The organism is Arthrobacter sp. AFG20, assembly GCF_002892795.1.
Classification (GTDB): domain Bacteria; phylum Actinomycetota; class Actinomycetes; order Actinomycetales; family Micrococcaceae; genus Arthrobacter.
On sequence record NZ_PJMC01000005.1, the window covers coordinates 57,672 to 173,014 of the forward strand.

The window sequence follows — 115,343 nt, forward strand, 5'->3', positions numbered from 1 at the left end:
GCACGGTGACGGACGGCATCGTTTCCACGCTGAACAGGACCATCAGCGTTGCGTCCTCGGCAGCTCCGAAGCAGGGGACGGACAACTCCCAGGGCGGCGGCCAGGGCTTCGAGTTCGCTCCCCCCGGCCAGGGGCAGGGCCAGAGCTCGGGCAGCAAGGGATCGATCTCCATCAACGTCATCCAGACTGATGCAGCCATCAACCCGGGCAACTCCGGTGGTGCCCTGGTGAACAGCAAGGGTGAAGTGATCGGCGTCAACGTCGCGATCGCCTCCGCCGGCGGCAGCTCCGCTGCAAGCGGAACAGGCAACATCGGCGTGGGCTTCAGCATCCCGATCAACAGTGCAAGGCGCGTGGCGCAGGAAATCATCGACAACGGCAAGGCCACGCACGGGCAGCTGGGCGTGAGCGTCCAGCCGAAGTCGGCATCGGACGCCGGGTTCTCGACGGGTGCCGATGTGGCCTCGGTGGAGCAGGGCTCGGCGGCAGCCAAGGCAGGGATCAAGGTCGGCGACGTGGTGACGCGCTTCAACGACCTGGCGATCAGTGACCCGAACCAGCTGACGGCGGCCGTCCGCGAGCAGCCATCCGGCTCGTCAGTGAAGATCACGGTCCTCCGCAACAACCGTGAGCAGCAACTGGACGTCACGCTCGGCGCAGCGGCAGAGCAGTAGCCAGCAGCAGAGCAGTAACGGCGCCCAGCACGACGGCGGGCCGCACCTCTTGAGTTCCAGGGAGGGGCGGCCCGCCGTCGTTGTCCCTGCCTTTGGCCCGGGCCTTTGACACAGGCGTTAACGGGACGTCATATGACGGACCCAATATGGTTAGCTAGGAGCTACCCGTATCCCGGGCGTTCCACGGCCATGACCTCACCCGGCTGGCTATCCACAAGCACGGAAGGCTGCTGTAAATACAGTGGAAGAGACATTGAAGATCGTCGTCCTGGTCAAGCATGTGCCGGACGCCCAGTTCGACCGGCACCTCAGCGGCGAGGGCCACACCACGGACCGCGACGAGAGCATCCTGTCTGAACTGGATGAGTACGCCCTGGAGGCCGCGCTGCAGCTGGCCGAAGCCCGCGGCGGTGCCAAGGCCGGCAACAAGGTCATCGCTTTGAGCATGGGACCGGCCGGCGCCGTGAACGCCATCAAGAAGTCCCTGCAGATTGGCGCCACCGAGGGTGTGCACCTCACCGACGCCGCGCTCGCCGGCTCTGATGCGGCCGCCACGTCCCTGGCGCTCGCAGCCGCCGTCCGCCACCTCGGCGCGGACACCCCCGTGGACCTCGTGCTGACCGGCATGGCCTCCACCGACGGCGAGACCTCCCTGGTGCCCGCTCAGCTCGCCGAGCGCCTGGGTCTTCCGCAGGTTACGTTCGCCTCCTCCTTGGATGTCGACGGCGGACGTGTCTCGGCACGCCGCGATGCGGACACCCACTCGGAGACGGTTGAGGCGTCGCTGCCCGCTGTGGTTTCTGTGACCGACCAGATCAACGAGCCGCGCTACCCGAACTTCAAGGGCATCATCGCGGCCAAGCGCAAGAGCATCACCACCCTGTCCCTGGCTGACATTGGAGTGGATTCCTCCCAGGTGGGCCACGCCGGATCCTGGACCCGCGTGACGGCGGCCGAGGAACGCCCGCCGCGCACTGCCGGCACCATCATCACGGACGAAGGCGACGCCGGCATCAAGCTGGTTGACTTCCTGGCCGCCCAGAAGCTGCTCTAAGGGGACTCCACAACATGGCAAACGTACTGGTATTCATTGACAACCCCGGGCAGGCTCTCAAGAAGAGCACCCTGGAACTCCTCACCATCGCCCGTTCCCTCGGGGAAACTGCCGTGGCGGTCAACGGCGAACTGTCCGACGACGCCGTAGGCACCCTGGGTGCCTACGGCGCAGCCACCGTGTTCCGTCCGTCCGCAGCGGACCTCGACGATTACCTCGTCGCGCCGAAGGCCGCCTTCCTGGCTGCCGCGGCGGACAAGTCCGGTGCCACCACCGTCCTGCTCGAAAACTCGCCTGAGGGCAAGGAAATCGCGGCACGGCTCGGCATCCGCCTGAGTGCCGGCGTGATCACTGACGTTGTCGCGGTCGACCCCGACGGCACCGCCCACAAGTCGGTGCTGGCCGGTTCGTACACCACGACGGCGAAGGCCACCACCGCGGTCACCGTGCTGTCCGTGAAGGCCAACACCGTGGACCCCGAACCCGCGACGGCTCCCGGCGCACCGGAAACCCTCACTGTTGATGTCCCCGCCGACGCAACCGCCGCGGCAGCCCGCATCACCTCCCGGGAACAGAAGGTCGCCAGCGGCCGCCCGGACCTCACCGACGCACGCATCGTGGTGGCCGGCGGACGCGGCCTCGACGGCGACTTCGGCCCCGTGGAGGAACTGGCTGACGCACTGGGCGCGGCCGTGGGTGCCTCCCGCGCGGCAACTGACGCCGGCTGGATCAGCCACGACGCGCAGGTCGGACAGACCGGCAAGACCGTTTCGCCGCAGCTGTACATTTCCGCCGGCATCTCCGGCGCCATCCAGCAGAAGGCGGGCATGCAGACCGCGAAGGTGATCGTCGCCGTGAACAAGGACGCCGAATCGCCGGTGTTCGAAATCGCGGACTTCGGCATCGTGGGTGATCTCTTCCAGGTGCTGCCGCAGGCAACTGAAGAAATCAAGAAGCGCAAGGCCTGAGTCCTTGGCCCCAAACGCTGCACCAGCGCAGAGCCCGTTCAATCCGGAACAGCACCGGATTGAGCGGGTGCTCTGTTTCGCAGCCCATCCCGACGACGTCGATTTCGGCGCCGCCGGCACCATCGCCGGGTGGACGGCGGCCGGAGTCGAGGTCAGCTACTGCATCATGACCGACGGCGACGCCGGCGGTTTCGATCCCCAGCAGCGCGCCGAAATCATCGCCCTCAGGGCGGCCGAGCAGGAGCGTGCTGCGGCCCTGGTCGGCGTCACGGACATTTACTACCTGCACCAGCGGGACGGGTACCTTGAACCGAACCATGAGGTGATGCGCGGAGTAGTGAAGCTGATCCGCGAAGTCCGGCCCGACGTCGTGCTTTCCATGCATCCGGAGCGCAACTGGAAGCGCATCCAGAAGAGCCATCCGGACCACCTGGCGGTGGGGGAGGCCGTGACCCGTGCCATCTACCCTGCAGTGGAAAACCCGTTCGCTTACCCGGACCTCGCCGAGGCCGGCCTTGAGGCCTTCAAGCTTCCGTGGCTATGGCTCTACGCCGGTCCGGAGGAGCGGGAGAACCACTTTGTGGATGTCACAGACCATGTGGAGAGCAAGCTCGAGGCGATCCACGTGCACGTCAGCCAGCATCCCGACGCCGAGGCCATGGAGGCCACCGTCCGGCGCGGCATGCAGGTGAACGCCGAACGCTCCGGCCTCCCCACTGGCCGGAGCGCCGAGGCGTTCCACGTGGTCATGGTTAACGGGCCGGGGACCATCGCCGGTTTCTAGGCCGACTTCCAGCCCTGCTGTCAGCCTCCGGCTGAACTAAGCTGCGACGCCGCGTAGACCTTGATCCCCTCCAGCAGGTACGGGGCGAGGCCTGCGCGGCTCTTGTCGTAGAAGGCGGTGAACCGGGGATCCTCGACGTACATCCGGCCCAGGCCAACGTAGCTGTCCGCATTCGGGGTCCAGCTGACGCAGACCCAGCGGTAGTGGCGTTCGACGGCGGCCTGCACCCGGGCGTCGTCCGCCGGCAGACCGGCGTCAAGGCACCGGGCCAGCTCCTCGTTGATTGCACCGGCCTCAGCCATGAAGGCCTCCTTGTCGGCAGCGCTGAGCGCGGCGTGCCGCGCCTTGCTGTCCTCGACTGCCTTATCGCCCCACCGCTGGCGGGCCTCCTCCTCGTAGGGGTTGGTGTCAAAGTCCTTGAAAATCTCCTCGCCTGACATGGCGTCTCCTCGCTGCAGTGCCGATATGGTGGCGCCGACGGTCCCGGCCATGCGGTCCAGTCGGTCGCGCTCGGCCAGCAGCCACTTCCGGTGCACGCTCAGCGCATCCAGCTGGTCTGCCTGGCCGTCCAGAACCTGGCCAATGGTTTCCAGGCCCAGGCCAAGTTCCCGGAGAAGCAGGATCCGCTGAAGTCGCAGCAGTTCAGGCTGCGTGTAGTAGCGGTAGCCGTTGTGCCCGGTGTAGGCAGGCGGCAGCAAGCCCACCTGGTCGTAATGCCGGAGGGTCCTGGACGAGACCCGGCTCAGCTTCGCCAGTTCGGCGATGGACCAGCTCGGGACTTCTTCCTGCTTCATGCCTCCAGCGTAGAAGTTGACGCAACGTCAACGTCAAGCCTGCATAAGTAGCCCTGGTCCAGGTGAGTCAGCCGGGCTCAGGTGTTCAGCGGGGCGGCAGCTACGGTGGGGAGCGTAGGCCTAGCGGACCCGCCTGCGGGTTCGACCGTGATGCCCAGCGCAGCCGCCGAGCCGATGCCCTTGACCAGGGCCGGCTTCGACAGTGCCTCCGCGTCCATTAGGCCCTGCGAGACAGGGGTGGAGCCGTCCTTGGGAATCAGCCACATCTGGTAGACCTTGCCCGCGGGCGGCGGCGGCACATCCTTCATCCGCACCACCAGCGCATCATGCGACTGCGAGATCGAAACCGTCGCCGTGCCTCCGCCATTGACGTCGACAGTCGCCTGCCTCGCGTCCTGCGCCTCGATGACCTGGTTGAAGGGATCGTTCTGGTTGGCCAGGTAGGCCCCGACCCCCACACCGCCGAGCGCGATCACGGCAGCAGCCGCAACACCGATCAGCCAGTTACGGAGCCCGGACGTCCGGCGTCGTACTTCACGGCGCTGGCGCGCAGCGGAAAGTTCGTCAGCAGCGGGGGCCGGCTCAGCCGTCGGCAGAGCAGCCGGTGCACCGGCGACGGGTTCCGCGGTGGCGGCATGTGCCCTGGCCGGCCCCGCCGCCGGTGCAGCAGCGGGAAGCTGCGCGACGATCCGGGCGAACAGGTCCGCGGGAGGATCCTCTTCGGCTGCAAAGGACAATGCCAGAGTCTCCCTGGCCTGGCGGACACGGTCGTTGAAGGATTCGCGTTCAGCCTCGGGAGCGCCGCTGACGTAGGCGTCGATGGCCGCCCGCTCTGCATCGCTGATCGCGTCCAGAGCGTAGATCTCGGCGAGCTCGACTGCCCGGCCGGCCGCAAGGTCGGTGGGTATATCGGCGGCAAACGCCCTGGGCAGCTGGCGCCCGCGGGAATCATTTGTATCGGTCATTGTCAGCTCACCCCCAGGCAGGTCTTGAGTCGGATCAGTCCGTCGCGGATGCGGGACTTTATGGTCGGAATGGCCGCGTTTAGCTTTTCAGCCACTTCGCGGTAGGTGAGGCCGCCGTAGTAGGCGAGCCGAACGGATTCCTGCTGCGTCTCGGTCAGGGTCTCCAGGCAGCGCACCACGGCTTCGGCCTCCAGCCGGCTGTCCACCTCGTCCGACACCGAGTCATGGTCGATGTCCTGGCTGTTGGCGCCGTACCTGGCCTCACGGTCGGTCGCGGATTGCGAGGACCGGACCTTGTCCACGGCCCTGCGGTGCGAGATGGTCATGAGCCAGGCCAGGGCACTTCCGCTCGCCGGATCGAACTTGGCGGCGTTTTGCCAGACCTGCAGGAAGACCTCCTGCGTGGTGTCCTCGCTGAGCTCCGGGTCAATCAGCACCCGGCGCGCCATGCCGAACACCCGCCGTGACGTCAGCCGGTAGAACTCGGCGAAGGACGCCTGGTCGCCGCGGGCAATCCGCTCCAGCAACTGTGCCAGCTGCTGGTTAAGGTCGACGGCGGTGCCGGGCGGCGCGGGAGCGTCAAAATTCGGCGCGTTGGGAGTTTCCATCACTCTCAAGCATAGGTTGCCTGCTGGCGGGTGCGGCACACGGGTTTGGGCTATGGCAGCATCGTGCCGGGCAAAACGGAATGCCGCGTTACCCGGTCGGAGTGTTTTCACCTGCCGCTCCTTACGCCCTGTGGATGTGCGCGCCCTTTGGACGTGCTCAGGAGGGATTCGGTGCGTTACTGGCTTTGGATGGGTGCCCGTGCGCGTGGGCTGCGCTCAGAGCTGTGCGCCGGTGAAACCCTGCTGGCGCCAGGCCTCGTAGACGGCGATGGATGCCGCGTTTGCCAGGTTCAGTGACCGCAGCGACGGCAGCATGGGCAGGCGCACCCGGGACGTGACGTGGGGATCGCGCTTCAGGTCGTCCGGCAGGCCCACCGACTCCGGACCGAACAGCAGGACATCACCAGGCCTGTAGGCGATGTCCGTGTAGGACACCTCGCCGTCGGAGGTGAAGGCGAAGACGCGCTCCGGCTGCAGTGCCTCCCAGGCGGCCTCGATGTTGGGGTGAACGGTGACCACTGCAAGGTCGTGGTAGTCCAGGCCGGCGCGGCGGAGCTTGGCATCGGAGAAGTCGAAGCCCAAAGGCTCCACGAGGTGGAGTTCGGCGCCGGTGATGGCGGCGAGACGGATGGCGTTGCCCGTATTGCCGGGAATTTCGGGCGTGTGGAAGAGGATGCGGAACACGGTTCAATCCTAGCGTCGGAAAATCCGGCACTCTTCGGGCAGGACCCCCTGTGCATGGCTTTAGTGCATGCCCCTGAGCAGCCTGGCGAGCACCTGGACATTGACCGTGTTCGGCGCCGGACCGGAGGCCAGGAAATCCTTGAGCCCGCGGGACAGGCCGGCGGCATTGACCACCTGGACGACCTCGGAGCCGCCGCGGGAACGGCGGTGGCGGTCGATGACGGGTTCATGGAGGTTGCCGTCCGGGCTGTGGACCACAGTCCACCCGGTCACGTTGAGCTCGGGAAAAATGTCCTGCATCCGCCGGACCACGTGGCCCAGTTGTGGCGGGGCGACCGACCTGCCCCCGTGATTGAGCGTGCTTCCGTCCCATGCGTAGGCACCCTTGGGCAGCAGCATGGAGCCGATCAGCGCAAGCCGGTAGCCCGAGAGCAACGCGTGGTCAATGTGGCTGTTGTCCGCCGGGGACTGCAGCCCATTGATCAGGCGCGCCGCCGGGATCGCCGGCAGGACCTGCCTGCTGATCAGCTGTACTGTGCGCAGCTCGCGCTGGATCCTGGCTTCGGCGCCGAAGATGCCCCGCTTCCTGGGCATGCCGTGGACCTGCTGGCTGGCCAGCTCAGGCGGGAGGAGCGGAACCGCGCCCGGCGTGTCGAAGGGCGGCACATAGACAGGGGCATCGCCGGAGGTGTTCCGGGGCGTTCCCGGCTTGTGGATGGTCGCCGAGGCGTGGCTGGCGGCGGCCGGGGCGTCGAAGTGCGCTTCATCGCCGTCTGCGCGGCTCCGACGCGGGCCGGTCGCATAGGAGCGGTCATAGGCGGCCCGCCGCTGGGGATCAATGAGGGTCTCGTATGCAAGGGTCACCTGCCGGAACGTCGCGGCGTCGCCTCCGTGATCGGGATGCGAAACGCGGGCGGCCTTGCGGTAGGCCACCTTGATCTCCCTCTCCGTCGCGGTCACCGCCACGCGGAGCACTTCGTAGTGGGAACTGCTGCCCTTGGTCAAGCATGGTCCTTAAGTCGTTGTTGCCGGCGTGCATGCGCTGTCCGGTGTGCCAAGCATATAAGCCGGTCCTGACGGTCTTCTGGAATAACGACCGCAGCAGGGTTGCCGGTTCCCGCCGGTGGAAACGTAGGGGGAACACAGGGCGTCTAGACTTTTCGGAATGGGAGTTCGGACAGGTCGCGGTGATGCCCGCCGCACACAGGTGGTGATGGCAGCCGTTGCAACCGCTGCCCTTCTCAGCGGTTGCAGTGTGGGTGTGCCGGATCCGGCTGCCCCGAGTAACCCGCCTATCAGCAGCGGACCGGGCACGCCGACTATTACGCCCGGACACGACGCCGGTGCCGTGGCCGCCCGCGACATGCCGTTCTCGGCAGGGGCCACGCTGGCACATGGGGTTCCCGTCGGGCTGTCGGAGGACCTGGCCAAAGCGCCGCAATGGAAACAGGTGGTCAGTAACGCGGGTGGCGCCAGCCGCTATCAAAAATCCGACGGCTGCCAGGTGGCCGCCGAGGTGCGCCAGAACCAGTGGCCCCTGGTGGCGGCTGACGACAGGGCATCGACGGCGGCGCTGTTTGCCTATCTGGACCCCACCGTCCTGCCCGCCTATTTGAAGCCGGCATCGCTGCGGTGGGGCGGTGAGCGGGGCAAGCCCGGGCCGGCCGTGGATGTACTGGTGTTGGAACGTGCCGCCAAACCAACAGGTCAGAAAGCCGGCAGGGCCACCGTGGTGCTGGCCCGGGTTTTCGGTACTGCCGGCTCGTCCGTGTACGTGTCGGCGTCGTGCCCGACGGCGGCGGCGCTCGCCGCCGCCCGGGCAGACATTGCTCAGTGGCTGACGGTGGTTCCGCCGGGCTGACGGGCCGCTGCGGCCGTGGCCAGCCGGTTAAGGGCCAGGGCACCCACAAACAGGCCGAAGTCCCGCAGGGCGACGTCGAAGAAGGCCCCGAGGATGACCAGGTTCACGATGATCCCCAGGAGCCAGGCAGCCACCACCAGCGAACCGATCCGCGGCCGGAGGGCTACCAGGATTCCCGCAAGTATCTCGATGACGCCGACGGCATACATCACCGTCTGAGCCGGCAAGTGCAAGGTATCCGGAACGATCGGTGCGAGGTAGCCGGTCCAGTCGGTCAGGAGGTTGGTGAACTTGTCCAGGCCGAACAGGACGGGCGCGACGGTGAACACGGTGCGCAGTAGCAGGAACGCCTGGTGGGCCGGATCCGCGGCGAGCGTGTGCGGGCTTGCGGACTCCTTCAGTGCTGTGGTTTTCATGATGCATTCCTTTCTAAAAGTAGATAGCTTGATTTTAGAACCGCCACTCCTTCTTTAGCAACAGATCTTGATTTTAGAGTTACGCTGGATCCATGAGCCGACCAGCTGAGAATCCCGAATCGAAGTCCGGTCTGTCATGGACCGGCCGTTTGGCCGCCCTGGCCTCGCTGGGCGACGCCAGCCGGCGGCGCCTTTTTGAGTACGTCGCCGGGCATTCGTCGGCGGTGGGACGGGACGACGCTGCTGCTGCGCTGGGCATGCCCAGGTCTACGGCGTCCTTCCACCTGGACAGGCTGGTCCGCGACGGGTTGCTCGCCGTCGAGTTCCGCAAGCTCGGCGAAAAGGCGGGCCCGGGGTCAGGCCGTCCGGCGAAGCTGTACCGCCCGGCGATGGAAGAAGTGGGTGTGTCGGTACCGGACCGGAGCTACGACCTGGCCGGAGAGCTGATGGCCACCGCGATTGAATCCTCCATGACCGGCGGGGGAGGGGTGCGCGAGGCATTGGCTGACGCGTCCTACTCGCGGGGCCGTGCCCTGGGTGGGAGCGGATCATCCCTGGGTGAAGTGCTCGGGAGCATTGGCTACATGCCCGAACAGGACGCCGAGGGCGGCACCATCCTGACGAACTGTCCCTTTCACCGGCTCGCCGACGGGCATGCGGACGTGGTGTGTGCCATGAGCGGTGCGCTTTTGAGTGGTGCCGCGGCAGCCTGCGGGGTGCCGGAGGAGAAAGTGGTGGAAGACAGGACGGTCGGGCGCTGCTGCGCCAGGATCAGGCCCTGAGGGGCGTTTGGAGATCCGGGGCCTCAGGAACCCTCGGGATCTCCATTTCGGGCGGCGTCTAGAATTTAAGCGTGCCTGTTTACCTGGACCATGCCGCCACCACGCCCATCGCAGCCGAAGCGCTCGCTGCACTGACGCGAGAGCTGTCCCGGACCGGGAACCCCTCGTCCCTGCATGGCTCCGGCCGCAGGGCGAGACGCTCCGTGGAGGATGCGCGGGAAACCCTCGCCGCCGCGGCAGGTGCCCATCCGTCGGAGGTTATCTTCACCTCGGGCGGCACCGAAGCGGACAACCTGGCCGTCAAGGGCCTGTATTGGTCCCGGCTGGCGGAAGACCCGCGCCGGCGGCGGATCCTGTGCTCCGCCGTCGAGCACCACGCCGTGCTGGACACCATTGAGTGGCTGGAGCGCCACGAAGGGGCGGAAGTTTCCTGGCTGCCCGTCACCCAGCACGGCGTGCTGGACCTCGAAGCGCTGCAGGCAGAACTTGCGCGTGACCCCGAGTCCATTGCCCTGGTGACGGTCATGTGGGCCAACAACGAGGTGGGCAGCGTCCAGCCCGTCCATCGGGTGGTGGAGCTCGCGCACGCCGCCGGCGTCCCGATGCATTCGGACGCGGTGCAGGCGTTTGGCTCCGTCCCCGTCGATTTCCGGGCCTCCGGGCTGGATGCCATGTCCATCTCAGGCCACAAGATTGGCGGGCCGGTCGGCGTCGGCGCGCTCATTCTTGGGCGCTCGGTGAAGCTCACGCCGGTGCAGCACGGCGGCGGCCAGGAGCGCGACGTCCGCTCGGGGACGCTGGACACCGCATCCATAGCGGCCTTCGCCGCCGCTGCTGACTCCGCCGCGAAGAACCTCGAGGCCGAGGCGGCGCGCATTTCCGGCCTGCGCGACCGGCTCATCGCCGGAGTCCATGACGCAGTTCCGGCCGCGGTGTTGCGCGGTCCGGAGGGCGACGGGCGGCTGCCCGGTAACGCCCACTTCACGTTCCCTGGCTGCGAGGGTGACTCCCTGCTGTTCCTCCTGGACCTCGCCGGCGTCGAATCATCCACCGGCTCCGCCTGCACGGCGGGTGTCCCGCGTCCGTCGCACGTCCTCCTTGCCATGGGCCTGGACGAGGAGACCGCACGTGGTGCACAGCGCTTCACCCTTGGGCATCCTTCGACGGAAGCGGACGTCGACGCACTCCTGGAGGCCCTGCCCAGCGCTTACGCCCGGGCGCGGCAGGCCGGAATGGCCGGACATGAATCCTCCATTCAGACGGCTGCCACGGTAGCCCGTCAGGGTTCCGGCATCAGCTGATCACCGGTATCAGCTGGTCACCGGTATCAGCTGGTCGAGCGGAACCGTCTGGTCGGCCAGCCGCTCGGCAGGCACCTCTGCCCGGGCGGAGATGAGCGTCTTGATGGTCTTCTGGGCACTCGGTTTGACGGACCTTGGCCAGTTGACGCTCATGCCGGCCACGACGCGCCCGTCCTGCTGCCAAAACGCCACGAACTCCTTGCTGTCAAGCGAGCCGCGGATGACCGGAGCCGTCTTCGCTGCGAGGGACGGGAAGCCGGAGTACTCCATGCTGACGTCGAACTGGTCGGTGTAGAAGTAGGGAACCGTGTCCAGGGCAACGTCCTGGCCGAGCATGGCCCTGGCCGCCACCTTGCCGCCGTTGAGCGCGTTGGACCAGTGTTCGCTGCGGTGGTGCTCGCCGGTGAATGGATGCAATGCATTGGCGGCGTCGCCGGCGGCAAAAATATCCGGGGCGCTGGTGCGCAGTGATGCGTCGGTGAGGATGCCGTTGCGGACCTCCAGCCCGGCCGCGGCGGCAAGTGCCGTCTCGGGCACCACACCCACGGCGATGACCACGATGTCCGCGGGCAGGAGCTCGCCGGTGTTGGTCACCACTCCCGTCACCCGCCGGTTTTGTCCGGTGATTTCCCTGGCGGAGGCGGGGAGCCTGAAGCGGACTCCGTTGTCCTCGTGCAGGGTACGGAAAAAGCTGCCCAGCTCCGGGCCGACCGCCGCGGCAAGCGGGATGTCCTCAAGCCCGAGCAGTGTGACCTGGTTGCCGTAGGTGCTTGCCGCCGCGGCCAGTTCCATCCCGATCCAGCCGGAGCCGATGAGCACAAGGTTCCGGCCGCCGGACGCCAGCTGGTCCCGCAGGCGGCGGCTGTCATCGAGCGTGCGGAAGGTGCTGACGCCGTCCAGATCCGCGCCGCTCAATGGCAGCGTCCTTGGCGTGGCGCCGGGAGCCAGCAGCAGTGCCCCGTACCCCTGGACTGTCCCGTCTGCGAAGCGGACGGTATGTGCCGCAGGATCGACCGACGCCACCGGGGTGTCCAGCCGGAGGCGGACGTTGTTTGCGGCGTACCAGCTCTCCGGCACGACCTCGACGGCGTCCTCCCCGGCTTTGCCGAGCAGGTATTCCTTGGACAGCGGCGGCCGGAGATACGGAGGGTGCGGCTCGGTCCCCGCGATGGTGATGTTCCCGGCGTACCCTTCGGAGCGCAGGGTGCGGGCGGCCGTCGCTCCGGCCAGGCCGGCGCCGGCGATGACAATGCTTTCAGGGGTCATGGCGTTACTCGATTCGGCCGGCAGGCCAGCGGCCCGCGTTCTAAAAACGTTACTCGTGACTTTAGAAGGGCGGACCGGAACCGTCAAGGAAATTTAGGCCTTGATTCCGGCAGCAAGTAGAATAGTTCGGCAACCCGTGCGTCATGGGTCTAAATCCAACAGAAAGCCATAATGCGAGTTCTAGCAGCCATGAGCGGCGGAGTTGACTCCGCCGTTGCCGCCGCCCGCGCCGTCGAGGCGGGGCACGACGTCGTCGGCGTTCACCTCGCGCTGTCGAGGATGCCGGGCACCCTGCGCACCGGCAGCAGAGGCTGCTGCACCATCGAAGATTCGCGCGATGCCTGGCGGGCCTGCGACGTCCTGGGAATTCCCTACTACGTGTGGGATTTCTCCGAGCGGTTCAAGGAGGACGTGGTCCAGGACTTCATCGACGAGTACGCCGCCGGCCGCACACCCAACCCCTGCATGCGCTGCAATGAGCGCATCAAGTTTGCCGCCCTGCTCGAAAAGGCGATGGCCCTCGGGTTCGATGCCGTCTGCACGGGCCACTACGCCAAGGTCATTGAGGACGCCGACGGAAACCGCGAACTGCACCGCGCCGCCGACTGGGCCAAGGACCAGAGCTACGTCCTGGGCGTGCTCACCCATGAGCAGCTCAAGCACTCCATGTTCCCGCTCGCAGACACCCCGTCGAAAGCGGAGGTGCGCGCGGAGGCCGAGCGGCGCGGACTGTCCGTGGCCAACAAGCCGGACAGCCACGACATCTGCTTCATCCCGGACGGCGACACCGCCGGGTGGCTCGCGGAAAAGATCGACATGACCACGGGCGATATCGTGGATGAGACCGGCGCCAAGGTGGGCGAACACCCCGGAGCGAACGCGTTCACCGTCGGGCAGCGGCGGGGGCTGAAGCTTGGCCGGCCCGCGGCGGACGGCAAGCCGCGGTTCGTGCTGGAGATCCGGCCGAAGGAAAACAAGGTGGTGGTGGGGCCCGAGGCCCTGCTGGCCATCGACGAAATCCGCGGCATCAAGGTTTCCTGGGCCGGCCTGCCCATCGATGAGGTTGACTCCGGAGCCGACTTTGACTGCCATGCGCAGGTGCGCGCACACGGCGACCCCGTTCCTGCCATTGCGCGCATTGAGCGGGTTGCCGACGACGCCGGGATTGCGCGGGACAGCCTTGTGGTGACCCTGACGGAGCCGCTGCGCGGCGTTTCGCCCGGACAGACCGTGGTGCTTTACCAGGCCAGCAGGGTCCTCGGCCAGGCGACCATCGACGCTGCGCGGTCCCTGCAGCGGGCCCAGCTTTGACCATGCTCCGGTTTCTGGAGTGACAGCGGCCGGCGGATTTCCGCCGGCCGTTTTTGTGCCCTTTCCCGGTTTCCGACCGTTCGGTCAGCGGACCGCGGGCCGTTCTGGTAAATTTTGTGTCTCAACTCACACGATGCAATGTTTCACCGGGCAACCTTCTGGTTGAATCAGAGGCATCAGCGGGATGCCCCGCACACGAGTCAGTTCGGGCACCCCGCGCGTACTCATCGAACAGAAAGTTCACAGATGGCAATGAATCAGAGGGCCTTGCGGAGCGCTGTCGCGCTGGCAGGCGTTTCCGCTTTCGCACTCACAGCCTGCACCGGCCCGTCCGGAGGCGGGGGAACTTCCACGGGCGGCGCCGGCGGAGGAACCATCACGTACGGCACCACCGACAAGGTGGTTACCCTTGACCCTGCCGGTTCCTATGACGCCGGCTCGTTCATGATCATGAACCAGGTCTATCCGTTCCTCATGAACTCCAAGCCCGGATCCGCCGAGGCCAGCCCGGACATCGCCGAATCGGCGTCGTTCACCACCCCCACTGAGTACACCGTCAAGCTGAAGCCGGGCCTCAAGTTCGCCAACGGCCACGCGCTGACCTCCTCCGACGTCAAGTTCTCGATCGACCGCGTGGTCAAGATCGCCGACCCCAACGGGCCGGCGTCACTGCTCGCGAATCTGAAATCGGTGGCAGCCAAGGATGATTCCACAGTCGTTTTTACGCTTAAGGCGGCTAACGACCAGGTCTTCCCGAGCGTCCTCGGTACCAACAGCGGCCCCATCGTCGACGAAGAAGTCTTTCCGGCGAACAAGATCATGAGCGATGACGAGATCGTCAAAGGCAAGCCCTTTGCGGGCCAGTACACAATCGAGAGCTACAAGAAGAACGAGCTTGTCAGCCTCAAGGCCAACCCGGACTACAACGGCTTGCTCGGCAAACCCGCCAACGACGGCGCCAACATCAAGTACTACGCCGACTCCAACAATCTGAAGCTGGACGTGCAGCAGGGCAACATCGACGTTGCCGGCCGCAGCCTGACAGCCACCGACGCCGCGGACCTTGAAAAGGACTCGAAGGTCAAGGTGCACAAGGGCCCCGGCGGTGAACTGCGCTACATCGTCTTCAATTTCGACACCATGCCCTTCGGTGCCAAGACGGCCAACGCCGACGCCAAGAAGGCGCTCGCCGTCCGCCAGGCCATGGCCGACATTGTCGACCGGGAGGCCATTGCAACCCAGGTCTACAAAGGCACCTACCTTCCTGCGTTCTCCGTCGTTCCGGACGGACTGCCAGGTGCAGCGCAACCCCTGAAGGAGATGTACGGCGACGGCAACGGCAAGCCCGACCTTGACAAGGCCAAGAAGGCGTTCGCCGACGCCGGCATTACCGGCACGGTCAACATCAAACTGCAGTACAACCCGGACCACTACGGCAAGTCCTCCGGTGATGAATACGCCATGATCAAGGAACAGCTGGAAAAGTCGGGCCTGTTCAAGGTGGACCTGCAGTCCACTGAGTGGGTGACCTACTCCAAGGCACGCACCGCGGACGCCTACCCGGTCTACCAGCTCGGCTGGTTCCCGGACTACTCCGACGCGGACAACTACCTCACGCCGTTCTTTATCCCGGGCAACTTCCTCAAGAACCACTACGAGAACCCGGCGGTCACTGACATCATCAAGAAACAACTGGTCACAGCCGACAAGACCGAGCGTGAAACGTCTCTCGGAGACGCGCAGACGGCCGTTGCCAAGGACCTTTCCACGTTGCCGCTGCTGCAGGGCGCCCAGCTGATGGTGGCCGGCGCGGATGTCAAGGGCGTAGAACAGACGCTGGACCCGTCATTCAAGACCCGCCTCGGAGTGATCTCGAAGTAGGGCTCCACCCCATCAGGTCCTGACCAGCCAAGGAGGCGGGACGCCTTCCAGGCGTTCCGCCTCCTTGCTGGCCGGTGAACAACGGATTCCGGATCCGTGACGGACCCGGAAACACAGAATCAGGCAGTAATGACAACTCTCATTGAGGCGCCGCCAAGCGACGCAGACGGCCTTTTGCCGACAAAGAAAAAGAAGTCCGGCGGGGGACTGGGCCAGTACATCCTGATCAGGTTCCTCCTGATCTTTCCAACCATCTTCATCCTGGTCACCATGGTGTTCTTCCTGATGAGGATCACGGGCGACCCCATCACGGCTGCCATGGGCGGCCGCCTGCCTCCGGAACAGCTGCAGCAGCGGATTCACGACGCCGGATACGACCGGCCGCTCCCCGTCCAGTACTTCGAATACCTGGGCCAGTTGGTGACCGGCAATTTCGGCACCACCCTCTCTGACAACCGCCAGGTCACTGAGATGCTGGCAACCTATGGTGCGGCCACGCTCGAACTTACCGTCAACGCTCTCATCGTCGCGCTTCTGGTCGGCATTCCATTCGGGATGATCGCCGCCCACCGCAGGGACCACGCACCGGACGCGGTACTGCGCGTCTTTGCCATTCTCTGCTACGCCACACCCGTATTTTTTGCCGGGCTGCTGCTGAAGCTGACCTTCGCCGTGTGGCTGGGCTGGCTGCCCGTGGCGGGTCGTGCGAAAACCTCCAGCGAACTTGCCCTCACCGGGCTCCAAGCACCAACCGGGATTTATTGGCTGGACGCGCTCAGAAGCGGCAATACGGCCGCCCTCGGCGACGTGATGGCGCATGCCGTCCTGCCCGCTGTTGCCCTGGGCCTGCTGACAGCAGGCATCTTCCTCCGTCTGGTGCGCACCAATCTCATCGGCACGCTGGGCCGCGACTACATCGAGGCGGGCCGCTCGCGCGGCGTCAGCGAATTCCGGCTGGTTACCAAGCACGCCTACAAGCCTGCCCTGATCCCCATCATCACCGTCATGGGCCTCCAGATCGCGGTGATGCTCGGCGGTGCCGTGCTTACGGAGAAAACCTTTGAGTGGAAAGGGCTGGGCTTCCAGCTGGCCAACTACCTGACGGCCCGCGACTTCGTGGCTGTCCAGGGCATCGTGGTCCTCCTCGCCGTCATCGTCGCCATCACCAACTTCATCGTGGACATCGTGGCCGCGCTGATCGATCCCCGTGTGAGGTACTGACAATGAGCATCACCCCTTCAATGGAAGCCACCGTGCACCGCAAGGCACCGCTGCTCAAACGGCTGCCCGTCATTTCCCACTTCAACAAAAGCGTCGGACTCCAGCGGGGCATGCTCGTCGTCGGCCTCGTCCTGACCGCCACGTTCCTCCTGACCGCCATTTTCGCGCCGCTCCTCGCCCCCTACGGATTTGCGCAACTTTCCGACGCCGACGGCAGCTTTCCCACGCAGCAGGCTCCCGGCGGAAAGCATTTGCTGGGCACCACCGTCGGCGGCTACGATGTCCTGTCCCGGGTCATCTGGGGCTCCCAGACCGCCATCCTCGTGATCGTCGTGGCCGTGGTGCTGTCGATCTTCGCCGGCGTCATCCTCGGCCTGGTGAGCGGATACCTCGGCGGCTGGCTCGACCGGGTCCTCGTGGTGGTGGCTGACGCCATCTACGCATTCCCGTCACTGCTGGTGGCCATCGTCATGGCCATCGTCATCAGCGGCGGCGAGTCCAGCCTCTTCGGCGGCGTGCTGGCCGCGGCGATCTCCATCACCGTGGTGTTCATTCCGCAATACTTCCGTGTCATCAGGGCCGAGACCATCAGGCTCAAAGCGGAACCCTTCGTCGAATCGGCCAAAGTGGTGGGCGCCTCCAGCATCCGCATCATGGGCAGGCACATCTACCGGAATGCCACCCGCACCCTTCCGCTGATTTTCACCCTGAATGCGTCCGAGGCGATCCTGACCCTGGCGGGTCTGGGCTTCCTGGGATTCGGCATCGAACCCTCGTCCGCCGCTGAATGGGGTTTCGACCTCAACAAGGCACTCGCGGACACCACGTCAGGCATCTGGTGGACCGGCGTGTTCCCGGGCCTTGCCATCGTCTGGACAGTCCTTGGCCTCACGCTGGTGGGGGAGAGCATCAACGACCTCAACGATCCCCGCCTCCGCGGGCGCAAGCGCGCCGGAAACAAGGGCGGACCGGACTCGACCGCGGCGGCCCAGGCAGCCATTTCAGCAGATGTGAGAAGCTCATGACCATCAACATCGGATCGGTTTCAGACCAGCACCCGGCCGGTACCGGCCCCGTGCTGGACATCGACCACCTCAAGGTCACGTTCGCCACCGACGCCGGGGACGTGTACGCAGTCAAGGACGTAAGCCTTGAAGTGCAGGCGGGGGAGGTGCTCGCCATCGTCGGCGAGTCCGGCTCCGGCAAGACCGTGACGGCCAAGACCATCCTCGGCTTGCTGCCGGAAACTGCCATCAGCTCCGGCGCGGTGCTGATCAACGGCAGCAACGTCATCAGCGTCAGTCCTGGGAAGCTCCGCGAGATCCGGGGACGGGACGTGGCCATGGTCTTCCAGGAGCCGTCCACGGCACTGAATCCCGTGTTCACCGTCGGCTGGCAAATCGCCGAAGGGATCCTCGCGCATGCGGGCCGGGACGGCGGCAAACGGGTCACCGCGAAGGAAGCGAAGGCCCGGGCCATCGAGGCCCTGCGCAAGGTGGGCATCCCGGACCCCGAAACGCGCGTCAACTACTACCCGCATCAGTTCTCGGGCGGCCAGAAGCAGCGCGTGGTCATCGCCGCCGCGCTTGCCCTGAATCCGGGGCTGATCGTGGCCGACGAACCCACCACCGCCCTGGATGTCACTGTGCAGGCGGAAATCCTGGAGCTCCTGCGGGACCTGAGGGACAAGTACGGGACGTCCATTGTGCTGATCACGCACAATATGGGCGTGGTGGCCGACCTCGCCGACCGCGTCGTAGTGATGTACCAGGGCGACGTCGTCGAGGAAGCCAGCGCGAAATCCCTCTTCGCCGAGCCGCGGCAGGACTACACCCGGAAGCTGCTGGCCGCCGTCCCGCACCTTGGCCGGCACTCGGCGTCCGAAGGAATGACGGAGCGGGCGCACCAGGCCGGGCAGGTGCTGGTGGAGGCCAAGGGCCTCACCATCGAGTACCCCGGCCGGCTGGGCAGCCCCGCCTTCAAAGCCGTCGACGGCGTCAGCTTCACGGTGTCCGAAGGCGAGGTGTTCGGGCTCGTTGGCGAATCCGGTTCCGGGAAGACCACCATCGGCCGGGCCATCGCCGGCCTTAACCGGACCACCGGCGGAAGCCTGAACGTTCTGGGCTACGAGATGCTGAACTTCAAGGAACGGAGCTTCAAGCCGCTCCGCAAGGAGATCGGGTTCGTCTTCCAGGACCCGGCAGCGTCCTTCAACCCGCAGCTGACCATCGGCGACTGCGTCGCCGAACCGCTGGTCATCCACACCAACCCTTCACCGGCGCAGGCGCGCAAGCGCGTGGGTGAGCTGCTGGAGTCAGTCCAGCTGCCGGCGTCGTACGCTGACCGTTTCCCGCATGAGCTGTCCGGCGGGCAGCGGCAGCGCGCATCACTGGCACGGGCGCTGATTCTGAACCCGAAACTGCTCATCGCCGATGAGCCGACGTCGGCGCTGGACGTTTCGGTGCAGGCGAAAGTCCTGGAGCTCTTCCGTGAGATCCAGCAGGAGTTCGGGTTTGCGGCGCTGTTCATCAGCCATGACCTTGCTGTGGTGGACATGCTGTCGCACTGGGTCGGGGTGCTGTACAAGGGCAAACTCGTTGAGCAGGGCATCGGTCACCACGTCATGGGCTCCCCGCAGCATGACTACACGAAGCGCCTGATCGCGTCACTGCCTGTCCCGGATCCGGCCGAGCAGGCCAAGCGCCGGGAGGACCACCGCGCCCTGCTGGGCATCTAGAACGCACGGCAGGCCCGTATCCCACCTTCTGCAAACGTGGGATACGGGCCTCCTGCCCTATTCAGAGACCACCTTGATGTTGAACACGCGGTTTCCCTGGTTCAGGAAAATCCGCAGCCACAGCGGCAGCCACATCTCCATGCCCCGTGCCGCCTCCAGCGGGCCGAGGTCCCTGATGTGTTCGGGCCGCCAGCCGAATTCCTGCAGCAGCCCGGCCACCACTTCCTTGGCGCCGGCGTCGTCGCCGGCCATGAACACGTCGTGATCCCCGTCCGCCAGCCGGTCCGGCGCCACCATGACATCGGCGCGCATGGTGTTCAGTGCCTTCACCACGCGGGCCGTGGGAAACGCCCGCTGGATGGTTTCCGCCAGGCTGTCGGTGTTCGAGATGGAGAGCGACGGCGGGAAACCGGCCGAATGGTCCAGCGGATTGGCCACATCGATCAGCACCTTGCCGGCGATATTCTTCGTGCTGGCAGCGGCCAGTACTTCGAGCGAAACAGTGCCGGGCGTCGCATTGATGATCACCTCGGCCTGCGCCGCGGCATCGGCGAACGTTGCGGCCTCGGCCCGCGGCCCCGCTTCGGCTGCCCACCCCACGGCAGCGTCGTTGGTGGCGCTCCGCGACCCGAGAACGACGTCGTGCCCGGACTGCACGAGTTTTCCCGCCAGGGTCCTGCCCACCACGCCGGTACCTAGAACTGCGATCCTCATGTGGAGCCTCCCTCATCGGTACTAACGAACACTTACATTCTCTGCCTGCTTCCTTAACACGGGCAGGGAGTCCTGCAGTGCCCATAGACTGGAACCATGACCGAGCTGAACCATGATCTGCCTGACACCGACTCCTACAATCCCGCCGCCAGCTCCCTGGCCGGGCATGTGGATCCTGCGGTGATGGCGGAGCTGCTATCGATCCGGTCGAGCATCGACAACATCGATGCAACCTTGGTTTATCTTCTGGCGGAGCGGTTTAAGGCGACCCAGAAGGTGGGATTCCTCAAAGCTGCCCACCGCCTTCCTGCGGGGGATCCGGGGCGTGAAACTGCCCAGATCGCCCGGCTCCGCCGCCTTGCCGAGGACGCGCAGCTGGATCCGGCGTTTGCGGAGAAGTTCCTGAACTTCATCATCGGCGAGGTGATCCGGCACCACGAGGCGATCGCGGAGGACCACAATTCCGCCGGTGGAACTTCCAACGGGACGGCCAGCCCAGCAGCTCCGCTGACCGCCTAAGCCGTGCCGGACGCAGACATCCAGTTGCCGGCCCAGGTGACGGCCACCGGACTGGGACCGTGGCCGGGCCAGGATCCCGTGGAGGCCACCCGCATCATCCGCGGTGAGCTCGGCAGCCCGCACCTGCCCTTCCTCGCCGAGCTGCCTGACCGTGGCGTCGGTGCTGATGCCATAGGCCGCACCGCCTCACTCCTGGTGGACCTGGCCGTGGACGTCCAGCCGCACGGCTGGCGGATCGTTGACCGGCCCGGGCGCGACCTGGTCCGGGCAAGATCGGCCCTTTCCACCGACATCAACGTGCTGGCCGACATCGCCGGCGAAGAGGACAGCGCCGCCGACGAATTCAAGGTCCAGCTGCGCGGCCCCCTGAGCCTGGCCGCCGGCCTGCACCTCCACAACGGCGAGCGCGCGCTGATCGACTACGGCGCCCGCCGCGACATCGCTGCTTCCCTCGCGGCCGGGGTTGGCGAGCACCTGACCAAGGTGTCCGCCGCCGTCCCAGGGGCGAGGCTCGTGGTGCAGCTCGACGAACCGGACATTGCCTCGGTCCTCGCCGGCACCATCCCCACCTCCAGCGGCTACCGGACCCTGCGCTCCATCGCCGGACACGAGGTCGCGGAGCTCTGGCGCGTGGTGATTGACGCCCTCCGCGAGGCCGGCGCCGCCGAGATCGCCATTGCGGTGCCGGAGATCGAGGCCCCGTTCGAAAGGATCCTGTCTGCCGGCGCGGACGCTATCGCCGTTCCGCTGCGGGCCCTGACCACCCGGCAGTGGGAACAGCTCGCGGAGGCAGTCGAAGCAGGCAAGCGGCTCTGGGCCGGAGCCCTGCAGGCTGACGGACCCGACGGCGTGCCGAAGGCATCGGCGGTTGTGGAGTCTGTCCGGCGCCCGTGGCAGCAGCTCGGCCTGCCGCTGGCGGCGCTCGGCACGCTGCGGGTCACGCCGTCGGGCGGCCTTGAAAAGCAGCCACCTGCCGCCGCAACGGAGGTCCTCACCCGCCTCACCCAGGTTGCCGACGGCCTGAACCAGCTCGCGCTCGGCTAAACGGGCTGGTACTGCCTTAGCTTCGTCGCTCCCAGCGTTCGGGCCTGGCATGCGCCGGAAGGAAGCCCGCCGAAGAACTTCCGGACGGATAGGGTTCCAGACGGTAGTCGAAGCGCCCCGCATAAACCAGGACGAGGCCGAGCTGCGGCTGGATCACCTTCACCTGGATCCTGTGCCGTCCGGTTTCCCCCGCGGCCGGGTCCCACCATTGCTCCGCGTACGCTTTCGCGTCGAGGGCCGCCGGCAGCGGCAACCGGAGCGGGCCGAGGAACAGCCGGGATGCTTCGGAGACTCCCCGCAACCTTCCCTCCGCTGTCACGTCGAGATTCAGGTCCGTCACCAGCCGGCGGTACCGGCCGACGTAGTCCACGAGGCGGGCCCGGGTGCCGGCGCCGCCCTCTTCCACACTGGTGGTGTCCTGAAAGATCCTGGTCCTGCCGGGGAAGAATATCTCGCGCCGGGCCGTCAGGCTGGAGCGGCCGTAAGGATCGAGATGCGCATGGTTTTCGATCCGGAACGGGACGCCCTCGCCGTACTCCGGAAAGAACGCCTGCTCGCCTGCGGTCAGCCGCAGCACCGGCCGCAGCCATTGCTGTCTGCAGCCCACCACATCGAAAACGCCCTCGCCCACGCCAAAGCTGCCGGAACCCGGGGCAAGCGAAAAGTACTCCTGCACTTCCGGCTGCAGCCGGAGGAAACCGGCACCCAGGGCCTGCTGGTAGATCGGGGCATTCATGGTGGCTCCTGACATCCGGTCTGGTGGGTCGGTCTTCCGGCGGGAACTCACAGCCGTCCCGCCGCCTTGAGCCGTATGTAGGCATCGGCCAACGCCGGCGGCAGCTGGTGCGGTTCCGCGTCCACCACTTCGACACCGAGCTGGCGGAGCTGGACGCCCACGGCCTCCCGCTCGAGGAGGGCGCGTTCCGCGGCCGCCGCACGGAACACCCGGGCCGCCGTCGTCCTGTCCTGGAGCATCTCGCCAAGCAGGGGGTCACGGACCGACGCCACCACCACCACATGCTGCTGGACGAGGCGCGCCACCATTGGAATGAGCCCCTCCTCCGGGGCACCGCTATCCAGCGAGGTCAGCAGCACCACGAGGGAACGGTGCGCCGAAACCGCACGGATCTGGGCAGGCACTTGTGCCCAGTCCAGCTCGATGAGTTCTGCCTGCAGCGGCGCCACAGCCTGCACCAGCTGACCCAGCAGGTTGCCGCCCGCCGTTGTGCCGGCCCGGGCACGCATCCTGCGGTCGAAGGCAAAGAAATCGACGCGGTCACCGCCGCGTTCGGCCAAGACGCCCAGCAGCAGTGCGGCCTCGATGCCGGTGTCCAGCCGGGGTTCGTCGTTCACGCGCGCAGCGGCGGTCCGGGATGTGTCCAGCATGATCACCACGCGGCGGTCGCGCTCCGGCCGCCAGGTGCGCACGACGACGGCGGACCGTCTCGCTGTCGCGCGCCAGTCAATGGAACGGACATCATCGCCGCGGACATAGTCGCGCAGGGAGTCGAACTCTGTTCCGGCGCCGCGGATCTGCACTGCCGCCTTGCCGTCGAGCTCCCGCAGCCGGCGCAGTTTTGACGGCAGGTGCCGCCGGGAATTGAAAGGCGGCAGCACCCGCAGCGATCCGGCAGCGAGCACCGTTTTCTGGCGGGCGGCCAGCCGGAGCGGCCCGAAGGAGCGGACCGTGATGTGCGGCGCCCTGAGGTCACCCCGCCGGACGGGCCTGAGCCTGACACTCAACCGGCGCCTTTCACCGGCCGGTACCTCTGCCGCCTGGACCGGGTTTTCCGCTCCGGCGGAAGGCTGCCAGGCGTCACGCACCACGGCTCTAAGCCTGCGCTTGCCACTGTTATGCACCGTCAACACAGAGTCCGCCGTGCCGCCAAGCGTAACGTTGGCGGGCGCCGACCTTTCCACCGAGACCTGCTGCAGTGCCGCAGCCAGCAGCACGTCCAGCAGGATCAGGGCGCCAAGGACCAGAAGCACGGCGAGCACGGTCAGCCAGCCGGGAAAGAGCAACACCGGCGCCAGCCCGGCCGCCGCCAGTAGTACCAGCCGTCCGGAAATCGCCACGGGATCAGCGGGGGACCGGTACGGAGGCCAGGATGCTGCCCAGCACGTCGTCCACCTGTACGCCGTCCATCAGGGCTTCGGGCCGGAGCGCCACACGGTGCCGCATGCACGGCTGGGCCAGTGCCTTGACATCATCCGGGGTGACAAAGTTCCGGCCGGACAGCCAGGCCCAGGCCCGCGAGGTGTTCAGCAGCGCGGTTGCACCGCGCGGCGAGACGCCAAGCTGGAAGGACGGGGCGGCGCGCGTGGCCCGGACCACATCCACGATGTAGCCCAGCACCTCGGGCGACACTTCGACGGCGGCCACTGCCCGCCGCGCCCGTTCAAGTTCGTCGGCGCCCGCCACCGGGCGGATGCCGGCCGCGGCGAGGTCGCGGGGATCGAAGCCGGCGGCGTGCCTGCGGACCACCTCGATTTCAGCGGCACGGTCCGGCAGGGGCATGGTCAGCTTGAGGAGGAAGCGGTCCAGCTGGGCCTCGGGCAGCGGGTACGTGCCCTCGTACTCCACGGGGTTTTGCGTGGCCGCCACGATGAACGGCACCGGCAGCCGGCGCGACACGCCGTCCACGGACACCTGGCGTTCCTCCATGGCTTCCAGCAGGGAGGCCTGGGTCTTGGGCGGCGTCCTGTTGATTTCGTCCGCCAGGAGCATGTTGGTGAAGACGGGGCCTTCACGAAAGCTGAATTCCGAATTGGCGGCGTCATACACCAACGACCCCGTGACGTCCCCGGGCATGAGGTCAGGGGTGAACTGCACGCGTTTGGTGTCCAGGCTCAGGGCAGCGGACAGGGCGCGGACCAGCAGCGTCTTGGCCACGCCCGGCACGCCTTCGAGCAGCACATGACCGCGCGACAGCAGGGCGATCAGCATGCCGGTGACCGTGGAATCCTGACCCACCACTGCTTTGGCCACCTCATGCCGGACGTCAAGCAGCGCTTGCCGGACAGGATCCGGGGCACGATCCGGCGCGTGCGGAGCGGCCATGGTGCCCACCGGCGCCTCGCCGTAGGTGCCGTTGCCGAAGGTCCCGTGCGGGTGGCCGTTTGGCTGCTGGCTCATCTGGCCTGTACCTCTTTCTCTAGTTGGACAAGGTCCTGGGCCCAGCGGACAAGCTGGGCCTCGCTCGCGGGCCGGTGTTGCAGGAATAGCTGGATTTCGCCGGCGTTCCGGTCCAAATGCCGGGCTGCGGCGGCGGCCACTTCGGAGCCGGTCACGTCAGAAAATCCCGCTGCGGCGCCCACCCGTAGGGCCGAGGCAAGCCGGACGATAGTGCCGGCCCGGAGGGTGTCCGCCGCACGGGCAACGTCGTGGGCTTCGTGGTACAGGCGTGCCCTGCCCTCGGCCGTTTCCGCGGACTTCACCACCACCGGCAGGGGTTCGAAGACCAACGGGCCCAGGCGGCGTCCGCGCCACAGCACGGCAAACAGGGCCACCACAATGAGCCACGGGGCCAGGAACGCCGACCACGCCGGTGCAAGTTCGGCCAGGGTCTTTGGTGCGGGGCCGCCCCCGAGGTCCCCGGGGCCCGGCAGGTACCAGACGAGGTCTCCCTGGCTGCCAAGGGTCCGCAGAGTGAGGGCGGCGTTGCCGTTGGCGGCCAGGAACTGGTTGCTGATCACGGCCGTGCTACCGATGACTACGAGCTTGCCGTTCTCGGCCGTCGCGTAGAGGCCCCGCCCGCTGCCGCCGGCGCCGTAGCAGACGGTGGAGCCGGTGTAGAGGAAGCCTCGGTCCGCGCTGATGTCACCGGCGGCCTGGGCATCGGCAACGGTGCATGCCGGCTGGAGGGTCTGCTCCGAGCCGGGGACCACCCCGGCCTGCCGGATCGTGCTGCCCAGGCCGGTCAGTGTGGCCAGGCGCGGCGAGACCACCACCAGCCGGTCAGTCTCTGACAGCAGCCGGCGGAGCCGTTCGGGCGCAAGGAACCCGCGCTGGTCGTAGACCAGGACCGTGGAGCCGGACCCGCTGCTGCCGGCCGCACGCGCCGCTGCGAGAGTCTCCTCAAACGACGCCGTCTGTTCAACACTGACGCCTTGCGCAGCAAGGATCTGGGCTGCTGCCCTGGCCCCCTGCGGACCGGGGTTGTTGACGGACAGTTCCTGGTTGTCAGCCCGTTGCGCCGACTGTAGTACGAGGATCACCGCCAGTGCAGCGGCCATGGCAACGCCGAACAGTACCCCAGCCCGGTGCCTGCGGATCCAGCCGGTTCTCCTGCGCAGGGCCGCGACAGGAACACCGGGTTCCGTGCGGGGGAGATGCGTCACCTGGGCACCGCCAGTCCGCCGGGCGTGGCCTCTGCGTAGGAAGGTGTGAGTCTTTCCAAGGTCAGGTCCAGCTCAGCCACCGCGGCATGGTCGGCTGCCAGGGCATTCCCGCTGCCGTAGCGGACGGCGTCGAACATGCGGGCAGCGGCCTCGAGTCTGTCGCTGGCCGCAGGGAACGCCCGGCTGAGCTGTGCGGCAGCCTCGTCGGCTGTCCGGCCAGGCTGGGGGTCCAGGACAGCCCGGTCCTCGGCCGAACTCACCAGCGCGCGGAACTGTTCGACGACGGCGGCCGCCCAGTCGCCACGGGCGGCTGCGGCTTTTGCGCGCTCCCGGTAGTCGGCTGCCGTGGCGGCTGCTTCAGCATCGAAGATCTCGTTCGGAGCACGGCGGCGGGCATTCGGCCGTGGCCGCGCCAGGATGATGGCCACAGCCGTCAGAATGGCGATGCCAAGGCCGATGAAGGGCGCCACCGAAGGTCCTTCGGCAGGGGACTGGCCATCGGTCACGGACTGCAGCCAGTCGAGGAACTGCTGCCACAGGGTTTCCAGCCAGCCGGGTGCCGCCTCCCTGTACTCGCGTTCGGAGAGCTCCTCCACGGCCCAGCGGCGCGCTTCTTCCCGGTCAGGCTGCACCGGCGGTTCCAACGTCCCCTTCAGCAGTGCCGTGGCGTGCTGCAGGACCGGGACGAAGCCGACGGTGCTCATCCCGGCATCGTCGGCGGCCCCGGGGGCGGCGGCCAACCGGCTGAATTGCCGTAAGGACCGGCCTGATGGGGGCCGGGTTGGTAAGGGCCCTGTTGGTAAGGCCAGGGGTGGTGGAGGCCTGCGCCGTTCCGGCCCTGGCTGTAGACGGGCACGCCCCGGCCTGGAATGCCACCGTCGTCATGGCCCGTTTCCAGTAGCCGGAGGAGCGCGATATCCAGTCCGTCGTTGCGCATCCGCAAGTCCATGTAGAGCAAAGCCATGACCGACGTCTGGAAGGCGAACGCCACGGCGCCGACGGCGGCGGACACGATCGCCGTAGCGACACCGACCACCACCTGCAGGGCGGCCGTCTGGCTGGCCGGGTCCTGGGGGCCGGCCACGGTGGTGAGCAGTCCGGTGAGCAGGGTGAGCGGGATGAGGACGATCTGGCCAATGATGCCGACGAGCAGCGACACCACGAGGACTATGCCGAAGACCCGCCACCAGCTTCTCCGGGTGACGGCCCAGGAACGCCGGATGCCATCCAGCGCTCCCACGTCCTCGACGACGATGACCGCAGGTGCGACCGTCAGCTTGACGGACACCCAGATTATGGCTGCGATAAAGGCCAGAAACAGCGGAAGCACGATGACCAGCGACCCGGTACCCATCGAATTGGCCAGCAGCACGGTGGCCAAGGCGATGAGGGCCCCGCCCAGCAGCACGGCTGCCACCCCGATCCCGGCCAGGCGGACCAGCGCCCATGCCCGGCCGCGTGCCAGCAGCCACATCTGCCGGAAGCCGGTTTGCCGGTTGAGGATAGACCTGGCCACGGGGACCACCATGGCCCCCTGCATCACCACGGAGATAAACACGGTTACAAGGCCGAAAAGCATGAAGCCGCCGGCCACGCCGGCAAAGAGGGAGGTCGCCTCAGAAGTGCTGAGGTTCGCCAGCCAGGCCTCCGCGGAAGCACCGGATGCCGGGGTGACCAGCGGGACGACGCCGGCAATCACTGCCCCCAACGCCTGGGCAACGAGGCCTGCTCCGAGCATTGCTTTGGGATTCCGCCGGATCGTCTTGAAGGCCCCGTCCAGGATTTCGCCGAACATCAGCGGCCGCAGCGGCACCACGCCGGGCTTCGGCGGGGCAGCGTACACGGGAAAGGGAACGGCCGGGTTCAGTCCTGCCCGGTTCGGCGGCGGTGCGGGATACGGGTTTGCGCTCCACTGGTGCGGCGGCCCGTAGGGCTGGCCGGCACCGGGCTGGTACGGTCCCGGCTGGTAGGGCGCGGGCTGCTGGCTGCCCCATTGAGGGGGTGCACCCCATGGCTGTTCAGGCGGCCAGTGTCCGGACGGCGGGTGCTGCGGATCCTGCTCTGACAACCTGTTCCTCCCCAAGGTGCGCACAGGCCAACGGCCGGGCACCTCCAGACTATAGTTCCGCCGTCGGGCATCCTAGCTTCCGGCCGGTTCGGGCCGCACCGGACCGCCAGCTGCCGTGTCCGGCACCCCGGCATGCGCCCCGCCGAAAACTCCATCAATAGGACAAAGCAACGGCAATAAGGGAATATATAACTATGAAGGCACGCATTCTGGTGGTTGATGATGACGAGGCGCTCGCAGAAATGATCGGCATTGTCCTGCGCAACGACGGCTTTGAGCCCGTCTTCTGCGCGGACGGCGGACAGGCTCTGGACATCTTTCGCTCGTCAAAGCCGGATCTCGTGCTCCTCGACCTGATGCTGCCGGGAACGGACGGCATCGAGGTATGCCGTCAGATCCGCTCCGAATCTGACGTGCCGATCGTCATGCTGACGGCCAAGTCGGACACCTCCGATGTGGTCAGGGGACTGGAGTCGGGTGCCGACGATTACGTGCCCAAGCCCTTCAAGCCGGCGGAGCTTGTTGCCCGGGTGCGGGCGCGCCTGCGCCCCGGTGACCAGAAGGCGCCCGAAACGTTGCGCATCGCGGACATCACCATCGACGTCGCCGGCCACCTGGTGAGCCGTGGCGACGAGCGGATTTCACTGACCCCGCTCGAATTCGATCTCCTGGTTGCCCTGGCGCGTAAGCCCTGGCAGGTATTCACCCGTGAGCTGCTTCTTGAGCAGGTCTGGGGCTACCGGCACGCGGCTGACACCCGGCTGGTCAATGTCCATGTCCAGCGACTGCGGTCCAAGATTGAACGGGATCCGGAAGCTCCGGAAGTTGTAATGACGGTTCGTGGTGTCGGCTACAAAGCAGGGTCCTGAATCCCAGGGCCAGAATCCCCCTGAGGCGCCCGTGGGATCCGGATCCGGCCCCCGCGGCAACTCGCCCGCGGCAGAGAACGCTCGGGACGCCGCTCGCAAACCCGGTCCCCATCCGGTCCCCGAGCACACCGACGCCTTCGGCGCCGGGCTCGCAGGATTGCCTTTGCGGGCCCGCATCTGGCGGCGCCGCGCACTCATCGTCGTGCTGCGGGTCGGCCGCCTGGTACGCACCGGCGTCGACCGCATCTTTCCCGGCATCCGGTATCTGCTGCATTCCCTGCAGCGGCGGTGGCGCAGGTCGCTGCAGTTCCGCACCGTCCTGACCACGCTGCTGCTCTCCATCAGTTCGTTCGCGATCGTCGGCGCTTACCTGTCCAACCAGATTGCCAACAACCTGTTCCACGAACGGCTGACGCAGGCGGAGTCCGAGACCCGCTACAACGTCAAGCAGGTGCAGGACACGTTCGACGGCGCCCAGGTCACCGATCAGTCCAGCGTGATCACGCTCGTCTACGACACCCTCAACGCGGTTGAGGGCAAGGGCTCGGTGATCCAGCGCCGCTACGTGTTTGAGGCGATGCCGGAGCAGACCAAGCCCCGCAACCGGTGGGTGGAGTCGCGCGCATCCGACCAATTGACCATCAGCGTCATCCCCCCGGACCTCCGGGCAGCAGTCCAGGACTCCGGCAAGGAGCAGTTCTGGGCGTCCACGGAGTTCCCGGTGGGGACCGAAGACCGCCCGGGCATCGCCGTCGGCAACAAGGTGACGTTCAACGGCACGGTTTACGAGCTTTACCTGATCTACGACCTCAACACGGCACAGCAGACCCTGAACGAAATCCAGAATGTCCTCTGGGCCGGCGGCGCTGCGCTGATCCTCATGATCGGCGGCATCGCCTGGTACGTCACGCGCAACGTGGTGAGTCCCGTCAGCCACGCCGCCGTAGTCTCGGAAAAGCTGGCGGCAGGCCAGCTGCAGGAACGCATGGTGGTCAAGGGGGAGGACGAGGTGGCACGCCTCGGGGCCTCGTTCAACCATATGGCCGCGAGCCTGCAGGAGCAGATCACGCAGCTGGCCACACTGTCCCAGATGCAGCAGCGGTTCGTTTCCGACGTGTCCCACGAGCTCCGCACCCCGCTGACCACCGTCCGTATGGCCGCTGAGGTGCTGTACGACGCACGCAACGACTTCGACCCCATCAATAAGAGGTCCGCCGAACTGCTCTACAACCAGGTGGAGAGATTCCAGTCGCTGCTGGCGGACCTGCTGGAAATTTCCAGGTTCGACGCCGGCGTGGCCATGCTCGACGCCGAGGCGACGGACATCGTCCAGCTCATCTCGCACGTGATGGAGGGCGCGGCCCCCGTCGCCGAAGAGTACGGCTCGAAGATGCAGCTGAATGCGCCGGAAGGCAGCGTTGTGGTGGAAATGGACTCCCGGCGCATTGACCGCATTCTGCGGAACCTGATCCTGAACGCCCTCGAACACGGCGAAGGCCGGGCCGTCAACATCTCCGTCGCCTCCAATGCGGACGCTGTAGCCGTCACTGTCAGGGATCACGGAATCGGCATGAGTCCCGCCGAGGCGGCCCGCGTCTTCGACCGCTTCTGGCGCGCCGATCCTGCCCGGGCCCGCACCACCGGCGGCAGCGGGCTGGGCCTGTCCATCGCCATGGAGGACACCAAACTGCACAACGGCTGGCTGCAGGCCTGGGGGAACACCGGGGTCGGCTCCAACTTCAGGCTCACGCTCCCGCTTAAGCAGGGCGGCACCATCACAAAGTCGCCGCTGCCCCTTGAACCGGCAGACGTGGGTTTCGGCAGGCCCGGCGACCACAGTGTCCTTGTGCTGGGTCCGGGCGCCACCCCTGCGCTGGAGGGATCTGCGCCCAAGAACTCTGCCCCGAAGGACGCCGCTGCCGCAGGTAACGCCGACCCTGAGGCGGGGGAGTCCGCAGCCGGCGCTTCGCCGGCCAAGAATGCCGAACCCACTGCGGCCGCCCCGGCGGGCACACCGGAGACAGCGCGCACAGGGGAGCGTTCGTGAGCCGGGTGCGCCCGGTGACCCGTGGGCTTGCCGCAGGGCTGATGGCCATCATTCTGCTGTTCCTGGCATCGTGCGCCCAGATTCCGCGGTCCGGGCCTGTTGGTAAGAGCACGGACGAAAGCGCAGGAAATCCCAATGCTCCCGTATTCTTTCCCGTCGCGCCCCGCACCGGGTCCAGTCCCGAAGCGGTCATTGAGGACTTCTACCTGGCAGGCAGCGGGTATGAGGACGACTACGCCGTGGCGCGGCAGTACCTGACCCAGGCTTCCTCCGTTGCCTGGAAGCCGGACCAGCGGACACTGGTGTTCCGCTCCGAGCGCGTGGTGAAAACCGGCGTCGAGGGCGTCTATAACTACGAACTGGACGTCGCGTACTCAGTGGATTCCGACGGCGTGGCCACCCCGATGCCGGACGGAACCAAGGAAAACATCCCCGTGACGCTGGTGCAGGTTGACGGTGAATGGCGCATCTCCAAGATCCCGGACGGCACCGCCATTCCCGAGGAGACCTTTAAGGTCATCTACGGCGCCTATCCCATCTACTTCTACGACCCCAGTTTCACGTACGCCGTTCCGGATGTGCGCTGGTTCATCAAGAAGAAAACGGTGAAGGCCATGACGAGCGCCCTGCTCGGCGGACCCGCCCCGTATTTGAAGGGCGCCGTGGTCAGTGCGTTCCCCTCCGGAATGAAACTTGCCAGGGAATCAGTCCCCGTAGTTTCAGGCGCAGCGCAGGTTGACCTGTCTGCCAAGGAACTGACCGAGGCCTCCACCGAGGACAGGCTGAGGATGCAGACGCAGCTGGCCCTGACGTTCCGCAGCCAGCCGGACGTCATTAACGTGGAGCTGCGGGCGAACCAGGACCTGGTGCGCGTGGAGGATAACGGCTCAGTCCTTCCGCCGGTCCAGAACAGAAATGCCCCCGCGCGCCAGATCGCCATCAGCAATAACGAGCTGGTGCGGTACGAGAACAACAGGGTGTCGCCGCTGCCCGACATGCAGCCGGTGGCCGGACTGAAACCGCGTTCGCCCGCCGAATCGCCCGTCTCGCAGACAGTGGCGTTTTTGAACGGCAGCGGCGGCACCCTGTACTCGATGGTGCCGGGCCAGCCCGCGCGCGCCCTGACCACCCGCAGCACGCTGACGCACCCGTCGTTCAGCCTGCACGACTGGCTGTGGACCGCCGGTCCCGGAGCCCAGGGCGTCACCGAAATCACGGCCTTCCGTCCCACCGGCGTGGCCCAGGGCGCACCGGTGCCGACCGTCACGCTGACCCCCTCCTGGCTGGCCGGCCGCAACGTGAAGGATCTCCGGGTGTCCAGGGAAGGGGTCCGGGCGCTGGTCATCTCCGAGCAGAACGGGGAGACACGCGTGCAGGTGACGGGGATCATCCGCAGTGCCGATGGCACGCCGAAGGAACTGACGGCGCCCATCACGCTGCAGTCCAGCGGAAATCCCGACCAGGGCGTATGGGTCAATGACACCACGGTGGTGGTGATGAAGGGCGCGTCGACGTCCAACGTGACCCCGGAACTTCTCTCGCTCACCTCCTCCCAGCCGCAGAAGCTAGCCCCCTGGCCGGGGCTGGTTGCCCTCAGCGCAGGCAACGGCCCCGAGGAAATCTACGCCCAGTCCAGGGACGGCATCTTCCAGCGGCTCGGCAACGGGTGGTCGGCGCAGCTGAGGGGACCCACGGATCCGTCCTTCCCCGGCTGACCCTTCCTGCATAGGGCGTTTTCCACATGAGGGCCTCTTGCTCTTGTGCGGGCTGGCGCCGTTGCCGCACCCTTGAACCGTGGGGAGCAATAGGACGCGGGACGGCCAGAGGACTTCGACGGATCCCGACCTGCTGGCCCAGCCACTGTGGCACGCCCGCCACCGGGCGGAGCACCGGCAGCGCCTCCTGCAGGCCTGGGACCTGCTGGCCGGGGCTGCGGCCGACATCATGGCTCTGGCGCTGCCCGTGGAATGCGTCTGTTGCGGCAAGGAGGACCTGGCACTGTGTGCCGGCTGCGAGCGCAGGCTCCGGATGCTCACCCGGCATCCCTTCCGGGCAGAAACCGGGGCGCCCGCGCTCATGGACACCGACGGCTCGGTCATCCTTCCTGTCGTGGCGGCGGGCATCTACCGCGAGGAGCTCTCACAGTCGATCCTGGCGTTCAAGCGCCACGGGCAGGGCCAGCTGCGGACCGTGCTGTCGAAGGTACTGGCCAGCGCTCTCGCGGCAGCCTATGCGGGAACGGACGCCATGGTCCTCGTTCCGGTCCCAAGCAGCGGCGGCGCCTACCGGAAACGCGGGTTCAGTCCCGTCCATCTGCTGCTAGGCGGCGTCGGGCGGAGCTTTGACGGACGCCGCCCGGAATGCACTGATGCGCTGCGCAAAGTCAGGAGCCCGGGAACCGGCATTGGCTTGACCGGAAACCGTCTGTCCGGAGGGCAGAAGGGACTCGGCAGGGGAGACAGGTCCCGAAAGGTCCGCGGCTCCATGCGCACCGTGCGGGGCGCGCGCGGACGCTCTCTGCGGGGGAGGCCGTGCATCATTGTCGACGACGTCCTGACTACCGGCGCCACTCTGGCGGAGGCTGCCCGGGCCATCCACGACGCCGGCGGAATTGTGCGCGGCGCCGTGGTCCTGGCAGCCACCCGCGCACCCGATGCGGCGGCTGGCCCGGCGCAGTCTCGGCATTCTGGGGACCATCTGGGCCGTAGCTGGGACATAGAAAAAAATAAACTGCGAAAGGATGAATAACTTGTTGCTATGAACTAACGTCGGATATGGGTACCAAGATCAGTTGTACCTTTCGATAGCGGCTCGGAAAGGGGCTCGACTGTCAATCAGATCGTCCCCGGGAAGTGCCGCCGTCGTGTCACCGAAGTCATTTGGAGGGCACCATGGAGTTCATGATCAGCGGACGAAATCTGACGGTCTCGGACCGATTCCGCGAATACGCCGGCGAGAAGATCTCGAAGATCGAATCGCTTGGGGACAAGGTCCAGAGGGTCGACGCGAAGGTTTCAAAGGAAACGAATGCGCGGCAGACCGGTGACCAGCTCACGGTTGAAGTGACAGTCCTGGGCCGCGGCCCCGTGATCCGTGCCGAAGCAAGCGCCGCAGATAAGTTCGCCGCGTTCGACCTCGCCTACAACAAGCTGCTTGAGCGGCTGCGCAGGGCCAAGGACCGCAAGAAGGTCCATCACGGGCGGCACACGCCCAAGGCTGTACGCGAGGCAACCGCAACACTGGAGCCCGCGAGCTCCAACCAGCCGATCTACGTCGAAGCGAGCAACAACACCCAGGCTGCTCCGGAACCGGCTGAGAAATCGCCGTACGACGTCGACAACGACATCCCCGCCGGCGACTCGCCGGTACTGATCCGGCGCAAAGTGTTCCCGGCCGCGTCCCTCACCCTTGACGACGCCGTGGACAACATGGAACTTATCGGTCACGACTTTTACCTTTTCGTGGACAAGGCCACGAACGCGCCATCGGTTGTGTACCGGCGCCGCGGCTGGACATACGGGGTTATCACCCTGGACCACTACTGCGAACCCGGCGAGAACACGCATGAGGAGAAAATCCTTGCGTACCGCTCGGATGATGCGGCCGCAACTGCCTAAGATGGTGCCCAGGCAACGAAAGGGCTGACATGGGTGCATCGCTGAGCCTTTCGCAGGCGCGGCGGATCGCACTGGCAGCCCAGGGACTGGACAAAGGACGGCCCGCCGGCCCCGTGACGTCACGGGCGGTGGGCCGGACCTTTGCCCGGATTCAACTCGTGCAGATCGATTCCGTCAACGTTCTGGCCCGGAGCCATTTCCTCCCTTTCTTTTCCAGGCTCGGCGACTACGACCGCTCCATCCTCCAGCAAATGGCAGGCAGGCACCCGCGGCGGATGATGGAGTACTGGGCGCACGAAGCCAGCTACATCCGGCCGGAACACTTCCCGGACCTGGTGGTGTGGCAGAACCGCAGGTGGGTCGGGGCTTCAGGGATGGATCCAGGGCTGCGGTCCGGCGTGACCGGCAGGGTCCTGGCCGCGCTCGCCGACGGCAGGCCCATGACGGCCGCCGAACTCACCGCCCGGCTCGGGCACGTTGAAGACCGCAAGCAGGTCGATTGGGGCTGGAACTGGAATGCCGTCAAGCGCGTGCTGGAGCACCTGTTTGAAGAGGGGGTCGTCTCGTCGGCGTCAAGGACGGACCAGTTCGAACGGCAGTATGCCCTGACCCGGCAGGTTTTGCCCGGGCATGACGTTGAAGCGGTACCCGACCCCTCGGCCGCCATGGACAGGCTCATCGATGCGGCGGCGCGGGCGCACGGGATCGGGACCGTGCGGTGCTTCGCGGACTACTTCAGGACTCCGGTGAAGGCAGCCGCGGCCTCTGTTCAGCGCCTGGTTGATGCCGGACGCCTGGAACCGGTGACGGTGGCAGGCTGGGACCGGAAGGTGTACCGCCACGCCGAGGCCCGGCTGCCGCGCCAGGCTGCCGGCAGGGCGCTGCTCAGCCCGTTCGATTCGCTGGTCTTTGAACGGCGCAGGCTTGAGGAGCTCTTCGGGTTTCATTACCGGATCGAGATTTACACCCCGGTGGCCAAACGCCGCTTTGGCTATTATGTGCTCCCGTTCCTGCTCCGCGACCGCATTGTGGCCAGGGTGGACCTGAAGGCAGACCGGGCAGCGGGGCTGTTGCTTGCCAAGGCGTGCTTCGGCGAGCCGGACGCTCCGGCGGACACCGCCGTCGAACTCGCTGCCGAACTGCACCTGATGGCAGGTTGGCTGGGACTGGACGGCGTAGCCGTCTCGTCGGTGGGGGACCTTGCCCCCGCGGTGGCGGCGGCCAGTAACGGCTATCCGCTGTGAGGGAACAGGGCAACGTGCCGTGTGTCTCTCCCGTAGACTAAATCACGCCAGAATTCGGCAGCATGAGACTGGGAGCAACTTCACGTGGCATCACTAATCGAAAAAATTCTCCGTACAGGTGACAAAAAGCTCCTGAGGCAACTGCGGAACTATGCTGATTCCATTAACGCCCTTGAAGACTCATTCCAAACCTTCACGGATGCGGAACTGCGTGAAGAAACAGACCGTCTCCGGGCACGCCACCAGGACGGCGAGAAGCTCGACGATCTCCTGCCGGAAGCCTTTGCCGCCGTGCGTGAGGCGTCATCCCGGACGCTTGGCATGCGGCACTTCGACGTCCAGCTCATGGGTGGCGCTGCCCTGCACCTGGGCAACATCGCCGAAATGAAGACCGGTGAAGGCAAGACGCTGGTGGCCACTGCTCCGGCCTACCTCAACGCCCTTACCGGAAACGGCGTCCACGTTGTCACCGTGAACGACTACTTGGCGGAATACCAGTCCGAACTCATGGGCCGTGTCTACCGCTTCCTGGGGCTGACCAGCGGCTGCATCCTCGCCAACCAGGACCCGTCCGTCCGCCGCGAGCAGTACGCTGCCGATATCACCTACGGCACCAACAACGAATTCGGCTTCGACTACCTCCGCGATAACATGGCTTGGGACAAAACCGAACTCGTGCAGCGCGGCCACAACTTTGCGATCGTCGATGAAGTCGACTCGATCCTCATCGACGAGGCCCGTACGCCGCTGATCATTTCCGGCCCGGCCCAGGGCGACACCAACCGCTGGTACAGCGAGTTCGCCAAGGTTGTCCTGCGCCTGCAGCCGGAGAAGGACTACGAAGTCGACGAGAAGAAGCGCACCGTCGGCGTGCTTGAAAGCGGCATCGAAAAGGTTGAGGACTACCTCGGCATCCAGAACCTCTACGAGTCCGCCAACACGCCCCTGATCGGCTTCCTCAACAACGCCATCAAGGCCAAGGAGTTGTTCAAGCGGGACAAGGACTACGTCATCCTCGACGGCGAGGTGCTCATTGTTGACGAGCACACCGGCCGTATCCTGGCCGGCCGCCGCTACAACGAGGGCATGCACCAGGCGATCGAGGCCAAAGAGGGCGTCGAGATCAAGGCGGAGAACCAGACCCTCGCAACGGTGACGCTGCAGAACTACTTCCGCATGTACAACAAGCTCTCCGGCATGACCGGCACGGCCGAGACCGAAGCCGCCGAATTCATGGGCACGTACAAGCTCGGGGTGGTGGCCATCCCCACGAACCGCGACATGCAGCGGATCGACCAGTCCGACCTGGTGTACAAGAACGAAGTCGTCAAGTTCGAGGCCGTCGTCCGGGACATCGCCGAACGCCACGAGAATGGCCAGCCGGTCCTGGTGGGCACCACCAGCGTCGAAAAAAGCGAGTACCTCTCGCGCCTGCTGGCGAAGGAGGGCATCCGGCACGAGGTTCTCAACGCCAAGAACCATGCCCGTGAAGCCTCGATCGTGGCCCAGGCGGGACGCAAGGGCGCGGTCACTGTTGCTACCAACATGGCCGGCCGCGGCACGGACATTATGCTGGGCGGCAACGCCGAGTTCACCGCCATCGCCGAACTCGCCCAGCGGGGGCTTGACCCGGAAGAAAACTCCGACGAGTACGAGGCAGCCTGGCCCGGCGCGCTGGAGGCGTCGAAGAAGGCCGTCAAGGACGAGCACGAGGAAGTCCTGGGCCTGGGCGGGCTGTATGTGCTGGGAACTGAGCGGCACGAATCCCGCCGGATCGACAACCAGCTCCGCGGCCGCTCGGGACGCCAGGGCGACCCGGGCGAGTCCCGCTTCTACCTGTCGCTGACCGACGATCTCATGCGCCTGTTCAACTCGGGTGCAGCAGAACGCCTGATGAACAGCTCCGTGCCGGACGACGTGGCGCTGGAATCCAAGCTGGTCTCGCGTGCTATCGCTTCCGCCCAGGGGCAGGTTGAAGGCCGGAACGCCGAACAGCGCAAGAACGTCCTCAAGTACGACGACGTCCTCAACCGCCAGCGCGAAGCCATCTACGGCGACCGCCGCCGGATCCTGGAAGGCGACGACCTCCACGAAAAGGTGCAGTTCTTCCTGGAAGACACCATAAATGCGCTGATCGACGAAGCAACCGCCGAGGGCAACGGCGACGACTGGGACTTCGACCAGCTCTGGACCAACCTCAAGACGCTTTACCCCGTCACCGTGACGCCGCACGATGTCATCGACGAGGCAGGCGGCAAGTCGCGCATCACCGTGGAGTTCCTGAAGGAAGAAATCATGTCTGATGCCAAGCTGGTGTATCAGGCACGCGAGGAAGCCATCGGCTCCGAGAGCATGCGTGAACTCGAACGGCGCGTTGTGCTCTCCGTCATCGGGCGGAAGTGGCAGGAACACCTGTACGAGATGGACTACCTCAAGGAGGGCATCGGCCTGCGCGCCATGGCCCAGCGTGATCCGCTGGTGGAATACCAGCGTGAAGGTTTCGCGATGTTCCAGTCCATGATGGAAGCCATCCGGGAGGAGAGCGTCGGCTTCCTCTTCAACCTCGAAGTGGAAGTCACCCCGGCCGAGGACGTCGTAGTTGCGGATGCCGCCGGCGGCCACACCGAACACCACGAGCCGCAAATTTATGCCGCCGGTCTCGAAGCGCCTGAGAAGCCCGCCCAGCTCCAGTACACCGCGCCCCGGGAGGACGGCGGAGCCGAGACCCGGATCGAGGGCCGGGCTGCGGGCCGCTCGGGCAACCCCGCCAAGGCCGCTTCCCAGGAACGGCGCGACGGGAAGAAGAAAAAGCGATAGCCAGAGGATATGACAGGAAGGGACCGGAGCAGTTCAAGCTCCGGTCCCTTCCTTTTCGCGTCAGCCGATCTCCAGTGCAGTAACGCGCCAGACGTTCTTGCTGCGTTCCAGCCGAACGGCGACTGCCCGGACTCGCAGTTCGTCGATCACCACCGCGCTGGCCTCGTACACGTCCGGCGTCACCTCGCAGGCGCGGACCGAGCGGACTGAGGCGTTGCGGTGGAGCAGCTCCATTTTCCGGGGAGCCCGGGCTGCCACCCGCCGGGTGAGGGCCGCCCGGTGCTGAAGCACGGTGAGGCAGCGCTGGTCCAGCCGCCGTGCCAGCTGGTGGATTGGCCTCGTTCCCGCCAGGACTTCAACGGCGGCCTGGACTGTCGCCCTGGTGATGGCGCAAATTTCGCGCGCCTCGTCTCCGGGCCCGGGAGCAGCGGCCGGGACGGGCTCAAGAACAGCGTTTCCTGCACACCGTATGGGAGTTACTGCAGTCATGATCGGTCCTTCGGTAGGGGCTGGCGTGGGAAGGCCGCGGGAGTGCAGCGGCCGCAAGGTCGGTGGCGTGAAAGAAGAGCTTGCCAACGCCGCTTACGGCGGCGGAGGGCTGAGGAGCTGGCCCGGGAGGAGGACGTTGGGATCGGATCCGATGACATTCCGGTTGGCGTGGTACCAGAGCGGCCAGCGGGCTGCTATATCCACGTCGGAAGCGCCGGGCCCCAGTTCCCGCGCGGCGATGGTCCACAGAGATTCTCCGGCCCGGACGGGTACCTCGCGGCGGGCACTGGCCGGCTCAGCCGTTGCCCTGGCGGGCAATGGGGTGACGGGGCCGGGTTCCACAACCGGGACGCGCGGCTTCCACTGAGGCTGGAGCTCGCTGCCGTCCACGACGGATCTTTCCGTGAGGCCCGGGCCCGCGGAGCGGACGGCGGGCAGGCCCGGCCGCCCGTCAGCCAGGGGCGCCCACGCTGCGGACAGGGACGATTCGTTGTTCGAGGAAAGGGCCGCGGCGGGCAAGGCATCCGCATGGGCGAGCGGCGCACCGAGAAGGTGCGCGCCCACCGCAGCCATCGCCAGCCTGCGCATGAAAACAGGGGTGCATCGCCCCGCGGCGCGGGCGGCGGCATGGTGCCCGGTCCGCTCCAGGAGTGCCGATGCAAAGGCCGTAGCGAGTGACAGCAGCCACCAGGCGATGACTGTCAGCCCGGCGGCGAGGGCCAGCAGGCCAACCAGGTCGTCGAAGTGCAAAACCTGCTGGCGTGCAGCGGACCGCCTCCAGTGGTCGGCGATCCCGGCCCCGGTGAAAGCCAGAAAGACTCCGAGACCTAGGATGACGACCCCCAAGGCCGCTTCTGCCCGCACCGGGCGCTGTACCTCTACCGCCATGATTTCCCCCGAACGATTCATTTGATGCAGTTTGATAGACTTTGATGATTTTGGTTCCGTTGGAGCAAGTTTGCGGCAGGTGTATCTATTTGTCTATGGAGATAGGAAAGTTTGTGGATTAATTGACCGTCCTCGCGTGCGCGCCTACGCTGTCGCCATGCGATGGAATGCACTCTTTCAGGATCTTGAGCTGCAGCTTGCCGAGGCCGGGGTCCTGGGCCTGGAGTCCGAGATCGCGGAACGTTCCCGTGCAGACACGGCTGCCATCGCGCTCGATGACAGGCTGCGAGGATCGCTGGGCTGCCGCCTTCGCATCCATCTGAGCGCGGGACCGGTCTTTGCTGGAACCCTCAGCCATGCCGGGTCCGAGAGCCTGGTCATCGACGAGGCGGCGCACCAGGTGCTGATTCCTTACTCCGCCGTGGGCCACTACACCGGACTCGGGCGGTTCGCGGCGGGCGAGGCGTCCCCAGTGCGCCGGAGACTCGGCCTTGCCAGCGCGCTCCGGGGGCTGGCGCGGGACAGGGCTGAACTCACCGTCCTGATGGCTGGCCGGTCACCGGATGTGCAGCTCTCGGGTGTGATTGACAGGGTGGGGCGGGACTTTTTTGACCTCGCCATGACGCTGCCCGGAGAAGCGCGGAGGGCTGGCCGGGTTGCCGATGTGGCTACGGTTCCGTTCCGGGCGCTGGGCGCGCTCCGGTCACGTCGCGGAGGGGAGCTCTGATCCGCCCGGGCAGGGAATGCAGCCTCCGGCCCGGAAACCGCCCGTGCTCAAACCGACTTGGACTTGGCCTCTTGAATCATGCGGCTTGCCTCGGCATAACGCTCTTCGATGTACTGCTCAAGCATCTTTTCCTCGACCCGCCACTGGCCGCGGCCACCCACCTGGATTGCCTTCAGTTCGCCGCTGCGGACAAGGGCATACGCTGCCGGCGCATTGATCTGAAGCTGCTCGGCTACATCTGCAAGCGTAAGGAATCGGGGCATGATCCAATTGTGCCACCGTTGGTCGCGGGTGATGGTGTTATCCACAGTTTGATGTTGTTTACCTGAATACCTTTCCGATTGAGCAGGCATGCCGTAACAATAATCATGACCGGCGCGATTGAAGCGCCCAGGCGTCAAGGGGGAGCAGTACGCATGAGTGCAAGCACGGCGGCCACGGGAGCCCGGCTGAAGAAGCCTTCCTGGAAGGACCCGAGGCTTCTGGTGGGCGTGCTCCTTGTCTTCGCCTCTGTTGTCGGCGTCGTTGCACTCGTCGGCAGTGCGGACCGGACCACAGAGGTGTTTGCCGCCCGTGAGGCAATCGCAGTCGGTCAGAAACTCACTCCTGAAAACATCAGCCGGGTGAAGGTGCGCCTGGGCGACGTCGAAGCGCACTACATGACAGCGGCGTCGGGCCTTCCTGAAGGCCAGGTGGCGGTCCAGCGGATTGCCAAGGACCAGTTGGTTCCCCGTGAAAGTCTGGGCAGTGTCGACGCCCTGGACCGAAAACCCGTGGCCGTCACGGTTCAGGAGGCCTTGCCGGAGCAGGCCGTAGCCGGCACCCGGGTCGACGTCTGGATCTCCATGCCTGACGCCCGGAATGGTTTTGCCGAACCGAAGCTGCTGCTCCCGGGCGCCGAAATCGCGGAGGTCTCAGAAGGATCCACCGCCCTTGGAGCTTCGAAATCCACGGTCCTGATGGTCCTGGTGGGAAATGAGCAGATGGCCTCCCTCCTCGGGGCGCAGGCGAACGAAGCCAAAATCTCCGTGGTGTGGAATCCCGGCGGGGCGGCCAAGTGAGTATTCCGGTTGTCACCGTCGGTGAGTCGCAGGAAGATCTGGTGGGCGGACTGGAGCGGCTCCACGGTCCCGTCACAGTAGTCCGGCGCTGCGCGGAGCTCGCAGAACTGCTGGCTGCCTGCCAGAGCGGACTGGCCCGGGCGGCTGTTGTTGCCGAGGGCAGTCAGGACCTGACTGCCTCGCTGGTGGACAGGCTCGCCGCAGTAGGCGTAGTGATCATTGCCCTGACCGACAGCCCCGAGGAGCGGTTGAGGCTCCGCGGGATCGGAGTCACCGCCGCGCCCTTGACCGTTGAATCCACAGCACTGGCGGAGAGTATTGCCGACGCCGTCGGCAAGCAAGGGTGCCCGAGCCCGGCAGGGCTGCCTACCGGTGCCGGTCCGGGTTACAGCACGGGTTTCGCGGATGCCGGCGCGGCCCTGCGCCCGGAGGCTGCCGACGCCGAATCGGAGCCGGCCTCTGTCGGAACCGGCAGGGTCCTGGCGGTGTGGGGGCCGGCCGGTGCACCCGGCAGAACCCTGGTTGCCGTCAACGTCGCGGGGGAGCTGGCTGCGGAAGGCAAGTCCGTCCTGCTGGTCGACGCCGACAGCTACGGGGCCAGCGTCGCCGGCGCCCTCGGGCTGCTGGACGAAGCGGCGGGTCTGGCGCAGGCCTGCCGGCTGGCCGACCAGGGCCTCCTGGACCGGGAAGCACTGCTCCGCGTCGCCGTACCGGTTACTGCCACGGCCGGGACTTTCCGGGTTCTGACCGGAATGACCCGAGCCGACCGCTGGACCGAACTGCGGGCGGCCGCGCTGGCGCTTGTTTTGAACCGGGCGCGGGAAGTGGCCGACTTCATCGTGGTCGACACCGGCTTCTGCCTTGAGGCCGACGAGGAGCTGAGTTTCGACACCATGGCACCGCGACGCAACGCCGCGACGCTCAGGAGTCTTGAGCTGGCCGATACCGTGATCGCGGTTGGCTCTGCGGATCCGGTCGGTGTTCCCCGCTTGGTCAGGGGGCTGGCGGAACTGGAAGGTGCAGTGCCGGGGGTCAGCCCCGAGGTGGTGCTGAACAAAGTGCGGGCCTCGGCTGTGGGCCGTTCACCGGAACGTCAGCTCCGCGAGGCGTGGGACCGGTTCGGCCCGCCGGCGGGCATCAAAGCCTTCCTTCCGTGGGACCCGGGCGCAACAGACGCAGCGCTGAAATCCGGGTCGTTGTTGCTGGAATCGGCTCCGGATTCCCGGCTTCGGTCGGCGATCGCGGAATTGGTTTGTGCACCTGTCCAGCAAAAACGCCGATCCTCTGTGTTCTCCTCCACAGCAAGGCGCAGGCTGACGGGCTAGGCTCACGGTGAGGGCTGCAAGGAAGCAGCCGCAAACTGTGTGATGGAGGCGTGTGTCGATGTCGTCTGGGTCCAGCGTGGAGGATCAGTCCCGTTCAATCGGAGCCGAGGAAGGCTTCTTGGCGGACTACTACGAGCATCTGGCGGAGGAGGACGCCCGCACTTATCCGCACGAGCTGCTGACAGCACGGGCTGAGACCCACCGCGCAGTGGGTTTTGAGCGCCGGCCGGGGAGTGCCAACATCTCGATCGTTCCGGAGGGCGACCGCAGCGTTGTTTACATCGTCACCGACGACATGCCGTTCCTGGTGGATTCAGTCAACGCCGAGCTGGTCCGGCAGAATTCGGCCATCCACCTCGTTCAGCACCCCATGTTCGTGGTCACGCGCAACCGCGAAACCAACGAACTCGTCAAGGTGGACAGGGTCCCGTCCAGCATCGGCCTCTCCAGCGGCGACACAGCGGCGCTGCCCGTCCTGTCCCACCTGATCGCCCAGGGCGACAATGCGTCCCACATGGAATCCTGGATTGCCGTCGAGATCGGCCGCGCCGGTGACGAAGCCGCTGACCGTCTGCAGGAGGGGCTGGAACGCGTCCTGGGAGACGTCCGGGCCGCCGTCGAAGACTGGCCGAAAATGCGTAACAAGGCATTGCAGATCGCCCAGGACCTGGACAAGGTGGCGCACTCGGCTCAGATCGCAGAGCTGCGCCAGGCCCAGGACTTGCTGCGCTGGCTCGACGACGGCAATTTCACCTTCCTCGGCTACCGGGAATATGACCTGGTCAACGAAGAAGGCGAGGATGTCCTGGAACTGCGCGAGGACAGCGGCCTGGGGCTGCTGCGGGCGCACCACAATACCCATCAGGTGCAGCATCTCACCGACGCGGGCAGGCGCAAGGCCCGCGAAAAGCGCGCCCTGGTTATCACCAAGGCCAATTCCCGCTCAACAGTGCACCGGCCTGCATACCTGGACTACGTCGGCGTGAAAAGCTTCGATGCCGCCGGCAACGTCAATGGCGAACAGCGGTTCATCGGACTGTTTGCTACCAGCGCCTACACCGACTCGGTGCGCAATATCCCGGTTGTCCGGGAAAAGGTCGAAGCCGTGCTGCGCGGTGCCGGTTTTCCGCCGGACTCGCATTCCGGGAAGGACCTGCTGGGCATCCTGGAAACGTACCCGCGCGACGAGCTCTTCCAAATTGAGATTCCCGATCTTGCCGCGACGGCAGCGGGAATCCAGCGACTGCAGGAACGGCGCCGGACCCGGCTGTTCCTCCGGCCGGATATCTACGGACGGTTCATGTCCGCCGTCGTCTACCTCCCTCGTGACCGGTACACCACCAACGTCCGGCTGAGGATCGAACAGGAACTCCGCGAGACGTTCCACGCCGAGTCCATTGACTTCGAGGCGAGGATGACCGAATCCGCCCTCGCCCGCCTGTTCTTCCGCATCCGCCTGCCCAAGGGCGAGGACGTCAGCCACGTCAACACCGATGCGCTGGAAAAGCGGCTCGTCCGGGCTGCCCGGTCCTGGAGTGAAGGGATCGCCGAGGTGCTCCGCGAGCGGAGCGCCGACGACGGCGCCAATGAACTGGCGGCCATCTGGGCCGAGGCATTCCCGGCGGGCTACCGCGTCGACTACGAAATCGAAGATGCCCTCGAGGACATCGCCCGGTTTGAACAGTACGGGGCCGAGGCAGAGCGAACTGTTGGCGCGCGGCAGGAACGGCCGGGAGTCCATGTCTATCTTCCCGAAGGCGCCGGTGCCACCCTCGAGGAGGACGCCAGGGTCAAGCTGTACATGCTGGAGCCGAAAAGCCTGAGCCAGATCCTTCCCTTTTTCCACAACCTTGGACTGGAAGTGCTGGACGAGCGGCCGTTCGAGATCGAGACCGCCGACCGGCGGGACTTCTTCCTTTACGATCTAGGACTGAAGTACCCGGCCGGGGTGGACCCGGTGTCCACTGGCCGGCTGCTGGCGGATTCCTTCGGGGCGGCGGTTTCCGGCGGTGTCGAATCCGATAGCTTTGACCGGCTGGTGCTTCGCGAGGGCATGACGTGGCGGCAGGTCATCGTGCTGCGGGCCTACGCCAAGTACATGCGGCAAATGGGAAACACCAACTCGTTTGAGTTCATGGCCGATACACTTCTGGCCAATCCGGAGGTCACCCGCGGACTCATTGCCCTGTTCGAGGCACGCTTCGATCCCAGCCTGCCGGAGGCCGAGCGGGCGCAGAAGCAGGCAACCGTCCGCGCCCAGCTGGCGACGTCGATCGACAACGTAGCTACTTTGGACGCCGACCGCGTGGTGCGGACGTTCACTAACCTGATCGAATCAACGCTGCGCACCAACTTCTACCAGGACAAGCCGCACCTGAGCTTCAAGCTCAACCCCTCGGCCATCGAAGGGCTGCCCTTCCCGCGGCCCATGTTCGAAATCTGGGTCTACTCTCCCCGGGTCGAGGGCGTTCACCTGCGCTTCGGCAAGGTGGCCCGCGGCGGGCTCCGCTGGTCGGACCGCCGGGAGGACTTCCGGACGGAGATCCTGGGTCTGGTCAAGGCGCAGACGGTCAAGAATGCCGTCATCGTTCCAACGGGTGCAAAGGGCGGGTTCTTCGCCAAGCGGCTGCCGGATCCCGCCAAGGACAGGTCGGCCTGGATGGCGGAGGGCGTCGAAAGCTACAAGACGTTCATCCGCGGACTGCTGGACATCACGGACAACCTCGTTACGGAAGCCGACGGCGAACGGCTCGTCCCGCCGTCGAACGTTGTGAGGCACGACGGCGACGACTCCTACCTGGTGGTCGCGGCGGACAAGGGCACGGCATCCTTCTCTGACATTGCGAACGGGTTGGCCGCTGACTACGGATTCTGGCTGGGCGACGCCTTCGCCTCCGGGGGTTCGGTGGGGTATGACCACAAGGCCATGGGCATCACGGCCAGGGGTGCCTGGGAATCGGTCAAGCGGCACTTCAGCGAGCTGGACCTGGACACCCAGTCCGAGCCCTTCACCGTGGTCGGCGTCGGCGACATGTCCGGGGACGTCTTCGGCAACGGAATGCTCCTGTCCAAGCACATCCGGCTGCTCGCGGCCTTCGACCATCGGCATATTTTCCTCGATCCGAACCCGGACGAGGCGACCTCCTACACGGAACGGCAGCGGCTGTTTGAGCTGCCCCGGTCGTCCTGGGACGACTACGACAAGAGCCTGATCAGCGAAGGCGGCGGTGTCTACCCGAGGCAGGCCAAATCGATTCCGGTCTCGTCCCAGGTCCGTGCCGCGCTGGGGCTGCCCGAGGACACGACGCAGCTCAGCCCGCCCGAACTCCTGCGCGCCATCCTGCTCGCACCCGCCGACCTGCTCTACAACGGCGGCATCGGCACCTACGTGAAGGCCAGTTCCGAGACGCACGCCATGGTGGGCGACAAGTCCAACGATGCCATCCGGGTGGATGGCCGCGACCTTCGGGTCAAGGTCGTGGGCGAGGGCGGAAACCTCGGCATGACGCAGCGGGGCCGTATCGAAGCGGCGCTGCAGGGCGTCATCCTGAACACCGATGCCATCGACAACTCCGCCGGCGTCGACTGCTCTGACCACGAGGTCAACATCAAGATCTTCGTGGACCGGATGGTGGCTGCCGGCAAGCTCGACGCCGCCGAGCGCTCGGACTTCCTCGCGGCGATGACCGACGAAGTGGGGCGGCTGGTCCTGGAAGACAACATCGACCAGAACATCCTGCTGCTGAACGACCGCCAGAAGGTCGCGGAATGGAGCCCGAGCTACGAGAGGCTGATGGACTGGCTGGAGAAGACGGCGGATCTGAACCGGGACCTGGAGGCACTTCCGTCCACCGCTGTGCTGCGCGAACGGCTGGAGCAGGGGCAGGGCCTCACCTCACCGGAACTGTCCGTGCTGGCCGCATACGCAAAGATCGAACTGGCGACTGCCCTGCGCGACAGCGACCTGGCCGACGACCCGTGGTTCCGCGCGACGCTCCGGCAGTACTTCCCGGTCCAGCTCAGGGAGAGATTCGACGCCGAACTGGACACCCATCCGCTGCGCCGGGAAATCATCGCAACGGTCGTTGCCAACGACATGATCAATCTGGGGGGCATCACCTTTGCCTTCCGGACCATGGAGGAAACCTCGGCGAGCGAGATGGCTGTGGCCAAGGCGTTCGTGGCACTGCGGGAAATCTACGAGCTCGACGTCATGGTGGCCGAACTCAACGGCCTGCCTGCATCGTTCCCCACCGAGCACTGGAGCACCGTCCACCTCGATGTCCGTCGGCTGCTGGACCGTTCGGTGCGCTGGGTCCTCGCCCAGGGCAGCGCGTCGCGGCCCATCGCAGACATCGTCGCCGAGTTCCAGCCGCCGATGGAACCCATGCGGGCCCGGCTGTTGGACTACCTGCGCGGTGACGACCGCGAGCGCGTTGCCTCCTGGCTTGATAAGGCGCGGTCGTGGGGCCTGCCCGAGGATCTGGGCCACCGCTGGGCAGAGCTGTTCGAGAGCTTCGTCCTGCTTGACATCGCAAAAATCGCGCACAGCCGCAAGGAGCCGGTGGAGGACATCGCCAACGTCTACTACACGGTGTTCAACCGGTTCCACGTGGACTCCCTGCTGGAGCGGATCAGTTCCCTGCCCCGGGCGGACCGCTGGCAGGCTCTGGCCCGTGCCGCTCTGCGCGATGACCTCTACTCGACCGTTTCAGACATGACGACGGCGGTCCTGGACTCGACCGATGAAGGGTCGCCGGCCGAGGACAGGCTCAAGGCCTGGGAGCAGCTGAACGCGGAACATTTGGGCCGGGCGAAGAGCATGTTCGATGAGGTCAATGCCCTCGAAGCGGACGACATGGCCTCGCTCTCGGTAGCATTGAGGCTCTTGAGGTCAATCGTCCGACGCTAGGACAAGGTCCCGCCGTCGAAAAACTGGAGGTGCAGTGGCAATCTTTACGGACCCCATCAGGGAGCACGCTGATTTTGGGCCGGGGGACGCCGAGTGGCTGCACCTCCTGGTGGGCGACTGGCAGATGGTGGCCGATCTTGCGTTTGCCGACCTGGCCCTGTGGTTTCCCCACCCGGAGCACGGCTACGTTGCCCTGGCACACGTCAGGCCCTCCACGACGCATACGGTGTTCCACGCCGACTTCGTCGGGGAGGGCATCCGCTCCGACCTGCAGCCGCTGGTGGACAAGGCGTGGGAGAGCCGCACCATTGAGCGATCCAGTGAGACGAACTGGAGCAGCGACATGGCACTCCGGGTCGAAGCCGTGCCGATGGTAAGGAACGGCCGGACGCTGGCGGTGGTCACCTCACACATGGACCTCTCCAGCTCGCGGATGCCGTCCAGGCTGGAGCTGACCTACCGCCAGTGTGCCTATGACCTGCTGCGCATGGGCACTCTGGGCCTCTGGCCGGACTTCGCCTCGCCGACCGGCTCCCGCCGCGGGGCCCCGCGCGTTGGCGACGGCCTGATCCGCCTCGACGCCGAGGGCATCGTGCAGTACGCCAGCCCGAACGGGGTCTCGGCATTCCGGCGCCTCGGCGACGGCGAATCCCTCGAAGGGCGCTCGCTGGCTGAGGTCACGGCGGGTCTGCTGAAGGACCGCCGCATGGTGGACGAGACGCTGCCCCTTGTTGTCACAGGGCGGATGCCGTGGCGAAGTGAGATCGAATCCCGTGGCGTTAGCCTGTCGCTGCGGGCGATCCCGCTCCGCGACGAGCAGCAGCGTTTCGGTGCGCTGGTCCTCTGCCGTGACGTGTCGGAGCTGCGACGCCGCGAGATGGAGCTGGTCACGAAGGATGCCACCATCCGTGAAATCCACCACCGGGTCAAGAACAACCTGCAGACCGTTGCCGCGCTGCTGCGCATGCAGTCGCGTCGAATGGTCAGTGACGAGGCAAAGCAGGGGCTGGAACAGGCCATGCGGCGCGTGGCAACAATTGCCCTGGTGCACGAGACGCTCTCGCAGGGGCTGACCCAAAGCGTCGACTTTGATGAACTGATCGGACGCCAGTTCCGCCTTTCCGCAGAAGTGGCCTCACCGTCGCAGCATGTCCGGACGCAGCGGTCAGGGTTGTTCGGTGAGCTTCCCAGCGACTTCGCGACACCGCTGGCGCTGGTGATCAACGAACTCGTCACCAATGCGGTCGAGCACGGACTGGAGGGACGCACCGGGACGGTGTGGCTGCTCGCCGACCGTTCAGCTGGCGACGACGATGAGGAACTGCTCACCGTCACAGTGGCGGACGACGGCGTTGGCCTGCCGGAGACGCCCCATGTGGAGGGCCTTGGGCTGCAGATTGTCCGGACGCTGGTCACGAGCGAACTCGGCGGCACCATCCAGTGGCAACCCCGCGAGGGCGGCGGCACGGCCGTGCAGATTGTCCTGAGTCTGGCAAACCGCTAACACGGCAAAGGCGACGGCCGCGGACCATGGGTCCGCGGCCGTCGCCTTTTCTTGTGGAGCTTTTTGCTTGGGTGCCTTCGTTCCTGTGGTGCGCGTTAGGACGCGCGGCGGGCCCTGGCGGCGCGGCGCTTCAGTGCGCGCCGCTCGTCCTCGCTCATGCCGCCCCACACGCCGGCATCCTGTCCGGACTCCAGCGCCCACTGCAGGCAGGTGTCAACGACCGGGCACCGGCGGCAGACGCTCTTGGCTTCTTCGATCTGCAAAAGAGCGGGGCCAGTATTGCCTACGGGGAAAAACAGCTCCGGGTCCTTGTCGAGGCAGGCCGCGCGGTTACGCCAATCCATGCTGATCAGTCACTCCATTCCTGGGAAGTCAATACCCTTTGTGAAAATATTCACTAGGGCTTACATAGGAAAGGGGCCCTGGAGGGCCCCCTTGGTCATCTGGATCAAGCGTTTCATGTTAACGCTGTGTAAACAAGGGGTAGTGGACCACGAAATCCCCCAGAAACGTGAGCGATGCATCACATCAGCGGGCTGTCCCGCCGTGTGTCGACTATCTCGGGTAGTGTGCCAGTGTGTCAAGACCCCCAGAAGACCCGCCCGGCCCGTTCGCTGATGCCGGAGACGGCGGACTGCCGGAAGGGCAGGCCTCGGCCGGAACGGACCCTTCGAGCCCCGTCCGTCCCCGCGCCGTTGCCGTGATCTGCGGGATCGTGGCAGCCGAGGCCACGGCCCTGCTGGGCGCAGCAGCCTGGTACGGTTTCCAGCTGGCCAGCGGCGCGCCTGTCATGTCGTTTTGGGGCGCCATTTTCACGCTCGGCCTGCTCCTGGCTTTTGCTTCGTGGCTGTATGCCGTTGCCGTGTTCCTGTTCCGGGGCTTCCGCTGGCCGAGGGCCGGTGCGCTGGTGGCCCAGCTGTTCGTGCTGACCATTGGCTTCCCCACGCTCACCGGCGGATTCCCGGCGGCCGGCGCCGCGATGCTGATCCCGGCCGCCACGGCCATCGTCCTGCTGTTCGACAAGCGGGTGATCCGCTTCGCCTCCCGCGCCGCTTCCGCTCCGCCGGCACTCTAACGCCTCCTGACGTCCTAACGCCTCCTGACTTCGCCGGCCACCGCCAGTTGAACAGGTACCGCCGTGCCGTCCGCCACGAGCAGGGCGCGTCCTGGCGGGGGATGGGGATCCGGGTCAATCCGCAGGCCGAAGATGTCGCCCTCCAGCGGACTGCGGGGCGCAATGAGGATGCCCCTGCCGCCACTGCGGGCTGCCAGAGCGAGCGGAACACGCTGCATCAATGACTGGCTGAACGCGGCTGAGAAAACTATCGCCCAGCCGCGGCTGTTCAGCTCCACGAATTGCTGCTGGGAGGTGGCAGGCAGCATGTCGGCATCATCGACGAGGAGTATGGCGTCCCTTGGCAGGCTTCCTTCCACGGCCTCACGGTGGACTGCAGCCCAAAAATCGCCCGGATTGGAGTCCGGCCCGGGGTTCAGCCAGCCGGGCACCAAGGGATTGAGCACCGGCAGGGAAGCCAGGAACGAGGACTTGCCCGAACCGGCGCTGCCCAGCACGGCAAGGACAGCGCCTCCCGGCAGGGGCACCCCGGCAGGGGCGGGTTCGTCCCCGCTCACGCCGACCACCAGGCACCGGGCGGTTGTACGCACCGGGTGGGCCGCAGCGGGATCTGATCCGTGCAGAGGGACGTCTGAAGCAGGCCCATCGGAAGCAGCGTCGCCTGAAGCTCGATCCGCTCTGGGCATCCGGGTGAGTACGTCCGCCACAGAGAGCTGCACGGGAAGGGGATCCACACGGAAGGGCTTGACCCGCACCGGCCCCTGCATCGCTTCGCCGAGGGCAATGACAGTTCCGGAACCGGCACGTCGACCTCCTGGAACGTAGAGCTGGCAGACCGCCTGGCGCCCGTTCGACAAAGCACCGGATGCCACAGCCCGGCCCGGAACTGGCGGAAGGACGGGCATCTTGGGCCACGCCAGCCTGCTCTCTGCGCTGGCGCCCCGCGGGCAGTAGATGCGGTTGGGGATGGCTGGAAAGAACCGCGACGTCACGAGTTCCCGGTCGCCGGAGATCACCACGGTGATTCCGGCACGGTGACCGTCCCGGACGATGTCCTGGACATGGTCCTCGGCGCGGGTTAGAGGACCGGAGCGGAGGGCCGACAGCCAGGAGCCCCAGCCTGAAATGACCAGCACCAGCGGCGGCCCGAAGGCTGCCGGGAGCCGGCTGAGCCGCCCGGACGCTTCGGCCGCCAGGCGCTCTACGACGCGCATACCGCGGCGGAGGTCGTCGAGGTTTACAAAAGACCCTGCGCGGTGCGCGCCCGCCATGCCGGCCAAGGACCCGTCCGCATCGAGGGCATAGAGGTGGCATTCCGTGGGATGGGCCAGCAGCTGTTGTATCGCCATTGACATGGCGTGGGCGGCATCCCGGGATCCTGCGCCGATGAGAGCCAGATGGCCATCCGTGCTGGGCCGCCAGGTGAGACCGGCCAGCCGCTGCTCCTCGGGCAGGTCCAGCAAGCCCAGCCCTACGGCCAAGTTCCCGGCTGTCCCAGGGGCGGCGTCTGCAGGGACGGCGTCTGCTAGGACGAGGCCGTCTGCGGTGAGTGCGGCCAGGTCGGCGGGATCGGCCATCACGTCGGGCAGCGGCGGAGCCAGCGGACGGTGCACCGGAGAACCTCCCATTCCGGCCCACAGGGAGGCAGTCAGCTTCACCGCAGGCCCGGCGGCGTCTGACGGGGTTGCCGGCGGGAGGCGGCTGCCGGTGACAGAAGGCAGCATCGCCAGCGCCGCGGTGGCCTCAAGCACCCTGACCCGGCAAGTCGCAGGGTCCTCACCGGTGCTGGCAATTGATGCTGACTGGAACTCCTCGGCGGTTTCGGTACCCCTGGCCAGGTAGGCGCGGCCGGGCCGGTTGACGGGTATTGCCGATGCCGCGTTGGTGCCGATCACGTCGGCTGACTCGTGCGCGGACTGCACCCGAAGGGCGATGCTCGTGGTGACGTTCGCCCGGATGTCCGCTGTGAGAGCCCCCTGCGGGCGCTGGGTCGCCATGACCAGGTGGATGCCCAGGGAGCGGCCAATGGCAGCGATCCTCATCAGCTCGGTCAGCGTCTCCGGGGCGTCCTCGACGAGCATCCGGAACTCATCGATGATGAGGATCAGCTGGGGGAGGGAGGGTCCGCCCGCAGGCGCCACACGATAGGCGGCCAGGTCCGGGGCGCTGGCTGCGGCAAGCAGCTGCTCACGCCTGCGGACTTCCGCCCGCAGTGACACAATCGTGCGCTCCAGCTGGTTGCTGGCCAGGTCCGTCAGCATGCCGACGCAGTGCGGGATGCCAGTCAGCGGACTGAGTCCCGACCCGCCCTTGAAGTCGAGGAAGAGAACATTGACGCGGTCCGGCGGATAGCACAGGGCGAGCCCGGCGGTAATCGTGCGAAGCAGTTCCGATTTCCCGGCACCGGTGGTGCCGGCAACGAGGACGTGCGGGCCATCCGCCTCAAGATCCAGGACACGCACTCCCCGGCCGGTGCGGCCCAGGGGGATGATGAGTCCCGGCTCCAGCCTTCCGACCGCCCAGCGCTTGGCGGTCGCAGGAGCCGACAGGTCAAGGACATCGCCCAGCCCGCAGCTCGCAGGGAGGGGATGTCCGTCGGCCGGCACCTCAGGGAAGGACTGGCGGTACGTCCGGCAGTAGCGGTCGAAAACGCCGGAGGGCACCAGGTCTGCAACAAAGCGGTGATGCCCGGCCCGTGCCCGAAGCATGGCTCCGCGCTCGCCGAGTTCAATGTCGGTTTCCGCGGGCTGCTGTCCCCGGCCCGGCAGATGGACCACCCGCCACCCGAGACCGCGGGCAGTTGCGATGATGCCGGCTTCCGGGGTGCCGTCTCCGGCTTCGCCGAAGAGCAGGAGAATGCGGGAGACATCCTGTCCGCCGGACGCGTCCGTCACGGCCGCCAGGGTGCCAGGGATCGTTGAATGGAGTGAGACGCCGGGAAGGAACCGCGCCGCGAGCGGCAGGGCAGAAGCCGGTCCATGAATCGCGATCCGGGTGCCCCTGGCCCGCGGATAACCCGTGAGCTGCATGAGGAACGAGTGGATCAGACCGTGAACCTCCGGCGCTGGCCCCCGGATGGACAGGACAGCAAGGCCCGGATCCAGCAGCAGCGGCACCGCGCCGAGCCCAGGGGGTTTGAAGCCCGGCTGGTTCGGGTCCAGGCGTATGTTGGCCACTTGTTCAGCCAGGCCGAGTCTGAGCCAGGCGCCCGGCGCAGACCCTGGTGCTTCCTTGTACTTTGACGTCTCCCGTTCGGCACTCAGGCCGGAGCCGGCAGGGCTCCGCGCGGGAACCGCAGCGCTCAGTGCAAGATCAGCAGCGGACGGTGCGGACCGCCGTCGTCGATCCAGATCCTGCGCAACCGCCGCCGCGACTGCCGATCTGAGCTCGCGGCGCTGCCGGGCCCCCGAGAACACCGGGACAAGTAGAGACACTGCCGACACCGCCGTGAAGGCCAGAAACATCCACGACCCCGTCACCAGCACCAGCCCCACACCTATGATCACGGGGAGAACCGCCCCGAGGAGCAGCATGGACCGGCCCGCCGGCACAGGCGGTTGTGACACGGTCAGCGGCTCCGCCACAGAGCTTCCGGCGAACCCAAGCTCGGCGTCCCGTGCCCCTGATGGCGCAGCCAGCACGACCGACATGGACGAATTGCCGCAGCGAATACGGGAACCGATCGCGACGGCTGTTTTTGACACCCGTTTGCCGTCGACCTCGGTGCCGTTGATGCTGCCAAGGTCGACAAGGGTTAGTGACTTATCCGTAACCTCGAGTCTGGCGTGCTCGCGGGAGAGATCGGCATCCGGAATCGTCAGTTCGGCGTTGGTCCGGCCGATTCGGTAGCTTCCCCGTCGCAGCGGAAGAACCGAGCCTGCAGCGGGTCCGCTGTCCACCACGAGGAGCACGGCAGCGGGAGGTTCGCACTCCGGTCCCGCCCCGGACACAACCACGTCGGACCCGCCACCGGTGGAAGGACCATCCACCAGAACAGCCCCGTTGACGAGCGGGCTTCTGCCGACTGTCAGCACACCCAGGCGCCTGCCCTCCACCGACAGCCTGCCGGTCTGGAAGCGGTGCGAGAGCTCGGTTTCCAGATCGGACCCCGGGCACCCGTCCGGCGCCGAGACCGTCAGCTCGACCGGTCCGCCTTGGGATAGGGACCCGGGAGCGCGCACCAGAGTGCATTGCAGTTCCATTTGTGTCCGCCTTTCCGGGCCCTTTTGGTGGAAACGCTAGCCCTCTTCACAAGCGAGCCGATCCTGCGTGTCCGTGTATGTGGATAAACCCTCGCCAAGACCGCGATCACTGCCGTCGGGGGAGACTCGGGTAGGCTAGGTCAGCAGACAATGCACAACGTTGGGCTGCCCGAATTCGAAACAGGAGATTTAGTGACTGCTGACCTCGTCATCGTAGGATCAGGCTTCTTTGGCCTGACGATCGCAGAACAGGCCGCCAGTGAGCTGGGCTTGAAGGTAGTCGTCCTCGACCGCCGCCACCACATCGGAGGCAATGCCTACAGCGAGAAGGAAGAGCAGACCGGGATCGAGGTTCACCGCTACGGTGCGCACCTGTTCCACACGTCGAACGAGCGCGTCTGGGAGTACGTCAACCGCTTCACCGCCTTCACAAACTACGTGCACAAGGTCTACGGCGTGCACAAGGGCGAGGTTTACTCACTGCCAATCAACCTGGCCACGATCAACCAGTTCTTCCGCGCCAACATGACGCCGGGAGAGGCGAAGGAACTCATCCAGGAACAGGCCGGGGAACTTGCCGGCACCGATCCCCAGAACCTGAACGACAAGGGCATTCAGCTCATTGGGCGTCCGCTTTACGAAGCCTTCATCAAGCACTACACCGGCAAGCAGTGGCAGACGGATCCCAAGGACCTGCCCGCGGGCATCATTTCCCGCCTTCCCGTCCGGTACAACTACGACAACCGGTACTTCAACGACAAGTACGAGGGGCTGCCGACCAACGGCTACACGGCCTGGATCGAAAAGATGGCCGAGCACCCGAACATCGAGGTCCGGCTCAACACGGACTTCTTCGACGAGTCGCACGAGTACAGCAAGGGCAAAGTGGTCGGCAGCATCCCGGTGGTCTACACCGGACCGGTGGACCGCTACTTCGACTTCGCTGAGGGCGATCTGTCCTGGCGCACCATCGACTTTGAGGAAGAAGTGCTCGACGTAGGTGATTTCCAGGGCACTTCCGTGGTCAACTACAACGACGCCGATGTGCCCTACACCCGCATCATCGAGCCCCGCCACTTCCACCCGGAACGCGACTACCAGGCCGAGAAGACTGTCATCATGCGCGAGTTCTCACGTTTCGCGGAAAAGGGCGATGAACCCTACTACCCGATCAATACGAGCGCAGACCGCGAGCGCCTGCTTAGATACCGCGATCTCGCCGCAGACGAAAAGAACGTCCTCTTCGGCGGCCGGCTCGGTACGTACAAATACCTTGACATGCACATGGCCATCGGATCGGCGCTAACAATGTTCGACAACCAGATCCGGCCCCATTTCGAAAGCGGAGCCAACCTTGAAAGCGGAGGAATGGACGCATGAGCACAGCAACCAAAAGTGAGGCCCAGGGCGTCAGCCAAGTAGGCCAGGCATGGCGGGTCCTGCAGCGGGTCATTTTGCCGAGCCAAAGCCAGATGGACACCGTGCCCCTGTACCTCGACACCGGGACGGCGACGGGCGTGCAGTTGCCGACGTCGAACCTTGAGGCCAACAGCAGGACCCAGGCCCAGACCGTCAGCGCTCCGAGCAAGGAAGCGCACGTGGAAGACTTCCTGACGCGTCATTCGACGTCGGTCCGTCCCGGTGAGCGTGTCTCGTTCGGCAGCTACTTCAACGCGTTTGCTGCAAGCTACTGGCGTCGCTGGACCACCGTCAAGAGTGTCCGGCTGTCGGTGTCCACTGTCGGTTCCGGCTCCGTGATCGTCTACAAGTCGAACGCCCGCGGTGCGCTCCAGCGCGTTGATTCCCGGAATGTCGACGGCGGCTCGGTGAGCACTTTTGACCTCACCCTGGCCCCGTTTGGCGACGGCGGTTGGTACTGGTTCGACCTTGTGGCAGGGTCCGAGCCTCTCGTACTCCGGAATGCCGAGTGGCTGACAGAGGGCGACAACAGCCGGCAGGGTAGCGCCACGCTGCAGATCACAACCCTTAACAAGACCGAATTCTGCATCAATAACCTCAAACTGCTGGCCGAGAACCCGGATGCCCTGGAGCACATCAAGGAGCTCGTGGTTGTCGACCAGGGGACTCAGAAAGTCTCCGATGCCGACGGTTTTGCCGAAGTGGCTGCGGCGCTGGACGGCAAGCTGAGGATCATCAACCAGGACAATCTGGGCGGTTCCGGCGGATTCGCACGTGGCATGTACGAGGCAGTCGAGAACGGCAGCGACTACGTGCTGCTGATGGACGACGACGTTGTAGTCGAGCCCGAGAGCATCTCAAGGATGCTCACTTTCGCAGACCTGTGCAAGACCCCGACTATCGTCGGCGGCCACATGTTCGACCTGTACAACCGCACGGTGCTGCACACCTTCGGTGAGGTCGTGAACCCATGGCGCTTCCTCTGGGAACAGTCCCGTGAGGACATGCTGCTTGGCCACGACTTCCAGTCGACGAACCTGCGTCAGACCAGCTGGCTCCACCGCCGTGCCGATGTGGATTTCAACGGCTGGTGGATGTCGCTGATCCCTACGCGGATTATCCGTGAAATCGGGCTTGCGCTTCCGGTATTCATCAAGTGGGATGACGCCGAATACTCCCTCCGGGCCAAGGAACATGGCTATCCGACCGTTTCGATGCCCGGCGCGGCGGTCTGGCATGTTTCCTGGATCGACAAGGACGACCTTGTGGGCTGGCAGGCATACTTCCACGCCCGCAACAGGTTCATTGCCGCGCTGGTCCACAGTCCCTACGAGTTTGGCGGCCGAATCGTCCGCGAGTCGCACTACGCCGATATCAAGCACCTTGTGTCCATGCAGTACGCCACGGCACGGGGGCGCAACATGGCGCTGCGCGATCTCCTGCGCGGACCGGGGCAGCTGCATGAGCAGTTGGCCAAAAAGCTGCCTGAAATCCGGGACATGATGAAGAACTACCCGGACTCGGTGATCGCCACTGATCCGGACGCCTTCCCAGCCGCGAAGCTGGACAAGCCGCCGAAGCACGGGCACGGTGTCCGCGAACCAAACAAACTTGGGTTGATCCCGATCGCGGCCAAGACCGTGCTGCGCCAGCTGGTGCAGCCCGTTGCGCCGTCAAGCCAAGTCCGGCCTCAAGCGAATGTGGCTCACCAGGACAACCGCTGGTGGCGCATGTCCCAGTATGATTCCGCCGTCGTCACGAACGCGGAAGGCACCGGGTCAGCATGGTACAAACGCGACCCGAAGGAGCTCCGTTCAATGCTTGCAGAGAGTGTACGCCTGCACTCAGTGTTGCTGAAGGATTGGAAGAGGCTCAGTGCTGAGTACAAGGCTGCGCTGCCTGAGATCACATCCATACAAACGTGGAAGAAGACCTTTGACACACATAGTGAACGTGTAGATGAGCGTTAGCACGGAGGAGTTGGCCCGCCCCGGCGTCGGCGGCGGGCTCGCGGAGGTCTTCCGCACGCGGTTCTTACTTAAACTGCTGGTCCGCAAGGAACTGAAGGTCAGGTACCGGGGTTCTGTTTTGGGCCTGCTTTGGTCGTATGTGAAGCCGGGTGTGCAATTCATCGTTTTCTACATTGCGCTGGGCGTTTTCCTCGGGCTGGAAAACAGCCCACGCAACCCCAACGGACTGCCTAACTACGCGATCTACCTGTTTTCTGGAATAGTACTTATCAATTTCTTCACCGAGGCTTTGGGTAACGCTTCCCGATCCATTGTGCACAACGGCGGATTGATCAAGAAGATATACCTGCCGCGGGAGCTGTTTCCGGTGGCTTCCGTATGGGTTTCGGCTGTGCATTTCTTTCCGCAGCTCGTGATCCTCGTTGCGGCGTGTGTGTTCGCGGGTTGGCACCCCTCCGTATTCCAGTTAGCAGCTGCAGTCGGGGGGTTTGCCATTGTGGGGCTCCTGGCGACGGGACTGGGACTGTTGTTCGGTGCCGTGAACGTTTACTTCCGCGATTCGGAGAACTTTGTCGACATGCTCTTGATGGTGGCGACATGGGCGTCCCCAGTGATGTACGCGTGGACTATGGTGGCGGACAAGCTGGGACAATTCTGGTTTACCGTTTATCAATTCAACCCGATAACGGTGGGTGTCGAATCATTTCACTTCGCGTTTTGGCTCCCGACGACGGACGGCAGCACCCCTCTCCCGCCTAACCTGCTCCAGTTTTGGATGCCAGTGGCATTGTTAGTCTCTGCTGGCGTTCTGCTCGTCGGGCAGGCGACCTTCCGTCGGCTTGAAGGCCGTTTTGCACAGGAGCTTTAAAGTTGCCCACCGCTATTGAAGTTAAGAACATCAACAAGCAGTTCGTTCTCCGCCATACCCGGTCGATCAAGGAAGCCATAGTCTGGCTGGTCAAGGGCCGCAAGGGTGATCTGTCAGAGAAATTCCACGCACTTCACGACGTCTCGCTGGAAATCGATCAAGGCGAAGCCGTTGCCCTTCTGGGATTCAACGGATCCGGCAAATCGACGTTGCTCAAGCACATTTCGGGTGTGATGGTGCCCGATAGCGGGACTGTGCGGACACGTGGACGGGTAGCGGGGCTGATCGAGGTAGGCGCCGGATTCCATCATGATCTGTCTGGCCGGGACAATGTCTACCTTAATGGGGCGATCCTCGGCATGACGGAGGAGCAGATCAACGAGCGCTTCGACTCCATCGTGGAATTTGCCGAAATAGGTAAATTCATCGACACCGAGGTGAAATTCTACTCGTCAGGCATGTATCTGCGGCTGGCCTTTTCTGTAGCAGTCCACACCGACCCTGAAGTGTTCCTGGTGGATGAAATTCTCGCAGTCGGTGACGAGCCGTTTCAGAAGAAGTGCATTGAGAAGATCCAAGAGCTGGCGGCGGAGGGTAAGACCCTTGTAGTGGTGAGCCATGATTTGGACCTTGTGTCCCGCATCTGCGACCGCGGAATCCTCCTCGAGCGCGGAAACATCACATTTGACGGCCCGATCGAGCAAGCGGTAGCCACCCTGCGCGCCTAGAGCGGGCAACCCCATACCCTTCACGTGAGCACTGGCATCCTAACAACCTGAACCGTTGGGATGCCAGCTGCGCCTGAAGTCAAGACGATCTACTGTGGCCCAGCGGGCCGCAACCGGTCACTTGGTAGAGCTTGGCCGGTCCTTCCCGATCAACGAGTTTAAGCCCGGGAGCGCTGTCAGCCTTGTCCATGGCGGTATTGGGGTGGGCTCCGCCGTGGACCTCATGGTCATCGAAGATGAGGGCATACTGGACGTTCAATTTCTTCACGGCGGGGCAAACCACCGGATTGACTCCCGCCTCGTCGATCCGGCTCAAGATGACAAGTTCTTCTGGCGTGCGGCGACCGACGATGTGCGGGGACACAGAGCGGCGCAGCGACAGTCCCTCAGTAAGGGACGCACCGGTCCAGGGATCGCCATAAACGGTGGCTTCGGCCGGAACATGGCTGGGCAGGCGGTCCAGAAGCACCCGCTCGTCAGTAGAAACGAGCGGGGCATGCGGTCCGGTCCTGTAGTTGGCTGACGCAAGGACCTGCTCTTTCCCAACGGCACCGAACTGCGCACCCACGGCGATGGCGAAGACTCCGACGATCAGAACGGCGGCGGGCGCAATCTTGTCCAAGGCAGTCGCGCGGGGAAGGCGCAGGATCCTGCTGGCGGTCTCGCCCGCCCGGTTCCTTGTTGCCGCAGAGGCAGTTCCGCGCAGAATGTCTTCGCCACCCAGCACGGCCAGGGGAAGCAGGACGACGGGAAGCATCGCGGCGAGCCGGAATGAGTCGTTGTACCAAACGCCGGTCAGGAAGTGCCGGGTCTCGCTCGCAGGAAGCGCGGACGCCACGACGAAGAGTCCGGCAGCGATGAAGGCCATGCCCAGCACCCATACGAGCTTTCGCCGTGCGATGGAGGCGACAAGTCCCGCGACGAGCATCACGAACATCACCAGGGAAACATGCCTTCCCTGAGGTCCGGCGCCAAGAACCTCGCCGATGGCTTGGGAAACAGTCTGATAGGGCTGCCACCGTGACGCCGTGAGGCTTTGACCAGCCATGTCCCACACGAGGAAGACCAACGGAATGAACACGGCCGTCAGGACTGTAAAGCCGGCCAGCTGCCGTCCCGCGGCCTCCCGGCGCCTGTAGCTGGCGGCGAGGCGGACGAGCTTAGTCAGCAGCAGTGGGAGGGCCAGTCCAAACAGGGCCACGACAAAGCTGGGATGCGCCAGGGCCAGACCGGGCAGGATAAGGATGCCCTGGCAGAGTACCGGCACGATCCTCCGCTTCGTTGGGTTGAGGCCAAGGAGGTCGATCGTCAGCGCCAATGCGACCGGCATGATGGCGATCGCCAACAGGTTGGGGTACAGGACCCCAAAGTCGATCATGAGGTAAGGAAAAGAGCTGAAGCCGGCAGCGAGTGCCCCCGTCAGCAACATGGGCAAGACCTGGCCTGTTGAGATCCGGCTGATCAGGTACATCATTCCGAGCGGCCACATGACCGCGGCAATGACGATGTTGCCGGCGCTGATGGCTTCCGGGACTGAAACTGACGCTGTTGAGGCGACCAATGCGATCAGATCATGCCACGCCGCGGGGTAGAACGCCGCAGAAGCGGCGGTCAGGTTCCCCAATGTAAGGGACGAACCGGATCCGGTGATCAAGATATGACCGATGGCATTCAAATGGAAAATGTTGTCGTACGTTTGGGATATGTTGCCGGGCGTGCCGATAATGCGCGCAAACCGCACCGTGATGATTACTGCCGGCAGGGCGAAGGCGGCAATAATCGCACCGCGCCTGACCCACTCCTGTGCTGATGTCAGGGCCGGATTCGTTCCGTCATGGTTCTCCGCGCTCCTGTCGAACGACCGCCGGGGCTGCGCCCCAAATACGATCCCACGCATGGCCAAAACGTAGCGCAGCACGAGAGCCGTGGCAGCGAGAATCAGGGCGCAGCCGGCCACAGGGATAATCCCGTAGTCACTGTTGGCGTACGGAGCTGCCACAGCAACGACGCCGGCGATGGTGACCGTCGTGGGACCCGATACCGCGAAGAGAGGAAGGCCCCTGACTCCTGCTCCGCGCATGACCACGAGCCCGGGCCCCAGGAAGATCACTGCAGCCAGCAGTAAAACGGGCACGAATGTCACCCAGGGCATGGGGGCTCCTCGACAGTTCAGGGAAATATGGCCAGTGGCCAACACTACTGTAAGCAGGGCGAGCGCTCACTGCCGTCCCCGGGCCCCGCACTCGGTATGGGAGACTAGTCCAGTGAATCGAACGTGGATTGTCATTCCTATGTACAACGAAGGCACCGTTGTCGGCGATGTAATCCGAGGTCTCCTGCCTACTTTCCCCTACGTCGTGTGCGTGGATGACGGCAGCTCGGACGAGTCGGCAAAAATCGCCCGCGAAGCGGGAGCAGTGGTGGTGCAGCACCCGATTAATCTTGGCCAGGGAGCCGCCCTTCAGACTGGCATCGAGTATGCGCTGCAGGATCCCGCGCTTGGGTGCATTGTGACGTTCGACGCCGATGGCCAGCACAAAGTCTCTGACGCCTTCGAGATGGCGAACCGCGTTCTGAGCAACGAGGCAGACATCGTCCTCGGCTCGCGCTTCCTTGACGACCGCACCAAGCTCAGCCCGATGAAGCGGATCGTACTGAAAACTGCCGCGCTCCAGTCCAAGCTGTCCACTGGCCTGGACCTGACGGACGCCCACAATGGGCTGCGTGCTTTCAACCCGCATGTTGCCCGCAACATCAATCTGACGCAGAACCGCATGGCCCATGCCTCGGAACTCGTGAACCGGCTGGCGACGATGAAGCCCCGCTACGTGGAACACCCCGTGGAGATCATCTACACGGATTATTCAAAGGCCAAGGGGCAGTCCCTTTTGAACTCGGTCAACATTCTCGCGGAACTGTTTTTGAGGTAATTCATGCTTATTGTCATCCAGATTATTCTGGTACTCGCCGTCGTTCTGGTTGCCATGATCCTGATGAGGGGCGGTTCAAATGCCAGGCATCTGGCAATCCGCCGTCTCATGCTGATGGTGTTCACTTTCGTCGCAGCTCTGTCGATCTTCTTTCCTCAGATGCTGACCACGGTCGCAGGATGGTTCGGAATCGGCCGAGGAACGGACCTTGTCCTGTACGGCGTCGTTGTTTGGCTCCTGATTTTCATGGCCACCACGTACCAGCGGTTTCGCCAGACTGAAATTTCGCTGACGAAGTTGTCCCGGCGAATCGCCATTGACGAGACTCCGAGAGTCTGGGAAACGGACGGCAAGTAGCATGCCCGCACGACCGTCAGAACCTACACTTGATGTCTCGCTGATCATTCCGACCAACAGCATCCACCGGTGGCTGGACCGGGCTGTTGCCTCTGTTTTGGACCAGGAGGGTGCCAGCTTCGAGCTGATCCTCTACCTTGACGGTGTGGAACTGACCCCGGGCACTGAATGGGTCTCTGATCCGCGTGTGCGGCTGGTCCACGGTACGAATTCCCAGGGGGTGGGGCACGCCTTGCGCGAGGCGTGCAAGCACGCCCGGGGGGAATTCATTGCCCGGCTGGACTCCGACGACGTCGCGCTGCCCGGTCGTTTCGCCCGGCAGGTGGCGTACCTGCGCGACCATCCGGACACAGTTGCCGTCACCGGCCAGGCGCCGTGGATCGACGAGGAAGGCGCGAGAATCGGAGCCTTCGGACACGCATCAGGCGCTGACGTTCGTGGAAAGTTGCTGGAGCAGAACGTTCTCGTCCAGTCAGCGATCATGTTCCGTGCCGCCGACTACCGGGCGGTAGGCGGGTATAACCCGCTAAGGCAGATGGAGGATTACGATCTCTGGCTGCGCCTGGCGCTGCGCGGACGCATGGCGGTACTCGACGCCCACGTCGTTGAATACCGCATCCACCCCGACCAGACCAGCCGGGGCGTGCATCCCCGGGCGTCCTACGTCAAGACTGTTTATGCCGGGCGCAAAAACCTCGCCCACTTACTGGGGAAGTCAGCGGGCGGCCAACTGATCCGCAACACGGCATTCCGCGCGGCCCTGTACATGATGTACTACTTGCCGCCGTCCCTGATACGGCGCATCCGTACTGCAGCCTCCCGCTAGTCCGCCGCACTCACGCCAGTCCGCCGGCCTCCCGCCAGCGCCGCAACGGGGGTGCCTACCAGGCGCTCCAGCCGCCGTCGACCGCAATCGTTTGGCCGGTGACGTACCGGGAAGCGTCCGAGGAGAGCCAGGCGACAACGCCGCGGAAGTCGTCCTCTGTGGCCATCCGCTGCAGCGGGGTCAGCCTCTCGTACCGTTCGGTGAACTCGACTGCCTGGCCCCGCGCAATTCCTCCGGGCGCGAAGGCATTGACGCGCACTGCAGGGGCCATCACCGTGGAAAGGTACCTCGTGAGCTGGACGATGCCGCCCTTCGTGGCGCCGTACGCGGCGGGGTTGCCCATGACGGTGCCTTCGTAAAGGCCCATGTTCGGTCCTACGATCCCGTAAATTGACGACACGTTAATGATGGAGCCGCGTCCATCCGCTGAGAGCTTCGGTGCGAGTTCGCGGGCGAGGGAAAACGGGACGCGGAGGTTCAGCTTTGACGCCAGCTCAAAGGCCTCGTCGGTCTGTTCCGCGAAGGGGACGGCGTAGCCGGGGATGCCCGAGGTGCCGGTGAAGGCCGCATTGTTTACCAGGATGTCCAGTGGCCCGTCGATGGCCCTGGCCAGTTGGGTCGTTCCGCCGTCTTCGAGGAGGTTGACAGCCACCGCCGTGGCCCGTACGCCGTACTGGCGCGCCAGTTGGTCTGCCACCTCTTCGCAAACGTCCACGGCGACGTCTGAGACGACGACGTCGGCACCCTGGGCTGCGAGAGTCCCGGCCAGGACCCGTCCCAGCGGCCCGGCCCCTCCCGTGACCAAGGCCCGACGCCCTTCCAGGCTGAAGAGCCCGTCCAGCCCGGTCACTTGGCCTGCTCGGCGGTGGACCCTGCAGATGCATCCGCGGACCGGTAGCCCGGCAGCGGGGCCAGTCCCGCTCCGACGACCGCTTCGACCAGGCGGAACTCGTGTTCGTCGTCGATGCTGAAAGCGTGCGTTTCCGGTATTTCCACATACCCGTGGCGGCCCTCGTCGAACCAGCTGGTTTCCAGCCGGCGGATGAAATCTGCCCGCCAGACGTAAAAGCTTCCATTGATGCGCAGGTACCGCGGTACGTCCTGGCGGCGGACGACGCCCGTTCCTTCCTCGAAGTACCTCACCAGGCCCGGGCCGTCGGCTTCGGGGCGCACGCCCACCCAGGTCGGGTTGAAGAAGGGTTCGGAGACGGCGACCACGCCGTCCAGCTCCGGCGTGGCCACGAGTGCGTCGATGGCCTCGCGCACCCGCTCGGGAGTGCGGGTCGGGCTTGTCGGGTCCAGCAGCAGCACCATGTCGTAGGTCACCGAGTCGATTTCCTCCATGGTGGCCAGGGCGTGGCGGAGCACGACGCTCATGGGTGCCGTGTCCGACGCCAGCTCGGCGGGGCGTAGAAAGGGGACCTCGGCGCCGGCCGCACGGGCCGTTTCGGCGATGGACTCGTCATCCGTTGACACGATGCACCTGACGGAGTCTCCCAGGAGGGCTGCCAGCGCAACGGAGTGGGCCAGGAGAGGCTTGCCCATCAGGGGGCGGATGTTCTTGCCCGGCAGGCCTTTGGATCCGCCCCGTGCCGGGATGACCGCCAGAACGCGGGGGCGGATGGAAGTATCAGTCATGGTGTCGTTGCCCTCGGGATTCGTGCCCAACGTGCCGGATCGGACGCTGAAGTTGTCTGCAGCTGAAGCTGGTTACCACACTATCGGTTCTTTCCCGCCGGAGGAGTGGGCGGCCCTGGCCGCGTCGCAGATGGCCACGGCGCGAATTCCGTCGGGAAGAGCTGCCGGGACAAATCGGGCCATCAGGTTGCCGGTGGACACGCCCGCCTGCTCCATAACAGCGAGGGTCTGGCGGGCGAGAACCACATCGACCGATGCATCGTCCGGAAAGCGGATGGAAGTGCGTTGGATGCCGGCCGCCGTCGCGATTTCGACGGCGATTTCGTTCTGTACGACGTCCCAGCCCAGCGCGCCATCGGTGGTGCTGACGCGGATGCTCCGGGTCTTGACAGGGCTGACGTAGTCAAGGCGGATATGGACCGCTCCGTGGTCGCCCCAGAGCAGGTCGGCCGATTCTTCGGCCTCGATGCCGAGCAGCCCGTGCCCCAACGTGGCTTGCAGGAATGAAGGCGCGCCGAGGAGTAAGACCGGGTAGTCGATGTCGTGGACGAGGTCGCGCAGGACCCCGCCCTCCGCAGCGCGGGCAGAATAGCTGTCGCGGTAGTCGCGGTTGGGGCGCCAGGACGGCAGCCAGGACTGGGAACGCACCTGGGCGCTGGTGACCTGTCCCATGCGCGGCAGCAGGTCGGCCATGACCGCCAGTCCCTGATGGAACCGCAGCGGCGCGCTCACCGAAATGGTGTCTGATCTCGGGTGCGCGGAGAGGGTACGGGCACTGGCCGCGTCCTGGCTGACCGGCTTCTCCAGCAGGAGTACTTTGGGGCTATGGTCCAGGGCCTCCAATGCATCTTCGACGTGCCGCGATGTGTCGGTGGCGATGATCACCACGTCCAGTTCGGTTTCGGGGTACGAGGTGACCAATTCTACGGAGGCAGGAATATCGCTCCGCCCGGCAAGGCTTGCGGTCGGACGGACGGGGAGTGCGAAGATATCGTCGACACCCATCCCCGCGAGCACCCGCAAATGCCGGGCGCCAATGGAGCCAGTGCCCCTCACGAGAGCCGATGTCCTGCGCCCTCCCTCCGGCTTCCCGGCCAATCGTGCAGAAGGCACCGGAGCCAAGGCCGGAGAGACATCCAAGTATGATGTGAGCGTCATCTGCTCAACTCTATTGCTCAAGGCGCCGCTACTCTAAATGGATATCCAGAATCACTACTATGGTCACTCTGCGGCATTCGCGCACCATTGCGGGATGAACAGGATCCATCACATTTCGGGCTTGGTACAGCACGGATGGACGGTCAAATCGCCCGTCCTGGCCCAGTTTGCAGACTTCAACGACCGCGGTGCCAACCGGAAACGGCTGGTCTGGACATCGGCGTCGCGGGGATACTCGCCCGAAGGGCCAGAGAACCTTTTCCCGGACGGATCCAGCATGATCACCGCCGTCGGGGCCCCTTTCCTCTACCTCCAGAAAGCCGTGCAGGACAAGGACGGGCTGCCGGAGCGTACGCTCGGGCCCCTCGTGCTGCCTCTCCACGGAACAGCACTGGTGAAAGTCAGCGGCGACCACGACGGGTTCGCGCGGGAGGTCCTCCGTCGTGACGGGCCTGCCACGGTGTGCCTCCATATCGAAGACCTCGAGCACCCTGAGATCTACAGTGCCTGGACGGACGCGGGGCACCACGTCATCAGCGCAGGAGACCGCCGGGACCCGCAGTTTCTGGGACGGATCCTCTGGATGATGGCTTCTGCGCAGAAGGTGGTCTCGAACCGCATGTCCACGGCCCTCCTTTACGCCGCAGCTGCAGGCGCGGACGTGGAGGTCTACGGGCCGGACTTCCAGCTCGGACAGAACGCGGAAACGGACCCCGGACTTCGGATGCGTGAGCTGTGGCCGGAATTCTATGGCCCGTCGCCGGACAACGCGGAGCTCAAGCGCATAGCCGACATGGAGCTCGGTGTGCAGGACATGAAGTCGCCGGACGAGCTGAAGAGCTTGCTCGGCTGGAACAGCCGCTCCTTCGGCGCGTTCTGGGATTACTGGGCCAGCGGTCCCCTGGAAAAAGCCCAGGCGGTCCTTGGGCTGCGGAAACGCCCCGAAGGCGCCCACAGCGGCGAAGCGGGCCTTTCCCCGATCCATTTCCTCCGCCATCCGCTTAAACACCTGCCGTCCCCGCTGCCGAAACTCACGCCGGCAGTAGCCGTCGAGGCGGTCAGGCTCAAAGAGTCGGGCCGGCTCTAGGGGTGGCCGCCTGGCTGATTATTGGGGCGTCCGGGCACGCACGCAGCCTCGCGTCGATCGTGAACGGCCGGGGAGACCACGTTGCCGCCGTTTCTGACGCGGGACTGACCGGCGCAGCCCGGGACTCCGCAACGTCGCAACGGGGCCTCAGTCCCTTCGCTGCCGCAGACGGGCGAACTCCCACCGTGTTTGTCGACGACGACGAAGCGCTGAGGTTTGCCGCGGAAATGTCCCTGTCGATCGCCGTCGGCATAGGGGACAACGGCGTACGGAACCGCATCGCGGAGTCAATCATCGCTTCGCCGGAGCTGGCCCCTCTCACCGGTCCATTGGTCGCGGCGAGTGCCACCGTTGATCCCACCGCCCGTCTAGGGGCCCTTGCACAGGTCTGCGAGCACGCCCACGTGGGCCCGCTGGCCGATATTGGCTTAGCGGTCATCGTCAACACAGGCGCCATTGTCGAACACGAGGCCGGGGTCGGACCCGGGACGCACATCGCCCCCGGTTCAGTGCTTTTGGGGGCCTCGTTCGTGGGCAATAGAGTATTTGTTGGGTCTGGCGCCCGCATCCTTCCCGGCTGCACCGTGGGAGGACTATCTGTGATCGGTGCGGGCGCTGTCGTGACGCGTGATCTCGCCGGGGGAGCAACCTACATTGGTGTTCCGGCCCGGGAACTCATATCCAAGAAAGGCGCAACTCCGTGACCATCGAATCCAAAGCCCAGCATGTGACGTTCGGTCCGCATCGCATCGGCCCTGCCGAGGAAATTTTCGTCATCGCCGAGGCCGGAGTGAACCATGACGGTGACGTCACAGTTGCCCATGAACTGATCGACATGGCGGCCGACACGGGTGCCAACGCGGTGAAGTTCCAGACCTTTAAGCCTGAGTCACTGGTCACGGAAGCTGCAGACACCACGCCGTACCAGAAAAAGGCCGGGTTCGCCGAGTCCCAGTCTGAGATGCTGAGGCGCCTGACGCTGCCCGAGACCGCCTGGGTTGAGCTGCGGGATCACTGTTCCGAGCGGGGGATCACCTTCCTCTCCACACCCTTTGACTACGACAGCGCACGGATGCTGGCGGATATCGGTGTTCCGGGACTAAAGATCGGCTCCGGAGAGCTGACCAACACCCCTTATCTGGCCGCGATCGCCGAATTCGGCATTCCGATGATCGTATCCACGGGAATGGGAACCCGGGAAGAGATCGCCGCGGCGCTCGAGGCGACGGCCAAAGCGCCCGCGACCGTCCTGCTGCACTGCGTCTCTGCCTACCCCGCACCCTTGGACGAGGCCAACCTGCTCGCCATCCCCGCTATGCGGAAGGAATTCGGCGTCGAGGTCGGCTGGTCCGACCACACGCCGGGCTCCCTGACGGCCATCGCGGCCACGGCCCTGGGGTCGACGCTGCTGGAAAAGCACATCACCACCGATAAGACACGCAACGGTCCGGACCACTCCGCGTCGCTTGAGCGGGACGAGTTCGAGGACTACGTGCGCTCCGTCCGTGACGTCTACCGGGCGCTGGGTGACGGCAACAAGCGCAGGATGCCCAGCGAGGAAGCCAATGCCGGACTGGTGCGGCGCTCCTTCCACGCCGTACGGGACATCGCAGCGGGTGCCGTGATCACGGAGGACGACGTCGCCATCCTCCGCCCGGAGGGCGGACTCCGGCCGTCGGCACAGGTTGTGGGCCGCTCGGCAGGCCGCGCCGTGAAGGCCGGAACGCCAATGACCGCCGAGGACCTGGCCTGACGTGCTGGTACTGGGTTTTGTAGGTACGCGGGCGGATCTCTTCCCACTCGCCCCGGTCCTGGTCCAGCTGGCCGGAAATCCTGACGTGGAGTTGCACGTAGCAACTGCCGTCGGGTTCCCGGCCGGGACAGCAGCCAGCCGGCTTGCTGAGGCAGGACTCCAGGACGGTGCGTTCGTGCATCATGACCTGGGGCTCCACCTCGATGATGCATCCGCCCAGGGCCAGCTGGCGCTGGGCCCGAAGCTGTCCGGGAGCATGGCCGACCTGATTCAGCGGAGCCAGCCAGACGCCGTCGTTGTTCTTGGCGACCGGTGGGAGCTGCTCTATGTTGTACCGTCCGTTGTTGTTTCAGGCGTGAGGCTGGTGCATCTCCATGGCGGGGAAGTCACTGAAGGGGCACTCGATGAGCGCGTCCGGCACGCTGTGACCAAGCTGGCGGACCAGCACTGCGTGAGTACGGCCGGGGCCGCGCGCCGGGTTGCCCAGCTTGGCGAATCGCCGGAACGGATTCACCAGACAGGCGCCCCCGGGCTCGACCGGTTCAGGAAGCCGAATCCACTGACAGATGACGAGTTCCACGCAGAGTTTGGCCGGCCCCTGATCCGTCCGCTGCTGATGGTCACGTACCACCCGCCCACAGCCGAGATGGCCGGGAACGCCGGTGCCTTGGCACGCCAGGTGTTCGACGAGTCCATTGGAGCGGCAGGCACAGTGATTCTGACGTATCCGGGCTTCGACGCCGGGCGCAACGAAATCGTGGCCGAACTTGAGGCGATTGCCGCCGGCGGCACCGCGATCGTACGGGAGAGCCTGGGGCCGCTTTATCCCCGTGTCATGGCCACCATCGATGCCCTGGTGGGGAATTCCTCCTCGGGAATTCTTGAGGCTGCAACCTTTTCCGTGCCGGTCGTCAACGTCGGAGACCGGCAAAAGGGGCGCGAAAGCGGCGCCAACGTCATCCACTGCCGCGACGAGCGTCCGGGGATCCACGCTAGTATTGAAAAGGCTTTGAGCGCGGAGTTCCAGGAATTGGCCCGTCACGTGGTCAATCCGTATGGGGACTCGCATTCGTCAAAACGGATCGAGCGCGTAGTGGTTGGCAGCGGACGGACGCCGCTAACCAAGGCCTTCATTGACATCGGCGCTGGAGAATGACACGTATGAGTACTGACGGCCCCCTCGGCAACGTCTGCATCGGGCAGGACGCCACCGTAAGGCAGGCGCTGGAGACTATCGACCGCGGCGCGTCCGCGATAGCCCTCGTCACCGACGAGTCGGGCAAGCTCCAGGGAGTGCTTACCGACGGCGATATCCGTCGCGGCCTGCTCAAGGGGGCCGAACTCGACGGACTCGTCCACGAGTACGCCAACCGGGCACCGCACGTCGTCGGGCCCGATGCCACCCGCGCCTCCGTGCTGGACCTGATGCGCAGCCTGCGTATCAGCGAAGTTCCCGTGGTGGATGATTCCGGCAAGCTCATCGGGTTGCACACCCTCAACGACATTGTCGGCCGGTCGTCCCTGAGCAATATTGCCGTCATCATGGCCGGAGGCAAGGGCACGCGTCTGGGCGCGCTGACCAAGGACACCCCGAAGCCACTGATGACCGTGGCCGACCGGACCATCATCGAGTGGATCATCCTCGGGCTGGTGGAATCGGGCGTCACGAACATCTATGTCTCGGTGGCGTATCTGGCCGAAAAAATCATGGCCCACCTGGGCGACGGCTCGCGGCTCGGCTGCAAGATCAAGTATCTGCATGAGGACCCGGCGAAGCCCCTCAACACCGCCGGTGCGCTGGGGCTGCTCCACCACGAGCGGCCTGACATTTCCGAGCCGGTGCTTGTCACCAACGCCGATCTCATGGTGCGCTATTCGGCAGCGGAGCTTCTCGCCTTCCACGCGTCCAAGAACGCGAGCGTGACCGTTGCTGCCCGGCCGTACGTCCACCAGGTGCCTTTCGGCGTCCTGGACATCGGTGAGGGGCGGTCAATCTCCGCTGTGGTGGAGAAACCGAGCATCGAATTCGAAATCAGCACGGGCATTTACGCAGTGTCGCCTGAGGCGCTCGCGCTGGTGCCGTACCTTGAACCTTTTTCCATGCCGGAACTCGTTCAGGCCTGCATCGAGCAGTCCAAGACAGTGGCCGCATGGCCGATCGAATCCGATTGGATCGACGTCGGAACTCCCAAAGACCTAGCAACAGCGAAAGGCCAGTGATCACCTTGATTCAGCAGAACCTAACGGGCAAGACCGTGGTTGTTACGGGCGCCGACGGCTTCATTGGAAGCCACGTCACCCAGCGGCTGATCGCACAGGGCGCCAACGTGCGGGCCCTTTGCGTCTACAACTCCAACGGTTCCTACGGGTGGCTTGATGACCTGAGCCCCGAAGAGCGTGACTCCGTCGATCTGCGCCTCGGCGACATCCGCGACGCGGAATACGTCTCCGATCTGGTTGCCGGTTCGGACGTTGTCCTCCACCTTGCGGCCCTCATTGCGATTCCCTACTCCTACGAGGCACCCCGCTCGTACGTGGAGACAAATGTCGTGGGCACGCTGAACGTCCTCGAGGGCGTGCGCCGCCACAACGTGCCGAGGCTGGTGAACACCTCCACGTCCGAGGTCTACGGCACCCCCAAGACCGTGCCGATCACCATCGAAAACGAGCTCCGCGGCCAGTCCCCGTACAGCGCGACGAAGATCGCCGCCGACAAGCTCTGCGAGGCATGGGCGAGCTCCTTCGAGACTCCCGTCGTGGTGCTGCGCCCGTTCAACACCTACGGTCCCCGGCAGTCCGCACGTGCCGTGATCCCCACGGTTCTGCAGCAGATGGTTGCCGGCGCCGACAAGATCCACCTCGGCTCGCTGACCCCCCGCCGCGACTTCACTTATGTCACTGACACTGCCGACGGATTCCTGAAGGCAGCCAGCGCGGACATCCCGCTGGAGGGCCAGGTCATCCAGCTCGGCACCGGCTATGACGTCTCCATCGGGGAACTCGTTGAAATGGCCCGCAAGGTCACCGGATCGACGGCGGAAATCATCACCCAGGACGAGCGCGTCCGCCCGGAAGCCAGCGAAGTCATGCACCTTCTGTCGGATCCGTCGCAGGCACTGGCCGAACTGGGCTGGGCCCCGCAGGTCAGCCTCGAAGAGGGCCTGCGCGAATCCGCCGAGTGGATCAAGGCCCGCGGTGTGGACCTGTCCGCGGCCGCTCGATACTCCCGTTAAGTTTTGCCAGAAAGGTCAATTGTGGCGAGCCGTATCCCACTAGCTGTACCCAATATCGGCGAGCGTGAAGCCGAACTCGTAAACGAGGCCGTCGCCAGCGGGTTTGTCTCTTCCGTGGGGCAGTTCGTCTCAGAATTCGAGCAGAAGTTCGCTGACTACGTCGGCGCGAAGCACGCCGTGGCGTGCGCTTCGGGAACTGCGGCGCTGCACATTGCGATGCGCCTCGCCGACGTTCAGCCGGGGGACCTGGTTGCCGTGTCGGACTTCACCTTCATGGCAAGCTCCAATGCGGCGTCCTACCAGTTCGCCGACCTGCTTCTGGTGGACTCGCTGGCCGAGACCTGGTGCATGGACGTTGAAAGCCTGCGCCGGGAGATTGAGCGCAGGACGGCGGCGGGGGAGAAGCTGCCCAAGGCCATCGAGATCGTGCATATCCTGGGCCAGCCCGCCGATGCCCTTGCCGCGCGGGAACTTGCGGATGAATACGGCATCATCCTGATCGAAGATGCTGCCGAGGCCCTCGGCGCTATGTGGACCGAGGGGCCGCTGGAAGGCCGCCACGTCGGGACGGTCGGCCACATGGGCGCGTTCTCGTTCAACGGAAACAAGATCATGACCACCGGTGGCGGCGGGATGTTCACCACCGACGATCCTGAACTGGCGGCGAAGGCGAAGCACCTGTCGACGCAGGCCCGGCTCCCGGACCGCGGCTACCTGCATGACGAGATTGGCTTCAACTACCGGCTAACCAATATCGCCGCGGCCCTCGGGGTGGCACAGCTCGAGCGCCTGGACGGGTTTGTTGCCACCAAGCGCAAAATCGCGGCACGCTACGCTGACGCCTTTGCCGGTAGCGGCATCCAGACACCTCCCAACCTTCCCGGGCAGGAGTCCACGTACTGGCTGTACTCGGTGCTCGTCCCTGCATCGCGTGGTGCCGGGGCACGGGACGAACTGCAGGACTTCCTGGCGGAGGTCAACATCGAATCGCGTTCCCTGTGGCGGCCGCTGCACATGCAGCCGCCCCTGAAGGATGAACTGACCCTCGACGGCGCCACCGGTGAAGACCTGTTCGCCCGCGGCCTTTCGCTCCCTTGCTCGACTGACCTTACGGATGACGACCAGGATCGGGTCATCGAGCGTGTCCACGAATGGCTACGACTCAGCGGTGAGTAGCGCCGGGCGGGCAGATGTTGCCGAGTCCGGGGACAGCAGCGCCATGGAAAGAACTGGCAGGAACTCCATCCTGTATCTGGCCGGCGCGCTCATGCAGGGCCTGGGCATCTTCCTGGTGCAGCCTTTCGCCCTGCGTGTGCTCAACAACGATGCCGAGTGGCAGGAACTCTTCCTGGCCGTCTCGGTCATCCAGGTCGGTGTGGTGCTCGGAGCCGCAGGGCTTCCGCTGGCGATCACCAAGACGTGGTTCGACCACAACGGCGCCGCCAAGGCACGCTCGATCAGCGGCTTCCTCAGCCTGTTCGGCGCGGTTGTTGGCATCCTCGCGGCAGCCGTGTACTGGTGGCTGGCGCGCGGCAGCGAAGGAACATTCAGCTTTACCATTGCGCTCCTGACCATGGGCCTGCTGGCCACCGTGTTGGCCGCCCAAGCCCTGCTGCGGGCGCAGGGGCGTCCGGTGGCTTTTGTCCTGCTGAGTCTTGGTTCATCCGTGGCCGCCTACGGCGTGGGCCTCGTTGCGATGCTCCTGGTGGGTGCTTCGGCCAGTGTCTTCATGATGGGCTTCGGCGCCGCTGTCTGCCTGACGGCCCTTGCGGCGCTGTTCGTCGCCCCGCCGTTACAGCCTTTCACGGTGCCGGGCGCCGCGAAGGAGGCGCTGCTTATTGGCTTCCCCGTGCTTCCGCATACGGGATCAATGATGCTCCTCACCCAGGGGGCGGCCTTTCTCTTGGCGGCTGTGGCAGCGGAGGGCGTCTCCGGCGACTACGGCAAGGTGCAGATCTTTGTGCTGGGAACGGTGACGTTGCTGGGCGCACTGAACAACGCCTGGGTGCCGGCGATCATGTCGGCGAAGCCGGATGAGCGGCCGGAACGCATGCGTTCAGTGATGAAGACCGCAAGTTTCGCCGGCCTGGCGATCGTCGTGGTGGCGAGCGGCGGGGCCAACGTGGTGACCCATGTCATGGCCGTTGGACGGGAAGACCTGATTCCGGTGGCGCAGATCATGCCTCTAATCGCCCTAGGGTACCTGCTGTACCTGAATGCCTCCTCGCTGCTGTTCGCCGACAAGGTGACGTGGATTTTGGCGGTAGTGACGCCGTCGGTGCTGGTCATTTCAGCCCTGGCGGCCCTCTGGCCGGCGTCTAACGGGAACCTGGTGCTCATGGCTGCAACTTCTGCTGGGTCGTTTTTCCTGCTGGGCGGCGTCTACTTTCTGGTGGCACGACGACGGGCCCCCGGCGGGTGGCCGATGCGCACCTATGCGCTGTGCTGTCTTGCCGCGGTCGTGTATGTCATGGTGCTCTTGATGGTGCCCCGGGACATCGTGTCCGGCATCATCACGGCAGGCGTGTTGGCCGTGGCATCGGTGTGTGGACTTGCACTATGGCACCGGCGCAGGGCAAAGCGGACGGGAGAGGCTTCACAATGACTGGCACCAGCAGCCTGGAAACTCCTGCGCAGCCAAAGACGGCCACGGAACACAAGGAGGCAAAGCCCGCACCGCGGACCATTGTCTTCTTCGACTTCGCCCGTGGCATTTCTGCACAGGCCGTCGTGCTGGGCCATGCACTCAACATCTTCCTGCCGGGCATCTTCATGGTCCCCGGACAGCGCGTCTTCTACATCCAGTCCTTCGCCGTGGTGATTTTCTTCGTCCTCTCGGGGTATTTGATCACCAGTGCCGTGCTCAAGAAACGGAGCCATGCAGGGTTTACGTTCGGTACCTACCTTCTGGACCGGGTCGCGCGGGTTGTCTACCCCCTCCTGCCGGCCGTTGCACTGATCGTTGCTTTTGATTTCCTCGTGTTCCAGGGTTCCAGGCGCCTGCCCTTCATCACTATCGATCTCAGTCCCCAGGCGATTGCCGGCAGTTTCACGATGCTGTTCAACCATCCGGTGCTCCAGGAGGTCGCCGTCAGGACCTCGACCACTTGGATCGACGTCGGTCCCGTGGGGACGGGCGCACCGCTCTGGTCCGTGACGGCCGAATGGTGGATCTATGTGGCGTTTGGGATCCTGGCGCTTACTGTGCTGAGCGGCAAGCGGATGGGGATACTGCGGGTGGCCCTGCTGTTGTTCGCCATCGCCGTCCCCGTCGGTTACATGGCCCACGGATCCTACGAATCGCTGGCCTGGATCATCGGCATGCTCTACGCCATCGCGGCTCCAACCCTGCGGAGAATGCGCGTATCGGCGCACCTGTGGCTCTTTGGCCTGGCTTCTGCCGTGTTCGCGGCGGGCCTTCACTACACCGGGCAAAACCTCCACGCCGCCGTGACGGTCGCGGCGTCGGCTGTCGCGTTCTGCCACCTGTTCCTTGCGCTGGAAGGAAGGGCCGCAGGTGCCGCCGACAGCTCTGCCCGCGGCAGGCTTCGGGCATCTGCCAGCAAGTGGTTCGATTCCGGCAGCATCTTCCTGTCCAGTTTCAGTTACTCCCTATACCTCGTGCACTTCTCTGTGATTACGTACATCTGGTTCTACCTGCACTCAGTCCTATCAGCTTGGCAGCTCATTCTGCTGTCGCTGGTCATCTGTAACCTTCTCGCCTATGCCTACTACCTCCTGGTCGAGCGCCACTTCCACAAGGTCGGTAAATGGCTTAAAAGGCACCTGCTGCCGCCCAAAAAAGAGGAAGCGGCGGCGCGCTAGGTCCTTCCTGGATCCCGTTGGCGGCAAAAGAACGTGGCCGGGTGGTTCCCCTATGCGTTGGTTTCCCCACGTTCCCTTGTCGCTCACCTGCGTTTGACAGTGACTCCGCTGAAGCTGTAGGTGATGGATCCACCCTGGAACGGCACCTCGCGGTAGCCGTTGTACTGTACGGCTACCCCGAGGGGATACCCGAGACCGCCACCCTGCCAGCCCGCCTTGCCCCAGGCTGACCAGTAGGGTTCACCGACCATGTTTGCGCCGGTTGCGGCGGTGTAGTAGCTCGTGGCCCGTTCGAACGGCTGATAGCAGCCACCGCCGTAAAGTCCACATTTCGCAGGTCCAGTCGGGTAGCCGACGCCCGCCTGCCAGCCAGCCCACTGCCACGATCTGAAGTAGGCCCCAAAAACGGCATGGGCGCCGGTAGCGGGGGAGAAGTAGACGTTGGCCTTTTGGAAGGGCTGGTAGCAACCACCACCATAAAGCCCGCAAGCAGTCGGGCCGGTCGGATAGCCAAGACCCTGCTGCCAGCCTGATTCCTTCCATGCATCCCAGTACGAACCGGTCACTGCATGGGCCCCGGTGGATGCCGAGAAGTAGATGTTGCCCTTCTGGAAGGGCTGGTAGCAGCCACCGTCGTACAGGCCGCAGGAAGCCGTCGCGGTCGGGTATCCGATTCCTTGTTGCCAGCCTGCAGCTTTCCATGCGGACATGTAGCTGTTGGTCACGGCAAAAGTACCCGCGACAGGAGTGGCATAGACAATGCCGCCCTGGAATTTCTGGTGGCATGTTGTGGAGGCCGGCGCCCCATAGGGGCAGGTGACATCGCTCGTAGGGTAACCGATGCCGCTCTGCCAGCGCGCCGCACCCCAAGCCTTCCAATAGCTGCCCGTGACAGGATGTGCACCAGTTGCGCTGGTCCAGTAGATGTTGCCGCCCGCATAGGACCGGTAGCATCCGCCGCCTACCAGGTTGCAGATGTCGGACTTGGAGACTGCCGCTCCAAGGCTTCCTGAGGCTCCGCCCAATGACAGCCACTTCCGCTCGATTGCGCCTGCAGAGTCCACACCGTTCCTGGCAAAGGTCTGCAGCTGTGCGTAGTTGCCGTTCCAGACATTCGAGTCGCCTGCAAAGGGCCCGCTTGGGCTAAACTGCCAGATACTGTACTGGCTCCAGCTGGATGGGATAGGCCCGGCGTTGTCGGTCGCGGCGGTTGGGTAGTTGGCCACCCACAAGGGATAGTCGCCGAAACCGACGGCATCATTGGTGCACTGCTTCCACCAATTTGTGTTCGTGTAAATGACGGGCAGCCGTCCGGTCAACGACCGCATGGTGTTGCCAAAGTCCCGGACCCACGTGGCCAGCTGCTGAGGCGTCCTGTCATAGCAGGTGTTTCCGTGGTAAAAGCCGTTGATGGTCTGGCCTGCGTAAGGGTTGAATTCGAAGTCCAGCACTGGGGGCATGGTGTAGCCGTCACCCGACCAGCCACCGCCGTTTGCCACGAAGAAGCGGGCCTGGTCAGCACCAGAGGAGGCGTTGGGGATGGCGAAGTGATAGGCGCCGCGAATCATGCCTGCGTTGCGGGCTCCCAGATATTGTGAAGAGAAGCTGCCGCTGATGAAGTAATTGCCTTCGGTGGCTTTCACATATGCAAAGCGCGAGCCCATGTTCCATTGCTGTTGCCAGTTCACGGCGCCTTGGTGGCTGCTGACATCCTGGCCCTTGACGCCAAAGGACGGGACCCATGTAGCTTCTGTTGCAGCATCCCGCCGCGACTGCACGGCAAGCGGATTGCCTTGGCCCATCTGCGCGCCGTCTGCGCCTACCGCTGCCCGCATCGCGGCCTTCGCTGCTTCGGAATCGAGTTCGGTGCCCGGGGCAGGCTCCACGGGGGCGCTTGTTTCGCCTGCGGTGGCAGGCGGCGGTGATTCCACGGCTGAAGCCGGAACTGGCACCCCAAAACCCGCAAGAACCACGAGGGCGAAAAGGCCAGCGCTGAACGGGCCAACAGTCCTACGCCGTGCAGTTATGGTCATTGTCATATATCCGCTCTGCAGTCCAGGCCAGTGGCCCTAACAGGCCGGTAGGCACCGCCGGGCAGACGCGGTTAGGTCGCCCCCCCGCTCGGCCCAGCCCCAAGGAGTAGTCCTTGGCGCGGCCCACCCTACCACTCATGTTGCTACTGTTGCGAATGATGGGCTTGGTTCCAGTGTGATTTCTGAGACGTGGTGGATCGACTTTTGCTACGGCAGCCCGTTCGGGGATTTCAGCGTCAATCCCGGCAGCTCTAGACTGGAGGCCATGAAGGTTTTGGTCACCGGCGGCGCCGGCTACATCGGATCACACACGGCTCTGTGCCTGCTCGAGGACGGACACGAGGTTGTCGTGCTGGACAACCTCATGAACTCGAACATCGAGGCAGTTCACCGTGTTGAGGAGCTCTCCGGCAAGAAGGTGGAGTTCCGCGAGGCGGACCTCCTTGACGCTGAGGCTGTTGACCAGGTCTTCGCGGAGGGCGGATTCGACGCCGTCATTCACTTCGCCGGTCTGAAAGCCGTTGGCGAATCCGTGGCGAAGCCGCTCTGGTACTACAAGAACAACGTTGTGGGTACCCTCAACCTGCTCGAGAGCATGGACAAGGCGGGTGTCCGGCGGCTGGTCTTCAGTTCGTCGGCCACCGTTTACGGCGCCTCGGAGCACGTTCCCCTGATTGAGAAGTCTCCGCTGGACGCGACGAATCCCTACGGCAGGACTAAAGAGCAGATCGAGGACATCCTGTCTGACCTGAGCGACGCCGACCCGCGGTGGAGCATCGCACTTCTGCGCTACTTCAACCCCGTGGGTGCGCACGAATCGGGGCGCATCGGCGAAGACCCCCATGGCATCCCCAACAACCTTTTGCCCTTCGTTGCGCAGGTTGCGGTGGGGCGACGTGAGAAAGTCATGGTGTTCGGCAACGATTACCCCACGCCGGACGGGACGGGGGTACGGGACTACATCCATGTCATGGACCTCGCAGCCGGCCACTTGGCAGCGCTGAACTACCTGCAGACCAAGACCGGCTCGTTCCGCTGGAACCTTGGGACCGGCCGGGGTTCGTCCGTTTTGGAGGTCATCGACGCGTTCGGTGCTGCTGCGGGACATCCAGTCCCTTATGAATTCGCACCCCGCCGGCCGGGGGACGCGGCCGTCAGCTACGCAGATGCTTCCGCCGCATTGGCAGATCTGGGCTGGTCGGCGCACCGTGACCTGGCGCAGATGTGCGCCGACCACTGGCGCTGGCAGAGTGCCAATCCGTACGGCTACGCCGGCGCAGAAGTGACTGAACCGGCAACAGCCGCTACGTCCTAAGCTCTACGCCATCGCTGGTCAGTTATCCACATGCCTGTTTTTGTGACTTGGCTCACGGGATAGCATCCTTTAGCTTTAACCCAGATGTACTGCCTCCGCTGGGGGCGGCAGTCGTTCGGGGGAATTCATGGATGCAGTACGCATTGTCGAGGATGAAGTCCGGGAGCTGATTCGTCGGCGGGGTCTCGATCCGTTGCACCAGACGGCCGAGGTCAGGCGGCTCGTGGAAGCGGCCGTGACTGACTATGACGAGCGCGCCCTCATGGGGCCGCTCCCGCCGTTGGGGCCCCTGGAGTCAGCACGCCGGTTTGTCTTTGATGCGGTGGCCGGGTTCGGTGCCCTCCAACCGTTTCTGGATGATCCGGGCATCGAGGAAATCTGGATCAACGCGCCCACTGAAATCTACATCGCCCGGAACGGCGAATCTGAACTCACATCCCTGACCCTGACGGACCAGCAGGTCCGGGACCTCGTTGAGCGGATGCTGAAGAGCTCGGGCCGGCGGCTGGACATCTCATCACCCTTCGTGGACGCAGCTCTGCCTGACGGATCCCGCCTGCACGTGGTCATCCCGGACGTCACCAGACGCCACTGGGCGGTCAACATCCGTAAGTTCGTCGTGAAGGCGAGCCGGCTGGATCATCTCGTGGAACTGGGCACACTGACCCCTCAGTCCGGGCGCTTCCTTGGCGCCGCTGTCGCGAGCGGACTCAACATACTGGTGTCAGGCGCGACGCAGGCGGGGAAGACCACGCTGCTGAACTGCCTAGCAGCCAGCATAGGCAGCCGCGAGCGCGTCATTACGGTCGAGGAGATCTTCGAACTGCAGTTTCCGCTGCGCGATGTGGTCGGGCTCCAATGCCGGCAGCCGAACCTCGAAGGCGAAGGCGAGATACCGCTCCGCAGGCTGGTCAAGGAAGCCCTCCGGATGCGGCCCGACCGCCTGGTGGTGGGCGAGGTCCGCGAAGCAGAGAGCCTCGACATGCTGATCGCCCTCAACAGCGGGCTTCCGGGGATGTGCACCGTCCATGCCAATTCAGCCCACGACGCCGTGACCAAGATGTGCACTTTGCCGCTGCTCGCCGGGGACAACATTTCCAGCGCGTTTGTGGTTCCGACTGTGGCCTCGTGCATCGATCTGGTGGTTCACTGCAGCCGCCTTGCCAACGGGCGGAGGCAGGTGACCGAAATTCTCTCCCTGGGCAGGCGGGTCGAGAACGGAATTATCGAGTCCTCAATGATTTTCTCGACGACCGGCGGCCTGCTGGAACCGACGGCCAACACAATGCCGGCGGAGGAGAAATTCGCCAGAGCCGGTTATGAGGTCGCGGCACTCCTGGACCCGCGCTGATGGCTGCGCTGCTGGGGGTTCTGATAGGAGCCGGACTGTTCCTCATCTGGTGGTCGGCTTGGGACGAGCCCGCGCGTCCCAAGCGAGAACCGCGGACAAGCCGTCTCCATGACTTGCTGTTGTCTGCCGGCATTGAAAAGGTCACCGGCGCCGGTCTCATCGGCAGCTGCCTGGGACTTGGCGCCTTCGCGACGCTGGCCTTCTTCGCCGTGAGCAGGTCCTGGCCCATCTCCGTTTGCTTTGGCCTGTTCGGCGCCTGGCTCCCGGTGGCGGTGGTGAAATGGCGGGTCAAAAGACGAAGCTCCGTCCTGCGGAGGGTGTGGCCCGACGTCGTGGACCATCTGCGGTCGGCCATCCGGGCCGGGTTATCCCTGCCCGAAGCACTGATACAGCTGGGCGAAAAGGGGCCGGAGGAGCTCCGGCAAGTGTTTCGCGACTTCGGCTCGGACTACCGCTCGGGCGGCCAGTTCGACGCATCGCTGAACAGGCTCAAGGAACGGCTGGCGGACCCCGTAGCTGACCGCATCATCGAGGCACTTCGGCTAACCCGGGAGGTGGGCGGCTCCGATCTCGGCAAGCTGCTCGGGACCCTCGCCGAGTTCCTGCGCGAAAGTGCACGGACCCGGAGCGAACTTGAAGCGCGGCAGTCGTGGACAGTCAACGCTGCCCGACTGGCCGTCGCGGCGCCGTGGATCGTCATGCTTCTGCTGGTCAGCCGTCCGGAGGCTGTGGCTGCATACAACACCCCCGTCGGGGCAGCCGTGCTGTTGGGAGGCCTGGTTGTCTCGCTGGTGTGCTATTCGGTCATGCTGAAGATAGGAGCCCTCCCAGAGGAAGAGAGGGTGCTGCGATGACCTCCGTTCCGGCGGCTGCGATCGTTTGCGGCGCATTCCTGGGTGCCGGTCTGTGGCTCCTCCTTGTCAGGCTCCCATTCATGCGGTCCATCAGTTTCGTGGAACGGATCGAACCACAGCTCAGATCCCAAAACCTCGAATCAAGGCTCCTGCGGGCGGAGGAACATGTCCTCACTCCTTTTGGTCCCCTCGAACGCATACTCCGCCCGCTGATCAGGGAAGCCACAGCCAAACTGGCCAGGTTCAACCTTGGCTCCGCAGCTCTCAGCCGCAGGCTTGCGCAGGCACGCATCGACAAGTCGCCCCTGGACTTCCGGGCCCAGCAGCTCTTCTGGGGGCTCTGCACATTCATTGCAGCCGTGAGCGTGATAGTGCTGGCAGCGCTCTCCGGGAGGTTCAGCCCTGTCCTGGCCGTGGCGGTCTCCGTCGGCAGCGCGATCGGCGGATTCCTCTTCAGGGATTACTGGCTCGGGGTGCAGATCAAACGGCGGGAGGAGCGGATGCTGGCAGAATTTCCCAGCCTGGCGGAAATGATTGCGCTGGCGGTGGGCGCCGGGGAGAGCGCCACCGGAGCCCTCGACCGCGTCTGCAGAACCGCCCGGGGCGAGCTCTCCAAGGAATTCAGCAGGGTCTTGGCCGAAACCCGTGCGGGCAAGCCCCTGGTAGAAGCTCTTCAGGAGTTTTCTGCACGCACAGACTTGGGGCCGCTCATACGCTTTGTTGACGGCATCATGGTGGCTGTGGAACGCGGGACGCCACTGGCCGAAGTCCTTAGGGCGCAGGCCCAGGACGTCCGCGACACGGCCAAGCGTGAGCTGATGGAGTCCGCCGGCAAGAAGGAGATCGCGATGATGGTGCCGCTTGTCTTCGGTGTGCTGCCCCTCACGGTGGTGTTTGCCGTGTTCCCCGGAATAGCGGCACTCAGCCTGAACTTTTGACGCCGCTGCTCCGGCAACCGCCGGAAGTGGCCACATCCAACAAACAACTCCGAGAAAAGGAAAGCACATGACATTCATGGCCAGGCACGGACTTGCACTTGTCGCCGGAGTGGCGGCGCTGATCGGCCACTCCTTGGCTGCGGCCCCGCACCCCCGGAAAACAGCGACCTTCGCGGACCATCCTGAACGCGGGGACGTGCCCGGCTGGGTCATGATCACCCTGATGTCCGCGGTCCTTGTTGCCGCGCTGCTGGCCGTGGCCGGCCCGGCCCTGGAAGCCATGTTCAACCAGGCGATGGACACGGTCGGAAAGTAGCCCGTGAACGAAACCGGTGCGGCCATTTCCGGACGTGAGCGCGGTGCTGCCGTTGTCGACTTTGTGCTTGTGGGCGCCCTGCTGACGATGTTTTTTGTCTCCCTCATTCAGCTCGCGCTCATCCTGCACGTCCGGAACACACTCATCGACGCTGCGGCGTCCGGCGCCCGGCACGGAACCTTGGCGGACCGGAGCGCGGACGACGCCCGGCACCGTACCGGCGAGCTCATCGGCACAGCGCTCAATGCCGACTTTGCCCGCGACATTGAAACGCGTGAAGTCGTCTTCCAAGGGCTGCGGACACTGGAGGTGACCGTTAGGGCGCCACTGCCGGTCATCGGTCTAATCGGTCCGCGCGGAGGGCTGGAGGTCACCGGCCATGCCGCGATCACCGGCTGACCGCAGGCGGCGCCACTTCACCAAGCAGGTTGGGGACAGACTCCGGGAGGCTCTGTGCCTCAGCCCTGGCGGTACTCCTGGCCCCCGCGGCAGCCTCGGCGGCCAGGGCACCCAGGATGCCCGGCGCGCAGGGGACGACGTCGGGCAACGGGGGAGTGCGGTCGTGGAGTTCACGTTCCTCGGACTACTCCTCATGGTTCCCGTGGTGTACTTCATCATCACTGTTGGCCAGCTTCAGGGCGGCTCGTTCGCCGTAGTGGGCGCAGCGGACCAGGCGGCCAAGGTCTTCGTGGCCCAGCCCGATGCACCGTCGGGCCGGGCAGCCGCAGAGCAGGCCACAATGGTGGCCCTTGCCGACTACGGACATCCCGCCGGGAACGCCAGCGTCGAGATCCACTGTGACTCCGGCGGCGACTGCACCACGGCGGGCTCGGCGGTCACCGTCACCGTCCGGCTCACCGTGCCGCTGCCTTTCGCCCCCTTCGGGGAGGCAATGCGTCTCAACGCCGGCCAGCTCAGCGCTTCGGCCACCCAGGTTGTGGGCAGGTTCCGTTGACGCCTCCTGCAGCCAGCCGCACCTCCGCCGGTCCAGCGCGAACCGGCCGCGATGAGGACGGGCAAATGACAGTCCTCATCATCGGGTTCGTCATGCTGGCCCTGCTGGTCAGCACCGTGGTCATGGCGGCGTCCAGCCTTTACATCGAGCACAAGAAACTCCTGTCGCTGGCGGACGGGGCCTCCGTGGCCGCCGCCGACTCCTACACACTTGGCCAGGTGGAAACGGCCGGCGGCACTCCGTCCGCACTGCTGAACGGTGACAGAGTCCGGAACGTTGCCGCCGATTATCTCAGCCGCAGCGGCGCCTTCGGGCGCGTCGACGGACTGGCCGTCGCAGCCGGAACAGGGACGCCGGACGGTTCCACCTCCGTCGTGGTCCTCAGCGCCACCGTGCACCCGCCGGTGGTCAATTTCCTCATCCCGGATGGCATAACCATTGCCGCCACGTCCACCGCACGCTCGCGGCTGACCCGGTAGCCAGGCCGCCGGTCCCACCGTCAGGCCGGTCAGGGCGGATAGCGTACGCTTAAACAACCATGGCTCAAATTGATTTTGCTGCAGAAATCCGCGCGCTGCGCGGCACCTATACCTCCATCGAAAAGGTCACCGATGTTGAGGCGCTCAAGGAAGAGATCGCAGAACTGAGCGAGCGGGCCGGCGAGCCGGACCTGTGGGATGACCCAGCGGCCGCCCAGGTTATTACCTCGCGGCTGTCGCACCGCCAATCCGAGCTGGAGCGGCTGAACACTCTGGTTTCCCGGATCGACGACCTTGAGGTGCTGGTGGAACTCGGCCAGGACGAGGACGACGCCGACTCCATGGGGGAGGCTGAGGCGGAGCTTGCGTCCATCCGCAAGTCGCTGAAGGACCTCGAGGTCGTCACCCTGCTCTCCGGCGAGTACGACGAGCGCGAGGCAGTGGTCACTATCCGCTCCGGTGCCGGCGGCGTCGATGCCGCGGACTTCGCCGAGATGCTGCTGCGCATGTATCTCCGGTGGGCAGAGCGCCATGGCTACCCCACCACCGTAATGGACACCTCCTACGCGGAGGAGGCGGGCCTCAAGTCCGCCACCTTCGAGGTCAATGCGCCATACGCGTTCGGCACGCTGAGCGTCGAGGCGGGAACACACCGGCTGGTCAGGATCAGCCCGTTCGACAACCAGGGGCGCCGGCAGACCTCCTTCGCTGCCGTGGAGGTCATTCCCCTCATCGAACAGACAGACTCCATTGACATCCCGGACAACGAAATCCGCGTGGACGTCTTCCGCTCCTCCGGCCCCGGCGGCCAGTCGGTTAACACCACTGACTCAGCGGTCCGCCTGACCCACATCCCGACCGGGACCGTCGTGTCCATGCAGAATGAGAAGTCGCAGCTGCAGAACCGCGCCGCCGCGATGAGGGTGCTCCAGTCGAGGCTCCTGCTGCTCAAGAAGGAGCAGGAGGACGCGGAGAAGAAGGCATTCGCGGGCGACGTCAAGGCATCCTGGGGCGACCAGATGCGCTCCTACGTCCTGAACCCGTACCAGATGGTCAAGGACCTCCGGACTGAGCACGAAGTGGGAAACACCTCCGCCGTGCTGGACGGCGCCATTGACGACTTCATCGAAGCTGGCATCCGCTGGCGCACTGACAACCGCAACGCCGAACGCTAGACGCATCCGCCCGGGCAAGGAACCCAATCCCGCGACACGCCCCCCTGACTCCCGCCTGAGCCCGGGGGCCCGTGCGTATAGTCGAGAGGCCGGAGCTCTTCTTCCCCCTAGAGAAAGCCCCCGCGCCGGTTGCAGACCATGCCCATAAAGCCGTGTCCTGCAGGGTTTTAGGGTCATGATCCGTTTCGAAAATGTCACCAAGGTCTACGACCAGAAAGCCAGGCCCGCCCTGGATTCTGTCAGCCTTGAAATTGACCGTGGTGAATTCGCCTTCCTCGTCGGCGCGTCGGGATCCGGCAAGTCCACGTTCCTGCGCCTGGTCCTCAAGGAAGACCGCGCCACCTCCGGCACGGTCCACGTCGCCGGCCAGAACGTCGCCAACATCTCAAGCTGGCGGGTGCCCCGCCTGCGCCGCGGAATCGGCGTGGTATTCCAGGACTTCCGCCTGCTGCCGCAGAAGAACGTCTTCGCCAACGTCGCCTTCGCCATGCAGGTCATCGGCAAGAGCCGCAGCGTCATCCGCGACACCGTCCCCGAGGTGCTCAAGACCGTAGGCCTCGAGGGCAAAGAGAAGCGCATGCCGCACGAGCTCTCCGGCGGTGAGCAGCAGCGTGTGGCCATTGCCCGCGCCGTAGTCAACCGTCCCGGCATCCTGCTGGCCGACGAGCCCACCGGCAACCTGGACCCCACCACGTCCATGGGCATCATGGGTGTCCTGGACAAGATCAACCAGAACGGCACCACCGTCGTCATGGCCACGCACGACGACGACATCGTGAATGAGATGCGCAAGCGTGTTGTGGAGCTCAAGAACGGCAAAGTCATCCGTGATGAAGCCCGGGCCCTCTACACGTCGATGATGCCTGTGGTCGGCCGGTCCCGAAGGCTGAAGGACGCCAGCGGACGCGATGAGGCCGCGGACTCCGCCGGCCAGTCGGCCGGCGAACAGGCAGCGCGCGAGCAGGCAGGGGAGGGTCGGCTGTGAGGCTCCAGTTCATCCTCGGCGAGATCGGCGGCGGCCTGCGCCGCAACCTGTCGATGGTCGTCTCCGTCATCCTGGTGACTTTCGTGTCCCTGACCTTCGTGGGCGCCGCCGGTATGCTCCAGCTCCAGATCAACCAGATGAAGGGCTACTGGTACGACAAGGTCCAGGTGGCCATCTTCCTGTGCGGCGAAGGATCGACGGCGGCCGGCTGCGCCTCGGGACCGGTGACGGCCGAACAGCAGGACAACGTGCGGACCCTGCTGGAATCGCCTGCGGTGGCCCAGTACGTCAACGATTTCCAGTTCGAATCCAAGGACGATGCCTACAAGCACTTCAAGGAGCAGTTCTCGAACTCTCCGATCGTGGATTCGGTCACGCCGGACCAGCTTCCGGCCTCGTTCCGGATCAACATGAAGGACCCGGAGAAGTACCAGATCATCAGCGAGACGTTCTCCTCACAGCCGGGCGTTGAAACTGTCATCGACCAGCGGCAGGTCCTGGAGCGGCTCTTCTCCGTGATGAACGCGGCGTCCCTCGTGGCAGTCATTATCGCCGGTGTTATGACGGTGTGCGCCATCCTGCTCATCGCCACCACAATCCGGCTTTCGGCGTTCAGCCGGCGGCGGGAGACGGGCATCATGCGGCTCGTGGGTGCCTCGAAGACAGTGATCCAGTTGCCCTTCATCCTTGAGGGGGTGATCGCTGCGGTGATCGGAGCAGCCCTGGCATCGGGAACGCTGTGGGCTGTGGCCCACTTCTTCCTGGGCGAATACCTGTCCAAGCAGTATCCGGACACCGCATTCATCTCCCCGGCGCAGACCCTGCTCCTGGCCCCGGCGCTTGTCGGGCTGGGTGTTGTTCTGGCGGGTACTTCATCTCTGCTCACGCTGCGCCGATACTTGAGGGTGTAGGCCATGCTCATCGAAGGAATGCCCATGACCAGTTCCGGCAGGCCCGTGCGAAGAAGCCCGGGGGGGCGCCAGCGCAGGGTTCTTAGTGCCGCCGTGGCACTGGTGCTGGCCGCGGGCTTGGGGGCGTCGGCTCCCGCCTTCGCAGACGACCTTGAAGACCAGCAGGCCGCCCTCAAAGCCGAAGCCGCCCGGGTCCAGCAGTCGCTCGAATTCGTCGACGCAAAAATTTCCAAAGCTGTCGGCGACCTGGTGATCTACCGCGGCCAGCTTCCGGCCGCGCAGCAGGCGCTGCTCGAGGCCCAGGGCCGGGTGGCGAGTGCCGTCAAGGAAGTGGAGGCCCTCGCTGCCAGGGTGGATCTGGCCCAGCAGAACAAGGCTAAAATCACCCAGCAGCTGGATGCAGACAAGCAGAAGATCGCCAGCACGAAGAAGCTGATCGGCCAGATCGCGACGCAGGCGTACAAGTCCGGCGGCGTGCCGTCAGATCTGACCCTGTTCTTCGGTTCCAACAACACGGGCAGCCTCACTGACACGATGGACATGGCCGACCAGGCATTGCGCAGCCAGAACTCCGCAATGGACAAGCTCACGCAGCAGAACGCCACCAACGTCAATTCGCAGGCACGCCTGCAGGCAGTCGAAGCCGAGATCAAGGACCTCAAGGCCAAAGCCGATGCGGCGCTTGCCAAAGAGAAGGCCGCCCGCGATGAGGCCGCCGCCAAGAAGGCCAAGGTGGACAAGCTCATCGCCGACACCACCCGCCTCAACAATGAGCTCGAGGCCGCCAAGCCGGGAATCCAGAAGAAACTGGCAGCCGTTAAGGCTCGCCAGGACGCAGTCGCGGCCGAAATCGTCGAGCGTGACCGCAGGCTGCGGGAGGCGTGGCTGGCTGAGCAGCGGCGGATTGCCGCTGCCGCCGCGGCCGCGGCTAAGGCGAAGGGTGAGGAACCGAAGCCCTTCGTCCCGGTGACCGGCCCGCCGTCGGCCTTTGGCCTCCGCCACCCGTTCCCCGGCAGCGTACCCATCACCTCCGGTTTTGGGTGGCGGGCGACGCCGCCCGGCACCATCGATTTCTACGGTGCCGGCGGCTACATGCACACGGGCATTGACTTCGGTGCCGCTTGCGGCACGCCGGTGTACGCGGCGGCAGCCGGCGAAGTTTTCTCAGCCGGCTGGGCGGACGACGGCGGCGGGAACAACGTCAAAATCTCGCACGGTGTGGTCCAGGGCAACTCACTGACCACGATCTACTACCACAACACCAGTGTGGTGGTCTCGGCCGGACAGCAGGTCAGCCAGGGCCAGCTCATCGCCTACTCGGGCACCACCGGAAACTCCACCGGCTGCCACTCGCACTTTGAGACCTGGCTGAACGGTGAAGCTGTTGACCCGATGCGCCTGCTGTGACAGGGGGCAGCAGGTGCCTGTCGGCGCGGGCCCGCCGGTGCACCTGCCGTAGAATAGTAAAACTTTGTTCCGGTGCCGCCGGGACAGCCCATACCGAGAACTGAGGAGTTGAACCGTGCCCAAAGAAAGTGGCCGAAAAGTCGTGGCCACCAACCGGAAGGCCCGGCACGACTACCACGTCATGGACACCTATGAGGCAGGCATCGCTCTCATGGGGACGGAGGTGAAGTCCCTCCGCGAAGGCCACGCCTCCATGGTCGACGGGTTCTGCACCTTCTATAACGATGAACTCTGGATGGAGGGCATCCACATCCCTGAATACAACCAGGGCAGCTGGACCAACCATGCGGCGCGCCGGCGGCGGAAACTCCTGCTGCACCGTGAGGAGCTCATCAAGATCTCGCACAAGATCCGCGAATCCGGCTTCACCATTGTGCCGCTGCAGCTGTACTTCGTGGACGGCCGCGCCAAGGTGGAGATCGGCATCGCCCGGGGTAAGAAGGATTACGACAAGCGCCAGACCTTGCGCGAACAGCAGGACAAGCGCGAGGCCCTCCGCGTCATGCGGGAACGCAACCGGCGCTAGGACTGCCAGGCCGACGCGCGGTGCATTGGCTGGAATGAATGGCTGCCCCGATGCGTTATGATTGGTAGTCCGGCAGGGATCTGGTCCAGAACCTGCGCCCAGCCGGTTTGGTAACAAAATACGGGGATGATCGGTTTCGACGATGTTAGTCGCGACAGGTGAAGCGGGCCGAGGATGCAGAATTATCTCGTAAACGCTGTCTGCAAACCAATAAGTGCCGAATCTAAGCGCACTGACTTCGCTCTTGCTGCCTAAGCAGTAAGACAGTCCGTCAGCCCGAGGTTGCTATCGCCCCGGATCCTGGCGTCATTTAGATAGCCACTGCTGTTTGCTCCCGTCATCGGAGTAAACGGGACTTTTAGATGACTGGGCCCGGATCAGCCGCCTGTTTGCAGGACGGCTGGGGCCGAGAAATTCCGACGCAAACTGCGCCCGGAGAAGCCCTGACAACACGACATCGGACGGGGGTTCAATTCCCCCCATCTCCACTAATTCCCGTTACCTGACGGGGAATGCCCGGACTTCGGTCCGGGCATTCCTTGTTTAATCAGGCCTTCTGTTCACCGACGGCGTAGCCCGCCAGGGACTACCTGCCATGCCCCCGCCGTTGTGACAGGTATCACGAATCCAGCGATTCGAAACCAGCAGTAGGGAGGCTCCCCATGTCCACGGCGGCTGCAAACGAACCGGGTCCCGTCGACGACGGCGCGGCCCTCGACTCCTATTCCGAGACGGTCATCAGGGTGGCCAGGACCGTCACGCCCCATGTGGCCGCCATTGAGATGACGGGGAACCGGCGCAACGGCCGGTTCCGGGTCGGCGCCGGATCCGCGGTCCTGTTCACCGAGGACGGCTACCTGCTGACCAACGCCCACGTGGTGGCCGGCACGCAGAAGGGCCGCGCCGTCTTCGCCGACGGCTCCGGCACTGATCTTGACGTGGTGGGCGCGGATCCCTTGTCCGATCTTGCAGTGGTCCGGGGCCGCGCCCCGCACGTCGCTCCTGCGGAGTTCGGGGACGCAGAGTCACTGCAGGTGGGGCAGTTGGTGATTGCCGTCGGGAACCCGCTGGGGCTCTCGGGTTCGGTGACGGCGGGTGTGGTCAGCGGACTGGGACGCGCCATCCCTGTCTGGGCCGGACGCAACCGCAGGGTCATTGAGGATGTCATCCAGACCGATGCCGCCTTGAATGCCGGCAGTTCCGGCGGGGCACTGGCCGACTCACAAAGCCGGATCGTCGGAATCAACACCGCGGTGGCCGGTGCCGGGCTGGGGCTGGCTGTTCCCATCAACAGCACCTCGCGCCGGATCATTTCCGCGCTTCTGTCGCACGGCCGGGTCCGGCGGGCCTATCTCGGCGTGGTCAGCACCCCGATCCGGCTGGGCGCAAGCGAAGTGGTCCGTACCGGCCAGCGGGAGGGGCTGCGCGTGGTGGAGGTGCTCTCGGGTTCCCCGGCGGAGCAGGCAGGGCTCCGGACCGGCGATGTACTGCTGCGGGTGGGCTCCAGAGCCGTCAGCAATGCCGAGAGTCTGCAAAAACTCCTCTTCGTCGAGGCCATCGGCGTCCCCATGAACATAGCCGTACTGCGCGACGGACACTTGACCGACATCACAGCCGTGCCCGGCGAGATGGCGGACTGGGGATAGGTACAGGAACCGGACACAACGGGGTGGCCAGGAAATCCCTGGCCACCCCTAATCTTTGTTTTCCGGCAATCAGCGTTTCTTCAGATGCGCTACGGGGTCCGCTGCTCCCTCATGCGGGGCCTTGGCCTTCTTATCCGCGCGTTTCTGTTTGATGGTCTTGCCCGCTTTTTTCTGCTGTTGCTGGTGCGGCGACTTGTCCGGCATGGCGTGCTCCCTCGTCCGAGGGGCAGGAGGGTGCCCCTCCCTACGTAAATTACGCCTGTTTCGGTTCAGATGTAACTGCCCACATGGCCCGTCAACCCGTGACGTCGGCGATTCCCACAAACCTGGTGCCCACGCCGTCGAACTCGCTCCGTACGAATCCGGCCGTCGGCGGGGGAACCTCGGAGGAGCGGTGATGGTCGCACACGACGTACGTGAACTCCGGCCACCACTTCTTTGGCCGGGCCGCCTCCTCGTAACCGCAGACCGCGCAGACGAGGTGCACCCACACCGGCCGCTTCCCTGTCCGATTGGCGCGGGACTGGACGAGCCACGCAGGCGGATTGTCCAGCAGTTCGCCAAGCTGGGCTTCGGTCAGAAGCTTGGGAATGCCGTGGCGCTGGGCCATTTCCAGTGGTACATCCAAGGCAATTGCCGCATCACGTCTGCTGATCATCCAGTCCACGATACGGTAAGTCATGAGCGATGCCAGCCAGACCACCGCGCCCACGCGCCTGCAGCGACACGTGCTGGCGGTCGCGATCGTGGCGTCCTTCATGGCGATCCTCGACAGCTTCGTTGTCAGCCTGGCACTGCCCGCCATCGGCAGGGAACTTGGCGGCGGCCTCCGCATCCAGCAGTGGGTGGTGGACGCCTACCTCCTGACGCTCGGGGCGCTCATTCTGGCGGCCGGCTCGCTCTCGGACCATTTCGGACGGGTGCGTGTGCTGCAGTGGGGGCTGGGCGGGTTTGCCCTCACCTCGGTCCTCTGCGGGGCAGCCTGGACCGGTGAAATGCTGGTGATAAGCCGGGGGCTGCAGGGAGTGGCCGGAGCACTCCTGGTGCCCAGCTCGCTCGCGCTGATCGTCAGCCACTTCGACAGTGGCGCGCAAGGTGCGGCCATCGGCAAATGGTCGGCGTGGACGAGTGCCGCGGCCATCGTGGCCCCCTTGATCGGCGGCGTGTCTGTGGACCTGCTCTCGTGGCGGGTCATCTTCTTCGTCAACATCCTGCCCGCGGCGGCCATCTGGCCCGTACTGGCCAGGCTACGGAAGGCCGACGCCGCCCCAGGCCCTGCCGGCAGCATCGACATAGCAGGGGCGCTTCTGGCCGTCATCGCTCTTGGCGGACCGGTTTATGCGCTGATCGAACAGGGGACCGCGGGGTGGGGCAGCCCGCAGGTCTGGATGCCGCTGGCCGCCGGCGTCGTGGCCACGGTGCTTTTCCTCATCCACGAATCGAGGACAGCCGCGCCGCTCCTGCCCCTGGGCATGTTCACGGTCCGGAACTTCGGCTGGGGCAACATCGCCACCGCCGCGATCTACGGCGGATTTTCCCTCGGATTCTTTGCGCTGGGTATCTACATCCAGCAGGTCGGCGGCATGAAGGCGACCACCGCCGGCTTGGCACTGCTGCCCTCAACGGTGATCCTGATGCTGTTGGCATCGTTCTTCGGGGGACTCGCCGGCAAATACGGGCCGCGGTGGTTCATGGCCGCCGGCCCGGTGCTGTGCGCGGCCGGGTTCCTGCTCACGCTGTCCGTTGGCGGCTCCCTGAACTACTGGACCCAGGTCCTGCCCGGGCAGGTGGTCTTCGGCCTCGGCCTGTCCATGACGGTGGCACCCCTGACGGCGGCCATCCTTGGATCAGTCCCTGAGAAGCAGGCGGGCGTGGGCTCCGCGGTGAACAATGCTGTTTCGAGGATCGCCGGCCTGGTCTGCATCGCCTTTGCGGGCTTCATCGTCGGTCCCGAACTGACGACGCCGGGCCTTCACCGCGCGTTGCTGGCCACCGCCGCGCTGCTGTTGCTGGGTGCGGCCTGCTCCGCCGTCGGAATCCGGAACCCGGTGCGGGCTAGCCGCCGCTGACCGCGATTCCCGCCGCGGCAGCAGCCAGCCCCAGCAACAAGTTGGCGAGGATGTTGGCGGCGGCGGCGAGGTAGCGCCGTTCACTGGCCAGGCGCACCGTCGCAGTGGTCCAGGAACTGAAAGTGGTCAGGCCGCCGGCGAATCCGGTGGCCATGGCAGCGTGCCATTCGGGGCCGAATGCCGCGGTGACGCCCACCGACAGCCCGATGACGAAGGAGCCAGCCACATTGACCAGCAGGGTAGCCCAGGGCCAGTGCCGCCGCGTCGACGGGAACCCGGCCAGCCAGCCATCAACGGCGAACCGGAGAAGCGCCCCGGCGGTGCCGAAGAGACCAACGAGGAGCGCCGTCACTGTCCACCGCCACGAGGAGCGCCGCGGAAAGCACGGAAGGCGCCAAGCACCCTGCCGGTCCGCCAGCCGGCGGCAGCCGCCGCCAGCCCCAGCAGGACGGACAGTCCCAGATAGAGAAGACCCAGGCCGGCGAGCCCTCCCCGGGTCAGTTGGTCCGTGGAAAATACGACGGCCGAGAAGGTGGTGAAAGAGCCCAGCACGCCCGGCCCGATGGCCGCGCGAAGCCAGAACGCGGTCTGCGGCCGCGCGATCCAGATGGTGGTGAGGGCCGCCAGCACGAAGCTGCCAACGATGTTGATGCCCAGCGTGGCCCACGGCAGGTCTCCGGGCTGGTCCGGGAACAGCAGTCCCAGCACGTACCGGAGCTCGGTGCCCAGCAGCCCGCCGGCGGCCACGGCCGTCCAGACCCGCCAGCCGTAGCCGGAGCCCGTCCTGGAGGCGGTGCCGGTGCGACCGGCCAGGGGAGCCCGCACCTGTGCCTACAGGTTGGCCATGCGGCAGCCGGGATGCGCGGAGTCGCTGTGGATCCAGAGAGCGGAGGCCACTTCGTCGGCGAGGTCAACGTCGCGGCTGGTACCGGGGGAGCCGATGCGGACGACGAGCGCACCGCCGAAGGGCTTGCGGCCGCGCACCTCGACGTCGGCGTCGAGGCTGATCTTCTCCGCGGCGAGGTAGCGCAGCAGCTCCGGGTTCTCGTCGCTGATCCGGGTGATCCTGCCGGTGTGGCCGTCGTCGAGCTCGATCATCCGGTGGGCTGACGGCATCCGCACGGTACCGTCAGCCGAGGGGATGGGATCGCCGTGCGGGTCCCGTGACGGGTTGCCCAGCCGGGCTGCCAGCCTCTCAACGAACGTGTCCGAGACCGCATGTTCCAGCTGTTCGGCCTCGTCATGGACTTCGTCCCAGCTGTATCCCAGGTCCTTGACCAGGTACGTCTCAATGAGCCGGTGCCGCCGGACCATGGAGAGGGCAAGCCGGACGCCCTGGGGCGTCAGCGTGATGGCGCTGTACGGCTTGTGGAGGACGAGACCCTGGTCCTTGAGCTTGCGCACCATCTCGGAAACCGAGGAATTGGCCACGCCGAGGCGCTGTGCAAGCTGGGTGGAGGTGATGGGCTTGTCCTGCCATTCCGTAAAGGAATAGATGACCTTAACGTAGTCCTCGATCGAGGAGGAGGGCGTACTGGTCTTCACAGCTTCAAGCCTACCTGCTGCCACCACGGCCCTCCGCCCTGACAGCCCGCCAGGTCTGCGTGAGGTAGGGGAGCTGCAGCGGTTCGCCCTCGGCATGCCCCAGGTGCTCATGCAGGTACCAGGCCAGGTTGCCGGTCACCTTGGCCCGGGTGGCGTCGTTGGCCGCGAGGTAATAGCTGCGGGACTTGGCCAGTTCGAGGATGTCGTCCGGGGTGACGGGATCCTCCCACCGGGTCAGGTGGCTTTCGAGGGACGTGAATTCCGGTCCAATTTTGGGGCGGAAGTCGGGTTTATGGACGTCCCCGGCGTGCATGATGCGGGACAGCCGGTGCACCCAGGGCACTGATGTGTCCAGCTGGTTCCAGATCAGGCCCAACACCCCGTGCGGCTTGAGGATCCGGGAAATCTCGGTGCTGGCCCGCAGCGGGTCGCACCAGTGCCATGCCTGGGCAACGCTGACGACGTCGAACGCCGCCTCGGGCAGTCCGGTCGCCTCCGCGGTCCCTGCCAGAGCTTGAACCCCGGGGTAGGCGCGCCTGAGCTGCTCCAGCATGTCCACGGAAGGGTCCACCGCGCTGACGCTCAGCCCGCGCTCCACCAGCAATGCCGTGAATTTGCCGGTTCCGGCGCCGATGTCGGCAGCAGTGCGAGCCCCGGCCGGAATGAGCCAGTCCGCGGAATCGTCAGGGTAGCCGGGACGGACGCGGTGGTAGTGCTCGCCGCCGTCCTGGAAGCTCTGCCCAAGCTCCTTCCGCCGCCCGTGATGAAGTTTGGGACCGCCCCGTGCCACGCACAGTCTCCTTAGCCCGACGTCGAAAATTACCTTTCGAATTTACCGCACGGGGACCGCTGCCGTGGGAGGCCGGGATGGTGCCGTAGTCCGGGGTGGCGGCTAGTCCTGCGCGCAGGGTGCGGCGCCGGCGGTCCCAGGGGTGTTCGGCGCCCACGCGGGGTAGGTGCGGGTGTCATTCGCCGGAACCCAGCGCCCGGCATCCACCACGTAGTCCCAGCCGAGGCCGGAGCGGCGGAGTTCCTCGATGCCGGCGAGCAGCCGCTGGGCGTCCTCCAGCCGTGATCCCACCCCGAAGCTGGCGCGCAGGGAACCGGACGGCAGGCCGAGGCGCTTCAGCAGCGGGTGCGCGCAGAAGCGGCCGTCGCGCAGGCCCACGCCGTGTTCGGCCGACAGGTATGCGGCCACCAAGCCGGCGTCGTAACCCTCCACGGAGAAGTTGACCACGCCAATGGCGTCGTCCGGGTCGCTGTCCGCAAAGATCTGGTGGACGGTGACGCCGTCGATCCTGTGCAGCCCCTCGACGAGGAAGGACCGGATGGCGGCCTCATGGGCGTGCCAGCCCTGCGGATCAAGGGCAGCGACGACCTGGGTTGCCCTTGCCAGGGTGGCTGCGCCGAGCACGTTGGGTGAGCCGCCCTCGTGGCGGGCGGGGCCGGTGGCCCAGCTGACGCCGTCGAGCCTGGCCTCGCTCACGGCGCCGCCGCCGGCGAGGTGCGGGGTGCCGGCGTCGAGCCAGTCGGGGCGGCCGATCAGGACGCCGGCCCCGAAGGGGGCGTAGAGCTTGTGGCCGGAGAAGGCGAGGTAGTCGACGTCGTCCGCGGCGATGTTGACGCGGCGGTGCGGCGCGAGCTGCGCGGCGTCCACCACGATCCGGGCGCCGAATTCATGGGCCAGCGCAGCGAGGCGCCGGATCGGAAGGATTTCGCCGGTGACGTTGGAGGCACCGGTCACCGCAAGGAGGCTGACATCGCCGTGCTCAAGTTCGGCGCGCAGGCTGCTAATGGTGGCTTCCAGCGTTTCCGATGCCACCACGCTGCGGTGCGGTACTCCCTGCCACGGCAGCAGGTTGGCGTGGTGCTCGATGTCCAGGTACAGCACTTCACCGGTGTGGTGGTGGTCCTCCACCGGCAGGCAGCCGGCCAGGAGATTGAGGGAGTCGGTGGTGTTCCTGGTGAAGATGACGGCGTCATCGGCGCGGCCGCCCACGAACTCCCGCACGATGCTCCGCGAGTTCTCGTAGACGGAGGTGCTGATCTGCGAGGCATAGCCGGCGCCGCGGTGCACGCTCGCGTAGTACGGCAGGATCTCGTTGAGGTACGCGGAAACCACCGACAGCGCAGGCGCGGAGGCGCCGTAATCGAGGTTGGCGTAGCGGACGTGGCCGCCCTGGATCAGCGGAGCCTGGATTTCCGCGCCGGTCACGGCAGCCAGGGGACGGCCTGCGGCGGCAAATCGGCCGTCCAGCACGCCTGCGGCGGTGGTGGAAGAAAAGGTGGCAGTCGTCATGGGACCTCACTGAGAAAGGACCCCGTGTGACGGGGATCCGCGCTTGCCGGGTCCGTTCCGGATCGGCCTGGTCGTCACCCGGGGCACCCCACCGCGAATGGAGGGTTGCCGGCCAGCTAACCGGGGTTTAGCGCTGGCACTCGTGACCTGTTACGAGACTAGGACATCCGGACGGGCGATGAAAAAGCCTGTTCGGAATGTTAAGCGGATTATTACGCAGCCCTAATATGGGGCCCCAGGCCGAATAAACGACGGCGAACGCCCGTAGAAGGGGACATCCGCCGTCGTAATATTCAGCGCAAAGGGCGCAGGGCGGGGTGCAACGAAAACTAGAGCAAATCGTCCAGCTGCGGATTCAGGCGCTTCAGGACTTCCGAGTGCAGGATCGAGTTGGTCGCCAGCGCATTGCCCCCGAACGGGCCGTCGGTTCCTTCCAGGGACGTGAAACGGCCGCCTGCCTCCGTCACGATCGGCACCAGCGCCGCCATGTCGTACAGGTTCAGTTCAGGTTCGCAGGCGATGTCCACGGCCCCTTCGGCCACCATGCAGTAGGACCAAAAATCGCCAAAGGCCCGGGTGCGCCAAACTTCCTCGGTGAGCTGGAGGAACTCATCGAGGTTTCCGCGGTCCTTCCAGCCGCCGAGGCTGGAGTAGGACAGTGAGGCGTCGGCGAGGCTGGACACGTTGGATACCTTGAGCCTCGTGGCGGCCGCGAGGGAACGGCCTGAGTAGGCGCCGGCGCCCTTGGCCGCCCACCAGCGCTTGCCCAGCGCAGGGGCGCTGACCACGCCGACGACGGGTTCGCCTTCGTCGACGAGGGCGATCAGCGTGGCCCACACCGGCACTCCGCGGACAAAGTTCTTGGTTCCGTCGATCGGATCGATGATCCAGCGGCGGGAACCGTGGCCGGAACTTCCGAACTCCTCACCGAGCACGGCGTCACGGGGACGGGAACGGGACAGCTGGCCGCGGATGGACTCCTCGGCGGCCTTGTCCGCATCGGTGACCGGCGTCAGATCAGGCTTCGTCTCGATCTTGAGGTCCAGCGCTTTGAACCGGCTCATGGTCTGGTCGTCCACGGAATCGGCCAGCACATGGGCCAGACGCAGGTCATCGTTGTACGTTGAAGCGGGTTGGGTCATGGTTCCAAACTACCCTCAAAGGCCCGGCGGGGCGGGGAGGCAGCCGCCGGGCTGCGCCGCGGGAGGCTAGCCGACGCTGCCGAGTTCCTTGGTTTCCTGGGCCTCCATGCGCGGGTCGGTGCCCAGCAGGCGGCGCAGGGACGCGAGCCTGGCTGCTCCGGTGGGGCCGGCATGGCCGGCCGCGACCCACGCATCCACGCCGCAGTTGACGGCGGTGGCGTCGTGCTTGCAGCCCCGTTCGCAGGCCTCGGTGCCCGGCTCAAGGTCGGGGAAGGAGTGCAGGATGCGGTCCGGGTCGACGTGGGCCAGCCCGAAGGAGCGGATGCCCGGCGTGTCGATGATCCAGCTCCCCGCCGGGGCGTCAGCGAGCTTGAGGGCAAGGGCCGACGACGACGTGTGCCGCCCGCGGCCCGTCACGGCGTTGACGCCGCCGGTGGCACGTTCGGCGCCCGTCAGCGCGTTGACCATGGTGGATTTTCCGACGCCGGAATGGCCCAGCATCACGGTCACCTTGCCGTCCAGGTGGGCGCGGAGCTCGGACACGGCGGCGACGTCGAGCCGGGCGGAGAGGCCGTCGTCGGACCGGGCGTCGATGCCGGAGGCCTCGGAATCGGCGGTGCGGCTGATGATGACCGGAAAGTCAAGGTGGCGGTAGTTGTCCAGCAGCCCGGTGGGGTCCTTGACGTCCGCCTTGGTGACCAGCAGCAGTGGTTCGATCCCGGCGTCGTAGGCTGCCACCAGCGCCCGGTCAATGAACCCGGTGCGGGGCTCCGGATTGGCAGCGGCGACGACCACCACCAGCTGGTCCGCGTTGGCGACAACCGCCCGTTCCACGGGATCGGTGTCATCGGCGCTGCGTCGCAGCAGGGTTTTGCGGTCCTGGATTTTCACGAGCCGGGCAAGCGTGTCCGGCTCGCCGGACACGTCACCCACGAGGGACACGAAGTCTCCGGCCACCACCGGGGAGCGGCGCAGTTCCCGGGCGCGGGCGGCGATGACGGTCCGCTCGTTGCCCGAATCCTCGCCGACGACAGCTGTGTAACGCCCCCGGTCAACGGTGATGATCCGTCCGGTCACGGCGTCCTCATGGCTGGGGCGGTCCTTCGTCCGGGGCCTGGAACCTTTTTTGTTCGGCCGGATCCGGACGTCGGATTCGTCCCAGGAATCAGTGCTGCGTGCCACCGGGGGTCCCTGCGGTGTTGGTCGCTGCGGTGCTGGTGCCTGCGGCGGTGGCGCCCGCGCCACCCCGCTGTCCGAGCATGTCCGCCCACAGCTTGGGGAAGTCCGGCATGGTCTTGGACGTTGTGGCGATGTCCTGCACTTCCACACCCCTGACCGCCAGCCCGAGGATGGCCCCGGCGGTGGCCATCCGGTGGTCGGCGTAGCTGTACACGACGCCGGCGCGGAGCTCCGCGGGCCGGATGATGAGTCCGTCCGCGGTTTCCTCGGCATCGCCGCCGAGGCGGTTGATTTCGGTGACGAGCGCCGCGAGCCGGTCCGTCTCGTGTCCGCGGAGATGGGCGATGCCGCTCAGCCGGGAGGGGCCGGAGGCCAGCGCGCACAGTGCGGCGACGGTGGGTGCGAGCTCGCTGGTTTCGGCGAAGTCGGCCCCCTTGATTTCACTGCCGCCGGTCACCGTCAGGGTGCCGTCCTGCAGGGTCACCGCGGCCCCCATGTCGGTGAGGATGCTGCGCCACATGTCACCCACCTGCGTCGTGTGCTCCGGCCAGTCCGGAATCCGAACGGTGCCGCCCGTCGCCAAGGCAGCGGCCAGGAACGGGCCGGCGTTGGACAGGTCCTGCTCGATGCGCTGGTCGAACGCACGGACCGGGCCGGGGCTGACAATCCAGTGGTTCGGCGTGGAGTCATCCACCACCACGCCCGCGCCGCGCAGCACGGCGATGGTCATGTTGATATGGTCCAGGCTCGGCACGGTGCTGCCGGCGTGTTCAAGGTGCAGGCCGTCCGCGAACCGTGCCCCCACCAGCAGCAGGGCGGAAACGAACTGCGAGGACGCGCTGGCGTCAATGACGAGGTGACCACCGCGGACCTGCCCCGTGCCTTCGACGCGGAACGGCAGCGAAGCGGGCATGCCGCCGTCGTCGCCGCGGACGGTGACGCCCAGGCCTGCAAGCGCCTCGATGATGGTCCCCATCGGCCGCGCACGGGCGTGGGGGTCGCCGTCGAAAACGGTGGCACCGCTGCGGAGTGCGGCCAGCGGCGGAACAAACCTCATGACGGTTCCGGCCAAGCCGCAGTCGATGGCGACGTCGGCGCCACCGGAGTTGGCCGGAATCGGCGTCACCTCCAGGTCCGGGCCGAAGGCGCCTTCGCCCGGCACTTCCTGGATGTGCGCGCCCAACTGGCGCAGGGCTTCGATCATCAGCGCTGAGTCGCGGGAGTGCAGCGGCGCCCGGAGCCGGGACGGCCCGTCGGCCAGCGCGGCGAGCACAAGGTACCTGTTGGTCAGCGACTTTGAGCCCGGCACGCGGACCGTGGCGTCAACCGGCTGCTCCGCAAACGGCGCGGGCCAGTGCGGAGCAGCGCCGGCGGTCTCAGCGGACGCGCCCATGGGTGATGCTGTCATTCCTGCTTATGCCCCCACCGCGTGGTCAACAGCCTTGCGGACTGCCCTGTCGGCCCGGCGGACTGCCTTGTCGGCACTGTGCAGCTTCTTGCCGGTGGTCTTGCGGGCGTCCGCGGCGAGGTGGCCTGCGGTCTTGCGTGCGTCGGCGGCGAGGTGCTCTGCGCGCCAGGCCAGGCCGGGCTTGCCGGCGGTGTCCACGGAGGCCAGCAGCACACCGCCGGTAAGGGTGATGTTCTTGAGCAGTTGGTTGCGGCGGGCTGCCCGGCCCTCCTTGCTGCTGATGTCCGCGCTGCGCCATTCAACGAAGGCGTTCAGTGCCGAGATGACGGCCAGCACCGAGGCTGCCAAGCGAGCAGATTTGCCGAGCGCGAAGAGGACACCGGCACCCACCTGCGTTCCGCCGATGACCCGTGCCAGCACCTTCTCGTCCGTTTGGAACGGCAGGGCTTCGGACGCGCGGCGCAGGAGGGGCGACAGTTGCTGTGCGGTGTCGTCCGCATTCCTGAGCTTGTCCGTTCCGGCGAGGATGAAACTTGAGGCCAGCATCGGCCGGGCAAAAAAGCGGACAAAGGACATGAATTTCCTCCTGGATGGCCGAGCCGCGTTGGCCGCGGCGGAGTCGGTTCTAGTCTTGCACTTTTGCGGAATATTTGCCCACCGCGCACCGTTGTGCTCTTCAGACCGGAAGCAGTCTGTGAGTGGTCTCGTGTGCGGTTTCCGGTGTTCAGCGGCGGCTGGGGCAAGGCCGGAACCGGCAGGGGCGCAGACCGTGGAACGAACGCGGGCCTTGTCCGGCGGGTCTCAATCAGCGGAGTGGAGATGGAGCATTGACTTTGGTGAAGGAAGCTGTGGGGGTACGAAGTCCCGCCACGATGCGGCCGTTTGTGGTGCCGGAAGCTGACGCGTTTGAGGCGGGGGGCGCCCTGTCAGGCCCGGACTATGGCACGGCACGCCGTCAGGGGCGGTCAGCGCCGATCAAAGTAGACTTGAACGCAATGAGCACCGTGGATCCGGCCCTGCAGGCCGCACAGGAGGACGCCGCCAACGGCATCCCTAAGACTGGTACGTCACCCGCCGCTGAAACGGGAGAGGATATCGACGTCGGCTCGGAGAGCGCCGAAGCGCGCCGGGCCCGGTTTGAGCGAGACGCCATGCAGTACGTGGACCAGCTCTATTCGGCGGCCATGCGCATGGCGCGGAACCCGGCCGATGCCGAGGACCTCGTGCAGGAGGCGTATACCAAGGCCTTCTCGGCGTTCCATCAGTACAAGCCGGGCACCAACCTGAAGGCCTGGCTGTACCGCATCCTGACGAACACCTACATCAACCTGTACCGGAAGCGGCAGCGGGAACCCCTGCAGTCCAATTCGGACACCATCGAGGACTGGCAGCTTGCCCGTGCCGAGTCCCACACCTCCAGCGGTCTGCGGTCCGCGGAGGCTGAAGCCCTGGACCACCTGCCTGATTCGGACGTCAAGCGGGCCCTGCAGGCCATCCCGGAGGAGTTCCGGCTGGCCGTGTACTTCGCCGACGTGGAGGGCTTCGCGTACAAGGAAATTTCGGACATCATGAACACCCCCATCGGTACTGTGATGTCCCGGCTCCACCGGGGCCGGAAGATGCTGCGGGACGAGCTGGCGGACTACGCGGCCGACCGGGGATTCAAAGCTGCTGCAGACGCCACGGCGGCAACGGAAAGCAACAAACAGGAGAACGGGAAATGAGCGACTGCCAGGGATTGGGCGATTGCGATGACACCAGGATGCAGCGCATCTACGAGTATCTGGACGGTGCTTTGACCCGCAGCGACCTTGCGGAGATAAAGCAGCACCTGGACGAGTGCCCTGAATGCACGCAGCAGTACGATCTGGAGTGCGTCATTCGAAAAGTGGTGAAGCGCTCCTGTACCGAGGCTGCTCCGGAAAACCTGAAGAACGCCATTCTGCAGCGGATTCACACGATCCGGCCGGTGGACGCCTGACGGAATGCCTGACTTAAGCGCGATGCCCCCGCTACCTTGCTGGTAGCGGGGGCATCGCGTTTAAGCTTCGGTTCAAGCCGTGGCTTAGGTGTTGGGGCGCTTCCCGTGGTTCGCGCCGCCACGCTTACGGTCACGACGCTTACGTGCACGCTTGCTCATAGCTGGCCTCCTTAATTTCGTTACCCAAAAGAGTTGCCCTCCAGTCTCCCATATCAGCGGACCGGCTGCGAACCGGCTGCGGTGCCGTGGGTAGGGAAACGGGACCCGGTGCCCGGACTGCGCCTACAGGGAGTTCCGGATCGAGACCCGGGCCTGGTCCAGCACGGTCCGCACGGTTTCCAGCGCCACCGGCGTCATGGGCCGGGCGCTGGTGTGCAGGCGCAGTTCGGTGCGCATGTCGTCGCGGAACGCCTGCAGCAGCATCTCCGCTTCTTTGAGCATGCGTTGCCCCTCAGCCGTGTAGCGGCCCGTACCGGCCGGATCCGCCGACCTGGCAGCGGTGCGTGCCGCTTCCGCTGTGGCCGCCAGGTCCGCCCGCAGCCCGCGCATGTTGCTGCGGATGTCGGCGCGAAGGTCATCGGCGAGCCGGCGGACGGATGCTGCAATGTCGTTCTCCACGGTCTCCAGCTCCTCGCGCCGGCTGTTCAGCTCAGCCAGGCCCGCAGCGGTGATGCGGTAGTTAGTGCGGCGCCCTTGGGATTCCATGGCCACCAAGCCTTCCTCCTCCAGCTTGCCCAGGCGCGGGTAGATGGTGCCGGCGCTGGGGGAGTAGGTGCCGCCAAACCGGTCGCTAAGCGCTTTGATGAGTTCATATCCGTGCTTGGGACCCGCCTCGAGGAGCGCCAGCAGATAGAGCCGGAGCGCGCCGTGGGCAAAGACGGGAGGCATCAGAGCGCCGGTTCCGCGGTAGCCGGTGCCTGACCGTGGAAAATGGACGTCTTCCCGGACACGGAGTTGGTCCGAACCAGCATGAGTTTGGCGTCCGGGCCCGAGATGGTCTGCACCTTGCCGCCGGGGTGGCCGTACTTCTGGTCGTCGATGATCACCGGACCGGTGGCCGACTGGGCCACGATGTCCACGCCGACGTCGTGCGGGACGCGGACAGTCAGGTCTCCGGACACCGAGTTCGCGCCGGAGTCGTGGGTGAAGCCGTGCAGGTCAAAGCTCATGTCGCCGCTGACGGTGTTGGCCCGGATATTGCTGAACTGGCCGGACGCCGTGACCTCGCCTGAGACGCTCTTGGCCGTGAGGACGCCGCTGTGGTTACGGGCTATCACTTCGCCGCTGACGGTGTTGACGTGCAGTTCGCCAGTGGTCCCGTCCGCCAGCAGGGATCCGGTCACGGTGCTCAGCCGGGTCCGGCCGTGGACGCCCGAGACCAGTCCGTCCCCGCTGACGGTGCCTGCCTCGACCTCGACGCCGGCTGGGACACCGATGCTGATAACCACGGAGTTGTCGCTGCTGCTGTTGACCGAATCCATCAGATTCTTGAACCAGCCCTGCGGCCCATGCAGCTGGTGGCGGATTTCAAGGCGGCCGCCGGTCACGGAGATCGTCAGCGGATCCCCGTGCACGTCCGACACTTCGATACGGACGGCAGCCTCGTCATGCGTGACGATGTCCAGCCTGCCGCGGACAATGCCCACTTTGAGGTGCGAGACGCCGTCGATGTCCATGGTCTGCGGGCCGGTGACCGTCCAGGAATTTTCTTCCATCATTCCCTCCACTTGCGATATATCGTGACTGTGGAAGCCACGCTAGTCCGCAGGCGCAGGAAGATCAAGATATATCGTGAGTGGGTTTTCCTACTCCGGGGTGTCCATCCCCAGCCACTGGAACCAGCCCCGGTGCAGCACCAGCCATGCCATCAGCCCGTAGCCCGCCTGCCCGGGCGTGCCGCCGTTGGCTGCGAGGTCCTGGCGCCACTGTTCGTGGTTCAGGAGCGGTGAAAACGTGTCCACGTAGAGGTGCTTGCGCCGGGTGGTTACGTCAGCAAAGGCTGTGTTCAGCTCACCGAGGCGGCGGTTCTGCACCGGATCCAGGGTGGGAGGCGGCCCCACGACGAAGACCTCGAGCCGCTTCTGGGTGGCTGAATCAAGGATGTTGGCGAGATTGAGCCGGCTCCGGGCAGTGGACAGCCCGAACTCGATGTCCCGCCCGGAGAGCCCGATGACCAAGCGGTTCTCGTGGTTGTCGGCGAACCGGCGGCCCGCCTCCTCGAGCCAGCGCGCGGCCAGGCCCTCGGTGCCTTCCTGGGGGCACGGAAGGGAAAAACTCTCCACCGTCATGCCGTCCTGCGGAGTGCGGGCGAGCACCCGGCCCAGCCATCCCAGCGCCCGGGGATCGCCGAGCCCGGCCAGCAGTTCATCTCCAACAGCCGCAATCCGCAGCTTCCTGTCTTCCACTACTACCTCTTCACTTGTTTGGAGGGCGTGTCCCGGATACGGACCGTCTGCATGCCAGCCTAAAGGTCCATTAACTCACGTCGATTAAACAGAACTGCCCGGCTGGAACGGTATGTCACCGTCCGGCCGGGCAGCTGTTCTGCTACTTACGGGCGAATGCCTGCTTTAGGAGCGTGTCCTGCTCCGCAGCGTGGCGCTTCATGGAGCCGGCCGCGGTGGAAGCCGAAGCCGGGCGTGAGACCAGGCGCACCTTCCGGTCCAGGGCCGTGGGCAGGTGCAGGCCCATGAACGGCCACGGACCCTGGTTGGCGGGTTCGTCCTGCGCCCACACAACTTCCGCGTTCGGGTACTTGGCCAGTTCGGCTTCGATCTCCGCCTGCGGCAGCGGGTACAGCTGCTCGACTCGGATGATCGCCGTCGACTTGTCGCCCGTCTTCTGCCGCGTGGACAGCAGGTCGTAGTACAGGCGTCCGGAGACCAGAAGAACACGTTCGACGGCGTCCCCCTGCAGCTGCTCGTGCTCACCTATCACCGGGCGGAAGCCGCCGGTGGTGAAGTCCTCCACGGACGAGGCCGCGGCCTTGAGGCGCAGCAGCTGCTTCGGCGTAAAGATGATGAGCGGCTTGCGGGGCCGGCTGTAGGCCTGGCGGCGCAGCAGGTGGAAGTGCGATGCCGCCGTCGTCGGGTTGGCGACGATGATGTTTTCCTCGGCACACAGCTGCAGGAAGCGTTCGATGCGGGCCGAGGAGTGGTCCGGACCCTGTCCTTCGTAGCCGTGCGGAAGCATCAGCACGAGCGACGAGCGCTGACCCCACTTCTGCTCGGCGGACGAGATGAACTCATCGATGATGGTCTGCGCGCCGTTGACGAAGTCACCGAACTGCGCCTCCCACAGGACCAAGGCATCGGGGCGCTCCACCGAGTAGCCGTATTCGAAGCCCATGGCCGCGTATTCGGACAGCAGGGAGTCGTAGATCCAGAGCTTGGCCTGGTTGTCCGACAGGTTAGCCAGGGGCAGCCACTCGTTGCCGTTGGCGCGGTCGTGGAACACGGCGTGGCGCTGGACGAACGTGCCGCGGCGCGAATCCTGGCCGGCAAGGCGAACGGGCACGCCTTCCATGATCAGCGATCCGAAAGCGGCAATTTCGCCGAAGCCCCAGTCAATGCCACCCTCACGGGACATCTGCTCACGCTTCTCCAACAGCTGCTTGAGCTTCGCGTGGACGGTGAAGCCCTCGGGGATCTGCACGTGGGCCTTGCCGATGCGGGCGAGGGTATCGGCGGAAATCGCCGTGGACGCCGGGGCGTTCGTTCCGATGTCCGACTGCTGGGCCTGGGGGCGCTCGATGTCCGATACCGCAGCCGAATCGGCAGTGATGATCGGAATCGGGGACGTCTGGGCGGCGTGGGTCTCGGCGAAGACGCGCTCGAGGCGTTCCTGGTAGTCGCGGAGCAGCTGCTCGGCTTCTTCCTCGGTGATGTCGCCGCGGCCGATCAGCGACTCGGTGTAGAGCTTGCGGACGGACCGCTTGGCTTCGATGAGGTTGTACATCAGCGGCTGCGTCATCGAGGGGTCATCACCCTCGTTGTGTCCACGGCGGCGGTAGCAGACCATGTCGATGACAACGTCCTTGTGGAACCGCTGGCGGAACTCGTAGGCGAGCTGGCCGATGCGGACAACTGCTTCGGGGTCGTCGCCGTTCACATGGAAGACCGGAGCCTGGATCATCTTGGCGACGTCCGTGGAGTACGTGGACGAACGCGACGAGGACGGTGCGGTGGTGAAACCGACCTGGTTGTTGACCACGATGTGGATGGTTCCGCCGGTGCGGTAGCCGCGCAGCTGGGACAGGTTGAGCGTTTCCGCCACAACACCCTGGCCGGCGAAGGCCGCATCGCCGTGGACCATGATGGGCAGCACAGGGAACGACTGTCCCTGGTCCAGCCGGTCCTGCTTGGCGCGGACGATGCCCTCCAGGACCGAGTCGACGGCCTCGAGGTGCGAGGGGTTGGCGGCGAGGTAGACCTTGGTCTCCTTGCCGTTGTCCGACGTGAACGTGCCCTCGGTGCCGAGGTGGTACTTGACGTCGCCGGAACCCTGCACGGAGCGCGGGTCCTGGGTGCCTTCGAACTCGCGGAACACCTGGGCGTAGGTCTTGCCGGCGATGTTGGTCAGCACGTTCAGGCGGCCGCGGTGGGCCATGCCGATGGCAACCTCATCCAGTCCGTCGTCAGCTGCATCGGAGATGACCGCGTCCAGCAGCGGAATCAGCGACTCGCCGCCTTCGAGCGAGAAGCGCTTCTGGCCGACGAATTTCGTCTGCAGGAAGGTCTCGAAGGCCTCTGCGGCGTTCAGCTTGGACACGATGCGCAGCTGCTCGTCGCGGCTCGGCTTGGAGTACGGGTGCTCCAGCTGGTCCTGGAACCACTTGCGTTCGGCCGGATCCTGGATGTGCATGTACTCGATGCCGGTGGTGCGGCAGTAGGCGTCCCGGAGCACGCCGAGGATGTCGCGGAACTTCAGCATCGGCTTGCCGCCGAAGCCGCCGGTGGGCCACTCGCGGTCGAGGTCCCACAGGGTCAGGCCGTAGGTAAGCACGTCGAGGTCGGGGTGCTTGCGCTGGACGTACTCGAGGGGATCGGTGTCCGCCATGAGGTGGCCGCGCACGCGGTAGGAGTGGATCAGCTGCTGGATGCGGGCGACCTTGTTGATCTGGTCGGCCGGGTCCACCTGCAGGTCCGGGCTCCACCGCACAGGCTCGTACGGGATGCGCAGCGCTTCGAAGATCTCGTCGTAGAAGTCCTGCGCGCCGAGGAGCAGGGAGTGGACGAGCTTGAGGAATTCGCCGCTGCCTGCACCCTGGATGACGCGGTGGTCATACGTGGAGGTCAGGGTGAGGATCTTGCTGATGGCGTTCTGGGCGATGATCTTCTCGCTGGCGCCCTGCCATTCGGCCGGGTAGTCGAGGGCGCCGACGCCAATGATGGCGGCCTGGCCCTTCGAGAGGCGGGGCACAGAGTGCACAGTGCCGATGCCGCCCGGGTTGGTCAGCGACACGGTGGTGCCTGCGTGGTCGTCTGCCGTCAGCTTGCCGTTGCGGGCACGCTTGATGAGGTCCTCATACGTGTGCCAGAACTCCGCAAAGTTCATGGTTTCGGCCTTCTTGATGTTGGGAACCATCAGAAGGCGGGTGCCGTCGGGCTTGGGCATGTCAATGGCGATGCCGAAGTTCACGTGTGCCGGCTGGACCGCGACGGGCTTGCCGTCGACCTCGTCGTAGTACACGTTCATGGACGGGAACTGGGACAGTGCCCGGACAACGGCGTAGCCGATGAGGTGGGTGAAGGAAACCTTGCCGCCGCGGGCGCGGGCCAGGTTGGAGTTGATGACAACCCGGTTGTCGATCAGGAGCTTGGCCGGAACGGCCCTGACGCTGGTGGCCGTGGGCACCTCGAGGCTGGTGACCATGTTCGTCGCAATGGCCTTGGCCGGTCCGCGGAGGACGGATACGACGTCTTCCTCGGGAGCGGTGGGAGCCTTGACGTTCTTCGGCAGCTGGGCAGGGATAGGCTGGGCGCCGGTGCCCGCCTCGGTCTTCTTCGCGCCGTCGCGGGCTACCGTTGCCGGAGCCTTCTTGGCAGGTGCCGGCTGGGCGGGGGCTGCCGCCGGCGCCGGTGCCGGAGCTGCCGCAGGCGCCTGAGCCGCGGGAGTAGCGGATGCCGGTGCCTTCGCGGGCGCCGGGGGAGTGACAACAGGCAGTTCGCGGGTAGCCGGATTGGCCGCCGGTGACGTCACTGCCGGCACGCCGTTGGAAGATAGACCGCTGCCGCTGTCGAATGATTCGAACAGGGGCCACCACTTGGCATCAACCGTGTTCTTGTCCTGCTGGTAACGCTCGTACAGTTCGTCAACGAGCCACTCGTTTCCACCAAATTCCTCTGGCAGACGGTGGCTAGGCTGCTCTGGCACTTGAAATACGCCTCTTCCATGAGTTTGATTTCCCTCTGGTCGCCTAAGGTGCCACGGCACAACGATCGAACCAGTTCCTGTGTCCTATGAACCCAGACCTTTGCCAGTCTAATGACCGTTCCGGGTTAACTGCCAATAAGGGTGACCCAAATCATGTACCGCCCGAATTATGGCGAAATGACGTCCAGACGAGCCCGGATCAGTGTCTTTTCCAGCGTGCCCGGACGGCGGCTCCGGACGGGCCGGATGAGCCCCTTCAGACCTCTGTGGCCGCGCGTCGCTCCTGTAGACTGCAATCCTTATGGACAGTAGATATAGGTGCCATGGACGGTAAATCCAGGTGCCGGCCTGGGGGCTTTCAGTGGAGCACGGTCAGCTCCGCGCAGCCCGACCACAGCGCCGGCAAACCCACTGGCCCGGGCCGCTGCCACCGACGACTTCCGGCTGGCCCATGATGGAGTGGCTCCTTGTCGCCGCCGGACTGCTGCTCATCCTCGGAACAGGCTTCTTCGTCGCCGTCGAATTTTCCCTTATTGCGCTGGACCAGCCCACAGTGCAGCGTGCCGTTGACGACGGCGACGCCGCCGCAGTGCCGCTGCTCAAGTGCCTGAAGTCCCTGTCCACGCAGTTGTCCAGCTGCCAACTCGGCATCACCATGACCACGCTGTTGACGGGTTATGTCATGGAGCCGTCCGTCGGGGCGCTGCTCGAGGCGCCCATGGTCGCCGTAGGGATCCCCGAGCCGGTGGCCGGTTCCGTCTCCCTCGTGGTCGCGATGGTGATCGCGACGGGGCTGTCCATGCTCCTGGGTGAGCTCGTTCCCAAAAACATGGCCATAGCCCTGGCGTTCCGCATCGGCCGCGCCCTGGCGCCGCCGCAGCTGGTCTTCACCGCCATTTTCAAGCCCGCCATCGTGGTCCTGAACGGTTTTTCGAACAAGGTCCTGAACGTCTTCGGACTGGAGGCCAAGGAGGAGATCTCCGGGGCCCGTACGCCGGCGGAGCTTGCCTCCTTGGTGCGGAGGTCCGCGGCCATGGGCACGCTCGATCCCGGGACCGCGAACTTCATCGCCCGCACGCTGAACTTCTCGGGCCGCAGCGCCGCTGACGTGATGACGCCGCGCATCCGCGTCGAAACCATTGACGCCGACCAGCCGGTCTCGGACATCATCGACGCCGCGCGCCGCAGCGGATATTCGCGCTTCCCCGTCATCGGTGAATCTGCGGACGATATCCGCGGGCTGGTGCACGTCAAGAAAGCCATCGCAGTTCCTCCGGACCGGAGGCGGAAGCTTGAGGCCGGCGCCATCATGACGGACGTCCTCAGGGTGCCCGAAACCATCCACCTGGACGCCCTCCTGGCGGAACTGCGGGAGGGGAACCTGCAGCTGGCCGTGGTGCTTGACGAGTACGGCGGAACTGCCGGGATCGCCACGCTGGAGGACCTGGTCGAGGAAATCGTGGGCGAAGTGGCCGACGAGCATGACAAGGTCCGGCCGGGGCTGCTGCAAAGCGCCTCCGGTGACTGGTACTTTCCGGGCCTGATGCGGCCGGACGAGCTCTCGGAACAGATTCCGGGCCTCGCCGTTCCCGACGAGGCCGCTTACGAGACGGTGGGCGGGTATGTCATGCGCGAGCTTGGACGGATTCCCGAGGTTGGGGACACCGTTGAAGCTGGCGGCGGAACGCTCAGTGTTACGAGGATGGACGGCCGGCGCATCGACCGGATCTGCTTCAGGCCACACCGTGAACCGAGGGACAGCGCCGCCAATCACGGCAAGTCAGGGAACGGCGGCAGGACCGCTAACCACGGCAAGCCCGGGAACGGCGGCCGGGCATGAGCGACTGGGCAGGACTGATCTGGCTGGTGGTGCTGCTCCTGGGCAACGCCTTCTTCGTGGCCGCGGAATTCGCGGTCATGTCCGCACGCCGGAGCCAGATTGAGCCGCTGGCAGACGAGGGCGTCCTGCGCGCGCAGACCACGCTGCGGGCCATGGAGAACGTCTCACTGATGCTGGCATGCGCGCAACTGGGCATTACGGTGTGCTCGCTGCTGATCCTGCTGGTGGCGGAGCCGGCGATCCACCACTTGCTGGCTGTGCCTCTTGCCGGGCTGGGGGTGCCGACGGAGATTGCCGACGTCTCGGCGTTCGCTGTGGCCCTCATGCTGGTGACGTTCCTGCATGTGACGTTCGGGGAGATGGTGCCCAAGAACATTTCCGTCTCCGTTGCCGACAAGGCAGCGCTGCTCCTGGCGCCGCCGCTGATGTTCATTGCACGGATCGTGAACCCGGTCATCGCCGCGCTCAACTGGTCCGCTAACCACATCCTGAAGCTGATGCGCATCGAGCCCAAGGACGAGGTCAATTCCACGTTCACACTGGAGGAGGTTCAGTCCATCGTGCAGGAGTCCACGCGGCACGGCCTGGTGGATGACGATGCCGGCCTGATCACCGGGGCCCTCGAATTTTCGGAGTACACCGCCGGCAGCGTCATGGTCCCGCTGGAACGGCTGGTCATGCTGAGGTCCTCGACCTCGCCGCTGGAGTTTGAAAAGGCTGTCAGCCGCACCGGTTTTTCCCGCTTCCCGATGCTGGACGACGACGGCCTGCTGGCCGGCTACCTCCACATCAAGGACGTGCTCGCCATCCCGGAATCCGGCTATGAGGTGCCCATCGCGGAGAGCCGCATTCGGTCACTGGCCAACCTCTCGCGAGACGACGAGATAGAAATGGCGATGTCCGTGATGCAGCGTTCCGGCTCACATCTGGCGCGCGTCATGGGTCCGGGCGGGCAAACCGAAGGCGTGCTGTTCCTGGAGGATGTGATCGAGCAGCTTGTGGGGGAGATCCGGGATGCCAACCAAGCCAAGGGCATCCGGCGGCTGGGAAGGCCCGACGGCGAATAGCGGCCCGGCCGCCTCGGGCCAGCTCTCGCCCCCGCGAGTTCTAAATAGGAATCATTCCTATTTAGCGTTACACTCGAATTAGGGGTTGCCCCTCCCCGCAACCGGACCTGTCCAGAACCGAGGTATTTCCGTGCCCAGCAATGCCCGCACTTTCCTGACCGCCGCCCTGGCCGGCTTCGGCCTGCTCCTCACCGGCTGTGGTTCGCCGGCGGCCCCGACTCCAGGCGCAGACGCCAGCGGCCGCATCGCCGTCGTCACGTCCACGAACGTCTACGGGGACATTGTTGAGGCCATCGGCGGGGACAAGGTCAACGTCGCGGCCATCATCTCCCGTCCGAGCCAGGACCCGCACTCCTACGAGGCGAACGCCCAGGACCGGCTAACCGTGTCCAAAGCCAAGCTGGTGGTGGAAAACGGCGGCGGCTACGACGACTTCATCCACACCCTGGCGGACGACAGCAATGTGCCGCACGAGAACATCATCAGTGCCGTGGAGGTGTCCGGACTGGCCCCTGAAACGGCGGGCACGGCCTCCGCGCACGCAGACTCCGCCCACGCAGAGGATGGGCACTCCCATGACCACGGCGACTTCAACGAGCACGTCTGGTACAGCCTTGACGCGATGTCGCACCTTGCCGATGCAGTGGCGGCCCGGCTCGGCGCGCTCGACTCCTCCTCGGCCCCCCAGTTCACCGCCAATGCAGCCGCGTTCAAGTCAGGTCTCACCAAGCTTGAGAGTAAGATTTCCGCAATGAAGACCTCGCACGGCGGTGCCGGCGTCGCGGTGACCGAACCGGTTCCCCTCTACCTGCTGGAAGCGGCCGGGCTGGAGAACCGCACGCCTGCCGAGTACACGGCCGCCGTGGAGGAAGGCGCTGACGTTCCGCCCGCCGTCCTGAAGGCGGCCACCTCGACGGTCGCGGCCAAGGACACGAGTTTCCTCGCCTATAACGAGCAGACGGAAGGCCCGCAGACCCAGGCCGTCAAGAACGCGGCCAGCGCCGCCGGCACCCCGGTGGTGAACTTCGCTGAAACACTTCCGGACGGCAAGACCTACCTGGAATGGATGGCGGACAACGTGGAAAACGTCAGCAAAGCACTGAAGAGCCAGCGTTGAACCCAGTCATCAGCCTGAAGCAGGCGTCCCTGAAGTTCGGCCGGCGTGCGCTGTGGGAAGACCTGAACCTGGACATCAATCCGGGGGAGTTCTTCGCGGTGCTGGGGCCAAACGGCAGCGGCAAGACCAGCTTCCTCAAGGTCCTGCTGGGGCTGCAGGAGCTGCACTCCGGCCACGCGAGCCTCGGGGGCCACCCTGTGGAGCGGGGCAGCCGGCTGATCGGCTACATCCCGCAGCAGAAGCCATTCCTGCCAGACACCCCCATGCGTGCCCGCGACCTGGTGGGCCTGGGTGTCGACGGGCACCGCTGGGGAATCCGGCTGGGTACCGCCAAAGCCAACCGCAGGATCGACGAACTGCTGGACCTCGTCGGGGCAAGCGACTACGCCAAGGTCCCCGTCGGGCAGTTGTCCGGCGGTGAGCAGCAGCGTCTCCGTGTGGCCCAGGCCCTTGCCACCGACCCAAAGGTGCTGCTCTGCGACGAGCCGCTCCTGTCGCTGGACCTGCACCACCAGCAGGCCGTCAGCGCACTCATCAACAAGCAGTGCCATGACCGGAAGAGCGCCGTGGTGTTCGTGACCCACGAGATCAATCCGATCATCGATTACGTGGACCGCATCCTGTACCTGGCCGGTGGCCGCTTCAGCGTGGGAACGCCACACGAGGTTATGACCACCGAGGTCCTCTCCGACCTTTACGACAGCAACGTGGAAGTGATCCATGCCAACGGCCGGATCGTCGTCGTTGGTCTGCCCGACGCCACCACGCACCATCATGACGACGCGCACGCTGCTGCGGGGGAGGGTTCCTGATGGATCTGGAATCGCTGCTGCAGTCGGTGTTTAACTTCGAGAACTACGGCGAATTGCTGGTGCTGGTGCAGAACTCGCTATGGGCCGGCGCGGTCCTTGGACTCCTCGGCGGCCTCGTGGGGACCTTCGTGATGAAGCGCGACCTGGCGTTTGCCGTCCACGGAATCTCCGAGCTGTCGTTCGCCGGCGCGGCCTTCGCGCTCCTGATCGGCACCGACGTGGTGTTCGGCTCCCTGGTCGGGTCCGTGGCGGCCGCGCTGTTGCTCGGGCTCATGGGCGTCCGGGCGCGGGACAAGAACTCCATCATCGGCGTGATCATGCCCTTTGGCCTCGGGCTCGGCATTCTCTTCCTGTCGCTCTACGAAGGCAGGGCCGCCAACAAGTTCGGACTCCTCACCGGGCAGATTGTGTCGGTGGACACCGTCCAGCTCCAGGTCCTTGCGGGGACCGCGGTGGCGGTGATGGCGGCGCTGTGCGTCATCTGGCGCCCGCTGAGCTTCGCCAGCGTTGATCCCGAGCTGGCCGAGGCCCGCGGTGTTCCCGTGCGTTCCCTGGCCCTGGTTTTCATGGTGCTCCTGGGCGTCAGCGTGGCGCTGTCCATCCAGATCGTGGGCGCCCTGCTGGTTCTTGCCCTGCTTATCACGCCCGCGGCTGCGGCCCTGCGCGTGACGTCCTCGCCGCGTCTCGTTGTCCTGCTCAGTGTGGTGTTCGCCGTTGCGGCGACGGTGGGGGGAATCCTGCTCGCACTCGGCGGCCGCATCCCTATCAGTCCCTACGTCACCACGCTGTCGTTCCTGATCTACGTGGTGTGCCGGGTCATCGGCAGCGTCCGCGCCAGGCGGGGCCTCAACGGCCGGGTCATGCGGACCGCCTGAATTATCTAGGCGCGCTGACTATTGCGCTAGGTGCCTACTGCGCTGCGGCCTTGCGTGCGGAGCAGTCGGGGCAGAGGCCGTAGATCTCAACGGTGTGAGCCACTTCCGTGAAGCCGTGCTC

106 protein-coding genes, 1 other RNA gene and 1 riboswitch (2 of these 108 cut by a window edge) are annotated in these 115,343 nt (G+C 65.4%); of the genes, 66 read left to right on the top strand and 41 right to left on the bottom strand.

What is annotated here, in order from left to right:
• The 4 genes from CXZ05_RS07290 to CXZ05_RS07305 form a co-directional block, all read left to right on the top strand.
• Positions 1-674: the final stretch of a S1C family serine protease gene (locus CXZ05_RS07290; protein ID WP_102971960.1), read on the top strand. Its footprint begins 907 nt before the window's first position; the window shows 674 of its 1,581 coding nt (coding positions 908-1,581); the start codon falls outside the window, past its left edge; its stop codon occupies positions 672-674.
• Positions 675-927: 253 nt separating this feature from the next.
• Entirely contained in the window at positions 928-1,728 is an 801-nt protein-coding gene (locus CXZ05_RS07295) for an electron transfer flavoprotein subunit beta/FixA family protein (RefSeq protein WP_102971961.1), read from the top strand.
• Between the two features lie 14 nt (positions 1,729-1,742).
• Positions 1,743-2,696 carry an electron transfer flavoprotein subunit alpha/FixB family protein gene (locus CXZ05_RS07300; protein ID WP_102971962.1) on the top strand — a complete coding sequence of 318 codons (954 nt, stop codon included), beginning with the start codon at positions 1,743-1,745 and terminating at the stop codon, positions 2,694-2,696.
• 4 nt (positions 2,697-2,700) lie between these two features.
• On the top strand, positions 2,701-3,480 hold the full coding sequence (locus tag CXZ05_RS07305; RefSeq protein WP_102971963.1) for a PIG-L deacetylase family protein: 780 nt from the start codon (positions 2,701-2,703) through the stop codon (positions 3,478-3,480).
• 20 nt (positions 3,481-3,500) lie between these two features.
• Here CXZ05_RS07305 and CXZ05_RS07310 read toward each other — a convergent pair whose 3' ends face one another.
• From CXZ05_RS07310 to CXZ05_RS07330, 5 genes are all read right to left on the bottom strand, one after another.
• On the bottom strand, positions 3,501-4,274 hold the full coding sequence (locus tag CXZ05_RS07310) for a MerR family transcriptional regulator (RefSeq protein ID WP_102971964.1): 774 nt from the start codon (positions 4,272-4,274) through the stop codon (positions 3,501-3,503).
• Positions 4,275-4,351: 77 nt separating this feature from the next.
• On the bottom strand, positions 4,352-5,239 hold the full coding sequence (locus CXZ05_RS07315) for an anti-sigma factor (protein ID WP_102971965.1): 888 nt from the start codon (positions 5,237-5,239) through the stop codon (positions 4,352-4,354).
• Between the two features lie 2 nt (positions 5,240-5,241).
• On the bottom strand, positions 5,242-5,847 hold the full coding sequence (locus CXZ05_RS07320; RefSeq protein ID WP_102971966.1) for a sigma-70 family RNA polymerase sigma factor: 606 nt from the start codon (positions 5,845-5,847) through the stop codon (positions 5,242-5,244).
• Positions 5,848-6,063: 216 nt separating this feature from the next.
• Positions 6,064-6,531, bottom strand: a complete 468-nt coding sequence (locus CXZ05_RS07325; RefSeq protein ID WP_102971967.1) for a tRNA (cytidine(34)-2'-O)-methyltransferase — start codon at positions 6,529-6,531, stop codon at positions 6,064-6,066.
• Positions 6,532-6,591: 60 nt separating this feature from the next.
• On the bottom strand, positions 6,592-7,536 hold the full coding sequence (locus CXZ05_RS07330) for a J domain-containing protein (protein WP_102971968.1): 945 nt from the start codon (positions 7,534-7,536) through the stop codon (positions 6,592-6,594).
• Positions 7,537-7,744: 208 nt separating this feature from the next.
• Between CXZ05_RS07330 and CXZ05_RS07335 the strand changes: the two genes are divergently transcribed.
• Positions 7,745-8,392, top strand: a complete 648-nt coding sequence (locus tag CXZ05_RS07335; protein ID WP_308410997.1) for a hypothetical protein — start codon at positions 7,745-7,747, stop codon at positions 8,390-8,392.
• On the opposite strand, the gene CXZ05_RS07340 is transcribed toward CXZ05_RS07335, so the two are convergent.
• Positions 8,362-8,808 carry a DoxX family membrane protein gene (locus CXZ05_RS07340; protein WP_102971969.1) on the bottom strand — a complete coding sequence of 149 codons (447 nt, stop codon included), beginning with the start codon at positions 8,806-8,808 and terminating at the stop codon, positions 8,362-8,364. The genes CXZ05_RS07335 and CXZ05_RS07340 overlap by 31 nt on opposite strands.
• A 92-nt stretch (positions 8,809-8,900) precedes the next feature.
• Here CXZ05_RS07340 and CXZ05_RS07345 point away from each other — a divergent pair, with 92 nt between their 5' ends.
• Positions 8,901-9,590: a metalloregulator ArsR/SmtB family transcription factor gene (locus CXZ05_RS07345; RefSeq protein ID WP_102971970.1), complete on the top strand. Its 690-nt coding sequence runs from the start codon at positions 8,901-8,903 to the stop codon at positions 9,588-9,590.
• 71 nt (positions 9,591-9,661) lie between these two features.
• Positions 9,662-10,891, top strand: a complete 1,230-nt coding sequence (locus CXZ05_RS07350) for a cysteine desulfurase family protein (RefSeq protein WP_102971971.1) — start codon at positions 9,662-9,664, stop codon at positions 10,889-10,891.
• Between the two features lie 9 nt (positions 10,892-10,900).
• Here the strand turns inward: CXZ05_RS07350 and CXZ05_RS07355 are convergent, their stop codons facing one another.
• The gene (locus CXZ05_RS07355) at positions 10,901-12,157 is read right to left on the bottom strand and encodes an NAD(P)/FAD-dependent oxidoreductase (RefSeq protein WP_102971972.1); all 1,257 of its coding nucleotides are present in this window, start codon (positions 12,155-12,157) and stop codon (positions 10,901-10,903) included.
• A gap of 171 nt (positions 12,158-12,328) precedes the next feature.
• Between CXZ05_RS07355 and mnmA the strand changes: the two genes are divergently transcribed.
• The 5 genes from mnmA (at position 12,329) to CXZ05_RS07380 (ending at position 19,307) form a co-directional block, all read left to right on the top strand.
• Entirely contained in the window at positions 12,329-13,468 is a 1,140-nt protein-coding gene (mnmA, locus tag CXZ05_RS07360; RefSeq protein WP_102971973.1) for a tRNA 2-thiouridine(34) synthase MnmA, read from the top strand.
• Between the two features lie 246 nt (positions 13,469-13,714).
• A complete protein-coding gene (locus tag CXZ05_RS07365) occupies positions 13,715-15,349 on the top strand; it encodes an ABC transporter substrate-binding protein (RefSeq protein ID WP_102971974.1) in 1,635 nt (544 codons plus the stop codon).
• A 129-nt stretch (positions 15,350-15,478) separates the two neighbouring features.
• Positions 15,479-16,570, top strand: a complete 1,092-nt coding sequence (locus CXZ05_RS07370) for an ABC transporter permease (protein WP_102971975.1) — start codon at positions 15,479-15,481, stop codon at positions 16,568-16,570.
• A 2-nt stretch (positions 16,571-16,572) separates the two neighbouring features.
• A complete protein-coding gene (locus tag CXZ05_RS07375) occupies positions 16,573-17,595 on the top strand; it encodes an ABC transporter permease (protein WP_180987314.1) in 1,023 nt (340 codons plus the stop codon).
• Positions 17,592-19,307 (top strand): ABC transporter ATP-binding protein, encoded by a 1,716-nt coding sequence (locus tag CXZ05_RS07380; protein ID WP_102971976.1) that lies wholly within the window; start codon positions 17,592-17,594, stop codon positions 19,305-19,307. The genes CXZ05_RS07375 and CXZ05_RS07380 overlap by 4 nt, the downstream gene beginning before the upstream one ends.
• 57 nt (positions 19,308-19,364) lie before the next feature.
• Here CXZ05_RS07380 and CXZ05_RS07385 read toward each other — a convergent pair whose 3' ends face one another.
• Positions 19,365-20,021 carry an NADPH-dependent F420 reductase gene (locus tag CXZ05_RS07385; RefSeq protein ID WP_102971977.1) on the bottom strand — a complete coding sequence of 219 codons (657 nt, stop codon included), beginning with the start codon at positions 20,019-20,021 and terminating at the stop codon, positions 19,365-19,367.
• Between the two features lie 96 nt (positions 20,022-20,117).
• Here CXZ05_RS07385 and CXZ05_RS07390 point away from each other — a divergent pair, with 96 nt between their 5' ends.
• The gene (locus CXZ05_RS07390; protein WP_102971978.1) at positions 20,118-20,540 is read left to right on the top strand and encodes a chorismate mutase; all 423 of its coding nucleotides are present in this window, start codon (positions 20,118-20,120) and stop codon (positions 20,538-20,540) included.
• A 3-nt stretch (positions 20,541-20,543) separates the two neighbouring features.
• On the top strand, positions 20,544-21,584 hold the full coding sequence (locus tag CXZ05_RS07395; RefSeq protein ID WP_102971979.1) for a hypothetical protein: 1,041 nt from the start codon (positions 20,544-20,546) through the stop codon (positions 21,582-21,584).
• A gap of 16 nt (positions 21,585-21,600) precedes the next feature.
• On the opposite strand, the gene CXZ05_RS07400 is transcribed toward CXZ05_RS07395, so the two are convergent.
• The 6 genes from CXZ05_RS07400 to CXZ05_RS07425 all read right to left on the bottom strand — a co-directional run bounded on the left by CXZ05_RS07400 (position 21,601) and on the right by CXZ05_RS07425 (position 27,993).
• Positions 21,601-22,320: a DUF4166 domain-containing protein gene (locus CXZ05_RS07400; RefSeq protein WP_102971980.1), complete on the bottom strand. Its 720-nt coding sequence runs from the start codon at positions 22,318-22,320 to the stop codon at positions 21,601-21,603.
• 47 nt (positions 22,321-22,367) lie between these two features.
• Positions 22,368-23,660 (bottom strand): DUF58 domain-containing protein, encoded by a 1,293-nt coding sequence (locus CXZ05_RS07405; protein ID WP_102971981.1) that lies wholly within the window; start codon positions 23,658-23,660, stop codon positions 22,368-22,370.
• A gap of 4 nt (positions 23,661-23,664) precedes the next feature.
• Positions 23,665-24,645 carry a MoxR family ATPase gene (locus CXZ05_RS07410; protein WP_102972188.1) on the bottom strand — a complete coding sequence of 327 codons (981 nt, stop codon included), beginning with the start codon at positions 24,643-24,645 and terminating at the stop codon, positions 23,665-23,667.
• A gap of 71 nt (positions 24,646-24,716) precedes the next feature.
• On the bottom strand, positions 24,717-25,925 hold the full coding sequence (locus tag CXZ05_RS07415; RefSeq protein WP_102971982.1) for a DUF4350 domain-containing protein: 1,209 nt from the start codon (positions 25,923-25,925) through the stop codon (positions 24,717-24,719).
• Complete coding sequence (locus CXZ05_RS07420) at positions 25,922-26,629, bottom strand: DUF4129 domain-containing protein (protein WP_102972189.1); 708 nt, start codon at positions 26,627-26,629, stop codon at positions 25,922-25,924. Before CXZ05_RS07420 ends, CXZ05_RS07415 begins: the two co-directional genes overlap by 4 nt.
• Positions 26,626-27,993 (bottom strand): proline-rich domain-containing protein, encoded by a 1,368-nt coding sequence (locus tag CXZ05_RS07425; RefSeq protein ID WP_180987315.1) that lies wholly within the window; start codon positions 27,991-27,993, stop codon positions 26,626-26,628. Before CXZ05_RS07425 ends, CXZ05_RS07420 begins: the two co-directional genes overlap by 4 nt.
• A gap of 194 nt (positions 27,994-28,187) precedes the next feature.
• Between CXZ05_RS07425 and mtrA the strand changes: the two genes are divergently transcribed.
• From mtrA to secA, 7 genes are all read left to right on the top strand, one after another.
• Complete coding sequence (gene mtrA, locus CXZ05_RS07430) at positions 28,188-28,862, top strand: MtrAB system response regulator MtrA (protein WP_102971983.1); 675 nt, start codon at positions 28,188-28,190, stop codon at positions 28,860-28,862.
• A 157-nt stretch (positions 28,863-29,019) separates the two neighbouring features.
• Positions 29,020-30,909: an MtrAB system histidine kinase MtrB gene (gene mtrB, locus CXZ05_RS07435; protein ID WP_258006501.1), complete on the top strand. Its 1,890-nt coding sequence runs from the start codon at positions 29,020-29,022 to the stop codon at positions 30,907-30,909.
• Between the two features lie 5 nt (positions 30,910-30,914).
• Positions 30,915-32,624, top strand: coding sequence for an LpqB family beta-propeller domain-containing protein (locus tag CXZ05_RS07440; RefSeq protein WP_102972190.1), 1,710 nt, complete (start codon positions 30,915-30,917; stop codon positions 32,622-32,624).
• 79 nt (positions 32,625-32,703) lie between these two features.
• Complete coding sequence (locus CXZ05_RS07445; RefSeq protein WP_258006484.1) at positions 32,704-33,657, top strand: ComF family protein; 954 nt, start codon at positions 32,704-32,706, stop codon at positions 33,655-33,657.
• 143 nt (positions 33,658-33,800) lie between these two features.
• The gene (gene hpf, locus CXZ05_RS07450) at positions 33,801-34,526 is read left to right on the top strand and encodes a ribosome hibernation-promoting factor, HPF/YfiA family (RefSeq protein ID WP_102971985.1); all 726 of its coding nucleotides are present in this window, start codon (positions 33,801-33,803) and stop codon (positions 34,524-34,526) included.
• 29 nt (positions 34,527-34,555) lie between these two features.
• Positions 34,556-35,770: a winged helix-turn-helix domain-containing protein gene (locus tag CXZ05_RS07455; RefSeq protein ID WP_102971986.1), complete on the top strand. Its 1,215-nt coding sequence runs from the start codon at positions 34,556-34,558 to the stop codon at positions 35,768-35,770.
• An 84-nt stretch (positions 35,771-35,854) separates the two neighbouring features.
• Entirely contained in the window at positions 35,855-38,587 is a 2,733-nt protein-coding gene (gene secA, locus CXZ05_RS07460) for a preprotein translocase subunit SecA (protein ID WP_102971987.1), read from the top strand.
• A 60-nt stretch (positions 38,588-38,647) separates the two neighbouring features.
• Here secA and CXZ05_RS07465 read toward each other — a convergent pair whose 3' ends face one another.
• Positions 38,648-39,076 carry an Rv3235 family protein gene (locus CXZ05_RS07465; protein WP_258006485.1) on the bottom strand — a complete coding sequence of 143 codons (429 nt, stop codon included), beginning with the start codon at positions 39,074-39,076 and terminating at the stop codon, positions 38,648-38,650.
• A 93-nt stretch (positions 39,077-39,169) separates the two neighbouring features.
• Positions 39,170-39,985: a LysM peptidoglycan-binding domain-containing protein gene (locus CXZ05_RS07470; RefSeq protein ID WP_146033074.1), complete on the bottom strand. Its 816-nt coding sequence runs from the start codon at positions 39,983-39,985 to the stop codon at positions 39,170-39,172.
• Positions 39,986-40,121: 136 nt separating this feature from the next.
• Between CXZ05_RS07470 and CXZ05_RS07475 the strand changes: the two genes are divergently transcribed.
• Positions 40,122-40,691, top strand: a complete 570-nt coding sequence (locus CXZ05_RS07475) for a hypothetical protein (protein ID WP_102972193.1) — start codon at positions 40,122-40,124, stop codon at positions 40,689-40,691.
• A 47-nt stretch (positions 40,692-40,738) separates the two neighbouring features.
• Here the strand turns inward: CXZ05_RS07475 and CXZ05_RS07480 are convergent, their stop codons facing one another.
• Entirely contained in the window at positions 40,739-40,954 is a 216-nt protein-coding gene (locus CXZ05_RS07480; RefSeq protein WP_043419585.1) for a helix-turn-helix domain-containing protein, read from the bottom strand.
• A 153-nt stretch (positions 40,955-41,107) separates the two neighbouring features.
• On the opposite strand from CXZ05_RS07480, the gene CXZ05_RS07485 reads away from it, so the two are divergent.
• The 4 genes from CXZ05_RS07485 to CXZ05_RS07500 are packed head-to-tail and all read left to right on the top strand — an operon-like array spanning position 41,108 to position 49,493.
• Positions 41,108-41,752 carry an SAF domain-containing protein gene (locus CXZ05_RS07485; protein ID WP_102971989.1) on the top strand — a complete coding sequence of 215 codons (645 nt, stop codon included), beginning with the start codon at positions 41,108-41,110 and terminating at the stop codon, positions 41,750-41,752.
• Complete coding sequence (locus tag CXZ05_RS07490; protein WP_102971990.1) at positions 41,749-43,077, top strand: chromosome partitioning protein; 1,329 nt, start codon at positions 41,749-41,751, stop codon at positions 43,075-43,077. Before CXZ05_RS07485 ends, CXZ05_RS07490 begins: the two co-directional genes overlap by 4 nt.
• Positions 43,078-43,135: 58 nt before the next feature.
• Positions 43,136-47,989, top strand: a complete 4,854-nt coding sequence (locus tag CXZ05_RS07495) for an NAD-glutamate dehydrogenase (RefSeq protein WP_102971991.1) — start codon at positions 43,136-43,138, stop codon at positions 47,987-47,989.
• 34 nt (positions 47,990-48,023) lie between these two features.
• Positions 48,024-49,493 carry a sensor histidine kinase gene (locus CXZ05_RS07500; protein WP_102971992.1) on the top strand — a complete coding sequence of 490 codons (1,470 nt, stop codon included), beginning with the start codon at positions 48,024-48,026 and terminating at the stop codon, positions 49,491-49,493.
• A gap of 95 nt (positions 49,494-49,588) precedes the next feature.
• Here the strand turns inward: CXZ05_RS07500 and CXZ05_RS07505 are convergent, their stop codons facing one another.
• Positions 49,589-49,837 (bottom strand): WhiB family transcriptional regulator, encoded by a 249-nt coding sequence (locus CXZ05_RS07505; protein WP_003804966.1) that lies wholly within the window; start codon positions 49,835-49,837, stop codon positions 49,589-49,591.
• Between the two features lie 233 nt (positions 49,838-50,070).
• Between CXZ05_RS07505 and CXZ05_RS07510 the strand changes: the two genes are divergently transcribed.
• Positions 50,071-50,568, top strand: coding sequence for a hypothetical protein (locus tag CXZ05_RS07510; RefSeq protein WP_374754633.1), 498 nt, complete (start codon positions 50,071-50,073; stop codon positions 50,566-50,568).
• A 14-nt stretch (positions 50,569-50,582) separates the two neighbouring features.
• Here the strand turns inward: CXZ05_RS07510 and CXZ05_RS07515 are convergent, their stop codons facing one another.
• Positions 50,583-54,770 (bottom strand): FtsK/SpoIIIE domain-containing protein, encoded by a 4,188-nt coding sequence (locus tag CXZ05_RS07515; RefSeq protein ID WP_102971993.1) that lies wholly within the window; start codon positions 54,768-54,770, stop codon positions 50,583-50,585.
• Between the two features lie 192 nt (positions 54,771-54,962).
• On the opposite strand from CXZ05_RS07515, the gene glf reads away from it, so the two are divergent.
• From glf to CXZ05_RS07535, 4 genes are read left to right on the top strand one after another with little or no spacing between them, the layout of a single operon-like run.
• A complete protein-coding gene (gene glf / locus CXZ05_RS07520; protein WP_102971994.1) occupies positions 54,963-56,150 on the top strand; it encodes a UDP-galactopyranose mutase in 1,188 nt (395 codons plus the stop codon).
• Positions 56,147-58,159 carry a glycosyltransferase gene (locus CXZ05_RS07525; protein WP_102971995.1) on the top strand — a complete coding sequence of 671 codons (2,013 nt, stop codon included), beginning with the start codon at positions 56,147-56,149 and terminating at the stop codon, positions 58,157-58,159. The genes glf and CXZ05_RS07525 overlap by 4 nt, the downstream gene beginning before the upstream one ends.
• Positions 58,149-59,027: an ABC transporter permease gene (locus CXZ05_RS07530; RefSeq protein ID WP_102971996.1), complete on the top strand. Its 879-nt coding sequence runs from the start codon at positions 58,149-58,151 to the stop codon at positions 59,025-59,027. The genes CXZ05_RS07525 and CXZ05_RS07530 overlap by 11 nt, the downstream gene beginning before the upstream one ends.
• A 2-nt stretch (positions 59,028-59,029) precedes the next feature.
• On the top strand, positions 59,030-59,755 hold the full coding sequence (locus CXZ05_RS07535; protein ID WP_102971997.1) for an ABC transporter ATP-binding protein: 726 nt from the start codon (positions 59,030-59,032) through the stop codon (positions 59,753-59,755).
• A gap of 79 nt (positions 59,756-59,834) precedes the next feature.
• Here the strand turns inward: CXZ05_RS07535 and CXZ05_RS07540 are convergent, their stop codons facing one another.
• On the bottom strand, positions 59,835-61,907 hold the full coding sequence (locus CXZ05_RS07540; protein WP_102971998.1) for a DUF6541 family protein: 2,073 nt from the start codon (positions 61,905-61,907) through the stop codon (positions 59,835-59,837).
• A 112-nt stretch (positions 61,908-62,019) separates the two neighbouring features.
• On the opposite strand from CXZ05_RS07540, the gene CXZ05_RS07545 reads away from it, so the two are divergent.
• From CXZ05_RS07545 to CXZ05_RS07555, 3 genes are read left to right on the top strand one after another with little or no spacing between them, the layout of a single operon-like run.
• Positions 62,020-62,685, top strand: a complete 666-nt coding sequence (locus tag CXZ05_RS07545; RefSeq protein ID WP_258006486.1) for a glycosyltransferase family 2 protein — start codon at positions 62,020-62,022, stop codon at positions 62,683-62,685.
• A gap of 3 nt (positions 62,686-62,688) precedes the next feature.
• The gene (locus CXZ05_RS07550; RefSeq protein ID WP_102972000.1) at positions 62,689-63,042 is read left to right on the top strand and encodes a DUF2304 domain-containing protein; all 354 of its coding nucleotides are present in this window, start codon (positions 62,689-62,691) and stop codon (positions 63,040-63,042) included.
• A gap of 1 nt (position 63,043) precedes the next feature.
• Positions 63,044-63,868: a glycosyltransferase gene (locus CXZ05_RS07555; protein WP_102972001.1), complete on the top strand. Its 825-nt coding sequence runs from the start codon at positions 63,044-63,046 to the stop codon at positions 63,866-63,868.
• 55 nt (positions 63,869-63,923) lie between these two features.
• On the opposite strand, the gene CXZ05_RS07560 is transcribed toward CXZ05_RS07555, so the two are convergent.
• The 3 genes from CXZ05_RS07560 to CXZ05_RS07570 form a co-directional block, all read right to left on the bottom strand.
• The gene (locus CXZ05_RS07560) at positions 63,924-64,718 is read right to left on the bottom strand and encodes an SDR family oxidoreductase (RefSeq protein ID WP_102972002.1); all 795 of its coding nucleotides are present in this window, start codon (positions 64,716-64,718) and stop codon (positions 63,924-63,926) included.
• Positions 64,715-65,506 (bottom strand): cytidylyltransferase domain-containing protein, encoded by a 792-nt coding sequence (locus CXZ05_RS07565; RefSeq protein WP_102972195.1) that lies wholly within the window; start codon positions 65,504-65,506, stop codon positions 64,715-64,717. Before CXZ05_RS07565 ends, CXZ05_RS07560 begins: the two co-directional genes overlap by 4 nt.
• A gap of 72 nt (positions 65,507-65,578) precedes the next feature.
• The gene (locus CXZ05_RS07570) at positions 65,579-66,562 is read right to left on the bottom strand and encodes a Gfo/Idh/MocA family oxidoreductase (RefSeq protein WP_146033075.1); all 984 of its coding nucleotides are present in this window, start codon (positions 66,560-66,562) and stop codon (positions 65,579-65,581) included.
• A gap of 223 nt (positions 66,563-66,785) precedes the next feature.
• Between CXZ05_RS07570 and CXZ05_RS07575 the strand changes: the two genes are divergently transcribed.
• The 9 genes from CXZ05_RS07575 to CXZ05_RS07615 are packed head-to-tail and all read left to right on the top strand — an operon-like array spanning position 66,786 to position 76,562.
• A complete protein-coding gene (locus CXZ05_RS07575; protein ID WP_258006487.1) occupies positions 66,786-67,751 on the top strand; it encodes a hypothetical protein in 966 nt (321 codons plus the stop codon).
• 2 nt (positions 67,752-67,753) lie between these two features.
• Complete coding sequence (locus CXZ05_RS07580; RefSeq protein ID WP_258006488.1) at positions 67,754-68,455, top strand: transferase; 702 nt, start codon at positions 67,754-67,756, stop codon at positions 68,453-68,455.
• On the top strand, positions 68,452-69,504 hold the full coding sequence (locus CXZ05_RS07585; protein WP_258006489.1) for an N-acetylneuraminate synthase family protein: 1,053 nt from the start codon (positions 68,452-68,454) through the stop codon (positions 69,502-69,504). Before CXZ05_RS07580 ends, CXZ05_RS07585 begins: the two co-directional genes overlap by 4 nt.
• A 1-nt stretch (position 69,505) precedes the next feature.
• Positions 69,506-70,660, top strand: coding sequence for a UDP-N-acetylglucosamine 2-epimerase (gene neuC / locus CXZ05_RS07590; protein WP_102972005.1), 1,155 nt, complete (start codon positions 69,506-69,508; stop codon positions 70,658-70,660).
• Positions 70,661-70,665: 5 nt separating this feature from the next.
• A complete protein-coding gene (locus tag CXZ05_RS07595; protein WP_102972006.1) occupies positions 70,666-71,724 on the top strand; it encodes a sugar phosphate nucleotidyltransferase in 1,059 nt (352 codons plus the stop codon).
• Positions 71,721-72,737: an SDR family NAD(P)-dependent oxidoreductase gene (locus CXZ05_RS07600; RefSeq protein ID WP_258006490.1), complete on the top strand. Its 1,017-nt coding sequence runs from the start codon at positions 71,721-71,723 to the stop codon at positions 72,735-72,737. Before CXZ05_RS07595 ends, CXZ05_RS07600 begins: the two co-directional genes overlap by 4 nt.
• 21 nt (positions 72,738-72,758) lie before the next feature.
• Entirely contained in the window at positions 72,759-73,913 is a 1,155-nt protein-coding gene (locus tag CXZ05_RS07605; RefSeq protein ID WP_258006491.1) for an aminotransferase class I/II-fold pyridoxal phosphate-dependent enzyme, read from the top strand.
• A 43-nt stretch (positions 73,914-73,956) separates the two neighbouring features.
• The gene (locus tag CXZ05_RS07610) at positions 73,957-75,342 is read left to right on the top strand and encodes a lipopolysaccharide biosynthesis protein (protein ID WP_102972008.1); all 1,386 of its coding nucleotides are present in this window, start codon (positions 73,957-73,959) and stop codon (positions 75,340-75,342) included.
• Positions 75,339-76,562 (top strand): acyltransferase, encoded by a 1,224-nt coding sequence (locus CXZ05_RS07615; protein WP_180987317.1) that lies wholly within the window; start codon positions 75,339-75,341, stop codon positions 76,560-76,562. Before CXZ05_RS07610 ends, CXZ05_RS07615 begins: the two co-directional genes overlap by 4 nt.
• Positions 76,563-76,645: 83 nt before the next feature.
• Here the strand turns inward: CXZ05_RS07615 and CXZ05_RS07620 are convergent, their stop codons facing one another.
• The gene (locus tag CXZ05_RS07620) at positions 76,646-78,397 is read right to left on the bottom strand and encodes a GH25 family lysozyme (RefSeq protein WP_258006492.1); all 1,752 of its coding nucleotides are present in this window, start codon (positions 78,395-78,397) and stop codon (positions 76,646-76,648) included.
• Positions 78,398-78,860: 463 nt separating this feature from the next.
• On the opposite strand from CXZ05_RS07620, the gene galE reads away from it, so the two are divergent.
• The 15 genes from galE to CXZ05_RS07695 all read left to right on the top strand — a co-directional run bounded on the left by galE (position 78,861) and on the right by CXZ05_RS07695 (position 91,513).
• A complete protein-coding gene (gene galE, locus CXZ05_RS07625) occupies positions 78,861-79,910 on the top strand; it encodes a UDP-glucose 4-epimerase GalE (RefSeq protein ID WP_102972011.1) in 1,050 nt (349 codons plus the stop codon).
• Between the two features lie 127 nt (positions 79,911-80,037).
• Positions 80,038-81,261: a CpaF family protein gene (locus CXZ05_RS07630; RefSeq protein ID WP_102972012.1), complete on the top strand. Its 1,224-nt coding sequence runs from the start codon at positions 80,038-80,040 to the stop codon at positions 81,259-81,261.
• A complete protein-coding gene (locus tag CXZ05_RS07635) occupies positions 81,261-82,115 on the top strand; it encodes a type II secretion system F family protein (RefSeq protein WP_102972013.1) in 855 nt (284 codons plus the stop codon). Before CXZ05_RS07630 ends, CXZ05_RS07635 begins: the two co-directional genes overlap by 1 nt.
• Complete coding sequence (locus tag CXZ05_RS07640) at positions 82,112-83,053, top strand: type II secretion system F family protein (protein ID WP_102972014.1); 942 nt, start codon at positions 82,112-82,114, stop codon at positions 83,051-83,053. The genes CXZ05_RS07635 and CXZ05_RS07640 overlap by 4 nt, the downstream gene beginning before the upstream one ends.
• Positions 83,054-83,120: 67 nt before the next feature.
• The gene (locus CXZ05_RS07645) at positions 83,121-83,369 is read left to right on the top strand and encodes a hypothetical protein (RefSeq protein WP_258006493.1); all 249 of its coding nucleotides are present in this window, start codon (positions 83,121-83,123) and stop codon (positions 83,367-83,369) included.
• A gap of 3 nt (positions 83,370-83,372) precedes the next feature.
• On the top strand, positions 83,373-83,768 hold the full coding sequence (locus tag CXZ05_RS07650; RefSeq protein WP_102972015.1) for a TadE family protein: 396 nt from the start codon (positions 83,373-83,375) through the stop codon (positions 83,766-83,768).
• Positions 83,749-84,324 (top strand): hypothetical protein, encoded by a 576-nt coding sequence (locus CXZ05_RS23370; protein ID WP_258006494.1) that lies wholly within the window; start codon positions 83,749-83,751, stop codon positions 84,322-84,324. Before CXZ05_RS07650 ends, CXZ05_RS23370 begins: the two co-directional genes overlap by 20 nt.
• A 65-nt stretch (positions 84,325-84,389) precedes the next feature.
• Positions 84,390-84,803, top strand: coding sequence for a pilus assembly protein TadG-related protein (locus CXZ05_RS07660; RefSeq protein ID WP_102972016.1), 414 nt, complete (start codon positions 84,390-84,392; stop codon positions 84,801-84,803).
• A 59-nt stretch (positions 84,804-84,862) separates the two neighbouring features.
• Positions 84,863-85,978, top strand: coding sequence for a peptide chain release factor 2 (prfB, locus tag CXZ05_RS07665; protein WP_102972017.1), 1,116 nt, complete (start codon positions 84,863-84,865; stop codon positions 85,976-85,978).
• Between the two features lie 175 nt (positions 85,979-86,153).
• Entirely contained in the window at positions 86,154-86,963 is an 810-nt protein-coding gene (gene ftsE / locus CXZ05_RS07670) for a cell division ATP-binding protein FtsE (RefSeq protein WP_102972018.1), read from the top strand.
• On the top strand, positions 86,960-87,874 hold the full coding sequence (gene ftsX / locus CXZ05_RS07675) for a permease-like cell division protein FtsX (protein WP_102972019.1): 915 nt from the start codon (positions 86,960-86,962) through the stop codon (positions 87,872-87,874). The genes ftsE and ftsX overlap by 4 nt, the downstream gene beginning before the upstream one ends.
• A 24-nt stretch (positions 87,875-87,898) precedes the next feature.
• The gene (locus tag CXZ05_RS07680; protein ID WP_102972020.1) at positions 87,899-89,281 is read left to right on the top strand and encodes a M23 family metallopeptidase; all 1,383 of its coding nucleotides are present in this window, start codon (positions 87,899-87,901) and stop codon (positions 89,279-89,281) included.
• 115 nt (positions 89,282-89,396) lie between these two features.
• Positions 89,397-89,867 carry an SsrA-binding protein SmpB gene (gene smpB, locus CXZ05_RS07685; RefSeq protein ID WP_003804881.1) on the top strand — a complete coding sequence of 157 codons (471 nt, stop codon included), beginning with the start codon at positions 89,397-89,399 and terminating at the stop codon, positions 89,865-89,867.
• A 122-nt stretch (positions 89,868-89,989) separates the two neighbouring features.
• Positions 89,990-90,358, top strand: a transfer-messenger RNA (tmRNA) gene (gene ssrA / locus CXZ05_RS07690).
• Between the two features lie 171 nt (positions 90,359-90,529).
• The gene (locus CXZ05_RS07695) at positions 90,530-91,513 is read left to right on the top strand and encodes a S1C family serine protease (RefSeq protein WP_102972021.1); all 984 of its coding nucleotides are present in this window, start codon (positions 90,530-90,532) and stop codon (positions 91,511-91,513) included.
• 69 nt (positions 91,514-91,582) lie between these two features.
• Here the strand turns inward: CXZ05_RS07695 and CXZ05_RS23375 are convergent, their stop codons facing one another.
• Both CXZ05_RS23375 and CXZ05_RS07700 read right to left on the bottom strand, forming a co-directional pair.
• Positions 91,583-91,717 (bottom strand): hypothetical protein, encoded by a 135-nt coding sequence (locus CXZ05_RS23375; RefSeq protein ID WP_258006495.1) that lies wholly within the window; start codon positions 91,715-91,717, stop codon positions 91,583-91,585.
• Between the two features lie 91 nt (positions 91,718-91,808).
• The gene (locus tag CXZ05_RS07700; RefSeq protein WP_102972201.1) at positions 91,809-92,171 is read right to left on the bottom strand and encodes a hypothetical protein; all 363 of its coding nucleotides are present in this window, start codon (positions 92,169-92,171) and stop codon (positions 91,809-91,811) included.
• A gap of 22 nt (positions 92,172-92,193) precedes the next feature.
• Here CXZ05_RS07700 and CXZ05_RS07705 point away from each other — a divergent pair, with 22 nt between their 5' ends.
• Entirely contained in the window at positions 92,194-93,582 is a 1,389-nt protein-coding gene (locus CXZ05_RS07705; RefSeq protein ID WP_102972022.1) for an MFS transporter, read from the top strand.
• Here the strand turns inward: CXZ05_RS07705 and CXZ05_RS07710 are convergent.
• The 9 genes from CXZ05_RS07710 to CXZ05_RS07750 all read right to left on the bottom strand — a co-directional run bounded on the left by CXZ05_RS07710 (position 93,569) and on the right by CXZ05_RS07750 (position 101,731).
• Positions 93,569-93,934 (bottom strand): CrcB family protein, encoded by a 366-nt coding sequence (locus CXZ05_RS07710; RefSeq protein WP_102972023.1) that lies wholly within the window; start codon positions 93,932-93,934, stop codon positions 93,569-93,571. The genes CXZ05_RS07705 and CXZ05_RS07710 overlap by 14 nt on opposite strands.
• A complete protein-coding gene (locus CXZ05_RS07715; RefSeq protein WP_102972024.1) occupies positions 93,931-94,407 on the bottom strand; it encodes a CrcB family protein in 477 nt (158 codons plus the stop codon). Before CXZ05_RS07715 ends, CXZ05_RS07710 begins: the two co-directional genes overlap by 4 nt.
• 6 nt (positions 94,408-94,413) lie before the next feature.
• Entirely contained in the window at positions 94,414-95,127 is a 714-nt protein-coding gene (locus tag CXZ05_RS07720) for a metal-dependent transcriptional regulator (protein WP_102972202.1), read from the bottom strand.
• 10 nt (positions 95,128-95,137) lie between these two features.
• Positions 95,138-95,917, bottom strand: a complete 780-nt coding sequence (locus CXZ05_RS07725; RefSeq protein ID WP_102972025.1) for a class I SAM-dependent methyltransferase — start codon at positions 95,915-95,917, stop codon at positions 95,138-95,140.
• 102 nt (positions 95,918-96,019) lie between these two features.
• Positions 96,020-97,426 carry an aminotransferase class V-fold PLP-dependent enzyme gene (locus CXZ05_RS07730; RefSeq protein WP_102972026.1) on the bottom strand — a complete coding sequence of 469 codons (1,407 nt, stop codon included), beginning with the start codon at positions 97,424-97,426 and terminating at the stop codon, positions 96,020-96,022.
• Between the two features lie 34 nt (positions 97,427-97,460).
• Positions 97,461-97,574, bottom strand: a riboswitch (SAM riboswitch).
• Between the two features lie 181 nt (positions 97,575-97,755).
• Entirely contained in the window at positions 97,756-98,568 is an 813-nt protein-coding gene (gene hisN, locus CXZ05_RS07735; protein ID WP_102972027.1) for a histidinol-phosphatase, read from the bottom strand.
• Positions 98,569-98,634: 66 nt separating this feature from the next.
• Positions 98,635-99,750, bottom strand: a complete 1,116-nt coding sequence (locus CXZ05_RS07740) for a ribosome small subunit-dependent GTPase A (protein WP_102972028.1) — start codon at positions 99,748-99,750, stop codon at positions 98,635-98,637.
• On the bottom strand, positions 99,734-101,155 hold the full coding sequence (gene aroA / locus CXZ05_RS07745; RefSeq protein ID WP_258006496.1) for a 3-phosphoshikimate 1-carboxyvinyltransferase: 1,422 nt from the start codon (positions 101,153-101,155) through the stop codon (positions 99,734-99,736). The genes CXZ05_RS07740 and aroA overlap by 17 nt, the downstream gene beginning before the upstream one ends.
• Positions 101,156-101,161: 6 nt before the next feature.
• The gene (locus CXZ05_RS07750) at positions 101,162-101,731 is read right to left on the bottom strand and encodes a DoxX family protein (RefSeq protein ID WP_102972030.1); all 570 of its coding nucleotides are present in this window, start codon (positions 101,729-101,731) and stop codon (positions 101,162-101,164) included.
• Between the two features lie 419 nt (positions 101,732-102,150).
• Here CXZ05_RS07750 and CXZ05_RS07755 point away from each other — a divergent pair, with 419 nt between their 5' ends.
• Together CXZ05_RS07755 and rsrA are read left to right on the top strand one after the other, a co-directional pair.
• The gene (locus tag CXZ05_RS07755) at positions 102,151-102,879 is read left to right on the top strand and encodes a sigma-70 family RNA polymerase sigma factor (RefSeq protein WP_258006497.1); all 729 of its coding nucleotides are present in this window, start codon (positions 102,151-102,153) and stop codon (positions 102,877-102,879) included.
• A complete protein-coding gene (gene rsrA, locus CXZ05_RS07760) occupies positions 102,876-103,136 on the top strand; it encodes a mycothiol system anti-sigma-R factor (protein ID WP_102972031.1) in 261 nt (86 codons plus the stop codon). Before CXZ05_RS07755 ends, rsrA begins: the two co-directional genes overlap by 4 nt.
• 84 nt (positions 103,137-103,220) lie before the next feature.
• Here rsrA and CXZ05_RS23685 read toward each other — a convergent pair whose 3' ends face one another.
• From CXZ05_RS23685 to CXZ05_RS07780, 5 genes are all read right to left on the bottom strand, one after another.
• Positions 103,221-103,295 carry a 50S ribosomal protein bL37 gene (locus tag CXZ05_RS23685; protein WP_369299106.1) on the bottom strand — a complete coding sequence of 25 codons (75 nt, stop codon included), beginning with the start codon at positions 103,293-103,295 and terminating at the stop codon, positions 103,221-103,223.
• 123 nt (positions 103,296-103,418) lie between these two features.
• Positions 103,419-104,024, bottom strand: coding sequence for a PadR family transcriptional regulator (locus CXZ05_RS07765; protein ID WP_102972032.1), 606 nt, complete (start codon positions 104,022-104,024; stop codon positions 103,419-103,421).
• A complete protein-coding gene (locus CXZ05_RS07770) occupies positions 104,024-104,851 on the bottom strand; it encodes a DUF4097 family beta strand repeat-containing protein (protein WP_102972033.1) in 828 nt (275 codons plus the stop codon). The genes CXZ05_RS07765 and CXZ05_RS07770 overlap by 1 nt, the downstream gene beginning before the upstream one ends.
• Before the next feature lie 90 nt (positions 104,852-104,941).
• On the bottom strand, positions 104,942-105,541 hold the full coding sequence (locus CXZ05_RS07775; protein WP_102972034.1) for a GDSL-type esterase/lipase family protein: 600 nt from the start codon (positions 105,539-105,541) through the stop codon (positions 104,942-104,944).
• 142 nt (positions 105,542-105,683) lie between these two features.
• Positions 105,684-109,511 (bottom strand): multifunctional oxoglutarate decarboxylase/oxoglutarate dehydrogenase thiamine pyrophosphate-binding subunit/dihydrolipoyllysine-residue succinyltransferase subunit, encoded by a 3,828-nt coding sequence (locus tag CXZ05_RS07780; protein ID WP_102972035.1) that lies wholly within the window; start codon positions 109,509-109,511, stop codon positions 105,684-105,686.
• Positions 109,512-109,965: 454 nt separating this feature from the next.
• On the opposite strand from CXZ05_RS07780, the gene CXZ05_RS07785 reads away from it, so the two are divergent.
• From CXZ05_RS07785 to CXZ05_RS07805, 5 genes are all read left to right on the top strand, one after another.
• Positions 109,966-111,351 (top strand): hemolysin family protein, encoded by a 1,386-nt coding sequence (locus tag CXZ05_RS07785; RefSeq protein WP_102972204.1) that lies wholly within the window; start codon positions 109,966-109,968, stop codon positions 111,349-111,351.
• Complete coding sequence (locus tag CXZ05_RS07790) at positions 111,348-112,418, top strand: hemolysin family protein (RefSeq protein WP_102972036.1); 1,071 nt, start codon at positions 111,348-111,350, stop codon at positions 112,416-112,418. The genes CXZ05_RS07785 and CXZ05_RS07790 overlap by 4 nt, the downstream gene beginning before the upstream one ends.
• Positions 112,419-112,548: 130 nt before the next feature.
• On the top strand, positions 112,549-113,535 hold the full coding sequence (locus CXZ05_RS07795; protein WP_102972037.1) for a metal ABC transporter solute-binding protein, Zn/Mn family: 987 nt from the start codon (positions 112,549-112,551) through the stop codon (positions 113,533-113,535).
• Positions 113,532-114,347, top strand: a complete 816-nt coding sequence (locus CXZ05_RS07800; protein WP_180987318.1) for a metal ABC transporter ATP-binding protein — start codon at positions 113,532-113,534, stop codon at positions 114,345-114,347. The genes CXZ05_RS07795 and CXZ05_RS07800 overlap by 4 nt, the downstream gene beginning before the upstream one ends.
• Positions 114,347-115,222: a metal ABC transporter permease gene (locus CXZ05_RS07805; RefSeq protein ID WP_102972038.1), complete on the top strand. Its 876-nt coding sequence runs from the start codon at positions 114,347-114,349 to the stop codon at positions 115,220-115,222. Before CXZ05_RS07800 ends, CXZ05_RS07805 begins: the two co-directional genes overlap by 1 nt.
• 34 nt (positions 115,223-115,256) lie before the next feature.
• Here CXZ05_RS07805 and CXZ05_RS07810 read toward each other — a convergent pair whose 3' ends face one another.
• Positions 115,257-115,343, bottom strand: the end of a protein-coding gene (locus CXZ05_RS07810) for a Fur family transcriptional regulator (protein ID WP_102972039.1). It continues 378 nt past the right edge of the window; only the last 87 of its 465 coding nucleotides appear in the window; its start codon lies beyond the right edge, outside the window — the gene reads right to left on this strand; the stop codon is at positions 115,257-115,259.

Coding starts and splice junctions, on each gene's coding strand:
- CXZ05_RS07515 (WP_102971993.1), bottom strand. CDS start 54,770: ATGGAACTGCAATGCACTCTGGTGCGCGCTCCCGGGTCCCTATCCCAA.
- CXZ05_RS07540 (WP_102971998.1), bottom strand. CDS start 61,907: ATGCCCTGGGTGACATTCGTGCCCGTTTTACTGCTGGCTGCAGTGATC.
- CXZ05_RS07475 (WP_102972193.1), top strand. CDS start 40,122: ATGCGATGGAATGCACTCTTTCAGGATCTTGAGCTGCAGCTTGCCGAG.
- CXZ05_RS07695 (WP_102972021.1), top strand. CDS start 90,530: ATGTCCACGGCGGCTGCAAACGAACCGGGTCCCGTCGACGACGGCGCG.
- CXZ05_RS07530 (WP_102971996.1), top strand. CDS start 58,149: ATGAGCGTTAGCACGGAGGAGTTGGCCCGCCCCGGCGTCGGCGGCGGG.
- CXZ05_RS07705 (WP_102972022.1), top strand. CDS start 92,194: ATGAGCGATGCCAGCCAGACCACCGCGCCCACGCGCCTGCAGCGACAC.
- CXZ05_RS07455 (WP_102971986.1), top strand. CDS start 34,556: ATGGGTGCATCGCTGAGCCTTTCGCAGGCGCGGCGGATCGCACTGGCA.
- CXZ05_RS07345 (WP_102971970.1), top strand. CDS start 8,901: ATGAGCCGACCAGCTGAGAATCCCGAATCGAAGTCCGGTCTGTCATGG.
- CXZ05_RS07485 (WP_102971989.1), top strand. CDS start 41,108: ATGAGTGCAAGCACGGCGGCCACGGGAGCCCGGCTGAAGAAGCCTTCC.
- CXZ05_RS07620 (WP_258006492.1), bottom strand. CDS start 78,397: ATGCGGGCAGCGGTAGGCGCAGACGGCGCGCAGATGGGCCAAGGCAAT.
- ftsE (WP_102972018.1), top strand. CDS start 86,154: ATGATCCGTTTCGAAAATGTCACCAAGGTCTACGACCAGAAAGCCAGG.
- CXZ05_RS07355 (WP_102971972.1), bottom strand. CDS start 12,157: ATGACCCCTGAAAGCATTGTCATCGCCGGCGCCGGCCTGGCCGGAGCG.
- CXZ05_RS07805 (WP_102972038.1), top strand. CDS start 114,347: ATGGATCTGGAATCGCTGCTGCAGTCGGTGTTTAACTTCGAGAACTAC.
- CXZ05_RS07335 (WP_308410997.1), top strand. CDS start 7,745: ATGGCAGCCGTTGCAACCGCTGCCCTTCTCAGCGGTTGCAGTGTGGGT.
- CXZ05_RS07555 (WP_102972001.1), top strand. CDS start 63,044: ATGCCCGCACGACCGTCAGAACCTACACTTGATGTCTCGCTGATCATT.
- CXZ05_RS07310 (WP_102971964.1), bottom strand. CDS start 4,274: ATGAAGCAGGAAGAAGTCCCGAGCTGGTCCATCGCCGAACTGGCGAAG.
- CXZ05_RS07370 (WP_102971975.1), top strand. CDS start 15,479: ATGACAACTCTCATTGAGGCGCCGCCAAGCGACGCAGACGGCCTTTTG.
- aroA (WP_258006496.1), bottom strand. CDS start 101,155: ATGACAGCATCACCCATGGGCGCGTCCGCTGAGACCGCCGGCGCTGCT.
- prfB (WP_102972017.1), top strand. CDS start 84,863: ATGGCTCAAATTGATTTTGCTGCAGAAATCCGCGCGCTGCGCGGCACC.
- CXZ05_RS07480 (WP_043419585.1), bottom strand. CDS start 40,954: ATGCCCCGATTCCTTACGCTTGCAGATGTAGCCGAGCAGCTTCAGATC.
- CXZ05_RS07315 (WP_102971965.1), bottom strand. CDS start 5,239: ATGACCGATACAAATGATTCCCGCGGGCGCCAGCTGCCCAGGGCGTTT.
- CXZ05_RS07410 (WP_102972188.1), bottom strand. CDS start 24,645: ATGGCCGCTCCGCACGCGCCGGATCGTGCCCCGGATCCTGTCCGGCAA.
- CXZ05_RS07465 (WP_258006485.1), bottom strand. CDS start 39,076: ATGACTGCAGTAACTCCCATACGGTGTGCAGGAAACGCTGTTCTTGAG.
- CXZ05_RS07615 (WP_180987317.1), top strand. CDS start 75,339: ATGACTGGCACCAGCAGCCTGGAAACTCCTGCGCAGCCAAAGACGGCC.
- rsrA (WP_102972031.1), top strand. CDS start 102,876: ATGAGCGACTGCCAGGGATTGGGCGATTGCGATGACACCAGGATGCAG.
- CXZ05_RS07300 (WP_102971962.1), top strand. CDS start 1,743: ATGGCAAACGTACTGGTATTCATTGACAACCCCGGGCAGGCTCTCAAG.
- CXZ05_RS07790 (WP_102972036.1), top strand. CDS start 111,348: ATGAGCGACTGGGCAGGACTGATCTGGCTGGTGGTGCTGCTCCTGGGC.
- galE (WP_102972011.1), top strand. CDS start 78,861: ATGAAGGTTTTGGTCACCGGCGGCGCCGGCTACATCGGATCACACACG.
- CXZ05_RS07635 (WP_102972013.1), top strand. CDS start 81,261: ATGGCTGCGCTGCTGGGGGTTCTGATAGGAGCCGGACTGTTCCTCATC.
- mtrA (WP_102971983.1), top strand. CDS start 28,188: ATGAAGGCACGCATTCTGGTGGTTGATGATGACGAGGCGCTCGCAGAA.
- CXZ05_RS07770 (WP_102972033.1), bottom strand. CDS start 104,851: ATGGAAGAAAATTCCTGGACGGTCACCGGCCCGCAGACCATGGACATC.
- CXZ05_RS07320 (WP_102971966.1), bottom strand. CDS start 5,847: ATGGAAACTCCCAACGCGCCGAATTTTGACGCTCCCGCGCCGCCCGGC.
- CXZ05_RS07420 (WP_102972189.1), bottom strand. CDS start 26,629: ATGAGCACCGTCGGCTTCGTCCCGGTCCTGCAGCACGCCACGGCACTG.
- CXZ05_RS07755 (WP_258006497.1), top strand. CDS start 102,151: ATGAGCACCGTGGATCCGGCCCTGCAGGCCGCACAGGAGGACGCCGCC.
- CXZ05_RS07750 (WP_102972030.1), bottom strand. CDS start 101,731: ATGTCCTTTGTCCGCTTTTTTGCCCGGCCGATGCTGGCCTCAAGTTTC.
- CXZ05_RS07700 (WP_102972201.1), bottom strand. CDS start 92,171: ATGATCAGCAGACGTGATGCGGCAATTGCCTTGGATGTACCACTGGAA.
- CXZ05_RS07765 (WP_102972032.1), bottom strand. CDS start 104,024: ATGCCTCCCGTCTTTGCCCACGGCGCGCTCCGGCTCTATCTGCTGGCG.
- CXZ05_RS07340 (WP_102971969.1), bottom strand. CDS start 8,808: ATGAAAACCACAGCACTGAAGGAGTCCGCAAGCCCGCACACGCTCGCC.
- CXZ05_RS07680 (WP_102972020.1), top strand. CDS start 87,899: ATGACCAGTTCCGGCAGGCCCGTGCGAAGAAGCCCGGGGGGGCGCCAG.
- CXZ05_RS23370 (WP_258006494.1), top strand. CDS start 83,749: ATGCCGCGATCACCGGCTGACCGCAGGCGGCGCCACTTCACCAAGCAG.
- mnmA (WP_102971973.1), top strand. CDS start 12,329: ATGCGAGTTCTAGCAGCCATGAGCGGCGGAGTTGACTCCGCCGTTGCC.
- CXZ05_RS07470 (WP_146033074.1), bottom strand. CDS start 39,985: ATGAATCGTTCGGGGGAAATCATGGCGGTAGAGGTACAGCGCCCGGTG.
- CXZ05_RS07730 (WP_102972026.1), bottom strand. CDS start 97,426: ATGACGACTGCCACCTTTTCTTCCACCACCGCCGCAGGCGTGCTGGAC.
- CXZ05_RS07550 (WP_102972000.1), top strand. CDS start 62,689: ATGCTTATTGTCATCCAGATTATTCTGGTACTCGCCGTCGTTCTGGTT.
- hisN (WP_102972027.1), bottom strand. CDS start 98,568: ATGACCCAACCCGCTTCAACGTACAACGATGACCTGCGTCTGGCCCAT.
- CXZ05_RS07525 (WP_102971995.1), top strand. CDS start 56,147: ATGAGCACAGCAACCAAAAGTGAGGCCCAGGGCGTCAGCCAAGTAGGC.
- CXZ05_RS07610 (WP_102972008.1), top strand. CDS start 73,957: ATGGAAAGAACTGGCAGGAACTCCATCCTGTATCTGGCCGGCGCGCTC.
- CXZ05_RS07375 (WP_180987314.1), top strand. CDS start 16,573: ATGAGCATCACCCCTTCAATGGAAGCCACCGTGCACCGCAAGGCACCG.
- CXZ05_RS07630 (WP_102972012.1), top strand. CDS start 80,038: ATGGATGCAGTACGCATTGTCGAGGATGAAGTCCGGGAGCTGATTCGT.
- CXZ05_RS07640 (WP_102972014.1), top strand. CDS start 82,112: ATGACCTCCGTTCCGGCGGCTGCGATCGTTTGCGGCGCATTCCTGGGT.
- CXZ05_RS07660 (WP_102972016.1), top strand. CDS start 84,390: ATGACAGTCCTCATCATCGGGTTCGTCATGCTGGCCCTGCTGGTCAGC.
- CXZ05_RS07385 (WP_102971977.1), bottom strand. CDS start 20,021: ATGAGGATCGCAGTTCTAGGTACCGGCGTGGTGGGCAGGACCCTGGCG.
- CXZ05_RS07505 (WP_003804966.1), bottom strand. CDS start 49,837: ATGGATTGGCGTAACCGCGCGGCCTGCCTCGACAAGGACCCGGAGCTG.
- hpf (WP_102971985.1), top strand. CDS start 33,801: ATGGAGTTCATGATCAGCGGACGAAATCTGACGGTCTCGGACCGATTC.
- CXZ05_RS07380 (WP_102971976.1), top strand. CDS start 17,592: ATGACCATCAACATCGGATCGGTTTCAGACCAGCACCCGGCCGGTACC.
- CXZ05_RS23375 (WP_258006495.1), bottom strand. CDS start 91,717: ATGCCGGACAAGTCGCCGCACCAGCAACAGCAGAAAAAAGCGGGCAAG.
- CXZ05_RS07390 (WP_102971978.1), top strand. CDS start 20,118: ATGACCGAGCTGAACCATGATCTGCCTGACACCGACTCCTACAATCCC.
- CXZ05_RS07400 (WP_102971980.1), bottom strand. CDS start 22,320: ATGAATGCCCCGATCTACCAGCAGGCCCTGGGTGCCGGTTTCCTCCGG.
- CXZ05_RS07495 (WP_102971991.1), top strand. CDS start 43,136: ATGTCGTCTGGGTCCAGCGTGGAGGATCAGTCCCGTTCAATCGGAGCC.
- CXZ05_RS07785 (WP_102972204.1), top strand. CDS start 109,966: ATGGAGTGGCTCCTTGTCGCCGCCGGACTGCTGCTCATCCTCGGAACA.
- CXZ05_RS07595 (WP_102972006.1), top strand. CDS start 70,666: ATGAGTACTGACGGCCCCCTCGGCAACGTCTGCATCGGGCAGGACGCC.
- CXZ05_RS07645 (WP_258006493.1), top strand. CDS start 83,121: ATGACATTCATGGCCAGGCACGGACTTGCACTTGTCGCCGGAGTGGCG.
- CXZ05_RS07565 (WP_102972195.1), bottom strand. CDS start 65,506: ATGACTGATACTTCCATCCGCCCCCGCGTTCTGGCGGTCATCCCGGCA.
- CXZ05_RS07365 (WP_102971974.1), top strand. CDS start 13,715: ATGGCAATGAATCAGAGGGCCTTGCGGAGCGCTGTCGCGCTGGCAGGC.